110 protein-coding genes, 1 rRNA gene and 1 pseudogene (1 of these 112 only partly in view) are annotated in these 114462 nt (G+C 68.9%); 25 read left to right on the forward strand and 87 right to left on the reverse strand.

From position 1 onward, the window contains the following. Together ABD357_RS18210 and ABD357_RS18215 are read right to left on the reverse strand one after the other, a co-directional pair. Window positions 1–82, reverse strand: a 16S ribosomal RNA gene (locus tag ABD357_RS18210); the annotation flags it as partial. Window positions 83–690: 608 nt separating this feature from the next. Further along, a complete protein-coding gene (locus ABD357_RS18215; protein WP_344391334.1) occupies window positions 691–1698 on the reverse strand; it encodes a stage II sporulation protein M in 1008 nt (335 codons plus the stop codon). Window positions 1699–1815: 117 nt separating this feature from the next. Between ABD357_RS18215 and ABD357_RS18220 the strand changes: the two genes are divergently transcribed. Then, entirely contained in the window at window positions 1816–2829 is a 1014-nt protein-coding gene (locus ABD357_RS18220) for an RDD family protein (RefSeq protein WP_344391335.1), read from the forward strand. Window positions 2830–2850: 21 nt separating this feature from the next. Here the strand turns inward: ABD357_RS18220 and ABD357_RS18225 are convergent, their stop codons facing one another. The 9 genes from ABD357_RS18225 to ABD357_RS18265 all read right to left on the reverse strand — a co-directional run bounded on the left by ABD357_RS18225 (window position 2851) and on the right by ABD357_RS18265 (window position 13184). Then, window positions 2851–3465, reverse strand: coding sequence for a hypothetical protein (locus ABD357_RS18225; RefSeq protein WP_344391336.1), 615 nt, complete (start codon window positions 3463–3465; stop codon window positions 2851–2853). 96 nt (window positions 3466–3561) lie between these two features. Beyond that, window positions 3562–5019 carry an adenosylhomocysteinase gene (gene ahcY, locus ABD357_RS18230; RefSeq protein ID WP_344391337.1) on the reverse strand — a complete coding sequence of 486 codons (1458 nt, stop codon included), beginning with the start codon at window positions 5017–5019 and terminating at the stop codon, window positions 3562–3564. A gap of 464 nt (window positions 5020–5483) precedes the next feature. Further along, a complete protein-coding gene (locus ABD357_RS18235; RefSeq protein ID WP_344391338.1) occupies window positions 5484–6461 on the reverse strand; it encodes a cation diffusion facilitator family transporter in 978 nt (325 codons plus the stop codon). A 143-nt stretch (window positions 6462–6604) separates the two neighbouring features. Further along, window positions 6605–7762 (reverse strand): mannose-6-phosphate isomerase, class I, encoded by a 1158-nt coding sequence (manA, locus tag ABD357_RS18240; RefSeq protein WP_344391340.1) that lies wholly within the window; start codon window positions 7760–7762, stop codon window positions 6605–6607. 180 nt (window positions 7763–7942) lie between these two features. Continuing rightward, complete coding sequence (locus ABD357_RS18245; protein WP_344391341.1) at window positions 7943–9070, reverse strand: SIS domain-containing protein; 1128 nt, start codon at window positions 9068–9070, stop codon at window positions 7943–7945. A 39-nt stretch (window positions 9071–9109) separates the two neighbouring features. Further along, entirely contained in the window at window positions 9110–9280 is a 171-nt protein-coding gene (locus tag ABD357_RS18250) for a Trm112 family protein (RefSeq protein WP_344391342.1), read from the reverse strand. Between the two features lie 272 nt (window positions 9281–9552). After that, window positions 9553–10917, reverse strand: coding sequence for a phosphomannomutase/phosphoglucomutase (locus ABD357_RS18255; RefSeq protein WP_344391343.1), 1365 nt, complete (start codon window positions 10915–10917; stop codon window positions 9553–9555). A 103-nt stretch (window positions 10918–11020) separates the two neighbouring features. Beyond that, a complete protein-coding gene (locus tag ABD357_RS18260) occupies window positions 11021–12637 on the reverse strand; it encodes an L-lactate permease (RefSeq protein WP_344391344.1) in 1617 nt (538 codons plus the stop codon). Between the two features lie 175 nt (window positions 12638–12812). After that, window positions 12813–13184, reverse strand: a complete 372-nt coding sequence (locus tag ABD357_RS18265) for a DUF3499 domain-containing protein (RefSeq protein WP_328771132.1) — start codon at window positions 13182–13184, stop codon at window positions 12813–12815. 385 nt (window positions 13185–13569) lie between these two features. Between ABD357_RS18265 and ABD357_RS18270 the strand changes: the two genes are divergently transcribed. Further along, a complete protein-coding gene (locus ABD357_RS18270; RefSeq protein WP_344391574.1) occupies window positions 13570–14031 on the forward strand; it encodes a metallopeptidase family protein in 462 nt (153 codons plus the stop codon). Between the two features lie 47 nt (window positions 14032–14078). Here ABD357_RS18270 and ABD357_RS18275 read toward each other — a convergent pair whose 3' ends face one another. From ABD357_RS18275 to ABD357_RS18285, 3 genes are all read right to left on the reverse strand, one after another. Then, complete coding sequence (locus ABD357_RS18275; RefSeq protein WP_344391346.1) at window positions 14079–15605, reverse strand: DUF5719 family protein; 1527 nt, start codon at window positions 15603–15605, stop codon at window positions 14079–14081. Further along, the gene (locus ABD357_RS18280; RefSeq protein WP_344391348.1) at window positions 15602–19306 is read right to left on the reverse strand and encodes a glycosyltransferase; all 3705 of its coding nucleotides are present in this window, start codon (window positions 19304–19306) and stop codon (window positions 15602–15604) included. Before ABD357_RS18280 ends, ABD357_RS18275 begins: the two co-directional genes overlap by 4 nt. Before the next feature lie 171 nt (window positions 19307–19477). Further along, a complete protein-coding gene (locus ABD357_RS18285) occupies window positions 19478–19741 on the reverse strand; it encodes a WhiB family transcriptional regulator (protein WP_119102212.1) in 264 nt (87 codons plus the stop codon). Window positions 19742–20431: 690 nt separating this feature from the next. Here ABD357_RS18285 and ABD357_RS18290 point away from each other — a divergent pair. The 4 genes from ABD357_RS18290 (at window position 20432) to ABD357_RS18305 (ending at window position 24550) form a co-directional block, all read left to right on the forward strand. Beyond that, entirely contained in the window at window positions 20432–20995 is a 564-nt protein-coding gene (locus ABD357_RS18290) for a cysteine dioxygenase (RefSeq protein ID WP_344391349.1), read from the forward strand. Between the two features lie 60 nt (window positions 20996–21055). Continuing rightward, on the forward strand, window positions 21056–22015 hold the full coding sequence (gene cofD, locus ABD357_RS18295; RefSeq protein WP_344391350.1) for a 2-phospho-L-lactate transferase: 960 nt from the start codon (window positions 21056–21058) through the stop codon (window positions 22013–22015). 35 nt (window positions 22016–22050) lie between these two features. After that, window positions 22051–23403 carry a coenzyme F420-0:L-glutamate ligase gene (locus ABD357_RS18300; protein WP_344391575.1) on the forward strand — a complete coding sequence of 451 codons (1353 nt, stop codon included), beginning with the start codon at window positions 22051–22053 and terminating at the stop codon, window positions 23401–23403. 145 nt (window positions 23404–23548) lie between these two features. Next, window positions 23549–24550, forward strand: a complete 1002-nt coding sequence (locus ABD357_RS18305) for a DNA-3-methyladenine glycosylase family protein (RefSeq protein ID WP_344391351.1) — start codon at window positions 23549–23551, stop codon at window positions 24548–24550. Between the two features lie 260 nt (window positions 24551–24810). Here ABD357_RS18305 and manB read toward each other — a convergent pair whose 3' ends face one another. Together manB and ABD357_RS18315 are read right to left on the reverse strand one after the other, a co-directional pair. Next, the gene (manB, locus tag ABD357_RS18310) at window positions 24811–25893 is read right to left on the reverse strand and encodes a mannose-1-phosphate guanylyltransferase (RefSeq protein ID WP_344391353.1); all 1083 of its coding nucleotides are present in this window, start codon (window positions 25891–25893) and stop codon (window positions 24811–24813) included. A 119-nt stretch (window positions 25894–26012) separates the two neighbouring features. Then, window positions 26013–27443 (reverse strand): peptidoglycan recognition protein family protein, encoded by a 1431-nt coding sequence (locus tag ABD357_RS18315; RefSeq protein ID WP_344391354.1) that lies wholly within the window; start codon window positions 27441–27443, stop codon window positions 26013–26015. 129 nt (window positions 27444–27572) lie between these two features. On the opposite strand from ABD357_RS18315, the gene ABD357_RS18320 reads away from it, so the two are divergent. From ABD357_RS18320 to ABD357_RS18335, 4 genes are all read left to right on the forward strand, one after another. Beyond that, window positions 27573–28328, forward strand: a complete 756-nt coding sequence (locus ABD357_RS18320; protein WP_344391356.1) for a TIGR03089 family protein — start codon at window positions 27573–27575, stop codon at window positions 28326–28328. A gap of 224 nt (window positions 28329–28552) precedes the next feature. Continuing rightward, entirely contained in the window at window positions 28553–29725 is a 1173-nt protein-coding gene (locus tag ABD357_RS18325) for an LCP family protein (protein WP_425584912.1), read from the forward strand. A 244-nt stretch (window positions 29726–29969) separates the two neighbouring features. Then, window positions 29970–31718 (forward strand): LCP family protein, encoded by a 1749-nt coding sequence (locus ABD357_RS18330; RefSeq protein ID WP_344391357.1) that lies wholly within the window; start codon window positions 29970–29972, stop codon window positions 31716–31718. 77 nt (window positions 31719–31795) lie between these two features. Continuing rightward, the gene (locus ABD357_RS18335; RefSeq protein WP_344391358.1) at window positions 31796–33457 is read left to right on the forward strand and encodes an LCP family protein; all 1662 of its coding nucleotides are present in this window, start codon (window positions 31796–31798) and stop codon (window positions 33455–33457) included. A gap of 22 nt (window positions 33458–33479) precedes the next feature. Here ABD357_RS18335 and ABD357_RS18340 read toward each other — a convergent pair whose 3' ends face one another. After that, window positions 33480–34502 (reverse strand): glycosyltransferase family 2 protein, encoded by a 1023-nt coding sequence (locus ABD357_RS18340; protein WP_344391359.1) that lies wholly within the window; start codon window positions 34500–34502, stop codon window positions 33480–33482. 217 nt (window positions 34503–34719) lie between these two features. Between ABD357_RS18340 and ABD357_RS18345 the strand changes: the two genes are divergently transcribed. Together ABD357_RS18345 and ABD357_RS18350 are read left to right on the forward strand one after the other, a co-directional pair. Further along, window positions 34720–36168: an LCP family protein gene (locus ABD357_RS18345; protein ID WP_344391360.1), complete on the forward strand. Its 1449-nt coding sequence runs from the start codon at window positions 34720–34722 to the stop codon at window positions 36166–36168. A 199-nt stretch (window positions 36169–36367) separates the two neighbouring features. Then, window positions 36368–37645, forward strand: coding sequence for an LCP family protein (locus tag ABD357_RS18350; RefSeq protein ID WP_344391361.1), 1278 nt, complete (start codon window positions 36368–36370; stop codon window positions 37643–37645). 67 nt (window positions 37646–37712) lie between these two features. On the opposite strand, the gene ABD357_RS18355 is transcribed toward ABD357_RS18350, so the two are convergent. The 3 genes from ABD357_RS18355 to ABD357_RS18365 all read right to left on the reverse strand — a co-directional run bounded on the left by ABD357_RS18355 (window position 37713) and on the right by ABD357_RS18365 (window position 39029). Continuing rightward, on the reverse strand, window positions 37713–38075 hold the full coding sequence (locus ABD357_RS18355; protein ID WP_344391363.1) for a four-helix bundle copper-binding protein: 363 nt from the start codon (window positions 38073–38075) through the stop codon (window positions 37713–37715). Between the two features lie 152 nt (window positions 38076–38227). After that, window positions 38228–38644, reverse strand: a complete 417-nt coding sequence (locus ABD357_RS18360) for a VOC family protein (RefSeq protein ID WP_344391364.1) — start codon at window positions 38642–38644, stop codon at window positions 38228–38230. A gap of 10 nt (window positions 38645–38654) precedes the next feature. Then, window positions 38655–39029, reverse strand: a complete 375-nt coding sequence (locus ABD357_RS18365) for a helix-turn-helix transcriptional regulator (protein ID WP_344391577.1) — start codon at window positions 39027–39029, stop codon at window positions 38655–38657. A 164-nt stretch (window positions 39030–39193) separates the two neighbouring features. Here ABD357_RS18365 and ABD357_RS18370 point away from each other — a divergent pair, with 164 nt between their 5' ends. Both ABD357_RS18370 and ABD357_RS18375 read left to right on the forward strand, forming a co-directional pair. Beyond that, the gene (locus ABD357_RS18370) at window positions 39194–39604 is read left to right on the forward strand and encodes a VOC family protein (protein WP_344391365.1); all 411 of its coding nucleotides are present in this window, start codon (window positions 39194–39196) and stop codon (window positions 39602–39604) included. A gap of 194 nt (window positions 39605–39798) precedes the next feature. Beyond that, the gene (locus tag ABD357_RS18375; RefSeq protein ID WP_344391366.1) at window positions 39799–42189 is read left to right on the forward strand and encodes an ATP-binding cassette domain-containing protein; all 2391 of its coding nucleotides are present in this window, start codon (window positions 39799–39801) and stop codon (window positions 42187–42189) included. A 61-nt stretch (window positions 42190–42250) separates the two neighbouring features. Here the strand turns inward: ABD357_RS18375 and ABD357_RS18380 are convergent, their stop codons facing one another. Continuing rightward, a complete protein-coding gene (locus ABD357_RS18380; protein WP_344391367.1) occupies window positions 42251–43408 on the reverse strand; it encodes an acyl-CoA dehydrogenase in 1158 nt (385 codons plus the stop codon). Between the two features lie 278 nt (window positions 43409–43686). Here ABD357_RS18380 and ABD357_RS18385 point away from each other — a divergent pair, with 278 nt between their 5' ends. Continuing rightward, window positions 43687–45030 (forward strand): UDP-glucose dehydrogenase family protein, encoded by a 1344-nt coding sequence (locus tag ABD357_RS18385; RefSeq protein ID WP_344391369.1) that lies wholly within the window; start codon window positions 43687–43689, stop codon window positions 45028–45030. Between the two features lie 33 nt (window positions 45031–45063). Here the strand turns inward: ABD357_RS18385 and ABD357_RS18390 are convergent, their stop codons facing one another. The 14 genes from ABD357_RS18390 to tsaB all read right to left on the reverse strand — a co-directional run bounded on the left by ABD357_RS18390 (window position 45064) and on the right by tsaB (window position 59391). Then, window positions 45064–46395, reverse strand: coding sequence for an RNA polymerase sigma factor (locus tag ABD357_RS18390; protein WP_425584914.1), 1332 nt, complete (start codon window positions 46393–46395; stop codon window positions 45064–45066). Window positions 46396–46475: 80 nt separating this feature from the next. After that, a complete protein-coding gene (locus tag ABD357_RS18395) occupies window positions 46476–47024 on the reverse strand; it encodes a YciI family protein (RefSeq protein ID WP_344391372.1) in 549 nt (182 codons plus the stop codon). A gap of 2 nt (window positions 47025–47026) precedes the next feature. Continuing rightward, entirely contained in the window at window positions 47027–47431 is a 405-nt protein-coding gene (locus ABD357_RS18400) for a RidA family protein (RefSeq protein ID WP_344391374.1), read from the reverse strand. A 66-nt stretch (window positions 47432–47497) separates the two neighbouring features. Beyond that, a complete protein-coding gene (locus tag ABD357_RS18405) occupies window positions 47498–48571 on the reverse strand; it encodes an LCP family protein (RefSeq protein ID WP_425584915.1) in 1074 nt (357 codons plus the stop codon). 148 nt (window positions 48572–48719) lie between these two features. Next, entirely contained in the window at window positions 48720–49748 is a 1029-nt protein-coding gene (locus tag ABD357_RS18410; protein ID WP_344391376.1) for a LacI family DNA-binding transcriptional regulator, read from the reverse strand. A 230-nt stretch (window positions 49749–49978) separates the two neighbouring features. Further along, window positions 49979–52207 carry a beta-xylosidase/alpha-l-arabinosidase gene (locus tag ABD357_RS18415; RefSeq protein WP_344391377.1) on the reverse strand — a complete coding sequence of 743 codons (2229 nt, stop codon included), beginning with the start codon at window positions 52205–52207 and terminating at the stop codon, window positions 49979–49981. A 54-nt stretch (window positions 52208–52261) separates the two neighbouring features. Continuing rightward, complete coding sequence (locus ABD357_RS18420; RefSeq protein ID WP_344391581.1) at window positions 52262–53026, reverse strand: carbohydrate ABC transporter permease; 765 nt, start codon at window positions 53024–53026, stop codon at window positions 52262–52264. A 113-nt stretch (window positions 53027–53139) separates the two neighbouring features. After that, the gene (locus ABD357_RS18425; protein ID WP_344391379.1) at window positions 53140–54168 is read right to left on the reverse strand and encodes a carbohydrate ABC transporter permease; all 1029 of its coding nucleotides are present in this window, start codon (window positions 54166–54168) and stop codon (window positions 53140–53142) included. 9 nt (window positions 54169–54177) lie between these two features. Beyond that, entirely contained in the window at window positions 54178–55470 is a 1293-nt protein-coding gene (locus tag ABD357_RS18430; protein ID WP_344391582.1) for an extracellular solute-binding protein, read from the reverse strand. A 110-nt stretch (window positions 55471–55580) separates the two neighbouring features. Then, the gene (locus tag ABD357_RS18435; RefSeq protein ID WP_344391381.1) at window positions 55581–56672 is read right to left on the reverse strand and encodes a LacI family DNA-binding transcriptional regulator; all 1092 of its coding nucleotides are present in this window, start codon (window positions 56670–56672) and stop codon (window positions 55581–55583) included. A 218-nt stretch (window positions 56673–56890) separates the two neighbouring features. Further along, window positions 56891–57157: a hypothetical protein gene (locus ABD357_RS18440; protein WP_344391383.1), complete on the reverse strand. Its 267-nt coding sequence runs from the start codon at window positions 57155–57157 to the stop codon at window positions 56891–56893. Beyond that, complete coding sequence (gene tsaD, locus ABD357_RS18445; RefSeq protein WP_344391384.1) at window positions 57154–58254, reverse strand: tRNA (adenosine(37)-N6)-threonylcarbamoyltransferase complex transferase subunit TsaD; 1101 nt, start codon at window positions 58252–58254, stop codon at window positions 57154–57156. Before tsaD ends, ABD357_RS18440 begins: the two co-directional genes overlap by 4 nt. Further along, complete coding sequence (rimI, locus tag ABD357_RS18450) at window positions 58247–58720, reverse strand: ribosomal protein S18-alanine N-acetyltransferase (RefSeq protein WP_344391583.1); 474 nt, start codon at window positions 58718–58720, stop codon at window positions 58247–58249. The genes tsaD and rimI overlap by 8 nt, the downstream gene beginning before the upstream one ends. A 17-nt stretch (window positions 58721–58737) precedes the next feature. Further along, a complete protein-coding gene (tsaB, locus tag ABD357_RS18455) occupies window positions 58738–59391 on the reverse strand; it encodes a tRNA (adenosine(37)-N6)-threonylcarbamoyltransferase complex dimerization subunit type 1 TsaB (protein WP_344391385.1) in 654 nt (217 codons plus the stop codon). A 121-nt stretch (window positions 59392–59512) separates the two neighbouring features. Here tsaB and ABD357_RS18460 point away from each other — a divergent pair, with 121 nt between their 5' ends. Further along, a complete protein-coding gene (locus tag ABD357_RS18460) occupies window positions 59513–60067 on the forward strand; it encodes a hypothetical protein (protein WP_344391386.1) in 555 nt (184 codons plus the stop codon). Window positions 60068–60636: 569 nt separating this feature from the next. Here ABD357_RS18460 and tsaE read toward each other — a convergent pair. The 3 genes from tsaE to alr all read right to left on the reverse strand — a co-directional run bounded on the left by tsaE (window position 60637) and on the right by alr (window position 63712). Then, entirely contained in the window at window positions 60637–61194 is a 558-nt protein-coding gene (tsaE, locus tag ABD357_RS18465) for a tRNA (adenosine(37)-N6)-threonylcarbamoyltransferase complex ATPase subunit type 1 TsaE (protein WP_344391388.1), read from the reverse strand. An 88-nt stretch (window positions 61195–61282) separates the two neighbouring features. After that, the gene (locus tag ABD357_RS18470) at window positions 61283–62500 is read right to left on the reverse strand and encodes an alpha/beta fold hydrolase (protein WP_344391390.1); all 1218 of its coding nucleotides are present in this window, start codon (window positions 62498–62500) and stop codon (window positions 61283–61285) included. Between the two features lie 69 nt (window positions 62501–62569). Further along, window positions 62570–63712, reverse strand: a complete 1143-nt coding sequence (alr, locus tag ABD357_RS18475) for an alanine racemase (RefSeq protein WP_344391392.1) — start codon at window positions 63710–63712, stop codon at window positions 62570–62572. A 121-nt stretch (window positions 63713–63833) separates the two neighbouring features. Between alr and ABD357_RS18480 the strand changes: the two genes are divergently transcribed. Continuing rightward, window positions 63834–65285 carry an NAD(P)H-hydrate dehydratase gene (locus tag ABD357_RS18480; protein ID WP_344391393.1) on the forward strand — a complete coding sequence of 484 codons (1452 nt, stop codon included), beginning with the start codon at window positions 63834–63836 and terminating at the stop codon, window positions 65283–65285. 19 nt (window positions 65286–65304) lie between these two features. Here ABD357_RS18480 and ABD357_RS18485 read toward each other — a convergent pair whose 3' ends face one another. Both ABD357_RS18485 and ABD357_RS18490 read right to left on the reverse strand, forming a co-directional pair. After that, window positions 65305–65676 carry a holo-ACP synthase gene (locus tag ABD357_RS18485; protein WP_344391584.1) on the reverse strand — a complete coding sequence of 124 codons (372 nt, stop codon included), beginning with the start codon at window positions 65674–65676 and terminating at the stop codon, window positions 65305–65307. Window positions 65677–66135: 459 nt separating this feature from the next. Further along, the gene (locus tag ABD357_RS18490; RefSeq protein WP_344391394.1) at window positions 66136–66360 is read right to left on the reverse strand and encodes a hypothetical protein; all 225 of its coding nucleotides are present in this window, start codon (window positions 66358–66360) and stop codon (window positions 66136–66138) included. A 170-nt stretch (window positions 66361–66530) separates the two neighbouring features. Here ABD357_RS18490 and coaA point away from each other — a divergent pair, with 170 nt between their 5' ends. After that, a complete protein-coding gene (gene coaA / locus ABD357_RS18495) occupies window positions 66531–67520 on the forward strand; it encodes a type I pantothenate kinase (RefSeq protein WP_344391395.1) in 990 nt (329 codons plus the stop codon). A gap of 23 nt (window positions 67521–67543) precedes the next feature. Further along, a pseudogene (locus ABD357_RS18500) lies at window positions 67544–68088 on the forward strand (hypothetical protein). Here the strand turns inward: ABD357_RS18500 and glmM are convergent. The 3 genes from glmM to rplM form a co-directional block, all read right to left on the reverse strand. Then, window positions 68085–69446 carry a phosphoglucosamine mutase gene (glmM, locus tag ABD357_RS18505; RefSeq protein WP_344391396.1) on the reverse strand — a complete coding sequence of 454 codons (1362 nt, stop codon included), beginning with the start codon at window positions 69444–69446 and terminating at the stop codon, window positions 68085–68087. The pseudogene ABD357_RS18500 and the gene glmM sit on opposite strands and share 4 nt — an antisense overlap. A gap of 199 nt (window positions 69447–69645) precedes the next feature. After that, on the reverse strand, window positions 69646–70167 hold the full coding sequence (gene rpsI / locus ABD357_RS18510; protein ID WP_344391397.1) for a 30S ribosomal protein S9: 522 nt from the start codon (window positions 70165–70167) through the stop codon (window positions 69646–69648). 41 nt (window positions 70168–70208) lie between these two features. Next, on the reverse strand, window positions 70209–70652 hold the full coding sequence (rplM, locus tag ABD357_RS18515) for a 50S ribosomal protein L13 (protein ID WP_344391399.1): 444 nt from the start codon (window positions 70650–70652) through the stop codon (window positions 70209–70211). A 289-nt stretch (window positions 70653–70941) separates the two neighbouring features. Here rplM and ABD357_RS18520 point away from each other — a divergent pair, with 289 nt between their 5' ends. After that, on the forward strand, window positions 70942–71814 hold the full coding sequence (locus tag ABD357_RS18520; protein WP_344391400.1) for a hypothetical protein: 873 nt from the start codon (window positions 70942–70944) through the stop codon (window positions 71812–71814). 92 nt (window positions 71815–71906) lie between these two features. Here the strand turns inward: ABD357_RS18520 and ABD357_RS18525 are convergent, their stop codons facing one another. The 36 genes from ABD357_RS18525 to rpsJ form a co-directional block, all read right to left on the reverse strand. Continuing rightward, window positions 71907–72659, reverse strand: coding sequence for a polyprenol monophosphomannose synthase (locus ABD357_RS18525; protein ID WP_344391401.1), 753 nt, complete (start codon window positions 72657–72659; stop codon window positions 71907–71909). Between the two features lie 76 nt (window positions 72660–72735). After that, window positions 72736–74607: a glycosyltransferase family 39 protein gene (locus ABD357_RS18530; protein WP_344391404.1), complete on the reverse strand. Its 1872-nt coding sequence runs from the start codon at window positions 74605–74607 to the stop codon at window positions 72736–72738. Further along, on the reverse strand, window positions 74604–76700 hold the full coding sequence (locus ABD357_RS18535) for an ArnT family glycosyltransferase (RefSeq protein ID WP_344391405.1): 2097 nt from the start codon (window positions 76698–76700) through the stop codon (window positions 74604–74606). The genes ABD357_RS18530 and ABD357_RS18535 overlap by 4 nt, the downstream gene beginning before the upstream one ends. Then, on the reverse strand, window positions 76697–77746 hold the full coding sequence (locus tag ABD357_RS18540; protein ID WP_344391406.1) for a glycoside hydrolase family 26 protein: 1050 nt from the start codon (window positions 77744–77746) through the stop codon (window positions 76697–76699). The genes ABD357_RS18535 and ABD357_RS18540 overlap by 4 nt, the downstream gene beginning before the upstream one ends. Then, window positions 77743–79338, reverse strand: a complete 1596-nt coding sequence (locus ABD357_RS18545) for a glycosyltransferase family 2 protein (RefSeq protein ID WP_344391408.1) — start codon at window positions 79336–79338, stop codon at window positions 77743–77745. Before ABD357_RS18545 ends, ABD357_RS18540 begins: the two co-directional genes overlap by 4 nt. 177 nt (window positions 79339–79515) lie before the next feature. Then, window positions 79516–80376: a tRNA pseudouridine(38-40) synthase TruA gene (truA, locus tag ABD357_RS18550; protein ID WP_344391409.1), complete on the reverse strand. Its 861-nt coding sequence runs from the start codon at window positions 80374–80376 to the stop codon at window positions 79516–79518. A gap of 74 nt (window positions 80377–80450) precedes the next feature. After that, window positions 80451–81005: a 50S ribosomal protein L17 gene (gene rplQ, locus ABD357_RS18555; protein WP_344391410.1), complete on the reverse strand. Its 555-nt coding sequence runs from the start codon at window positions 81003–81005 to the stop codon at window positions 80451–80453. A 253-nt stretch (window positions 81006–81258) separates the two neighbouring features. Further along, the gene (locus ABD357_RS18560) at window positions 81259–82281 is read right to left on the reverse strand and encodes a DNA-directed RNA polymerase subunit alpha (RefSeq protein ID WP_003966937.1); all 1023 of its coding nucleotides are present in this window, start codon (window positions 82279–82281) and stop codon (window positions 81259–81261) included. Window positions 82282–82432: 151 nt separating this feature from the next. Then, window positions 82433–82837, reverse strand: coding sequence for a 30S ribosomal protein S11 (rpsK, locus tag ABD357_RS18565; RefSeq protein WP_003948617.1), 405 nt, complete (start codon window positions 82835–82837; stop codon window positions 82433–82435). A gap of 68 nt (window positions 82838–82905) precedes the next feature. Then, window positions 82906–83286: a 30S ribosomal protein S13 gene (gene rpsM / locus ABD357_RS18570; RefSeq protein WP_119102568.1), complete on the reverse strand. Its 381-nt coding sequence runs from the start codon at window positions 83284–83286 to the stop codon at window positions 82906–82908. 227 nt (window positions 83287–83513) lie between these two features. Continuing rightward, on the reverse strand, window positions 83514–83627 hold the full coding sequence (gene rpmJ, locus ABD357_RS18575) for a 50S ribosomal protein L36 (RefSeq protein WP_003998809.1): 114 nt from the start codon (window positions 83625–83627) through the stop codon (window positions 83514–83516). A 58-nt stretch (window positions 83628–83685) separates the two neighbouring features. After that, window positions 83686–83907 carry a translation initiation factor IF-1 gene (gene infA / locus ABD357_RS18580; RefSeq protein ID WP_003948620.1) on the reverse strand — a complete coding sequence of 74 codons (222 nt, stop codon included), beginning with the start codon at window positions 83905–83907 and terminating at the stop codon, window positions 83686–83688. Between the two features lie 332 nt (window positions 83908–84239). Next, on the reverse strand, window positions 84240–85076 hold the full coding sequence (gene map, locus ABD357_RS18585) for a type I methionyl aminopeptidase (RefSeq protein ID WP_344391412.1): 837 nt from the start codon (window positions 85074–85076) through the stop codon (window positions 84240–84242). 114 nt (window positions 85077–85190) lie between these two features. Beyond that, window positions 85191–85874 (reverse strand): adenylate kinase, encoded by a 684-nt coding sequence (locus ABD357_RS18590; protein WP_344391413.1) that lies wholly within the window; start codon window positions 85872–85874, stop codon window positions 85191–85193. After that, window positions 85874–87187, reverse strand: coding sequence for a preprotein translocase subunit SecY (gene secY / locus ABD357_RS18595; protein WP_344391414.1), 1314 nt, complete (start codon window positions 87185–87187; stop codon window positions 85874–85876). Before secY ends, ABD357_RS18590 begins: the two co-directional genes overlap by 1 nt. Before the next feature lie 245 nt (window positions 87188–87432). Continuing rightward, a complete protein-coding gene (gene rplO, locus ABD357_RS18600) occupies window positions 87433–87888 on the reverse strand; it encodes a 50S ribosomal protein L15 (RefSeq protein ID WP_344391416.1) in 456 nt (151 codons plus the stop codon). A gap of 2 nt (window positions 87889–87890) precedes the next feature. Then, window positions 87891–88073 (reverse strand): 50S ribosomal protein L30, encoded by a 183-nt coding sequence (gene rpmD / locus ABD357_RS18605; protein ID WP_033319647.1) that lies wholly within the window; start codon window positions 88071–88073, stop codon window positions 87891–87893. Next, window positions 88073–88681 carry a 30S ribosomal protein S5 gene (rpsE, locus tag ABD357_RS18610; RefSeq protein ID WP_005481208.1) on the reverse strand — a complete coding sequence of 203 codons (609 nt, stop codon included), beginning with the start codon at window positions 88679–88681 and terminating at the stop codon, window positions 88073–88075. The genes rpmD and rpsE overlap by 1 nt, the downstream gene beginning before the upstream one ends. Window positions 88682–88720: 39 nt before the next feature. Beyond that, on the reverse strand, window positions 88721–89104 hold the full coding sequence (gene rplR / locus ABD357_RS18615) for a 50S ribosomal protein L18 (protein WP_328771079.1): 384 nt from the start codon (window positions 89102–89104) through the stop codon (window positions 88721–88723). Window positions 89105–89107: 3 nt separating this feature from the next. After that, the gene (rplF, locus tag ABD357_RS18620; RefSeq protein WP_344391421.1) at window positions 89108–89647 is read right to left on the reverse strand and encodes a 50S ribosomal protein L6; all 540 of its coding nucleotides are present in this window, start codon (window positions 89645–89647) and stop codon (window positions 89108–89110) included. Between the two features lie 24 nt (window positions 89648–89671). After that, window positions 89672–90070: a 30S ribosomal protein S8 gene (gene rpsH / locus ABD357_RS18625; protein WP_004984520.1), complete on the reverse strand. Its 399-nt coding sequence runs from the start codon at window positions 90068–90070 to the stop codon at window positions 89672–89674. Window positions 90071–90336: 266 nt separating this feature from the next. Beyond that, window positions 90337–90522 carry a type Z 30S ribosomal protein S14 gene (locus tag ABD357_RS18630; RefSeq protein ID WP_003956452.1) on the reverse strand — a complete coding sequence of 62 codons (186 nt, stop codon included), beginning with the start codon at window positions 90520–90522 and terminating at the stop codon, window positions 90337–90339. A 5-nt stretch (window positions 90523–90527) separates the two neighbouring features. Beyond that, the gene (gene rplE, locus ABD357_RS18635; protein WP_344391424.1) at window positions 90528–91085 is read right to left on the reverse strand and encodes a 50S ribosomal protein L5; all 558 of its coding nucleotides are present in this window, start codon (window positions 91083–91085) and stop codon (window positions 90528–90530) included. Beyond that, the gene (gene rplX / locus ABD357_RS18640; protein WP_016434629.1) at window positions 91085–91408 is read right to left on the reverse strand and encodes a 50S ribosomal protein L24; all 324 of its coding nucleotides are present in this window, start codon (window positions 91406–91408) and stop codon (window positions 91085–91087) included. Before rplX ends, rplE begins: the two co-directional genes overlap by 1 nt. Window positions 91409–91410: 2 nt before the next feature. Next, on the reverse strand, window positions 91411–91779 hold the full coding sequence (gene rplN, locus ABD357_RS18645; protein ID WP_003998823.1) for a 50S ribosomal protein L14: 369 nt from the start codon (window positions 91777–91779) through the stop codon (window positions 91411–91413). Between the two features lie 353 nt (window positions 91780–92132). Beyond that, window positions 92133–92420: a 30S ribosomal protein S17 gene (gene rpsQ, locus ABD357_RS18650; RefSeq protein ID WP_344391427.1), complete on the reverse strand. Its 288-nt coding sequence runs from the start codon at window positions 92418–92420 to the stop codon at window positions 92133–92135. Then, window positions 92420–92644: a 50S ribosomal protein L29 gene (gene rpmC, locus ABD357_RS18655; RefSeq protein ID WP_003998824.1), complete on the reverse strand. Its 225-nt coding sequence runs from the start codon at window positions 92642–92644 to the stop codon at window positions 92420–92422. Before rpmC ends, rpsQ begins: the two co-directional genes overlap by 1 nt. After that, window positions 92644–93063, reverse strand: a complete 420-nt coding sequence (gene rplP / locus ABD357_RS18660) for a 50S ribosomal protein L16 (RefSeq protein ID WP_344391429.1) — start codon at window positions 93061–93063, stop codon at window positions 92644–92646. The genes rpmC and rplP overlap by 1 nt, the downstream gene beginning before the upstream one ends. A gap of 5 nt (window positions 93064–93068) precedes the next feature. Beyond that, window positions 93069–93905: a 30S ribosomal protein S3 gene (rpsC, locus tag ABD357_RS18665; protein ID WP_344391430.1), complete on the reverse strand. Its 837-nt coding sequence runs from the start codon at window positions 93903–93905 to the stop codon at window positions 93069–93071. After that, window positions 93905–94252, reverse strand: a complete 348-nt coding sequence (gene rplV / locus ABD357_RS18670) for a 50S ribosomal protein L22 (RefSeq protein ID WP_003974262.1) — start codon at window positions 94250–94252, stop codon at window positions 93905–93907. The genes rpsC and rplV overlap by 1 nt, the downstream gene beginning before the upstream one ends. Before the next feature lie 40 nt (window positions 94253–94292). Further along, entirely contained in the window at window positions 94293–94574 is a 282-nt protein-coding gene (rpsS, locus tag ABD357_RS18675) for a 30S ribosomal protein S19 (protein ID WP_007384069.1), read from the reverse strand. A 12-nt stretch (window positions 94575–94586) separates the two neighbouring features. Further along, on the reverse strand, window positions 94587–95423 hold the full coding sequence (gene rplB / locus ABD357_RS18680) for a 50S ribosomal protein L2 (RefSeq protein WP_189933359.1): 837 nt from the start codon (window positions 95421–95423) through the stop codon (window positions 94587–94589). A gap of 38 nt (window positions 95424–95461) precedes the next feature. Then, the gene (rplW, locus tag ABD357_RS18685; protein WP_344391432.1) at window positions 95462–95878 is read right to left on the reverse strand and encodes a 50S ribosomal protein L23; all 417 of its coding nucleotides are present in this window, start codon (window positions 95876–95878) and stop codon (window positions 95462–95464) included. After that, window positions 95878–96546, reverse strand: a complete 669-nt coding sequence (rplD, locus tag ABD357_RS18690) for a 50S ribosomal protein L4 (RefSeq protein WP_344391433.1) — start codon at window positions 96544–96546, stop codon at window positions 95878–95880. Before rplD ends, rplW begins: the two co-directional genes overlap by 1 nt. Before the next feature lie 8 nt (window positions 96547–96554). Continuing rightward, window positions 96555–97199 carry a 50S ribosomal protein L3 gene (gene rplC / locus ABD357_RS18695; protein WP_344391434.1) on the reverse strand — a complete coding sequence of 215 codons (645 nt, stop codon included), beginning with the start codon at window positions 97197–97199 and terminating at the stop codon, window positions 96555–96557. A gap of 17 nt (window positions 97200–97216) precedes the next feature. Continuing rightward, a complete protein-coding gene (rpsJ, locus tag ABD357_RS18700; protein WP_003948644.1) occupies window positions 97217–97525 on the reverse strand; it encodes a 30S ribosomal protein S10 in 309 nt (102 codons plus the stop codon). Between the two features lie 528 nt (window positions 97526–98053). Between rpsJ and ABD357_RS18705 the strand changes: the two genes are divergently transcribed. Both ABD357_RS18705 and ABD357_RS18710 read left to right on the forward strand, forming a co-directional pair. Next, window positions 98054–99715: an RNA ligase family protein gene (locus ABD357_RS18705; RefSeq protein WP_344391435.1), complete on the forward strand. Its 1662-nt coding sequence runs from the start codon at window positions 98054–98056 to the stop codon at window positions 99713–99715. 6 nt (window positions 99716–99721) lie between these two features. Further along, window positions 99722–102640, forward strand: a complete 2919-nt coding sequence (locus tag ABD357_RS18710; protein WP_344391436.1) for a poly(A) polymerase — start codon at window positions 99722–99724, stop codon at window positions 102638–102640. Between the two features lie 8 nt (window positions 102641–102648). Here the strand turns inward: ABD357_RS18710 and ABD357_RS18715 are convergent, their stop codons facing one another. Together ABD357_RS18715 and ABD357_RS18720 are read right to left on the reverse strand one after the other, a co-directional pair. Continuing rightward, window positions 102649–102900 (reverse strand): DUF397 domain-containing protein, encoded by a 252-nt coding sequence (locus tag ABD357_RS18715; RefSeq protein WP_344391437.1) that lies wholly within the window; start codon window positions 102898–102900, stop codon window positions 102649–102651. Next, window positions 102897–103745: a helix-turn-helix domain-containing protein gene (locus ABD357_RS18720; RefSeq protein WP_344391438.1), complete on the reverse strand. Its 849-nt coding sequence runs from the start codon at window positions 103743–103745 to the stop codon at window positions 102897–102899. The genes ABD357_RS18715 and ABD357_RS18720 overlap by 4 nt, the downstream gene beginning before the upstream one ends. Before the next feature lie 140 nt (window positions 103746–103885). Between ABD357_RS18720 and ABD357_RS18725 the strand changes: the two genes are divergently transcribed. The 3 genes from ABD357_RS18725 to ABD357_RS18735 all read left to right on the forward strand — a co-directional run bounded on the left by ABD357_RS18725 (window position 103886) and on the right by ABD357_RS18735 (window position 107408). Then, entirely contained in the window at window positions 103886–104311 is a 426-nt protein-coding gene (locus tag ABD357_RS18725) for an ATP-binding protein (RefSeq protein ID WP_344391439.1), read from the forward strand. Window positions 104312–104400: 89 nt separating this feature from the next. Beyond that, window positions 104401–105210: an NshR/TsnR family 23S rRNA methyltransferase gene (nshR, locus tag ABD357_RS18730; RefSeq protein ID WP_344391440.1), complete on the forward strand. Its 810-nt coding sequence runs from the start codon at window positions 104401–104403 to the stop codon at window positions 105208–105210. A gap of 596 nt (window positions 105211–105806) precedes the next feature. Beyond that, window positions 105807–107408, forward strand: a complete 1602-nt coding sequence (locus ABD357_RS18735) for an alanine/glycine:cation symporter family protein (RefSeq protein WP_344391441.1) — start codon at window positions 105807–105809, stop codon at window positions 107406–107408. A gap of 88 nt (window positions 107409–107496) precedes the next feature. Here ABD357_RS18735 and ABD357_RS18740 read toward each other — a convergent pair whose 3' ends face one another. The 6 genes from ABD357_RS18740 to ABD357_RS18765 all read right to left on the reverse strand — a co-directional run. After that, complete coding sequence (locus ABD357_RS18740; protein WP_344391442.1) at window positions 107497–109149, reverse strand: PucR family transcriptional regulator; 1653 nt, start codon at window positions 109147–109149, stop codon at window positions 107497–107499. 202 nt (window positions 109150–109351) lie between these two features. Continuing rightward, the gene (gene tuf / locus ABD357_RS18745; RefSeq protein WP_033319627.1) at window positions 109352–110545 is read right to left on the reverse strand and encodes an elongation factor Tu; all 1194 of its coding nucleotides are present in this window, start codon (window positions 110543–110545) and stop codon (window positions 109352–109354) included. 153 nt (window positions 110546–110698) lie between these two features. Continuing rightward, complete coding sequence (gene fusA / locus ABD357_RS18750) at window positions 110699–112825, reverse strand: elongation factor G (RefSeq protein ID WP_344391443.1); 2127 nt, start codon at window positions 112823–112825, stop codon at window positions 110699–110701. Between the two features lie 39 nt (window positions 112826–112864). Beyond that, window positions 112865–113335 (reverse strand): 30S ribosomal protein S7, encoded by a 471-nt coding sequence (rpsG, locus tag ABD357_RS18755; protein WP_009330725.1) that lies wholly within the window; start codon window positions 113333–113335, stop codon window positions 112865–112867. A 2-nt stretch (window positions 113336–113337) separates the two neighbouring features. Next, window positions 113338–113709 carry a 30S ribosomal protein S12 gene (gene rpsL, locus ABD357_RS18760; protein WP_003948652.1) on the reverse strand — a complete coding sequence of 124 codons (372 nt, stop codon included), beginning with the start codon at window positions 113707–113709 and terminating at the stop codon, window positions 113338–113340. 252 nt (window positions 113710–113961) lie between these two features. Beyond that, window positions 113962–114462, reverse strand: the 3' portion of a protein-coding gene (locus tag ABD357_RS18765; RefSeq protein WP_386340847.1) for a DUF1707 and DUF4190 domain-containing protein. It continues 45 nt past the right edge of the window; the window shows 501 of its 546 coding nt (coding positions 46–546); the start codon falls outside the window, past its right edge; its stop codon occupies window positions 113962–113964.

The raw sequence follows: 114462 nt of genomic DNA on the forward strand, positions 1-114462 counted from the left end.
CCGAAGTGGTTCATCGTTCGACTTGCATGTGTTAAGCACGCCGCCAGCGTTCGTCCTGAGCCAGGATCAAACTCTCCGTGAATGTATTCCCGGCTGCGTCTAATTAAAGACTGCGGGACGACACCACGAGAGCGGAACAGCCAGGCGGAATAAGCCCGGCCGTTCACAGCGTCCTCGCTGTGTATTCTTCAAAGGAACCTCGTTCCCGACCGAAACAGATCCGATCGGAGACGGGGTATCAACATATCTGGCGTTGATTTTTGGCACGCTGTTGAGTTCTCAAGGAACGGACGCTTCCTTTGTACTCACCCTCGCAGGCTTTCCTCCGGGCTTCCCTTCGGTTTTTCCAACCTTACCAGAACTGTTTTCCGTTTCCGTTTCCGGCTCGGAATTCGCTTCGGTGGCCAGCTGGAGGGCCTTGCCTATTCAGTAGCCTTGCGGCTCCCTTTCGGCGGGTCCGACTTTATCAGAAGTTTTCGACCGGACTTACCGGCCACTCGTTCCTGAATAATCGGGAGGGCTTCTGCGGGAGTGGATCCCGAGAAGCGGATAGATAGACGATCACTGTTGCCATCGAAGCTGTCCAGCTCCTCCGCGCAACTGTGTAAATCTACCTCCCCCCAGGTCCCGTGTCAACGGCTCCCGTGGGGCGAGGTACGAGGTTAACACCTCGGCCGGAGTGCCTGCACATCAGGCGGCGGTCGGTACGGAGGCGCTGCGCTCCGTCTCCTCGACGTCGCCCGTGGCGCCGGCTCGCGCCGCGCGACCGCCCAGAACGTAGACGTACGCAAGGAAGGCCAGTTCGGCGGCGATGCCGATGGTGATGCGGGCCCAGGTCGGGAGGCCGGACGGGGTGACGAAGCCTTCGATGGCGCCGGAGACGAAGAGGACCAGGGCGAGGCCTATCGCCATGCCCAGGGCGGCGCGGCCCTCTTCGGCGAGGGCCGCACGACGGGAGCGGGGGCCTGGGTCGATCAGGGTCCAGCCGAGACGTAGCCCCGTACCGGCGGCCACGAATACGGCGGTCAGTTCCAGGAGGCCGTGCGGCAGGACGAGGCCCAGGAAGGTGTCCAGGCGGCCCGCCGAGGACATCAGGCCGATACCCACGCCCAGGTTGAGCATGTTCTGGAAGAGGATCCAGATGACCGGCAGGCACAAGAAGGCACCCAGAACGAGGCACATGGCCGCCGCTTGGGCGTTGTTCGTCCATACCTGGGCCGCGAAGGATGCCGCGGGGTTGCTCGAGTAGTACGTCTCGTACTGGCCGCCGGGGCGGGTGAGCTCTCGTAGCTCGCTGGGGGCCGCGATCGAGGACTGGACCTCGGGGTGGGTGCCGATCCACCACCCCAGGATGGCCGCGACCGCGGTGGAGACGAGCGCTGTGGGGACCCACCAGTGGCGTGAGCGGTAGACCGCGGCGGGGAAACCGTACGCAAGGAAGTGGGTGACGTCGCGCCAGGAGGCTCGACGTGTGCCTGTTACGGCGCTACGCGCGCGTGCCACGAGTTGGCTGAGGCGGCCGGTGAGTTGGGGGTCCGGGGCGCTTGACTGGATCAGGGAGAGATGGGTCGCCGTGCGTTGGTACAGGGCGACGAGTTCGTCGGCATCCGCGCCCGTGAGGCGGCGCTGGCGGTGCAGTAGTGCGTCGAGCCGGTCCCACTCGGCGCGGTGGGCGGACACGAAGACGTCGAGGTCCATCGGGTTGGCTGCTCCTCGGCTGCTCGTCGTGTGGTCAGCTTGTCGCACTGCGGCGCGATGTGCCCTCAGCTTGGCAGACTGGCTGTTCTCAGGGCAGTTCGGGGAAGGACGGCGGGCGTGAGTGAGCTTGTGACGGGCGAGGCGGTGGCACTGGAGCTGCGCCCCGCGAAGCTGCCGAGCCGGGCGCTGGCCGTGCTGATCGACCTGGTGGCGGCGATGGCCGCGTATGTCGCTGTGACGGTGGCCCTTGTGGTCTCCACGGCCGGTCTCGACGAGGCAGCGCAGACTGCGGTGTCCATCGCCGCGTTCCTCCTTGTACTGGTGGGCGGGCCGATCGCGGTGGAGACGCTCAGTCATGGGCGTTCGCTCGGGAAGCTGGCGTGCGGGCTGCGGGTGGTGCGGGACGACGGTGGGCCGATCCGATTCCGGCATGCGCTGGTGCGTGGGGCGGTCGGTGTGGTCGAAATCCTGATGACGCTCGGGATCGTCGCGTGCATCGCGTCGCTCGTGTCGGCACGGGGGCGGCGGCTCGGTGATGTGTTCGCGGGGACCCTGGTCGTGCGGGAGCGGATTCCTGCCGGGCGTACGCCTTTCGTTCCCCCGCCGCCGCCTTGGCTGGCGGGGCGGTTTTCCGGGCTTGATCTGTCCGCGGTCCCCGATGGGCTGTGGCTTGCGGTTCGGCAGTATCTGACGCGGATGCAGCAGTTGGATCCGCAGGTCGGTGGGGCGATGGCGGAGCGGCTCGCGGCCGACGTCGCGGAGCGCACCGGGGCTCCGGCGCCGCAGGGAGTGCCACCGGCGGCGTATCTGGCGGCCGTGATGCACGAGCGGCAGGCACGGGAGGCCCGGCGGGCGTTTGGCAGCGAAGCGTCCTCCGGCGAGGGGCCCGTCGGGGGCAACGGCGGCGGGGCTGGGCCGGCCGGCCGAGCCACCACCCCCATGCCGCCCGCCGATTCTGCTTCCTACCCTGCGGTGCAGCCGCCGAACTCCGCCTATCCCCCAAGCGCGGGCCCGGCGGTTCCCCCCTCGGGCTCTGGGGCGACACCGACGGCAGAGCAGGGGGCCCCGGCCGCAGCTCCGCAGGATGCCGGGAGCGAGCGCCCCGCCACCGGGTTCGTACCGCCCGCGTGACCCTGGACGCCCTGTGAGCGGTCAGCTGAACGTCGACGGCGGGGACTCGAGATCCTCGAGTTCGACGCCGGGTGCGGAGAGCACGACGTCGCCGGAGAGGTGGACGGTGTGCTGCTCGCCCGTGTCCAGGGCTGTGACCTGGTATTCGTCCACCGTCAGGGGGTCGTTGTCAGTGGCGTGTGCTTCTCTTTTGATCAAGGCCCAGGACTGGTCGACGGTGCGCGGGGCCAGGACCGGGTCGGTGAAGGCGACGAGGCGTACGCGAGTGGCGGAGGAATCGGGGGTGAGGCGCAGCAGACGTGCGGTGGCGATGAGGAATGCGGGGGATGTGCCGGTGAAGGCGTGGGCTCGGACATTGCCTTCGGTGGCGTGAGTTCCCGTCGGGTCGGTGCGGACCCAGGTGACGCCGTCGAGGGCGGCGCCTCGGACCTGCCAACTCGCGGCGTGGAGTTCGAGACGGATGGGGCGGCCGAGGTCGTCGAGGGCGAGGTCGACGGAACCGGCGGGGTCGCCGGAGGGGGTGGTCACTTGGGAGACGTAGCGCCAGCCGGAGGGGCCGGGCGCACAGTGGAAGTTCTCTTCAGCGAGGGGGGTGTGGTCGTGCGGATCGTGGAGCGAATATCGGCCGCGGGGCATGGGTTGGGTCCTCATCGGGGACAGGCCCCCACCATGACGGCGAGGGCCTGCTGACATCCGTGAGCCGAGCGGTGGTACCGCTGCTCGGCAGGGTGCTCAGTAGCGGTAGTGGTCCGGCTTGTACGGGCCCTCGACCTCGACACCGATGTAGGAGGCCTGCTCGGGGCGGAGCGTGGTGAGCTTCACGCCGAGTGCGTCGAGGTGGAGGCGGGCGACCTTCTCGTCGAGGTGCTTGGGGAGCACGTAGACGTCGGTCGGGTACTCGGACTGCTTGGTGAACAGCTCGATCTGGGCCAGGGTCTGGTCCGCGAACGAGTTGGACATCACGAACGACGGGTGGCCGGTCGCGTTGCCCAGGTTCAGCAGGCGGCCCTCGGAGAGGACGATGATCACCTTGCCGTCGGGGAACTTCCAGGTGTGGACCTGCGGCTTGACCTCGTCCTTGACGATGCCCGGGAGCTGCGCGAGGCCGGCCATGTCGATCTCGTTGTCGAAGTGGCCGATGTTGCCGACGATCGCCTGGTGCTTCATCTTGGCCATGTCCGAGGCCATGATGATGTCCTTGTTGCCGGTCGTGGTGACGAAGATGTCGGCCTTGTCGACGACCTCGTCCAGGGTCGTGACCTGGTAACCGTCCATCGCGGCCTGGAGGGCGCAGATCGGGTCGATCTCGGTGATGATCACGCGGGCGCCCTGTCCGCGCAGGGACTCCGCGCAGCCCTTGCCCACGTCGCCGTAGCCGAAGACAACCGCGGTCTTGCCGCCGATCAGGGTGTCGGTGGCGCGGTTGATGCCGTCGATCAGGGAGTGGCGGCAGCCGTACTTGTTGTCGAACTTCGACTTGGTGACGGCGTCGTTGACGTTGATCGCCGGGAACAGGAGGGTGCCCTCACGCTGCATCTCGTACAGGCGGTGGACGCCGGTCGTGGTCTCCTCAGTGACGCCGCGGATCTCCGAGGCGAGCTGGGTCCACTTCTGCGAGCCGTTGGAGATCGTCCGGTTGAGGAGTTCCAGGATGACGCGGTGCTCGTCGTTCTCGGCGGTGTCGACGGACGGGACCTTGCCGTCCTTCTCGTACTCGACGCCCTTGTGGACGAGGAGGGTGGCGTCACCACCGTCGTCCAGGATCATGTTCGGGCCGCCGGTGGGCGTGTTCGGCCAGGTCAGAGCCTGCTCCGTGCACCACCAGTACTCCTCCAGTGTCTCGCCCTTCCAGGCGAAGACCGGGATGCCCTTGGGGTTGTCGGGCGTGCCGTTCGGGCCGACCGCGATGGCAGCGGCGGCGTGGTCCTGCGTGGAGAAGATGTTGCAGGAGGCCCAGCGGACCTCGGCGCCCAGGGCGGCCAGGGTCTCGATGAGCACGGCGGTCTGCACGGTCATGTGCAGGGAGCCGGTGATGCGGGCGCCCGCGAGGGGCTGCGCCTCGGCGTACTCATTGCGGATCGCCATCAGGCCGGGCATCTCGTGCTCGGCGAGGGTGATCTCCTTGCGGCCGAAGTCGGCCAGGGAGAGGTCGGCGACCTTGTAGTCCTGTCGGTTTTCGACAGTCGTCATGCGAGCTGCTCCTCGGATTGGGTCGAGGTGGGTACGGCTGATCTGCGCGGTGTCGAGCATACGAATGCCCGACGCCTGTGCGCAGCGCAGTCCGTCGGAGGCCCTCTCTCCCTCGGTCGGCCCGCACGGGGCCGCCCGACCGCCATCAGCAGCGACGTCTGGCTCAGTGTACGAACCTACACCGATCGGCCCAGCGGACCCCAGTCCGCCTCCGGCCAGACTGAGACACGGAGGCGGAGAACGGGGGCACGAAGGAGGTGGGTTGCAGGAGGGCTACGAGCCCAGGAACAGAGGGCAACTCACCTTCCTGCGCTCAAGGTTCGATCGGGGCCGAAAATGTCCGGCGGCGGATCGTCTGCCAGAACGCCGAAAGGCCCGCCGAACCGTTGGCGGTTCGGCGGGCCTGCGTGCGTGCGAAGCAGAGGGTGGGCTCCTCCTCGTACGGAAAACCCGTGCCGGAGAGATCAGTGCTCGGCCGGCTCGGCCGGGCCGCCCGGGGCGGCCTCGCGGTCTGAGCCCTTTGCTGCTTCGGCTTCGCTGTAGATGTCGGGCTCGAGGTAGATGACTCGGGCGATGGGGACGGCTTCGCGGATGCGGGACTCGGCGGCGTTGATGGCGGCGGCGATCTCGGTGGCCGTGTCGTCGTGCTGGACGGCGATCTTGGCGGCGATCAGAAGTTCCTCCGGGCCGAGGTGGAGCGTGCGCATGTGGATGATGCCGGTGACCGTGTCGCCGTCGACGATGGCCGCCTCGATCTTCTTGACCTCTTCCACGCCGGCGGCCTCACCGAGGAGGAGCGACTTGGTTTCGGCGGCCAGGACGAGCGCGATGAGGATGAGCAGGACGCCGATGCAGAGGGTGCCGATGCCGTCCCAGACTCCGTCGCCGGTGGCCAGCGCCAGGCTCACGCCGCCGAGTGCCAGGATCAGACCGACCAGCGCGCCCAGGTCCTCCAGGAGGACGACGGGCAGCTCGGGCGCCTTGGCGTGGCGTACGAACTCCTTCCAGGACTGCTTGCCGCGCAGGACGTTGGACTCGTTGATGGCCGTCCGGAAGGAGAAGGTCTCGGCGATGATCGCGAAGACGAGGACGCCCACCGGCCAGTACCAGTGGTCGATCTCGTGCGGGTGCTTGATCTTCTGGTAGCCCTCGTAGATCGCGAACATACCGCCGACCGAGAAGAGGACGATCGAGACGAGGAAGGCGTAGATGTAGCGCTCGCGGCCGTAGCCGAAGGGGTGTTGCGGGGTGGCCTCGCGCTGGGCCTTCTTGCCGCCGAGGAGCAGCAGTCCCTGGTTGCCGGAGTCGGCGAGTGAGTGCACGGACTCGGCGAGCATCGACGAGGAACCGCTGAAGATGAACGCCACGAACTTCGCTACCGCGATCGCGAGGTTGGCGAGCAGTGCCGCCACGATCGCTTTGGTGCCGCCTGACGCGCTCATGTGTTCCCGATGTCCCTTCGTCTGCAGTCCGGGGCATTCCGTCTGCCGACCCGGCTTTGCCCGCCCTTTGCGGTGGGCCATTGTTGCAGCCCGGTCCGACAGTGGTGCATCAGACCGTCGCCCTGGCCATCACCACGGCTGTCTCAGGCCACAACAGTGGCCCGGAAGACCGTGCCGGTGCCGGACACTCCGGCCTTTTCGCCCGCCGGTACGAACACGGACTGGCCAGGCGTGAGCGTGAGAGCGTGCTCGCCCGCCTGTACGGAGCCCGCGGTGCACAGGAGGATCTGCGGGGTGCGGAGGGTGAGTTCGTGTGCCGCGGTGCCCTGCGGTAGGACGTAGCGCGAGAGGCGGAACTCGTCGATCGGCGTCTCGTAGACCTCTTCGCCGTCGGGGGACGCCTCGGGGCGCAGTACGCCGGGATCGCTCGCCTCGAAGCGGACGATCCGCAGGAGTTCGGGGACGTCCACGTGCTTGGGGGTGAGGCCGCAGCGCAGGACGTTGTCGGAGTTGGCCATGATCTCGACGCCGAGGCCGTTCAGATACGCGTGCGGGACGCCGGCGCCGAGGAACAGGGCCTCGCCGGGCTGGAGCCGGACGTGGTTGAGCAGCATCGCGGCGATGACGCCCGGGTCGCCGGGGTAGTGGTGCGCGATTTCGGCGTACGGGGCGTGCGGGCCGCCGAGGCGTGTGCAGGCCGCGGTGGCTTCGGTGACCGTCGTGGCCATCTGCTCGGGGTCCGCGGACAGGACTGCCGTCAGCACCTCGCGCAGGGCAGCGTCCTCGGGGTGGGCGTGCAGCATGTCGACGTACGGCTTGAGGGAGTCGATCTCCAGGGCGGCGAGCAGGTCGCCGGCCTCGTCCGGAGCCCGGAATCCGCACAGGCCGTCGAACTCCGTGAGCGCGCAGATCAGTTCGGGCTTGTGGTTGGCGTCCTTGTAGTTGCGGTGCGGAGCGTCGATCGGGACGCCGCGGCGCTCCTCGCCCTCGTAACCCTCCTTGGCCTGGGCCAGGTCGGGGTGCACCTGGAGGGAGAGGGGGGCGCCGGCTGCGAGGATCTTGAGGAGGAACGGCAGGCGCGGGCCGAATTTGGCGACCGTCTCGGTACCCAGTTCGCGCTCGGGGGCCGCCTCGATGAGCTCGGTGAGGGGACCGCGGGCCGTGCGTGAGGGCGCGCCGGGGTGGGCGCCCATCCACATCTCGGCCTGCGGTTCGCCGGTCGGCTCGACACCGAGGAGCCGCGGGATGGCGGTGGTGGAGCCCCAGGCGTAGGGACGGATGGTGTTGTCGAGGCGATCCATGGGGTTCTCTCTGCGCTCTCTGTTCACGCGGTCACGTGTTCACGTATTCGCGGCGGTCGACCCGTTCACGGCAGTCACGGGCTCGGCCGGTTCGCGACTGTCACGGGCTCGGCCAGCTCACGACTGTCACGGGACTCGGCCAGTTCGCGGCAGTCACGGTGATCCGCCGCTGGGCAAGCATCAGGCCCCCGCGGTGAGCGCCAGGTAAACGGCCGCGAAATCCGTGATGGCGATCAGCTCCGCGAGGGTCTCCAGGTCGCTGCCGTCCTCCGGTTCGAGTTCGCTGATCGCGGTGTCGTGGCTGAGGGCGAGGTCTCGGGCGGCAGGAGCGGCCGTGCGGCCTCCAGCGGGGCGGTCGCGCAGCAGGACCACGCGCGCGTGGAGGGCTTGTGCCTCTTCGACGCGGTCGCGGAAGAAGTCGTCGGGGTCGGCGCCGGCTGCCAGCGCGCCCGAGAGCAGCACGCTGTGCGCGGCGAGCGCTTCGGGGAGTTCGGCGGTGAGCGCGGGGCGGCCCGCGAGTTCCGCCATCGCGGCGACGAAGCGGCGTCCCGCGGGGCCCGCGGACTGGCCCTCGGTCCAGATCACCGGGAGCGCCTCGGCGAGCTCGGCGGCGAGCGTCTTGGCGGGATTGCTGTACGTCGCGATTGCCGGACCGCAGCGTTCGGCGACGTGGTCGAGGCGGTCGGCGACCTTCTGCAGGACGTCGGGCGGGGCGGACAGCAGGCCGGTGCGGTCGAGCAGCACGAGCAGCGGGGTGAGCAGTGCCCACAGCGAACCGGGGGCCGAGGCGGCGGCCGGTGCCTGCGGCTCGTAGGGGGCGGTTGCCATCGGTACGGCAAGGCCGTGGGCGCCCGTGATCGCCTCGGTCAGCGGGGCCTGGGGCGGGCAGACCGCTACGACCGTGAGGCCGCGTCGGTAAGCCTGCTCGACGAGGATCGACAGGCCCGGTTCGCTGCCGTCGGGCGTGGCGATCAGGAGCAGGTCCACGGGGCCCGCCCAGCCGGGCAGCTCCCAGAGGAGGGCGCCCGCGGCGGGGGCCACGCCTCCGGGGGTGAGCCGGGTGACGGGGCAGGCGGCGCCGGCGAGGGAGCCGAGCAGGTCGGCGACGCCGATGGCGGCCAGGCCGGGGCCCGCGATCAGGATGGCCCTTGGGCGGCCGTCCGGCTTGAGCTCGGCGATTCCTGCCTCGGTGGCGTGCCGGACGGCGGTGCGTACGCGGGCGCCGGCTTCTGCGGCGCCGCGGAGCAGCTCGCGGCGGTCGGCGCGGGCGAGCGCCTCCTGGTCGTCGAGCAGTGATTCGTCGAGCATGTGGGGCAGCCTCCGGGCGCCGGTCACTGTCTTTGGGGTTTACGCGGGGCGGCGGGCCTCGTCGATCAGGAGGACCGGGATGCCGTCGCGGACCGGGTATGCCAGGGCGCAGTCCTGGGAGGTGCAGATCAGCTCGGTGTCCTCCTCCTTGAGGGGGGCGTGGCAGGCCGGGCAGGCGAGGATCTCCAGGAGGCCGGCTTCCAGCGGCATTTGGGGGTCCCTTCGGGGTGGAATGTGGGCGGATGGGGCCTGGTCAGAGTACCGCTGTGGGGGGCGGGGTGCTGGGGGGTGTCTCTTTCCCCAAGCCCGCCCCTTCCCGAGACTGGGGGCTCCGCCCCCAGACCCCTGTCATCGGCCTGGCGGCCTCGTCCTCAAGCTCCCCCAGCTACCGCTGGGGGTGCCCCCAGACTGAAAATCAGCCCGTCCGGCGCTTGAGGAGCTAGAGCCGGCCGAAGGCCGAGTCTCGGACCGCGGGCGCGCACTCAGCCTCTGATGATCGCCAGTGCTTCGTCCCGTACCTTCGTCATCGTTGCCTCGTCGCGGGCCTCTGTGTTCAGGCGGAGCAGGGGTTCGGTGTTGGAGGCGCGGACGTTGAACCACCAGTCGTCGGAGGAGACCGTCAGGCCGTCGAGTTCGTCGAGGGTGACGCCCTCACGCCCCTCGTACGCGGTCTTGATCGCGGCGAGGCGGGCCTTCTGGTCGTCAACCGTGGAGTTGATCTCTCCGGAGCCGGCGTAGCGGTCGTACTGGGCGACCAGGCCCGACAGCGGGCCCCCCTGGCCGCCGAGAGCCGCCAGGACGTGGAGGGCGGCGAGCATGCCCGTGTCGGCGTTCCAGAAGTCGGCGAAGTAGTAGTGCGCGGAGTGCTCGCCGCCGAAGATGGCGCCGGTTCTGGCCATCTCGGCCTTGATGAAGGAGTGGCCCACGCGCGTGCGTACCGGTGTGCCGCCGTTCTCCCGGACCACCTCCGGTACCGACCACGATGTGATCAGGTTGTGGATGACGGTGCCCTTGCCGCCGTGCTTGGCCAGCTCGCGGGAGGCGACCAGGGCGGTGATCGCGGACGGTGAGATCGGTCCGCCGTTCTCGTCGACCACGAAGCAGCGGTCGGCGTCGCCGTCGAAGGCGATGCCGAGGTCGGCGCCCTCTTCGCGTACGCGCTTCTGGAGGTCGACGATGTTCGCCGGGTCCAGCGGGTTGGCCTCGTGGTTCGGGAACGTGCCGTCCAGCTCGAAGTACATCGGAACGAGGGTGAGGGGCAGGCCGGCGAAGACCGTGGGGACCGTGTGGCCGCCCATGCCGTTGCCCGCGTCGACCACGACCTTCAGAGGGCGGAGGGAGGTCAGGTCGACGAGGGAGCGGAGGTGCGCCGCGTAGTCCTCCAACGTGTCGCGCTGCGTGATCGTTCCTGGCGTGGCCGCCGGCTCCGGGGCACTGGAGTCCGCCCAGCCCTCGACCAGTTCACGGATCTCGGCGAGGCCCGTGTCCTGGCCGACCGGGGCGGCGCCCGCCCGGCACATCTTGATGCCGTTGTACTGGGCGGGGTTGTGCGAGGCCGTGAACATCGCACCCGGCAGGTTCAGCGCCCCCGACGCGTAGTACAGCTGGTCCGTCGAGCACAGTCCGATCTCGGTCACGTCGACGCCGCGCGCCGTCGCCCCACGCGCGAAGGCCCGCGACAGGCCTGGCGACGAGGGCCGCATGTCGTGCCCGACCACGATCGCGCTCGCGCCGGTCACCTGCGCGAAGGCCGCGCCGAACAGCTCTGCCAGCGGCTCGTCCCACTGATCCGGGACCACCCCGCGTACGTCATACGCCTTCACGACCTGCGACAGATCAGCAGCCACGGCCAACCCTCCTGGATTCCTCATCGGTGCCCCAAACTACCCGCCCGGACCGACACTGGACCGGGCGGTCTCCGAGAGATCGCACCGGGACTTGCGCCAGGACTTACGGAAGCATCCACTCCAGTACGACGGAACTCTGCCCGACCACGATCAGGCACATGACCAGCAGCAGCCCGATGCTCCATGGCAGCACCTTGCGCAGCAGGTCCCCTTCGCGGCCCGCGAGGCCGACGGCCGCGCATGCGATGGTCAGGTTCTGCGGCGAGATCATCTTCCCCAGGACACCGCCCGAACTGTTGGCGGCTGCGAGGAGCTCCGGTGAGAGCCCGGACTCCCGTGCCGCGGTGACCTGCAGGGCCCCGAAGAGTGCGTTGGCTGAGGTGTCCGACCCGGAGACGGCGACACCGAACCACCCCAGAACCGGTGACAGGAAGGCGAGCCCCGCACCCGCCGCCGCCACGAAGTAGCCGATCGTGGCGGCCTGCCCCGAGAGGTTCATGACGTACGCGAGCGCCAGGACGGACGTCACGGTGAGGATCGCGAACCTCAACTCGTGGACGGTCGCCGCCCATTCCTTGACGGCCACGCGCGCGTGCACCCCGAGAACGACCGCCGTGCCCACCCCGGCGAGCAGCACGAGCGTGCCGCCGGTCGAGACGATCGGCCACGAGAAGACATTGCCGCCGACGGGCTCCCCGTCCGGGTTAGCGACGTTGAGGAAGGGCCAGTCGAAGGTGCGGGTCGCCTTCGCCAGAAAGTCCTTCAACGCGGGGATCTGGGCCACAGAGAAGATCGCGACGATCAGGACGTACGGCGCATAGGCCCGCACCACCTCGGGGCGCGGGTCCTCCTCGTCCAGGTCCTCACTGCGTACGCCGGTCAGGACAGCCACGCGTACGGGCTCGGCGGCGGGCCTGCGCGCCTGGGGCATCGCCACCAGGGCGCCCGCTCCGGCCAGGGCGGCGCCGATGTCGGCGAGTTGGGCGGAAACGTAGTTGGAGGCGGCGAACTGGGCCACGGCGAAGGCCACTCCGCACGCCATGGCGGGCACCCAGGTCTCGCGCAGTCCGCGCCGCCCGTCCACCAGACCGACGAGCACAAGCGGCACCACGAGGGCCAGCAGCGGCGTCTGGCGGCCCACCACGGAGGCCACCGAGTCCAGGGGCAGTCCGGTGACCTGGGCGAGCGTGACGACTGGCGTGCCCATCGCGCCGAAGGCGACGGGCGCGGTGTTGGCGACCAGCGCGACCACGGCCGCGCGGACGGGTTCAAAGCCGAGTGCGACCAGCATGACCGAGCAGATCGCGACGGGCGCACCGAAGCCCGCGAGGGCCTCCAGGAGTGCGCCGAAGCAGAAAGCGACGACGAGCGCCTGGATGCGCGGGTCGTCGGAGAGCCGCCCGAAGGAGCGGCGCAGGATGTCGAAGTGCCGGGTACGGACGGTCATCCGGTACACCCACAGGGCGTTGACGACGATCCACAGGATGGGGAAGAGGCCGAAGACGGCGCCCTGTGCGGCGCTGGAGACCGTCTGGCCGAGGGGCATGCCGTACGCGAAGCAGGCCACCAGGGCCGCCGCCGCGAGGCCGATGAGTCCCGCCAGGTGCGCCTTCATGCGGACGCCGCCCAGCAGGACCAGGACGAGGACGAGGGGCAGAGCCGCGACTAACGCGGACAGGCCGAGCGAGCCGGCCACGGGCTCCAGTTCCTGGACGTACACAGAACCTCCCCGGATTCCGCGATGCGGAAAGCGATTTCTCACGGGTGAGGGAATGGTCGTGTCCGCGACAAGTGCTCGTCAATGCCCGTACGGCATGCCTGTACAGGACAGCGTGAAAATGCGCACCCGCGCACCGAGTGAAGTTCCCGTCAGGGACGGGCGGTTGAAGGAGAGGTCAGGAGTCAGGCGAGCGCAGTACCCGCAGGTGGCCGCGGCGTGCGACCTCCATCGGGTCCGCACCGCGCGCTCCACCGGCCTGCGCCGCGCGCTCCTGGGGCCGGGCCGCCTCACGCACCGCGTTGGCGAGCGCCTCCAGGTCGTCGCCGCTGGGGCGGGAGGGAGCGGAGCCGTTTGCAAGCCTGACGACCTCCCAGCCGCGCGGGGCGGTGAGGCGCTCGGAGTGCTCGGCGCACAGGTCGTAGCAGTGGGGTTCGGCGTAGGTGGCGAGCGGGCCGAGGACGGCGGTCGAGTCGGCGTAGACGTACGTCAGCGTCGCGACGGCGGGGCGGCCGCAAGCGGTGCGCGAACAGCGACGTACAGGGCTCACGACGTTGGACGGTACCGCACTCTTGAGCGGGCCGCGACGGATCTTCCCCAGGTCACCCCACCGTGTCGTCCTGTGACACCGGCCACACGAAAATCCGCACGAGTCCGGCTGACCTGCGCGTACACGCCGTGCCGAAATACCGGACAGCCTGGATCCGATCACCACTTGGTGCAAATCATGTCAACTGCCGCGAGTTCGACGGTTCGTAGAGATACGGAAACGAGCCCAAGCTTGGCTGGAATGGTCATCAAGCGACATGTCCCGCGACTGCCGCGCGCGTGTGGCGGGACCTGTCCATGGAGGTCGGGCAGCCCGCCCGGAGACGGTCGGGCAGCAGCGTGGAGGCCGGGCACCCCGGCCGTACGAGGACTACGCTTCGTCAGTGATGGACAACCCCGTACCCCCCGTATCGCCCCGCGCCGCCGACCCCAGGCCCCGCCGTCGTGACCGCCACGGCCGGGGAATGCGCGGACCCGTCGCGCCGCCCCAGGTGCCGCTCGCCGCGAGCCGGGCCGAGGTGTTCGCGGATCTGGTGCAGGACTCCGTGGAGCGGCTGGAGCGGCGCTGGCCGCAGCTTGCCGACATCGACTTCGTGGTGCTGGAGGTGCCACGCCTCGAACCGAAGAGGGGCGGGGACTGGAGCGACGAGGCGGTACCCCTGGGCGGCACGATCGCGGCGCGCGACGGCCGGCCGGGACGCGTCGTCGTCTACCGCCGTCCGGTCGAGATCCGCACCAAGGGACGCGACGAGCGTGCGGCCCTGGTCCACGAGGTCGTGGTGGAGCAGGTCGCCGAGCTGCTGGGGCTGACTCCGGAGACGGTGGATCCCCGGTACGGCGAGGACTGACGTCCACAGGAGCATCGCTTCTGCGACACCTGCTGCAGCACGTACCTCTATTTCTGCAACACCGAGAGATCCTGCTCCGCGTCCGGCACCGCCACCATCCCCCGGTCGTCCGGCAGGGTCTGGACCGTGAACCTCGGTATGCCGCCCTCGGGGATCTCCAGCGTCCGCGCCGCGTAGACGGGGCCTCCGGAGACGGGCTCGACGGTCAGCGCGTACGAGCCCTTGAGGCCGCTGGGAACGGGCACCTCGATGTCCTGGGTGGTACCGCCCTTGACCTTGTACGTCTTGCTCGTGGCCGTGCCACCCTCGCTGCCGGCAGAGGCGGTGACCTTGACCTCGGCGGCCTCGTCGGGGGCGGCCACGGACAGCGTGGAGCCCTTGGAGCGGTTGTCGGCGACCGTCGCGCGTGTGCCCACCGGGCGGGTGGCCGGGATGAACGCCGTCTCCTGCTTGTCGCCCTTGCCCCGCACGACCCGAAGCCCGGCCACGACCGGCACGGCCTCCTCGGTCGGCGTCAGCACCAGGGAGCCCGCCTCGCCGCGCGTGAGGTCGCCGAGGTCCGCGGCGGCCGTCATGCCGGCCTTCACGTGCAGCGTCTCGTTACCGGCGGGCGTGATCAGCCCCGACTGCGAGGCCAGCTGCACCTTCAGGTCGGCGTCCAGGTCGCCGGGCGTGAAGGCGACCAGACGTACGGACGTGGCGTCCTTGGGGATGCCCGGCAGGACGAGGCTGCCCGCCGGGTCGGTGGAGGCTGCCAGCCAGTCGCCGCCGAGCTTGTCGTCGAGGGCCTGGGCGGCGGCGGCGACCCGGCCGCTTCGAACGGTCACGTGCGCCGTGAGGTCGCTCTGCTGCTCGTCGATCAGCGTGGACAGCAGCACCGGCTCGGTGGAGTGCGGCTGGACCTGGATGCCCTCCCCCGACGCCGACTTGAGGCGGCCGTCCTTGCCGTACAGCTCGATGTCGGCGACGGCGGCGGAGTCGTCGGGGTTGGTGAGATGCACGTAGTCGGTGCGCTCCTCGGCCGTACTGGCGCCCGCGAACCAGAACTCCGTGTCCGGAGCCGTGCAGTTGGCGCCGAGCAGGCCGCGGCCGGTGCCCGACGGGACCTCAGTGGTCTGCTGGACGGTCCAGCCGGGGGCGAAGCCGCCTTCGGCGGTGCCGATGAGCGCGGGCGCGTCGGCACCGGACACCTCTCCGGTGACCGGCTTGCCGGGCTCCTTCGGCGTCAGGACGGGCTTCTTGGCCGCCTCCTTGTCGCCGTTGCCGCTGTTGCCGCTCTCCTTGTCGCTGTTCTCGGAGCCGTTCGCCGACTCCTCGCCCGCCGGGGCTAGTTCGGCCCTGCCGTTCGTGTCGGCGCCCTCCGTGACGGGCGTGAACGACGTGTACGCGGTCTCGGCGACGTCCGAGGCGCTGGGCCCCGGGCAGAGCAGGCTGGTGCGCTCCACGGGCATCTGGGTGGCCGTCTTCGCCGCCGTGTCCGAGCCGGAGGCCTCCGGCTCGGTGAGGGAGGCGAATCCGGCGACGGCGGCGAGCGCGGCCACAGCGGCGATCAGGGACACGGTGGGGCGGTTCACTGCTGGCTCCCGTCGGGGCGCTCACGGTCGGTTCCGTGCGGCGGCTGCGGCTGCTGCTGCGCGGGGTCGTACGGCGCTTCGTATCCCTGGGCGTACGGCTGCGTCGGGTCGTAGGCCGGGGTCCCCGACCCGTACGCGTACGGGTCGTACTGGCCTGCCTGGTACGGGTCCTCCTGGTACGGCTGCTGCTCGTAGGTGCCCGCCTGGTACTGCTGAGCTCCCTGGTACTGGTCGCCGTACGTGCCGTACTCGGAGCCCGAGCCCGCGTACGCCGTCGTCTCCCACTCGCTATAGGGCTGCTGCTGCGGGACGGCGGCCGGGACCGGTGGCTCCTGCGGGGGAGGAGGCGGGGCGCCCGGCGGGAACTGGTCGTCCTGGGCTGTCTGTTCGGCCTCGGCCTGGGCACGCAGCCGACGGGCCCTGCGGCCCTCGCCGGAGACGGGCTGGGCGGGGACGACCGGCTCCTCCGGGAGGTCGTCGTCGACGTCGCGGCGCCGGCCGGGCAGGGCGAGGACCACGAGGACGACAGCGAGCGCGCCCTGGGCCCACAGCCAGCCGGTGTGGAGCGCAGGCGGCTCGAAGGTGACGTCCAGCCGGCCGTCACCGGCGGGCAGTTCGAAGCCCTGCGCCCAGCCGTCGAGCGTGGTCCTGGTGAGCGGCTTGCCGTCGAGGGTGGCGGTCCAGCCCTCGTCGGCGGTGTCGGCGAGACGCAGTACGCGTCCTGCGGTGCCCGAAGGGATCGTGGTGTGCACCTCGACCGGTCCGGCAGCGATGGGCTGCGGGTCGCCGGAGTCGGGGACGATGGCCGCGCGGGAGACCTGCCGGTCCACGCGCCACAGGGCGCTGCCGTCCTGCTGGCTCAGCCGGGTCAGTCCTGGCGTGGCATCCAGGACGCGGCTGACCTCGCGGGGCGCTCCCTGGTGCACGAGTACGTAGCGCACGGCGAATCCGCCGAGCTGGTCGGCCTGGTCGGCTCCGGAGCCGGCCACGAGGTTGGCGACGACGGAGTCGAGCTTCTTGTTCTCGCCGTCCGCGGTGGTCAGTTCGGCGTCGCCGAGCCGGGCACCGGAGCCGCGTACGAGCGTGTAGCCGACCCGGGCGGTCGAGTCGCTGTCGAGGACGAGGGTGCGGGCCTGGTCGCGGGTGCTGCTCTCCTCGGCGACGAACGCGGGCACCTGGACGGGGTCGCGCCTCTCGAGGGGCCCGTCCGCGCCGCCGATCATCCACCCGGCGGCGACGAGCAGCGGTCCCGCGGCGGCGGCGAACGCGATGAGCGCGGCGACCGGCTGACGCCAGCCGAAGCTCTGCTCGGCCACACGCGAGCGTGCCCCGTCGGCGCCGAGCGCGGCGGCGGCGAGGAGGGCGAGGCCATAGACGAGCGTGGCGGGCCCGGCCCAGGTGGAACCGTTGGACAGGACGGCGAAAACGAGCCCCAAAAGGACTGCCGCCCAGGCCGTCCAGATTCCCAACTGACGCTCTGCGCGCAGCAGGGCGGCCAGCGCGGCGCACACGATGCCGATGAGCATCAGCCCGCTGACGGTGCCGGGGCCGCCCGGGCTGCCGCCGAGCAGGTCGAGCGCGGACGCCGACCCCTCGCCGAACTCGAGGCCTGCCTCCTGGAAGAAGCCGAAGGGCAGCAGTGACAGCGACCAGGGCGCCAGGACCAGCAGCGGAGTGCCGAGCTGGGCCAGGAAACGGAGCCCGTAGGCGACGATCTCGGCCCGCCGCACGGCCAGCAGCGCGAGGCCCAGCACCAGGGCGATGGGCCACACGATCGGCGTGAAGGCGGTGGCCAGGGTCAGCAGCAGCGCGTACGCCCAGGTGGCACGCCAGCTACCGCGCGCCGTCGTCGAGGCGAGGCCGCTCGCCGCGATGCCCGCGCGCGCGATGAGGGGCAGCAGGACGGCGAGCACGGCGGTGCCGATACGGCCGCCCGCGAGCGCTCCGGTGGCGGCGGGCAGGAAGGCGTACGCGATGGATGCCCAGGCGCGCAGCAGGCGCGACTGAACCAGGGGCCGGGAGGAGAAGTACGCGGCGAAACCGGCCAGAGGCACGGAGCCGACGAGCAGGACGGTGACCGCGAGCCCGGTGGAGCCGAACAGCACACTGGCGAGCAGCGCGACGAGCGCCAGATAGGGCGGCGCGGACTGGGTGCCACCGGCGCCGACGGGATGCCAGCCGTCCAGGTAGCGCGCCCAGAGCGCGGATGCGTCGGCGGGTGCCGGCAGGAGGGCGCCGCCCGCGAGCGCACCGCCGCCGATCAGTTCCCGGCAGGCGATGAGCGAGGCGAAGAGGAGCACTACGAAGAGCACGGGCCCGGGCTTGCGGGCGACGCGCTTGAGCCGGGCGAACTGCTCGATCTCCAGGAAGTCGGCGTCATCTCCGCCGGGCCCGGACTCGACGGCGCCGCCGTGCCGGCCGGCCGCGGTCAGCTCGGGATCGGAGCTGCCCACGAGATTGCCCGCGACCTGCTCGATGGTGGCCCGCACGGTGGCACCGGGCGGCGGGAACAGCTCGCGCAGCTCTCCCTTGTCGACCTGCGGACGGCCGCGCCTGCGCCGCCCGGCGATGATCCGCTCGGGTCGCAGCAGCGTCCCCAGAAGACCTCGGATTTCGTCGACCGCCTGTCCGGGAACCTTGCCGACGAGGTACGCGACGGTGCGCAGCAGTGTGCCGAGCACGAGCCGCAGCAGGACCCAGGGCAGTACGGCGCTTCGGGAGTTGACGAGCAGCGTGTAGACGGCGCCCGCCTTGTCGACCTTGTGCGGGGAGGCGGACGTACGGCCCACACAGTCGACGGTGCGCCGCTCGCGGGAGGCCGCCTCGGCGTGGCGTACGACCGCTTCGGGGGCGACGAGGACGCGGTGCCCTGCGGCCTGGGCGCGCCAGCACAGGTCGACGTCGTCGCGCATCAGGGGCAGCCGCCGGTCGAAGCCGCCGAGTTGTTCGAAGACGTCGCGGCGGATCAGCATGCCGGCCGTGGACACGGACAGCACCGGCCGTACGTGGTCGTGCTGGCCCTGGTCCTGTTCGCGCCGGTCAAGGCCGGTCCAGCGGCGGCCGCTGTTGGCGATGGTGACGCCGACCTCGAGGAGCTGCCGGCGGTCGTACCAGCCGCGGAGCTTGGGTCCGACGATCGCGACGTCCTTGCCGAGCTCCTGCTCGTTCTCGACGACACGGAGGAGCTGGGCCAGGCTGTCGGGTTCGGGGGCGCAGTCGTCGTGCAGGAGCCACAGCCACTGGACGGGCTCGCCGTACGGCAGTTCCGGCATGTCGTACGCGTCGTCGCGCCAGGTGCGGGTCACCGGGTCCCAGCCGCTGGGTCGCTTCAGGTACGGCAGGTCGTCCGGAGTGAGCGCGCCGGCGGTGCGGGCGGCCTCGTCGACGGCCTGGCCGAAGCCGGTGCGCCGGGCGAGGTGCAGCACCCGGTCGGCGCCGAGCGCTTCGGTGACCAGCCGGGCGGAGTCGTCCGCACTGCCGGTGTCGGCAGCCACGGCGTTCTGCACCGGGCGTTCCTGACCGAGCAGCCCGGCGAGGGCGTCGGGCAGCCAGCGGCCGCCGTCGTGCGAAACCAGCACGGCGGTGACCACGTGCCGCGGGAACTCGGGCGGGCGGGCCGGGTCGAACGCCGCCGGGCGTGACGGGTCGAACGCTGCTGCGGCAGCGTCGTACTGAGCTGCCGGATGGCTGTGCGCGGACATCGAGGTACGGGCCCCGGTTCGATGGACTGCGGTGGACGCCTGTGCCCTGTGCGGGCACTGGGGTGTCTCGGACGGAGGCCCACACTAACGGCTGGACAACACCTCGGCCCGCCCCCTGTGGATAACCCACCTGCGACGGGCCGATCGGTACGAAATCTCCTGGACGAGCCCCTATACGGCGGCCTTCTTCAGGCGGCGCCGTTCACGCTCGGACAGACCGCCCCAGATGCCGAAGCGCTCGTCATTGGCGAGGGCGTACTCGAGGCACTCGGAGCGGACCTCGCAGGCGAGGCAGACCTTCTTGGCCTCCCGGGTGGAGCCGCCCTTCTCGGGGAAAAAGGACTCGGGGTCGGTCTGCGCGCAGAGCGCCCGCTCCTGCCAACCGAGCTCCTCGTCGGCCTCGTCGACCAGCAGTTCCTGAAACAGCTCGGTCATGTGCGCCCCTCGTCCGTCTCGCGTCCCCGTGATGCTGCCGTTACCGATTCCGGCTGAACGACACGAGTGAAATTACAAGTGTGCGGCTCCGGGCGAGTCAAGCCGAGATCTGCTATTGGGCCCCTTATTCACTCTGCGGAACCAAGGCTATGCGGAAAGTGTTCAAATCGGCATAAACCCTGACAGCAGGAAGAGACCCAGTCGGGACTGCCGCCCCGCACAGGACCTGTACAGGGAAGGACGCCCGGGAGTTCGATCTCGTTCCGGCCGACACACGAAGCGATCCGGATCACATTCCGATCACAGGATCGCAACGAGGTTTGCGTGCCCGGTTGTTGCGCCATGTGTCCCGGCGGGCTCCAGAACAAACCCTTCACCTTCCAGAGGAACCGGATGAGGTGAAACATCTCCTGCATACCGGACATCGAGTTGACACTGAAGGTGTGAACCGGTGTCCTTGTGGGCATGCTCGCGAACTTGGCGCTCACCTCGACCCGCACCGCCGGGTCCCTCGGTGCTGCCCATGTCCGCTGTAGCTGTTGTTGTCGCAGCTGTTGAGCCTTCCCAGCGCTCCCGCTGCCGCCAGGTCCACCCGCACCTGGCCGCTGGTCCCTTCCGCCCGTGACAAGGGCGCCTCCAGATCTCCAGCACAGGCCTTACGCCTCTTCAGCCGAGGAACCACCGCACTCCATGAACAGCGACAGCGACCTTCAGATCGCCGGCGACATCCTTGAGGTCCCGCACCTCCTCCAGGCGCCCCGCGAGCATCCGGCCACCGTGGCCGACTTCGTCGGGCTGGCCCGCTCCATCGCCGCCGACCGCTCCCAGTGGGAGCACCTCGTCCAGTACGACGCGACGTCCCGGTGGTACCACCGGCTGCGCACCGGCCCCGGTTACGAGGTATGGCTGCTCTCCTGGGTGCCCGGCCAGGGCAGCGGGCTGCACGACCACGGTCGCTCTTCCGGCGTGTTCACCGTCCTGGAGGGCGCACTGACGGAGCGCACGGAGCGCGGCACCCGCGCGTTGGAGGCCGGCGCCCAAAGGGTGTTCGCGCCGGCGTATGTCCACGAAGTGGTCAACGACTCGCTCGAGCCAGCCATAAGCCTGCACGTCTACTACCCGGGGCTGACCGAGATGCCGATGCACGCGCACGCGACCCGCTGCGCCGCGTCGCGCCCGCAGGAGCACGCGGAACGGGAGCATGCGGATCAGCGGCACGCGGATCAGGAGCAGGAGAATGTCGTCACCGCCTGAGGCGACCGGCTGACGTGACCGCCTGACGCGTTGTCGTACCCGCCTGCAAGACTGAGTCTCATGCGCATTGTGGTTCTGGCAGGCGGCATCGGCGGTGCCCGGTTTCTGCGTGGTCTGCGGCAGGCGGTGCCGGACGCGGAGGTCACCGTCATCGGGAACACCGGGGACGACATCCATCTCTTCGGGCTGAAGGTCTGCCCGGACCTCGACACGGTGATGTACACGCTCGGCGACGGCATCAACGAAGGGCAGGGCTGGGGGCGGGCCGACGAGACCTTCCACCTCAAGGAGGAACTCGCGGCGTACGGGGTGGGGCCCGAGTGGTTCGGGCTCGGTGACAGGGACTTCGCGACGCACATCGTCCGCACGCAGATGCTGAGCGCCGGATATCCGCTCAGCGCCGTGACGGAGGCGCTGTGCGACCGGTGGAAACCGGGGGTTCGGCTGATCCCCATGACCGACGACCGCGTCGAGACTCATGTGGCCGTCGAGACGGACGGCGAGCGCAAGGCCATTCACTTCCAGGAGTACTGGGTGCGGCTGCGGGCGTCCGTCGACGCGCACGCGGTGGTGCCCGTCGGCGCGGACCAGGCGAAGCCGGCGCCCGGGGTGCTCGAGGCGATCGCCTCGGCCGACGTGGTGATCTTCCCGCCGTCGAATCCCGTCGTGTCCGTGGGCACGATCCTCGCCGTGCCCGGCATCCGGGAGGCGATCGCCGAGGCCGGGGTGCCCGTGGTCGGCCTCTCCCCCATCGTCGGGGACGCGCCCGTGCGCGGCATGGCCGACAAGGTCCTCGCGGCCATCGGCGTGGAGTCCACGGCCGCCGCGGTCGCCGAGCACTACGGATCGGGGCTCCTCGACGGCTGGCTCGTCGACACGGTCGACGCCTCCGCTGTGGACCGTGTGGAGTCCGCCGGCATCCGCTGCCGTGCCGTACCCCTCCTGATGACCGACCTGGCGGCGGCGACCCGGATGGCCCGGGAGGCGCTGGCGTTGGCGGAAGAGGTGGGGGGCGCTTGAACGGCGGGCGTGCTTCGGGGCCGGATGCGCAGGAGTTGGCCGCGGCCGAGGAAGGTCCGGCGCGTGCGGTGCCCGGTTACCGGGTCTGGGCGCTTCCCGGGCTGCCCGAGATTCGTGAGGGGGACGATCTCGCCAAGCTGATCGCCGACGCCGAGCCCGGGCTGCTCGATGGTGACGTACTGCTCGTCACCTCGAAGGTCGTGTCCAAGGCCGAGGGGCGGGTCGTCGAGGCCGTCGACCGGGAAGCCGCCATCGATGCCGAGACCGTGCGGGTGGTGGCGCGGCGCGGGGCGTTGCGGATCGTCGAGAACCGGCAGGGGCTCGTGATGGCCGCGGCCGGGGTCGATGCCTCCAACACACCTGCGGGGACTGTGTTGTTGCTGCCCGAGGACCCCGATGCCTCCGCGCGGGCGATACGGGCCGGGGTGCGGGACGCGCTGGGCGTCGATGTCGGGGTGCTCGTCACCGACACGTTCGGGCGGCCGTGGCGTACCGGGCTCACCGATGTCGCCATCGGTGCCGCCGGTGTCCGGGTGCTCGACGATCTCCGGGGCGGCACCGACGCGTACGGCAATCCGCTCGGCGCCACCGTCGTCGCCACGGCCGACGAACTCGCTGCCGCGGGCGACCTGGTCAAGGGCAAGGCCGACGGGCTGCCCGTCGCCGTGGTGCGCGGGCTGCCCCACGTGGTCATCACAGACACCACAGGCATCACAGGCACCGATGAAGACGAGGGGGCGCGGGCCATGGTGCGCGGTGCGCGCGACGACATGTTCCGGCTTGGCACCTCCGAGGCCGTACGGGAGGCCGTCACCCAGCGGCGTACCGTACGGGCCTTCACCGACGAGCCCGTCGATCCGGAGGCCGTACGCCGTGCGGTGGCCGCCGCCGTGACCGCGCCGGCCCCGCATCACACGACGCCGTGGCGATTCGTCCTCCTGGAGTCGGAGGAGTCCCGTACACGGCTTCTCGACGCCATGCGGGACGCCTGGACAGCCGACCTGGAGCAGGACGGGAAGAGCGAGGAGTCCATCGCCAAGCGCGTACGGCGGGGGGATGTCCTGCGCAACGCGCCGTATCTCGTCGTGCCCTGTCTCGTCATGGACGGCTCGCACACGTATGGCGATGCGCGCCGGGACGGGGCCGAGCGCGAGATGTTCGTGGTCGCCGCGGGCGCCGCCGTGCAGAACTTCCTCGTCGCGCTGGCCGGGGAGCGGCTGGGCTCGGCGTGGGTGTCGTCGACGATGTTCTGCCGGGATGTCGTACGGGACGTTCTGGGGCTGCCGGGAGGGTGGGATCCGATGGGGGCGGTTGCCGTGGGGCATGCGGCCGAGGAGCCCAAGCCGCGAGCTGAGCGGGAGGCAGGGGCATTTATCGAAGTCCGGTGACGGCTGAAGCCTGGTGATCGGCGTCCGGCTTCCGGCGGCAATCGGCGAGAGTCGGATTGCGGCTGAGGCCTCCGGTCCGTTCCTGAGCGCCTAGTCTCTTAAGCGCCTCAGCGCCCCGCGCTCCCGAGAGCCCTAGGACCCACCCGTGGCCGGACGTTTCGATCCCCGACCCACGCGTACGACCGTACGCGGCGGGCATGTCGCCGCCGCCGGGCGCGTGCCGCGGCAGGCCGCGGCGCCCGGGCGTACGCGTAGTTGGACGCCGCCCGGGCCGCTCGATCTCGGGCTTGTGCTCGGGCCGCTGCGGCGTGGGCCTGCTGATCCGACGTTCCGGGCGATGCCGGACGGGTCCGTGTGGCGGGCCAGCCGTACGCCCTCGGGGCCCGGGACCTTGCGGGTTTCCATGCGGGGCGGGGTGGCCGTGGGCGAGGCCTGGGGGCCGGGGGCCGACTGGCTGCTGGAGCAACTTCCTCAGATGCTCGGGGAGTTGGACGATCCTGCCGCCTTCGAGCCACGGCATCGGCTGGTGGCTCTCGCGCGGCATCGGCGGCCGGGACTGCGGCTGACGCGTACCGGGCTGGTCATGGAGTCGTTGATTCCGTCGATTCTGGAGCAGAAGGTCACGACGGAGGAGGCGTATCGGGCGTGGCGGCTGCTTGTACGGAAGTACGGCGTGCCGGCGCCCGGGCCCGCGCCGGGGCGCATGTACGTCATGCCGGAGCCGCGGACCTGGGCCCTGATCCCCTCGTGGGAGTGGCATCGGGCCGGGGTCGACAACAAGCGGGCGTCGACGGTTCTGCGGGCGGTTCGGGTGGCTCGGCGGTTGGAGGAGGCGGTGGGGTTCGAGCCGGGTGCTGCGCAGGCTCGGCTTGAGTTGGTGTCCGGGATCGGGCCCTGGACCTCGGCGGAGACTGTGCAGCGGAGTCACGGTGCGGCGGATTCGGTGACCGTGGGGGATCTGCATCTGCCGGGGATCGTGGGGTATGCACTGGCGGGGGACCGGGATGCGGATGACTCCGTCATGTTGGAGTTGTTGGCGCCGTATGCGGGGCAGCGGCATCGTGCGGCTCGGCTCATTTTGTTGAGCGGCCGCACTCCGCCTCGGCGTCAGCCGCGTATGCCCCGCGGGGACATTGGGCTGCTGTGACTGTTCGGGTGCGGGTCCTGGGTGTTCTCACCACCGCCGCCCCTACCCGTCCCATCCTCTGTTCGGGGCGTTGCCCCGGGCCCCCACCATGGGCTCCGCCCCTGGACCCCGCTGGGGCTGCGTCCCCAGGCCCCCATCGGCCTAGCGGCCTCGTCCTCAAACGCCGGACGGGCTGAATTTGCCTGGGCTGGGCAGAAAAGCGCGGGTGGGTGGGGGGAACCGCCTTGACGGCCTCGTTCCTCCAGCGCCGGAGGTAGTGGTCACTGATCCGACGAGAACCGCACCGCTCCCGCCGGCAGTACCGCGTCGCACCACACCCGTACGCCCTCCCGGAGTTCGTTGTCCGGGCCCACCGTCGCGCCGTCGCCCACCACCACCCCCGTGAGGATCGAGCGCGTGCCCACCTGGGCGCGGGCGCCGATCAGGGAGTCCGTGATGATCGCTCCCGGGGCCACCACCGCGCCCGCCAGGATCGTGGAGCCCGAGATGCGGGCGCCGGAGCCGATGGTCGCGTCCTCGCCCACCACCGTGCCGGCGGTCAGTTTTGCGTCGGGGGCGACGGTGGCCGAGGGGAGGACCAGGCAGTCGCCGCAGCGGCCGGGGACTGCCGGGGAGGGGGCTCGGCCGAGGACCAGATCCGCGGAGCCTCGTACGAAGGCCTGGGGAGTGCCCAGGTCCAGCCAGTAGGTCGAGTCGACCATGCCCTGGAGGTGGGCGCCCGAGGACAGGAGGTCGGGGAACGTCTCGCGTTCCACCGAGACCGGGCGGCCGGCGGGGATCGTGTCGATGACCGAGCGGCGGAAGACGTACGCGCCGGCGTTGATCTGGTCGGTGACGATCTCCTCGGCGGTCTGGGGCTTTTCGAGGAAAGCCTGTACGCGGCCCGAGGTGTCGGTCGGGACGAGGCCGTACGCTCTGGGGTCCTCGACTCGTGTCAGGTGCAGGGAGACGTCCGCGCCCCAGGACTGGTGAGTGGCTACGAGGGCGGGTATGTCGAGGCCGGTGAGTATGTCGCCGTTGAAGATCAGGACGGGATCGTCGGGGGCGGAGTGCAGGCGGGAGGCCACGTTCCGGATGGCGCCGCCCGTGCCGAGGGGCTCGGCCTCGGTGACGTACTCGATGTGGAGTCCCAGCGACGAGCCGTCGCCGAAGTACGGCTCGAAGACCTCGGCCAGATAGGACGTGGCGAGCACGATGTGCTCGACCCCGGCCGCTCTGGCCCTCGCCAGCTGGTGCGTGAGGAACGGTACCCCGGCCGCCGGAACCATCGGCTTCGGCGTGTGCACCGTGAGCGGGCGCAGCCGTGTGCCCTTGCCGCCGACCAGGAGGATCGCTTCTGTCACCTGTCGTCTCTGCTTCCCTGTGGGGCCGGCCGAACGTCTTTCGGCCGGCCAGTGTATGCAGACCGTTCGATGGCCGTGGGGAGCCTCTTGGTTGGCCGTGGGGAGCCGCAGCCCCGACCTCACCGTCCCTGGTAACGGGCCGAAGTGGTCCTGGCCTGGTGGAGCTTGGCGTACAGCCGAGCGCCCGGGCACTCGGTGGCGAAGCCGTCCCGGTGTCCGGAGATCACGTCCAGTCGCACATTCTGGCCCTTGGGGAAGAGATTGCCACCGCCCGACTTCAGATATGTCTTGCCAGCCGGATTCGCCCCGTAGAGGCCGAGCTTCCACGCCGTGAGCTGGGCGACACCTTGCACCGCGGCACCGGGCGGGTTCGTACCGCCGAAGCTGCCGAGGACGGCGATCCCCATGCTGTTGCTGTTGAACCCGAGAGTGTGCGCGCCCTTGACCGGCTTGGTCACGCCTCCGGCCCGTCCCTCGTAGATGTTTCCGCACTTGTCGACGAGGAAGTTGTACCCGATGTCTCGCCAGCCACTGCTCTTGACGTGGTAGCGGTAGATACTGCGGATGACTGAAGCGGCTTGCGAGCAGCGGTAGTTGTTGCCCGTGGCGCTGTGGTGCACGAAGGCGGCCCGTACGGACTTGGTGTAGCTGAAGTCCCGCTCGCGCAGGCTCTCGTCCGCGCCCCAGCCACGGCGGGTGACGATGCGTGGACGCGGGCCGATGTACGGGTTCGTCGCCGCACCCTCAGCCCCCTCGATGCCACGGGTCGCGAGGAAGTCCTCCTGCGTCTGCTGCCGGGTCAGTTCCGGGATGGTGGTGGCGCCGAGCGGTGCGAGGTCGGCGTTGACGGCGGAAGCCGCGGCGGATTCGGCGGTGAGCGAGGCGGCGTTCGGGGCTGCCAGTTCGGGGCCCTGGGGCGGGGGCTCCTCGCCGGGGTCGACAAGTTCGAGGCGCAGGCCGCTGGGCAGCAGCGGCCCACCCGTGACGGCCCGTCCGTCCGCCTCGTCCAGCTTGGCCTGTACGCGCACCTCCACGCCGTCCGACTCCCCCACCCACAGCGGTGCCGTGGAGCCGCGCACCCGCCCGGAGGTGCGCTCGTCGGTGTCCGGGTCGGCCGCGTGCTCCAGGTTGTGCGTCTCGACGTCCTGCCAGGCGGACCACTTGCCGGTGTCGGCGGAGCGCGTACGGACCTGGACGAGGCCACGCAACTCCGTGTCCGGGTCGTCCCAGACGACTCCGACGAGCGAGAAGCGGGGGGCGTCGCGCCGGGGCAGCCCTTGCACGGAGGCGGCGGCACCGAGGGAGCGGTCGCTGGAGAGCGGAACGAGCGGGAGCGAACGGGTGCTGCCGGGGACGGCCGACGTTTCTGGGAGGGCCGACGCTTCGGAGCCGGTCGGTGCTTCGAGGGCCGCCGGTCTCGGGTCGGCTGCCGGTCTCTCGGCGGTCGCGGGTCTCGAGGTGTCGGCCAGAGCGTTGGAGGGGGACGTCAGGGGGAGGGCCAGGGCGGCCGCACACGTCACGGCGATCGAGGAAGCAAGGTATCCACGCATGCCCCTGATCGTGGACATAGTCATACTTATCTGTCCATCCAGGACTTGACGGGCCGTCGACCGGCACTCGTCCGAACCGGTGGCCCGGCCTCCCCCGCCCGGCCGAGGGCCCGCGTACGCTTTCCTCTCGTGACCGCAACCGACCGCACCCCTGCCGACCTGCTGCGATCCGCGCTTGCCGCGGACCCGGCACGCCCCCTGGTGACCTTCTACGACGATGCCACCGGCGAACGCGTCGAACTGTCCGTGGCCACCTTCGCCAATTGGGTGGCCAAGACCGCCAACCTCCTCCAGGACGAGCTGTCCACCGAACCCGGCGAGCGGGTCGCGCTGCTGCTGCCCGCGCACTGGCAGACGGCGGTGTGGCTGCTCGCCTGCTCCTCGGTGGGCGTGACCGCGGACGTCGGAGGCGATGCGGGGGCCGCCGACCATGTGGTCGCGGGGCCGGGCCAGTTCGAAGCGGGGCTCGCGTGCGCGGGCTCTCGGATCGCGTTGTCGCTCGCGCCGCTGGGCCGTCGCTTTCCGACTCCGCCTGCGGGGTACGCCGACTACGCCGTCGAGGTGCCGGGCCAGGGCGATCGCTTCCAGCCGTACGCTCCTGTGGATCCGGAGGCGGCGGCGGTGATCGTGGCCGGGGCGGAGTTCACGGGGGCGGAGGTTGTTGAGCGGGCTCGGGCCGATGCCACGGGGTTCGGGCTTACGGGGCCCGGGTCCCGGCTGTTGTCGGGGCTCTCGTATGACACGTGGGAGGGGCTCAGCGCCGGGCTGTACGCGCCGCTTGCCACGGGGGCCTCTGTGGTGCTGTGCCGTCACCTGGATCAGTTGGGTGAGGATGCGGTGGCCAAGCGGATCGAGAGTGAACGGGTTACTGCTACCAAGCGCTGAGCGCTCGGCTGGAGCAGGTTCGAAGCTGCGGGTCCGTTGTGGCTGGTCGCGCAGTTCCCCGCGCCCCTTGAAGGCCTGCGACTCCTGGCACCGTCGCGCAGAGAAGTACTCTCGCAATCCCCCATCCGGCCCAGCTTTCCCCCTCCCCACGCGCCCCCCGCCCCCACCCGGTCCATGGTCGTAAGAGCACGACACGCTCGTACGCCGTGAGGGGTGGAACCTACGTGAGCGGCACCCGAGGCCTGGGACCCGGTCGGGGCGCTTCGCCCACCGGGGCCGGAGGGGTGCGGCGGCGGTGGTTCAGGTACGGGGCGGTTGGGGTCGGGCTCGGGCTGCTTGCTGCGGCGGGGGGCGGGTGGGCCGTGTACGAGAAGCTGAACGGGAACATCACGGCGGACGAGGCTGCCGCGGCCGAGCTTGCCCGGTACGAGAAGGAGCGGCCGACCGCGTTGGTGAAGGATGCGCAGAACATCCTGCTGATCGGGTCCGACTCGCGCTCGGGCGAGGAGAACCGCAAGTACGGGCGGGACTTCGGCACCGAGCGCTCCGACACCGTGATCCTGCTGCATCTCGCCGCGAACCGGCGCGGTGCGACCGCCGTTTCGATACCGCGCGACCTGATGGTCGACGTGCCGGGCTGCCGGCGCCGGGACGGCGGCCGCAGCGAGCCGGTGTTCGCGACGTTCAACTACGCCTTCCAGGCCGGGGGTTCGGCCTGCACGATTCGTACGGTCGAGAAGGTGACGGACATCCGGATCGACCATCACATGGTCGTGGACTTCAACGGTTTCAAGGACATGGTCGACGCGGTCGACGGCGTCGTGGTCTGCCTCAAGGAGCCGATAGACGACCGCGCGGCGAAACTGCGGCTCCCTGAGGGCAAGGTGAAACTCAACGGCGAGCAGGCCCTCGGCTATGTACGAGCCCGCAAGAGCATCGGCGACGGCAGCGACACGGAGCGGATGGAACGCCAGCAGCGCTTCCTTGGCGCGCTCGTCAGCAAGGTGCGCAGCAATGACGTACTACTGAATCCCGTGAAGCTCTATCCGGTGCTCGACGCGGCGACCTCGTCGCTCACCACGGACCCGGCGCTGGCGAACCTGCGGGGCCTGTACGACCTGGTGCGCGGCCTGCGCAATATCCCCACCGAACGTGTGCAGTTTCTGACGGTGCCGAGGGAGTCGTACCCCTACAACCCCAATCGCGACCAATTGGTGGAAGCCGAGGCGGAGAAACTCTTCGAGCGGCTGCGCAGAGACACTCCGGTGGAGGTCTCGGACAACTCGGGCAATCAAGAAGGCAAATCGGGCAGAAAACATAATGACGGACCCTCACCCTCGACGAGCCCGGCGCCGACTTTCCCGGGGAACACGGCGGCTGAGGACCCGTGCGGTTAAGCCCCGAACGCGTCTGCGAGTAAAGGGCACACCAAGCTGGGGAACATTCGTCCAAAAATATGGGGCAGATTGACCGGTTGTAAGACGTGGAATTTGTCACCGGTGTCCCTTGACGGTGATCTGGCCGGATAGTGTGAGCGGTCCGGTGCACCCGGCCATGAGGTCATGCACCTGCTTGAACGAGACCGGGCGCTTTTTGAGGGGAGAAGGCGCCGCGTGGCCCCGACGGAGGACTGACACAACCGTGGACGCGCAAGGCCGAGGGCGGGCGGACAACATCGACCCCGCAGACCAGTGGGTACTCAATCCGAACACCGGTGACTACGAATTGCGACTGGGCGCTTCCACAGCGCAGCCGTCGGTTCCTGGCCCTCGCTCCTCAAGTACCGCGACCGCAGGTGCCGCCGCACCCCCGCGCGGCCGTACGGCGCCGGGGCGGGAGTACCGGGGATCGCCGGAGGTGGCGCCGGCACCCGACGTCGTACCCGGCCCGCGCAGGCGGCGCCCGCCACAGGGACCGCCGCCGAGCCGTCGCAAAGGCAGGCAGCAGAAGCCCAAGGGCAAGAAGATAGCGTTGTGGACCGGCGGCACCGTGGCCTTCGCGCTGGTCGCCGTCTCCACCGCGGGCTATGTCTACGTCAAGCACCTCGAGGGCAACGTCTCCACGACGGACGTCGGGAGCGCGGGCGCGGGGAACTTCAGCAAGGACAAGGCCTTCAACGTCCTGATCATCGGTACCGACAAGCGCACCGGCAAGGGCAATCAGGGGTACGGCGACACCGGCAACATCGGGCACGCCGACACCAACATCCTGCTGCACGTCTCCAAGGACCGTACGAACGCGACCGCGATGAGCATTCCGCGCGACCTGATCGTGGACATTCCGGACTGCCCCACCAAGCAGGAGGACGGCAGCACCAAGGTCGTCCGCGGCTCGCAGGGTGTCCGCTTCAACACGAGCCTCGGGCAGGGCGGACGGGACCCGGGCTGCACGATGCGTACGGTCAAGGAGGCCACCGGCATCTCGGTGGACCACTTCATGATGGCCGACTTCAACGCGGTGAAGACGCTGACGTCTGCGGTGGGCGGGGTCGAGGTCTGTCTCACCAAGCCCGTAGACGACCCGGAGTCGAAGCTCAAGCTGCCCGCGGGCACGTCGACGGTCGAGGGCGAACAGGCCCTCGCCTTCGTCCGCACCCGGAAGAGCTTCGGCAACAGCGGCGACCTCGACCGGATCAAGGTGCAGCAGCAGTTCCTGGGTTCGCTGATGCGGAAGATGTCCTCCAGCGACACTCTGACCAGCCCCACGAAGCTGGTGAAGCTGGCGGAGGCCGCCACCAAGGCGCTGACCGTCGACACCGGCATCGGCAGGGTCAGCACGCTCAAGGACGTGGCCCTGGAGCTGAAGAAGGTGCCGCCGAAGAACGTCTCCTTCGTGACGGTGCCGGTGATCGACAACCCGACCGAGCAGGTCAAGGCCACGGTCGTCATAGATGAGTCGAGGGGTCCGAAGATCTTCTCGATGATCAGGGACGATGTCTCGTTGACCGAGGTGAAGAAGAAGCAGCAGAAGGAGAAGGCCGCCGTCGCCGCCCGCCTCAAGGGGTCCAAGGCCGACCCTTCGGAGGTACGCGTACGGATCCTCAACGGCGGTGCCGCCCCTGGCTCCGCGCAGGAAACCCTCACCTACCTGCAGAACGACGAAGGCGTGCTCAAGTCGGAGAACGCGGGTAACGCCGAGACGACCCTGAAGAAGACAACCCTCGAGTACGCTCCCGACCAGGCAGACCAGGCACGCAGGCTCGCCGACATCATGGGCCTGTCCGGATCGGCCATGAAACAGGGCGAGAGCGTGACCAACTCCCAGGGCCTGCCGGCGATCACGCTGACTCTGGGAGAGGACTTCAAGGGGGCAGGGGAATCCCTCACCGCACCGTCGACGACGCCGGATGTGGAGAAGTCCACGGCGGACAAAGTCGAGTGCGCCAAGTGACCTGAACGGCCTGCCATACGTCTACCAAGGCGTATGGCAGGCCTGTTCAGTGGCGCAGGGGTGGGAGGGCAGGGGGCATGACGCAGAGTGGTGTGCGTGGAGAGCCGACGCGACCACGCGTCCGGCAGGCTCAGGACCTGGGCCGGGACGACAGTCCGCGCGAGAACACCGAGTCGGACGGCGGCGATGACGGCAGCGGTGCGGGAGGCAGACGGCGCGGCAGCAGAAGACGACCGCGGGGCAAACGCGGCATACTCCGCTGGTCCGCGATAACCCTGTCGGTACTGATACTTGGCACGGCCGGCGCCGGATACGTCTACTACTGGCATCTGAACAACAACATCGACAAGGGCGAGCGCAGCAGCGGAGACTCCGACGCCAAGAAGGCGGAGCCGAACTCGGCCGGCCAGACGCCGCTGAACATCCTGCTGATCGGTTCCGACAGCCGTAACTCGACGGAGAACCTGGAACTGGGCGGGAGCAGGAAGAGCGTGGGCAGCAAGCCGCTGGGCGACGTCCAGATGCTCATCCACCTGTCCGCGGGCCGCAAGCACGCCTCAGTGGTGAGCATTCCGCGCGACACCCGGGTCGACATCCCCGAGTGCGAGGACCCCGAGACCGGCAAGACCTACCCGGCGACCAACGACATCATCAACGCCTCGCTGGCCCGCGGCGGAGCCGGCTGCACACTGGCCACCTGGGAGAACCTCACCGGTGCCTATATCGACCACTGGATGACGATCGACTTCGCGGGCGTGGTGAAGATGGCGGACGCCATCGGCGGTGTCGAGGTCTGTGTGGAGCAGAACGTGTGGGACCGCCCGCTGCCCGGCGTTCCGGGCGGCTCCGGTCTCAAGCTGAAGAAGGGCAAGCAGAAGGTCCAGGGCAAGCAGGCGTTGCAGTGGCTGCGTACCAGGCACGCCTTCGAGAGCGACCTCGGGCGCGCCAAAGCCCAGCACATGTACATGAACTCGATGATCCGCACGCTGAAGAAGCAGAACGTCTTCACCGACACCGGCCGGCTGATGAACCTGGCCGAGGCGGCCACGGACTCCCTGAAGGTCTCCGAGGAGATCGGCTCGGTCGATGACCTGTACGGCCTCGGCATGCAGCTCAAGACGGTGCCGACCGACCGCATCACCATGACGACCATGCCGACCGTCGTGGACCCGCAGGACCGCAACCACCTGGTGCCGGACGGCGCGGACGCCGAGCAGGTGTGGAAGATGGTCCGCGACGACGTGGCCTTCGACAACAAGGGAAAGAACTCGGACGCGAAGAAGAAGCCCGCGCAGGAGCAGGCCTCCGACGACCCGGCCGCCGAGGACGGCGAGATCGGCGTCGTGGTGCAGAACGGCACACGCTCCTCCACCCTCGCCCCGGTCGGCGGGCGTGCGAACACGGTGAGTCAGGTGCTCGTGCAGAAAGGCTTCAGCAGGGCATCGGCCGACGGGACGGTGACTCTCGCCGAGGACAAGACGGTGGTCCGCTATCCGAGCGCCGAACTGGAAGGCGATGCCCAGCGCGTCGCCAAGTCGCTGGGGATTCCTCTGAGTTCGGTGAAGAGGACAACCGATGTCTCCGGTGTCACTCTCGTCGTGGGCGCCGACTGGCGCGAGGGCTCGGCCTATCCGAAGCAGTCCAAGCCCGAGGCCGGGGATGTCCCCAAGACCGCCGACGCCCTGAACGGCTCGGACAGCGACAAGTGCATGCCCGTGTACAAGCCCTACCGCTGGTAGTTCCCCGGCGTCGCCGCTGTGCTCAGCTCTCCGCGAGCACCGCGGGCCGCCGCGACGCGATGACCTTCCTGGCCAGTGAGCGTGGGCTGGTCAGGAAGCCCCAGCCCCACGACATGTGCATCGTGGCGAGGGCTACGGGAATCTGCAGGCGTGCCTTGAGCGGGAGGCCCTTGCCCGCCGGTACGGAACCGGCGGCGATGGCCGCGAGATAGCCGGCCGGGACGACGAAGCCCCAGGGGGTCAGCGCGGCGCCCGCCATGATGCCTGCCGCTATCGCGCACACCGCAACAGGCGGAGCGAGGTAGCGCAGGTTGATGGAGCCCTCGTGGTAGCGGGCGACGACGTGGCGCCAACGGCCGTAGTCCTTGTACTGCTTGGCGAGGGCGCGCACCGAAGGCCTGGGCCGGTACGAGACCTTGAGCTCCGGCGAGAACCAGATCAGGCCGCCCGCCTCCCTGATCCGGAAGTTGAGCTCCCAGTCCTGGGCGCGGATGAACTCCTCGTTGTAGCCGCCCTGTTGCTCCAGTGCCTCGCGCCGGAAGACGCCGAGGTAGACCGTTTCGGCCGGGCCCGCCTGACCACCCGTGTGGAAGGCGGCGCTGCCGACCCCGATCTTCGACGTCATGGCCGCCGCCACCGCGTGCTCCCAGTCGTTCTCGCCCTCGGCGTGCATGATGCCGCCGACGTTCTGCGCGCCGGTCTCCTCCAGCAGCCGTACGGCCGTGGCGATGTAGTTCGGCGAGAGCATGCCGTGCCCGTCGACCCGTACGACCACGGGGTGCCGGGACGCCTTGATCGCGGCGTTCAGCGCCGCCGGCGTACGGCCCGTCGGGTTCCGGACGGTGTGCACGCGGGGGTCTTCGCGTACGAGCTCGGCCGCGATCTCGTCCGTACGGTCCGTGGAGGGACCGATGGCGATCACGACCTCCATCTCGCCGTCGTACTCCTGGGCGAGGATCGCTTGGACGGCTCCGCGCAGATGCCGCTCCTCGTTGAGGACAGGCATGATCACGGATACGGCGGGGAGGCGCCCGTCGGAATTCACGTGCTGGGGTTCCCTCTCGTCTTCACGGCCGGGGGCCGGCCCGCCGCGCAGCGGCTGTCAGGCGCAGCGCCCCCGGGAATGCAGAATCAGGCCGTACGTTACCGCGAACGGGGGACACGGACGCGCGCCGCCCGGCTTGCTGCACCGGGCCGCAGATCGTATGGGCCTACGGTTCTAACGCATCCCGACCACCCGGCCGACGCGGAGGTGTTCCCCCTTGCCCACGCCGCCCCGCAGACCCGCTCGCCCGCCGCGGCAGCGCCCGTCTCGGCCGCCCGTACGGCGCAAGCGGCCACAGTGGGCCATGCGGATGGTGACATCGCTCTCCGTGGCGGTACTCGCGGCGGCCGGCATCGGGCACGCGGTGGTCACCGGCTTCGACGCCGACATCGACCGCATCGACCCTTTCAAGGACATGAAGAACCGGCCCGCACAGGGCGACGGCATGAACGTCCTGCTCGTCGGCACCGACGGCCGCGAGCGGATCAGCCGGGCGGTGCGCGCCAAGTACCATCTCGGCGGCGCGCCCTGCCACTGCGCGGACACCATGATGATCGTGCACATCTCGCAGGACCGGAAGCGGGCCAGCGTCGTCAGCCTGCCGCGCGACTCGTACGCCGAGACGCCCGCGCACACCGACCGCAACACCGGAGAACGGCACCGCCCGCACGCGCTCAAGCTCAACGCCGCGTACGCGGAGGGCGGGCCCCAACTGACCGTGCGTACCGTCGAGAACATGACCCGCGTGAAGATCGACCACTACCTGGAGGTCGACTTCACCAGCTTCATCAGGACGGTGGACGAGCTCGGCGGCGTACGGATCTGCACGGTGCGCCCGCTGAAGGACCCGTACACCCGGCTGAACCTGCCCGCCGGAACGCACGATCTGAACGGGGGTCAGGCACTCCAGTACGTACGTTCCCGGCACATCGACGGCACCGCCGACCTCAGCCGGATGCAGCGCCAGCAGCGCTTCCTGGCGGCGCTGATGGAACGGGCCACCTCGTCCGGTGTGTTGCTGAACCCGATGAAGTTCCGCGATGTGACGCAGGCCGTGCTCGGCTCGGTGCGGGCGGACAAGGGCTTCGGCCCGGACAAGCTGGTCGATCTGGGGTGGGCGATGCGGAACTTCTCGCCGTCCGCCTCGGAGTTCGCGACCGTCCCGATCGGGCAGATGGGGTTCCCCGTGAAGGGCATCGGCTCGACGCTGAAGTGGGACCCGAAGAAGTCGGAGCGGATCTTCCGTGCCCTGCGCGAGGACAGGCCCCTCGCCCCCCACCAAGCCCCCTCCAAGGCCGTACGCGTCGATGTGGCGCCGCAGCAGATCCGCGTCCAGGTCGAGAACGGCACGGCGATGTCGGGCCTGGGCCGCCGTGTCGACGATGCCCTGTCCGCGACGGGCTTCAACACGACGGGCGCCCCCAAGAACGCCCGCGACCGCTCCGTCGAGCGCACCCTCATCACGTACGACCCGGGCTGGGACCGCTCGGCCAAGTCGCTGGCGGCGGCTCTGCCGGGCAGCGAGTCGCGGGCGGTCAAGGGCCAGGGCCCGACGCTGAAGGTGATCGCGGGCTCGGACTTCAAGAGGGTGACGAAGGTACGGGCGGAGGATGCGCGGCGCGGGGAGGCCGGGGTGGTCACGGGGGACGAGGTGGCGTGTCCGTGAGGCCCCGAGCCGCTGACCGAACGGCTTGAAGCGAGTTGACCGGAATATCGCATTCCGCTCAAGGAGCCTGTTCTGTCATGGCCTTTCTCTTTATGTCAGTCTCTGTAAGGTCCCGTTTGCATCAGCTTTGCAACGGCGGTGGTGTGATTTTCCGGGGACTCTTGTAAGCCGTACGGCTGAGCACTGCACACTGGGGCGCATGAACAATTGGCCCGAGGGATGGCACGGAGACAACGGCGGCGACCGTTACGGCCGCGGCAGCGCGAGCGCCCAGCCCGAGGGCGCGCGCGTGATGCGACAGGTGGGGCGCGGCCCGGGAGTGGGCCCGTCGGCGCCGCCACGGGGCGGGGTCCCGCCGCAGCCCACCTACGACGACGGCTACGGGTACCCCGACGACAACTTCGACAACGGCTACAACACGGGCCAGGTGTACGGCTCGCCGGGCGGCGGAGGGCCCGACGGACCGGCGTCCCGCGGCCGCCGTCCACGGCCCGCGCCGAACTGGGGCCGCCGGATCAAGTGGACCGCGATAACCGTGGTCACGCTGCTGGTCGTGGTCTCCATCAGTACGTACTTCTGGGCCGACTCGAAGCTCAAGCGCGAGGTCGACCTGTCCAAGGTGATCGACCGGCCCGAGACGGGCGAGGGCACGAACTACCTGATCGTCGGCTCCGACAGCCGCGAGGGCCTGTCCGACGAGGAGAAGAAGCGGCTCCGTACGGGCTCCGCCGAGGGCAAGCGCACGGACTCGATGATGATCCTGCACGTCGGCGACAACGGGAACACGATGATCTCGCTGCCGCGCGACTCGAACGTGGAGATTCCGTCGTTCAAGGGCTCCGACTCCGGCAAGCTCTACGAGGGCACCGGCCGCCAGGTGAAGCTGAACGCGGCGTACGCGGAGGACGGGCCCGAGCTGCTCGTGCGTACCGTCGAGGCGAACACGGGCCTGCACATCGACCACTACGCGGAGATCGGCTTCGCCGGCTTCGCGAAGATCGTCGACTCCGTCGGCGGCGTGGAGATCGAGATCCCCGAGGGCGGCATGAAGGACACCAAGTCCGGCGCCGACTTCGAGGCGGGCAAGCAGACCCTCAACGGCGAGCAGGCGCTGGCCTTCGTCCGTACGCGGTACGCGCTCAAGGGCAGCGACCTGGACCGTACGAAGAACCAGCAGAAGTTCCTCTCGGCCCTCGCCAACCAGACCGCGACCCCGTCCACGATCCTCAACCCCTTCAAGCTCTACCCGACCATGGGTTCCGGCCTCGACACCCTCACCGTCGACAAGGACATGTCCCTGTGGGACCTGGCCTCCATGTTCTGGGCGATGAAGGGCATCACCGGCGGCGAGGGCAAGTCCATGAACATGCCCATCTCCGGCAACGCCTCCAACGGCAACCTCCAGTGGGACACCGCCAAGGTCAAGACGCTGGTGGAGCAGCTGAAGAACGACGAGAAGGTGACGGTTACGGAGTAAGGCAAAGCCGGCAAAGCCCGCTTCACAGGCACCTGACGGATGCCCGGGAAGCGGGCTTTTTGCGTGCTCAGGCGGTGGCGCCGGACATCGCACGGCACGTCTGCGCGCAGCGGCGACACGCCTCGGCGCAGCGCATCATCTGCGCGTCGTCGGGCATCGCCATACACGCCTCCGCGCACATCTCGCACGCCCGCGCGCACATGGCGCACATCTCGGCCGACATCGGCGACCTGCGCATCATCATGTCCGCGCACATACGGGTCATCTCGGAGCAGTCGATGAGCGCGCGCATGATCTGCATCTGGGCCTGGCCGCCCATCTGCATACAGGAGCTCATGGTCTCCTCGCACACGCTGTGGCACGACATGCACGCCTCAACGCAGTCCTGCATCTCCTTGCTCATCGGGCTCATGGTTCCGGGCTGCTGCATGGCTCCTCCTGGAAGTGGTGGGGTCCCAGTGCGGGTCCCCATGCCCTTCCGTGGTACGCCTACCGCCCACCGCGCGCCATCCGGCGGACGCCAACAATCCACCACAAAGCCCGCCAAGGCCCCTCAAGAGCACACTTCTCGCGGAGCCGAGCTCACTCCTTGCGGGGCTGGTTGAAACGCAGCATGTTGCCTGCGGGGTCGCGGAACGCGCAGTCGCGGACGCCGTAGGGCTGGTCCATCGGCTCCTGCAGCACCTCGGCGCCCGCACCGCTGATGCGCTCGAAGGCGGCGTCGACGTCGTCCGTCACGAAGATGACGCCCCGCAGCAGCCCCTTGGCCATCAGCTCCGCCAGGGCCTGTTTGTCGGCCGGTGAGGTGCTCGGGTCGGCGGCGGGCGGTTCCAGGACGATGTTCACGTCCGGCTGGGTGGGCGAGCCGACGGTCACCCAGCGCATCCCCTCGAAGCCGACGTCATTGCGTACTTCGAGGCCCAGTACGTCGCGGTAGAAGGCGATCGCCCTGTCGTGGTCGTCGACGGCGATGAAGCATGAGGAAAGTCCGATGTCCATGCCGTTCACGCTACGACCGGGCTGCGGGGCGCGCTTCTCCATTCCTGACCGGTCGTGTGTGGATCTTGGCGATGCAGGCCGGGATGGCGGCGCCGTCGTCATGGTTACGGGCCCGGTAGGCGCTCGGGCTCTCGCCGACCAGTTCGCTGAAGCGCGAGCTGAACGACCCCAGCGACGTACAGCCGACCGCGAAGCAGACCTCGGTCACCGAGAGGTCGCCGCGCCGCAGCAGCGCCTTGGCGCGCTCGATGCGGCGGGTCATCAGATAGCTGTACGGGGTCTCTCCGTAGGCGGCGCGGAAGCTGCGGGAGAAGTGGCCCGCCGACATCAGGGCGTCCCGCGCCAGCGCCGGGACGTCGAGCGGTTCGGCGTAGTCGCGGTCCATGCGGTCGCGGGCCCGCCGCAGCCGGACGAGGTCGTCGAGATCCTGCCTTTTCACCCGGCCAGTTTCCCATGGCAGGTCGAGCCGCTCAGCGAAACCGGCGACGAGACCCAACCGGTCAGGAATGGAGAAGCGCAGGCCACCAGGCCGCTCCTAGCGTGAACGGCATGGACATCACTCTTCACGCAAGCTTCCTCCCGCACACCGACCCGGACGCCTCCCTGGCCTTCTACCGCGACATCCTCGGCTTCGAGGTCCGCGCCGACGTCGGACAGGGCACGATGCGCTGGATCACGGTCGGCCCCGTCGAGCAGCCCGGCACGTCCATCGTCCTGGAGCCGCCGGCCATGGCCCCCGGCACCACGGACGACGAGCGCCGCACCATCACCGAGATGATGGCCAAGGGGACGTACGGCTTCATCACCCTGGCTACCCACGACCTCGACGGAACCTTCTCCCGGCTGAAGGATGGCGGCGCCGAGATCGTGCACGAACCGACCGAGCAGCCATGGGGCGTCCGCGACTGCGCCTTCCGCGATCCCGCGGGCAACATGGTCCGCATCAACGAGCTGAAATGAGCCGTCCGACGCTGATCCGCGACGGCCGCCGGCCGGTTTACGGCGATCCGTTGCCGTGCACCGGGCCGACGAAGTAGAACCAGACGTACTGCCAGAAAGCCGATCAGATCGAGCCGGGCGACGCCGACGGAGACCGCGCAGGCGGAGCGCCCGGCAGAAGCCCCCTCAGGGGTTCAACAGAAGACGGAGACACGATGAACAGGGCCACAAGCACGGGCACGCAGTCGCCTGCGCCGCACGTCGCCGACAGCCACGATCTGATCCGCGTGCACGGCGCCCGCGAGAACAACCTCAAGAACGTCAGCGTCGAGCTCCCCAAGCGCCGGCTGACGGTGTTCACCGGCGTCTCCGGCTCGGGCAAGAGCTCGCTGGTGTTCGCCACGATCGCCGCCGAGTCGCAGCGGATGATCAACGAGACGTACAGCGCCTTCCTCCAGGGCTTCATGCCGAACCAGTCCCGGCCCGACGTCGACGTACTCGACGGTCTCACCACCGCGATCATCGTCGACCAGGAGCGGATGGGCGCCAACTCCCGCTCCACGGTCGGCACCGCCACCGACGCCAACACGCTGCTGCGCATCCTGTTCAGCCGGCTCGGGAAGCCGCACATCGGCTCGCCCCAGGCGTTCTCCTTCAACGTCGCCTCGATCAGCGGGAAGGGCGCGGTCACGATCGAGGGCAGCAGTGGCAAGACCGTGGAGCGGCGGAGTTTCTCGATCACCGGCGGCATGTGCCCGAACTGCGACGGTACGGGCCGGGTCACCGACTTCGACCTGACCGCTATGTACGACGACAGCAAGTCGCTGAGCGAAGGCCCGTTCACCGTTCCCGGTTACAGCGCCGACGGCTGGTACGGCCGTATCTATAGCGGCTGCGGCTTCTTCGACTCGGACAAGCCGATCCGCGAGTTCACCGAGCGCGAGCTGCACGACCTGCTCTACAAGGAGCCGACCAAGATCAAGGTCGAGGGCATCAACCTGACGTACGAAGGTCTGATCCCGAAGCTGCAGAAGTCGATGCTGTCCAAGGACCGGGAGGCGATGCAGCCGCACATCCGGGCGTTCGTGGACCGGGCGGTCACCTTCACCGCCTGCCCCGAGTGCGGCGGCACACGGCTCAGCGAGGCGGCCCGGTCGTCGAAGATCAAGGGGATCAGCATCGCCGACGCCTGCGCGATGCAGATCAGCGACCTGGCCAAGTGGGTGGGCGGCCTCGACGAGCCGTCGGTGGCGCCGCTGCTCGGCACGCTGCGGCACACCCTCGACTCGTTCGTGGAGATCGGCCTCGGCTACCTCTCGCTCGACCGGCCGGCGGGCACGCTGTCGGGCGGCGAGGCACAACGTACGAAGATGATCCGCCACCTCGGCTCCTCGCTCACGGACGTCACGTACGTCTTCGACGAGCCCACCATCGGTCTGCACCCGCACGACATCCAGCGGATGAACAACCTGCTGCTGCGGCTGCGGGACAAGGGCAACACGGTGCTCGTCGTGGAGCACAAGCCGGAGACGATCGCGATCGCCGACCATGTCGTCGACCTCGGCCCCGGCGCCGGCACGGCGGGCGGCACCGTCTGCTTCGAGGGCACCGTCGAGGGGCTTCGGGGCAGCGACACCATCACCGGCCGCCATCTCGACGACCGGGCCGCCCTCAAGGAGACCGTGCGCAAGCCCACCGGCGCGCTGGAGATCCGCGGCGCGACGGCGAACAACCTGCAGAACGTCGACGTCGACATCCCGCTCGGCGTGCTGACCGTCGTGACCGGCGTCGCCGGATCCGGCAAGAGTTCGCTGGTGCACGGGTCGATCCCCACGGGCGCGGGGGTGGTGTCGATCGACCAGGGTGCGATCAAGGGCTCGCGACGCAGCAACCCGGCGACGTACACCGGACTGCTCGACCCGATCCGCAAGGCTTTCGCGAAGGCCAACGGCGTGAAGCCGGCGCTGTTCAGCTCCAACTCCGAGGGCGCGTGCCCCACTTGCAACGGCGCCGGCGTCATCTACACCGAACTGGGGGTGATGGCCACCGTCGCCACCACCTGCGAGGAGTGCGAGGGGAAGCGGTTCCAGGCCTCGGTCCTGGAGTACCGCCTCGGCGGGCGCGACATCAGCGAGGTGCTCGCGATGTCGGTGACCGAGGCCGAGGAGTTCTTCGGCACCGGCGAGGCCCGTACGCCCGCAGCGCACAAGATCCTCGACCGCCTCGCCGACGTCGGCCTCGGCTACATCACCCTCGGCCAGCCGCTCACCACCCTGTCCGGCGGCGAGCGCCAGCGCCTCAAGCTGGCCACCCACATGTCCGAGAAGGGCGGCACCTACATCCTCGACGAGCCCACCACCGGCCTCCACCTCGCCGACGTCGAGCAACTCCTCGGCCTCCTCGACCGCCTGGTCGACTCCGGCAAGTCGGTCATCGTCATCGAGCACCACCAGGCGGTCATGGCCCACGCCGACTGGATCATCGACCTGGGCCCGGGCGCCGGCCACGACGGCGGCAGGATCGTCTTCGAGGGCACTCCGGCCGACCTCGTCGCGGCGCGGTCGACGCTTACCGGGGAGCACCTGGCGGAGTATGTGGGCGGCTGAGGTGAGACCAGTGAAGGGCGTCCACTAAACGGGCGCCCTTCGAAGGTCCGCTGACCAGCCGTTACGGCAGGTTCCTCGCCATCACGATGCGCTGGACCTGGTTCGTTCCCTCGTAGATTTGTGTGATTTTTGCGTCGCGCATCATGCGCTCCACCGGGTAGTCGCGGGTGTAGCCGTACCCACCCAGCAGCTGCACCGCATCCGTCGTGACCTCCATCGCCACGTCCGACGCGAAGCACTTCGCCGCCGCGCCCTGGAAGGTCAGGTCCGCGTCACCGCGCTCCGACTTCGCCGCCGCCGCGTACGTCAGCTGACGCGCGGCTTCGATCTTCATGGCCATGTCGGCGAGCATGAACTGGATGCCCTGGAAGTCGGCGATCGCCTTGCCGAACTGCTTGCGCTCCTGGACGTAGCCCTTGGCGTAGTCCAACGCCCCCTGGGCGATGCCCAGCGCCTGGGCCGCGATCGTGATGCGGGTGTGGTCCAGGGTCTTCATCGCCGTCGCGAAGCCCGTGCCCTCCTCGCCGATCATGCGGTCGGCGGGAATGCGGACGTTGTCCAGGTACACCTCGCGCGTCGGCGATCCCTTGATGCCGAGCTTCTTCTCCGGTGCGCCGAAGGAGACCCCGGGGTCGGACTTCTCGACCACGAAGGCCGAGATGCCCTTCGAACGCTTCGTGGGGTCGGTCACCGCCATGACGGTGTAGTACTCGCTCACGCCCGCGTTCGTGATCCAGCGCTTCACGCCGTTGAGAACGTACGAGTCGCCGTCCCGCACCGCCTTCGTCTTCATGCCCGCCGCGTCCGAGCCCGCGTCCGGCTCGGAGAGGCAGTACGAGAACATCCCGTCGCCGGCGGCCAGCGGGCCCAGGTACTTCTTCTTGAGGTCCTCCGAGCCGGAAAGGATCACCGGGAGCGAGCCCAGCTTGTTCACGGCCGGTATCAGGGAGGAGGAGGCGCAGACGCGGGCCACCTCCTCGATCACGATCACCGTGGCCAGCGCGTCCGCGCCCGCGCCGCCGTAGCTCTCCGGTACGTGGACGGCGTGCAGGTCGGAGGCGACCAGGGCGTCCAGGGCCTCCTGCGGGAAGCGGGACTCCTCGTCCACCGCGGCGGCGTACGGCGCGATCTTCGCCTCCGCGAGGGCGCGGATCGTATCGCGGAGCATGTCGTGCTCCTCGGACGGGCGGTACAGGTCGAATTCAGCCGATCCGGCCAAGGTATCTCACGCTCCAACGACGCTAATTACCGTTAAGTAACTCAAATTTTAGAGCCCTGCTCACGCTAGTGATACGTGAGCTTGGCGACAGCGGGGATATCAGGAAACCGGGAACGGCAACGGAACGACAACGGGGGACGGCAACGCAGAGTTGCCCGACGAGCGGCAAGCCACCCCCGACTATGCTCAGGCAGCGCACCCGGCCCTCCCACCCGTCACCCGACCACCACCCCTCAACGACAGCGCTGATGCGCCGACACCTGCTTACTGGAGCACCCATGGCCCTGAAGATCACCGTGATCGGCACCGGCTACCTCGGCGCCACGCACGCCGCGGCCATGGCCGAACTCGGCTTCGAGGTGCTCGGCCTCGATGTCGTCCCAGAGAAGATCGAGATGCTCCAGCGAGGCGAGGTCCCGATCTACGAACCCGGCCTGGAGGAGCTGCTCCGCAAGCATGTCGCCGGGATCGAGGGGGCCAGCGGGCGGCTGCGCTTCACGATGGACTGGGCCGAGGTCGCGGAGTTCGGTGACGTCCACTTCGTCTGCGTGAACACACCGCAGAAGCATGGCGAGTACGCCTGTGACATGTCGTACGTCGACGCCGCCTTCACCTCGCTCGCCCCGCATCTGAAGGGCCCTGCCCTGGTCGTCGGCAAGTCGACCGTGCCCGTCGGCTCCGCGGACCGGCTCGCTCGTACGCTGGCCGAACTCGCGCCCGCCGGTGAGGACGCCGAACTCGCCTGGAACCCCGAGTTCCTGCGCGAGGGCTTCGCCGTCAAGGACACGCTGCACCCCGACCGGATCGTCGCCGGTGTGCGCAGCGAGCGCGCGGAGAAGCTGCTGCGCGAGGTGTACGCGACGCCGCTGGCCGAGGGCACGCCCTTCGTGGTGACGGACTTCCCGACCGCCGAGCTGGTGAAGACCTCGGCGAACTCGTTCCTCGCCACCAAGATCTCGTTCATCAACGCCATGGCCGAGGTGTGTGAGGCCTCGGACGGTGACGTCGCCAAGCTGGCGGAGGCGATCGGGTACGACGACCGGATCGGGAAGAAGTTCCTGCGCGCGGGGATCGGCTTCGGTGGCGGGTGTCTGCCGAAGGACATCCGGGCGTTCATGGCGCGGGCGGGCGAGCTGGGGGCCGATCAGGCGCTGACCTTCCTGCGCGAGATCGACTCCATCAACATGCGGCAGCGCGGGCAGATGGTGGAGCTGACGCGTCAGGCGCTGGGGGGTGGCTCGTTCCTCGGGAAGCGGGTCGCGGTGCTGGGCGCCACGTTCAAGCCGGACTCGGACGACGTACGGGATTCGCCCGCGCTGAATGTCGCGGGGCAGATCCATCTTCAGGGCGGGCAGGTCACGGTGTACGACCCGAAGGGGATGGTGAACGCGCGGCGGCTCTTTCCGACGCTTGCGTACGCCGATTCCGCCATCGAGGCCGTACGGGGCGCTGATGTCGTCCTGCATCTCACCGAGTGGAGTGAGTTCCGGGAGCTGGATCCGGCGGTGCTGGGTGAGGCCGTGTCGCGACGGCTTGTGCTGGATGGGCGCAACGCACTGGACCCGGCGGTGTGGCGGGCGGCCGGCTGGACGTACCGGGCGATGGGGCGGCCGGCGGCTTGACCGTCCCCGCACGTCCGCCTGCTGGCCGGGCGGCTATGCGTCGAGCCCTGAGCACTCCGCGGCCCGCGCCAGCAACAGCCCCCGCTCCCGCTCATTGCGCGTGAGCGACGCCGCCCGCTCGAACTCGGCCCGCGCCTCGGCCATACGCCCCACGCGGGCCAGCAGGTCGCCGCGCACGCTGGGGAGCAAGTGGTAGTCGCGCAGGGCGGGTTCGGCGGCCAGGGCGTCGACGATGGTGAGGGCCGGTTCGGGGCCCTCGGCCATGGAGACGGCGACCGCGCGGTTCAACTCGACGACGGGGGACGGGGTCCGGGCGGCGAGGAGGCCGTACAGCGTGGCGATCCGGTTCCAGTCGGTCTCCTCGTACGTGTAGGCGTGGGCGTGACACGCGGCGATGGCGGCCTGGAGGACGTACGGCCCGGGACCGCCGCCCGTGGCGACCGACTCGGCGCGGGCGAGGGCGGCGAAACCGCGGCGGATCAGCATGCGGTTCCAGCGGTACCGGCTCTGGTCCGCCAGCAGAATCGGCTCGCCGGACGGCCCGGTACGCGCGGCCGAGCGTGACGCCTGGAGTTCCAACAGCGCGGCCAAGCCGTGCACTTCGGGTTCCTTCGGCATCAACTCGGCCAGTACGCGGGCGAGTCGTAGCGCGTCCTCGCAGAGCGCCGGGCGCAGCCAGTGGTCGCCGGCGGTGGCCGCGTACCCCTCGTTGAAGATCAGGTAGATGACCTCGAGTACGGACCCGAGCCGGGCCTCGCGCTCCGGCCCGTACGGAACCTCGAAGGCGACCCCCTTCGCGGCGAGCGTCCGCTTGGCGCGGACGATGCGCTGGGCGATCGTCGCCTCCGGGGCGAGGCAGGCGCGGGCGATCTCTGCGGTGGTCAGGCCGCCGAGCAGGCGCAGAGTGAGGGCGATGCGGGCCTCGGCGGGCAGGACCGGGTGGCAGGCGGTGAAGACCAGCCGCAGCAGGTCGTCGTCGATGTCGTCGGGGTCGGACGGTTCGTCGACGTGGCCGTGCGGCGCGGATGTCTCCAGGTCGCGGCCCATCTCCGCCAGCTTGCGCGCGTACCGCTCCCGCCGCCGCACGAGATCGATCGCCCGGTGCTTGGCCGTGGCCGTGAGCCAGGCCCCGGGGTTGTCCGGCACACCGTCCCTGGGCCACTGCTCGAGCGCGGCGACCAGGGCGTCCTGCGCAAGCTCCTCGGCGATGCCGACGTCGCGCACGATGCGGGCGACACCGGCGATGATGCGGGGCGACTCGATGCGGAAGACGGTTTCGATGGTGCGCTGGGCGTCGCCTTCAGCGGCGCCGCCGAGGGCCGGGCCTGCGGGGTCTGTCGGCTGGTCTGTCGACTCTGGTCTCACGCCACACCATCAGATCACCCACGGGTCGTACGGCCAAGGCGCTCAGCCCTCGGGCAGGGCGTTCGTCAGTCGGCGAACTCTTACCTCCGCCCGCCGAAGTCCCAGTCGTGGACCTCGATATCGGCGTACCGGTCCGCAGTCAGGACGGCGCGTGCCGTGTCCGGGTCCGGGGCCCGGAGCAGTGCCGCCGTACCCAGCCAGGTGGTGTCGTCATCGGACAGCAGGGGCCCGTACGCGATCAGCTCGTCCTCGTCGGGCGGGACCGCGAGGTCGGCGGCAGGGCCCGAGCCGAGGCCGAGCACCAGGTAGTGGTTGCCGCCCGCCCGGCCGCCGGGGAAGCCCCATATCGTGCGGCCCAGCAGGTTGCGCCAACGGCGCAGCAGTACGTCCCGGTATGCGCCGGCCTGGTGGTTGGGCTCGTCGAAGGCGAACGCGCGGGCGGCCGCGGGATCCGGCAGGTCGACCATGTGCACGCTGCCGGTGGGCGTTTCGCCGTCGTCGGCGAAGGTCGGGCCGCGGGCGATCAGCTGCGTCTCGTACGCGTCCATGTAGGACCAGTGGTCTTCCAGTAGTTCATTGCGCAGCTTGAGGGAGCCGGGCCGGTCGCGGTGGTAGCAGAAGAACTCCATGTCTACGGCCGTACCGCCACCGCGTCCACCTCGAACAACATCCCTTGCAGCGCGAGGGAGGCTACCCCGCTGAGTGTCTGGGCCGGCAGTCGGTCGCCGAAGCGGGCGTGCAGCGCCTTGCCGAGGATCTTCAGCTTGTCGAGGTCGTGGTCGACGATGAAGGTGCCGAGGCGGACGACGTGTTCGTATCCGAGGCCGACGCCCTCCAGCGCTGACCCCAGCCGGTCGAGGGCGAGGTCTACCTGGGTGGCGAAGTCGCCGGGAACAGGGGCGCCATTGGCGTCGGAGGCGTACTGGCCGGCGAGGAAGACGAGTTGGCCGGGTGCCGAGACGGCGTGGCTGTAGGCGAGCGGTGTCGGGTCGTGGAGAGCGGCCGGGTTGGTGATCGTTCGCTGATCAGTCGTCATGTCTCCCAGAACGTCCCGCGCCCGCGCGCGCATTCCACGGGGAACTCCCCGCCTGTCAGAGGCCGTTCACTTCAGCGACTCCCACAGCTCCCCCGCCTCCGGCTCGTCCGCGACCACCCGGTTGCGGTCGAAGGGCGCCGGGAGTACCGGCATCGTCACCGTGGTGGTGTCCGCCGAGGAGAGGCTCTGGAGGCTGCGGCCCAGGCTCATCAGCTCGGTCAGGGAGTCGAGGCCCGTGTCCGTGGTGAGGCTGTCGGTGAGGGTGTCGGCGACGTTGTAGAGCTTGGCGGGGTTGGTGAGGAGGTCGGTGGCGGAGATCTGGTCGAGCAGGGCCTTGACCAGGGTTTGCTGCAGGCCTATGCGGCCGAGGTCGCTGCCGTCCCCTATGCCGTGGCGGGTGCGGGCGAGGGCGAGGGCCTGTTCGCCGTCGAGGTGGTGGGTGCCCGCCTCCAGTTCGAGGTGGCTGTCCTCGTCGGAGATGTCCTCGTCCGTCGTCACCGTGACGCCGTCGAGCGCGTCCACCAGGTCTGCGAAACCGGCGAAGTCGATCTCTATGTAGTGGTCCATGCGGACGTTCGTCATGGACTCCACCGTCTTGACCGCGCAGACCGGACCGCCCACGGAGTACGCGCTGTTGAACATCGCGTTGTACGCCACCGACGTCGAACCGCCCGACTCCCGCGGGCAGGCCGGGCGCGTGACGAGCGTGTCGCGCGGGATGCTCACGATCGTCGCGCCCGCACGGCCCTCGTCGATGTGGACGACCATCGCCGTGTCGGAGCGGGCGCCGTCGCCCTCGCCGCCCCCGCCGAGCGTGGCGTTGCGTTCGCCGCTGCGCGAGTCCGAGCCGAGGACCAGGATGTTCAGCGCACCGCTCGGCAGCGGGGAGGCCGAGCCGTCCGGCGTCACCATGGCGCGCGCCGGGCGGTTGTCGCCGAGCGCGCTGTTGATGTCGACGCTGTCGATGTTGCGGTTCAGGTGCCAGTACGCCCATGCCGCCCCGGCGAGCGAGAGGGTGAGCGCGCAACCGAGCGCGATGCCCGTGGCCTTGAGCAGCCGTGAGCGCCGGCCGACACGGCTGCCGACGCCGCCGCCGTAGTCGTTGTCACCGTCGGTTCCGCCTTCGCCGTCTCCGCTCACAGAGAGGAACGTAAGTCCGAATTGTTACGAGCGGAAACCCCTAACCGGTTTTACTGAGGAAACTCTCATATTTCGTTGGCTTTCTCCCGGATTTTCGAAAGTTTCGGTACGCCTCTGACATGGCCCCGACACGCCTCGCGACCGGCCGTTACGCCGTGGGAACCGCCGTACTGCTCCGCACCACCAGACTCGTCGCCAGTTCCACCCTCGTCGCCGTCGTCGGCCGCTCGACGCGCCCCAGGTCGAGGACGAGCCGGGCCGCCGCCTCGGCCATCTCCGTGAGCGGCTGGCGCACGGTGGTCAGCGGCGGGCCCACCCAGCGGGCCACCGGCAGGTCGTCGAAGCCGACGATGCTGAGGTCCTCGGGCACGCGCAGCCCCAGCTCACGGGCGGCCTCGTACAGCCCGAGTGCCTGAAGGTCGTTGCCCGCGAAGACGGCCGTCGGCCGGTCGGCCAGCTTCAGCAGTTCGAGCCCGCAGCGATAGCCGGCATCGTGGTGGAAGTCACCCGTGCGGATCAGCGAGGGGTCCACGGGCAGCCCGGCCGTTTCCAGCGCGGCCCGGTAGCCGTCGAGGCGCGCCCGGCTGCACATCATCCGTGAAGGCCCGCTGATCACCCCGATCCGCAGGTGGCCGAGGTCCACGAGATGGCGGGTGGCGGCAAGGCCGCCCTGCCAGTTGGTGGCCCCGACGGACGGCACGTCGTCGCCAGGGTCGCCGGCCGGGTCCATCACCACGAACGGGATGGAGCGGCTGGTCAGCAGCGCCCGCTGGGATTCGTCGAGCCCGCTCAGCACGAGTACGACACCGTGCGGCCGGCGGGCCGCGACCTGGTCGGCCCAGGTGCGTCCCGGGGTGAGGCGGCCCGCGCTCTCGGAGAGCACCACACTCAGTCCCTCGTCCCGCGCGACGTTCTCGACGCCCCGGATGACCTCCATCGCCCAAGCGCTCTCCAGCTCGTGAAAGACCAGGTCGATCAAGGGCGAACGGGACGCCTCGGCCCGGCGCCGCCGATAACCGTGGTGGCGCAGCAGCTCCTCGACGCGACTACGGGTCGCCGGTGCCACATCGGCACGGCCGTTGAGCACCTTCGAAACAGTCGGAGCCGAGACACCTGCCTCTCGGGCGATCTCGGCGAGCGTGGAGGACTGGGCTACGGCGGGATTCGAGCGCGTCATGGCACGCGATCGTATTCGTGTTCACTCACTCCACGAAGGCCTTTCACAGCAATAATCCGGGAACGTTCGACGCTTTCTCCGCAACATTCGGAAACCTTCGGACGAGGCGGCGGCCGAGCCCGCGACGGCCATGCCTCGTCCCCTCCTCTCTCCCGCCGGGAAGGCGCCTCCCCGGAGAACGCGGGAAGGACGAGCCGGAACAGGGAGAAACGACGCACCGCCGGGCCCTCTCACTTCACCCGTACTTCGCACCGCATCCGCCGCTCCCGGCCCACCACCCGCTCCGGCCCGGTCAGTGTGACCGGTACCGCATGCCGCACATCTCCCCCGGCGCAGGACGCGGCCAGCCGCAGCTCCAGCTCTCCGGGTTCGACGATCCGGTTGCCGTCCGGCCCGGTGTACGCGGCCAGGTCCGCCGGAAACGTGAAGTGGACCTCCGCCGACTCCCCCGCCTCCAGCGGCACGCGGGCATGGCCCACCAGGCGGGACACCGGGCGGGCCACTTTGCCGACCGGGTCGTGGAGATAGAGCTGGACGACCTCCGCGCCGGGCCGCTTCCCGGTGTTGCGCACCGTCAGGCGAAGCGTGGTCTCGCCGTCCGTCGGGAACGCGCCGGCGTCGACCGACGGTTGCTGCCAGTCGTACGTCGTGTAGGACAGCCCGTGTCCGAACGGGAACAGCGGCGTGGGGTCGAGGCTGCTGGCCCCTCCGCGTTGTCCGAGCGGCGGGGCGAGATACGTCCAGGGCTGCCCCGCGGGGTCGCGCGGCACGCTCACGGGGAGCCTCCCGGACGGGTTGACGCGCCCCGACAGTACGCCGGCCACCGCGGGCCCTCCCTCCTCGCCGGGGAAGAACGCCTGCACCACCGCGCCGCACCGGTCCGCCCAGCGTCCGAGCGCATAGGGGCGGCCCGAGAGCACGACCAGGACGACCGGCGTTCCGGATGCCAGCGCCTTGTCCAGCAACGCGCCCTGCCCCTCGGGCAGTTCGAGGTCCGCCGCATCGCAGCCCTCGCCCGACGTGCCGCGCCCGAACAGCCCCGACCGGTCGCCGACCGCGACCACGCACAGCTCGGCAGCCACCGGATCGTCCACGAACTCCACGTCCGGCAGCTCCGCGCGCAGCGCTTCGAGCAGCGTCGGCACGGCGACCCCCATCGGGACCTCGGGGTGGTCCAGGAGGACGTGGCGGGGGAACGTGTAGCAGCCGAGCATGGCCGCCGGGTCGTCGGCGAGCGGGCCGAGGACCGCGATCCGCCGTACTTCGGGGGCGAGCGGCAGCGTGCCGTCGTTGGACAGCAGGACGACCGACTCCTCCGCCAACCGCCGTGCCAGTACCCGCATGTGGGGTGGATCGAGATCGACCGGAGCGGATGGTGCCGCGGGCGGCGTCCAGTCGGGATCCAGAAGCCCCAGCTCGCACTTCTGCGTCAGAACGCGCAGCGCGGCCCGGTCCACCAGTTCCTCGTCGAGGGGCCCCGACCCCAGGCAGCGAACCGCCGGCAGTTCCACGTCCACTCCCGCCGCGAGCGCGAGCGCCGCCGCTCCCGCCGGGGAGTCCACGAGTTGGTGCGCCGTCTCCAGGAAGGACACGCCGAAGTAGTCGGAGACGACGGTTCCCGTGAACTGCCAGTTCTCCCGGAGGAGTTCGGTGAGCAGTCGGCGGTCCGCGTGCGCGGGCACCCCGTCGATGTCGTTGTACGCCGCCATCACGGACCGTGCGCCGCCGTCCCGCAGGGCCATCTCGAACGGCGGCAGGAGGACGTCCGCCAGTTCGCGCGGGCCGATCGACGCGGGCGCGTGGTTGCGGGCGCCGCGCGAGGCGGAGTACCCGGCGAAGTGCTTGAGCGTGGAGACGATGCCCGCCTCCTCAAGTCCCTGGACGTACGCGGTGCCGACGGTCGCCACGAGGTAGGGGTCCTCGCCGATCGACTCCTCCGTGCGGCCCCAGCGCGGATCCCGTACGACGTCGAGAACGGGAGCCAGCCCCTGGTGGATGCCGACCGACTTCATGGAGGCCCCGATCGCCGACGCCATCTCCTTCACCAGGGCCGGGTCGAAGCTCGCGCCCCAGGCGAGCGGCGTGGGAAAGATCGTGGCCTGCCAGGCCGCGAAGCCGGTGAGGCACTCTTCGTGCGCGAGGGCGGGCAGCCGGAAGCGGTTCGCGCCGCGGACGCGTTCCTGGAGGGAGGCCAGACGGGCGACGCCCTCGGCCGGTTCGACCGGTGACGTGCCGAAGGGGCGGGTCAGCTGGCCGAGGCCGTCGGGGAGCACCTCGGTGAGGTCCACGTCCTCGGACAGGGCGTGCTGCAGCGGCGCCATGTCCCCGCCCGGGGTCTCGTTCGAGCCGGGCCAGACGCCGTAGAGCTGCGCGATCTTCTCCTGTGGGGTCATGCGGGCGAGCAGATCGGCGGCGCGGACGCCTGCGGGCAGAGCGGGGTCCTGCCAAGGGTGGATCATGTAACTCCTCACATCCGTAAGGGGATCTAGGGGATTCGTCCGCCATGGTTCGGGTCAGCCCTTGGTCGCGCCGAGTGTGATGCCGCCGATCAGCTGGCGTTCGGCGACCGCGTAGAAGGCCAGGGCGGGTGCCATGGCGAGGACCAGGTACGCGAAGATGCGGGCCACATCGGAGGCGTACTGGCCCTGGAACTGCTGGATGCCGACCGGGATCGTCCACCAGGTGGGTTCGCTGAAGACGAGCAGCGGGAGCAGGAAGTTGTTCCAGCTCCCCACGATGGCGAGGACGGAGACCGTGCCGAGCGCCGGGCGTGCCAGCGGCAGCAGGATGCGCCAGAAGAAACCGAAGGACGAGCAGCCGTCGATCGTCGCGGCCTCCTCCAGTTCCCCGGGTATCTCCCGGAAGAAGCCGCGCAGGATGACGATCGTCATGGGCAGGCCGAAGGCCGCCTGGGGCAGGATCACGCCCCACGGGTTGTCGAGGAGCCCGAAGGAGCGCAGCAGGATGAACAACGGCAGGATCGCCACCGCGAAGGGGAACATCAGCCCCATCGTGAACAGGGTGAACAGCAACTCCCTTCCCCGGAAGGCGAACCGGGCCAGCGCGTACGCGGCGAGCGCCGCCGCCCCCACCGTCAGCAGGGCGGTGGCCAGAGCGATCAACGTGCTGCTGCCGATGGACCGCCAGAACGCGCCCGAGCCGAGCAGTGACGTGTAGTTCGAGGTCACCCACGGATCCGGAAGGCCGAAGGTGTTGCTGGAGAGCTGGCCGGTCGATTTGAAGCCGGAGACGAGGGCGTACAGGAGCGGAGTGACCATGAACACTCCGACCAGCCACAGGATCACGTACACGGGGATGGCGCGGAGCCTCCGGCGGCGTACGACGCTCTTGGGCACGTTCGTCTTCGGCGCGCTCGTCTTCGCAACCGCGCTCATCGGTTACCTCGCATGGTGGTGATGGCTCCTTCGGTGTCGCGGCGCAGCACGAAGCGCTGGTAGGCGAGGGCGAAGACGAGGCTGATCAGGAACATCGCCACGCTGATGGCGCTGGCGTAGCCCATCTGGTAGCGCTTGAAGCCGTACTGGAAGAGGCTGATGACCATGGTCTCGGAGGCGTGGTCGGGACCGCCCGCCGTGATCACCCACACCAGGTCGAAGAGCTGGATGGCGCCGATCACGGCCAGGAAGACGCTGATCCGGAGGGTCGGCGCGAGCAGCGGCAGCGTGATGTGACGGAAGCGCTGCCATGTGCTCGCCCCGTCGATGCGCGCCGCCTCGTGCAGCTCGGCCGGGATGCCCTGCAGGCCCGCCAGGTAGAGCATCATGTGGAAGCCGAAGTACTTCCACGTCATGACGAGGAACAGCGTGGGCAGCACGGTGTCCTGGCCCGCGAACCAGTCCCCGCCCAGACCGGCGAGCCCGACCGCGTCGAGGACCTTGTCCGCGAGCCCCTCGTCCGGCGCGAAGATCATGCTGAACAGCACGCCGGTGATGACCTCGGACAGGATGTACGGCGCGAAGAACAGCATCCGGTAGACGGCCCGGCCGCGCAGCTTCTGGTTGAGCAGCACGGCCATGGCGAGCGCGAACGGCAGCTGCAGGACGATGGAGAACGCGATGAGCAGGAACCCGCGCCACAGGTCGCCCAGGAAGACCGGATCGTCGAAGAGCCGGGTGTAGTTGTCGAACCCCACGCTGTCCGTGGGCGTCCCGAATCCGCCCCAGTTGAAGAAGCTGATGTAGAACGCGTAGCCCATCGGCACCAGCACGAGCAGGCCGAACAGGACGAGGGCCGGGACGGTGAAGACGAAGGCCGAGAACCAGGCGCGCAGGCGGTGCAGGGCGGACGGCCGGGTCGCCGGTACGGGTGACTCGGGCGCCGCGCCAGGGGACTTGCCGGTCCCCGGCGCGAACGCCGATGCCGATGCGGTCGAGGCCGAGGTCGAGGTCGAGTGAGTCATCGACGGCCGCTAGCCCTCGCTCTTGGCGACCTGCGTGACCGAACGCGTCACCTGCTCGGGCGACTTGGAGCCCGCGATGAGCGCGGCGACGCTGTCGTTGATCTCCTGACCGACCGCGGGGGCGTAGGCCTGGTCGAGGTAGAGCTGGAAGCCGGTGGCGTCGCCGAGCGCGTCCGAGACGGCAATGAGGTTGGGGTCCGTCAACGCACCCTGCGCGGCCTTGGACACCGGCACAAGACCGGTCTCCTTGACGAGCTTCTCCGCGAACTCCTTCTCCGCGAAGAACTTCAGGAACTCCAACGCGGCGTCCGGCGCCCCCTTGCGCACCGCGTGGCCGTTGCTCCCGCCGAACACCTCGGTGAGCGCGCCCTTGCCGCCCTCCACGGCGGGGAAGGAGAAGAAGCCGAGGTCCTTGCCGAGGCCCTTGCCCGCATCCGCCTGGACGACCGGCGCCCACTGGCCCATCAGCTCCATGGCCGCCTTGCCGTTGCCCACCGCGGCCGCCTCACCGGTGGGCGTGGAGTAGGCGGCGCCGAGGAAGCCCTTCTGGAAGGGCTTCAGGGCGACGAGTTCCTCGACGTGCGCGCCGGCCTTGACGAAGTCCTCGCCGGTGAAGTCGGCGTCGTCGGCGGCCTTCTGCATGGCCTCGAGGCCCGCGACCCGCATCGAGAGGTACGCCCAGTAGTACATGCCCGGCCACTTCTCCTTGCCGGCCAGCGCGATGGGCGTGATCCCCTCGTCCTTGAGGGCCTTGACGGCGTCGAGGTAGCCGGACCAGGTGGTGGGCGGGGTGTCGATGCCGGCCTGCTTGAAGAGCGCCTTGTTGTACCAGAAGCCGACCATGCCGACGTCGAAGGGGACGGCGTACATCTTGTCGTCCAACCGGAACGGCGCCACCGAGGCGGGCAGGAAGTCCTTCGTCCAGGAGGAGACCTTGTCCGTCAGGTCCTCGACCAGACCGGCGTCGATCTGCTGCTTGAGCACACCGCCGCCCCAGGTGTGGAAGATGTCCGGCAGCTTCCCCGAGGCGGTCTGCGCGGTCATCTTGGACTTGTACGCCTCGTTCTCCAGCGTCACGATCTTGATCTTCACGTCGGGATGCGCGGCCTCGAACTCCTTGGCCCGCTGGGCCCACAGCTTCTTCGCGGGCTGGGTGGTGGTGATGTTCCACCACTCGATCTCCGTCTTGCCGGAGCTGTTCCCGCCGTCCGAGGAACCGCACGCGCTCAGGGCGGCCGTCCCCAGGCCGGTCGCCGCGGAGGCCGCCAGGAACCCGCGGCGGGAGAGTGAGGTGTTGCCCAACGCTCGCATCGCACACCTTCCGGAAGAGAGCCCGAAAATTATCGGTCAAGTGCGCACGGAAGTTACGGGCGCGGTGGCGGGTATGTCAACGCTCCTGACAAATATCGGAGTTATTGAGACCGGGGTGGAATGGCCGGCGCCCCAGCAGGTTCGTCAGGAACAGCTCCGGCACGTCGGACATGCCGGGCCAACGGCGCCGTGCTCGCCCGTACGACGAGCTCGGTGGCGAGCTCGACCCTGGGGGAGACGGGCTCCTCGCCCGCGGCGAGCCGCAGCACCGTACGGGTCGCCAACTTGCCCATGTCCGCGAGAGGTTGGCGCACCGTGGTGAGCGGTGGCGCCGACCAGCGGACCTCCGGCAGGTCATCGAACCCCACGACGCTCAGGTCCTCCGGCACCCGGAGCCCTCGGCACCGCAACGCCTCGATCGCGCCGAGCGCCATCTGGTCGCTGGCGGCGAACAGGGCGGTGGGCGGCTCGTCCAGGTCGAGCAGGGCGTTGCAGCCGTCGAAGCCGGACGCGTGGTAGAAGTCGCCCGGCACGATCAACGCGTCGTCGACCGCAATGTCCGCGCCTTCGAGAGCCGCGCGGTAACCGTCGAGCCGGGCCCGCGAGCACAGCAACCGCTGGGGCCCGGCGATGAGGCCGATCCTGCGGTGGCCGAGGCCGAGCAGGTGTTCCGTCGCGGCCATGCCGCCCGCCCAGTTGGCCGCGCCGACGGTCGGCGCGTCCAGGGACGGCGAACCCGCCGGGTCGACGACGACGATCGGAACACCGAGCCGCCGCAGCTCCTCGTGCATACGGGGTTCGAGGACGGAGGTCACGAGGATCACCCCGTCCGAGGCGCGGGTACGCAGATTGGTCATCCACTGCCGCGCCGAGCCCGACGCGCCATGGATGGCGGACACCACCGTGCCCACACCCGAGGCGTGCGCGACCTCCTCCACCCCGCGGATGATCTCCACGGCCCAGGGGCTGTCGAGGTCGTTGAAGACCAGGTCGATGAGAACCGCCCGGCCGCCCGGCGGGGAGGACTTGCGCTGGTAGCCGTGGTGTCTGAGCAGGTCCTCGATCCGGGCCCGGGTTTCCGGCGACACGTCGGAGCGGCCGTTGACGACACGCGACACAGTGGGCACCGAGACCCCGGCCTGCCGGGCGATCTCGGTGATGGTCACCTTGCTCTTGATGTTCTCCTGGGCCACGCGCCCACCTCCGTTGCCGAAACCTTGCAGCAGTCTTCCGGAAAACCGGGGTCGGCGTGAAGGCTACAGGGGGTCCGGGTGGCCTGGGTCAGTCCGCCTGGGCGGCGGCGTGTGCGACGAAGGTGGTCCAGCCGGAGGTGGGTGAGGCCCAGCTGGGGGCAGGAGGCCACAATCGAGTCGCTGTGCCGGCGGCCGTCCCGACGGCGGTCGGACGATCATCATCCGCCCTGATCGGCGCCCACAGAATCGAACCGCCACCTGTGCACCCCCCGCGTCACCAACTCCCCGTCCGGCTCAGGCAGTTCGGGAAGGTCGGCGTCGTACGGAGCATCCCACCAGGTGATGACCAGGACGCGGTCCTGCGGTGCCCGGAAGGTCTCCCGGCGCAGGGGCCTCACGGCGAGGTCCTGCGCCCGGACCCAGGCCAGCAGCTCCTCGCCCCGGCCTGCCACCGCCCGCGCCTCCCACATCAACGCGACCGTCACGAGTACAGGTTCTCCTTGCTCACCTCATGCACGTGATCATGCGTGTGCCCAGGGACGTGCGGCTCCGTCACCGGCAGCGAGGAGTCCGCCGACAGATCCCAGTCGGAGGCGGCCCGGTTCCGCGCCACCATCTCCGCGCCGAGCGCCGCCACCATCGCCCCGTTGTCCGTGCACAACTTCGGCCGCGGCACGCGCAGTCGGAGCCCGGCGGCCTCGCAGCGCTCCTTCGCGAGGGCCCGCAGCCGCGAGTTGGCCGCGACACCTCCGCCGATCATCAGGTGCTCGACACCCTCGTCCTTGCACGCCCGCACGGCCTTACGCGTCAGCACATCCACGACCGCCTCCTGGAAGGAGGCCGCCACATCACGCACCGGAACCTCCTCCCCCGCCGCCCGCCTGGCCTCGATCCAGCGGGCGACCGCCGTCTTCAGCCCCGAGAAGGAGAAGTCGTACACCGCATCGCGCGGCCCGGTCAGCCCGCGCGGGAACGCGATCGCCTCCGGGTCGCCCTCGCGCGCGTACCGGTCGATGACCGGACCGCCCGGGAACCCCAGATCCAGCACCCGCGCGATCTTGTCGAAGGCCTCGCCCGCCGCGTCGTCGATGGTCGCACCCAGAGGCCGTACGTCGGAAGTGACATCCGAGGAGAGCAGCAGAGACGAGTGGCCGCCGGACACCAGCAACGCCATGGTCGGCTCCGGCAGCGCCCCGTGCTCCAGCTGGTCGACGCAGATGTGCGAGGCCAGGTGATTGACACCGTAGAGCGGCTTGCCCAGCGCGTATGCGTACGCCTTCGCCGCGGAAACCCCCACGAGCAGCGCGCCCGCGAGCCCCGGACCGGCCGTGACGGCGATCCCGTCCAGGTCCCGCGCGCTCACGCCCGCTTCCTTCAGCGCGCGTTCGATGGTCGGCACCATCGCCTCCAGGTGCGCGCGGGACGCGACCTCCGGGACTACACCGCCGAAGCGCGCGTGCTCGTCGACGCTCGACGCGACAGCGTCCGCGAGCAGGGTGGTGCCGCGGACGATGCCGACGCCGGTCTCGTCGCAGGAGGTCTCGATGCCGAGTACGAGAGGCTCGTCGCGTGAGTCAGCCATTGATCTCGGTTCCTTGCACTGAGGTTGAGGGATCTTGCAGGCGCATCACGAGCGCGTCGACGTTGCCCGGCTGGTAGTAGCCGCGCCTGAAGCCGATCGGCTCGAAGCCGAAGCGCTCGTACAGCTTCTGGGCGCGGATGTTGTCGATCCGGCACTCGAGCATCACCTCGGCACACTCGAAGGCGGTCGCGGCCCGCAACAGCTCGGTCAGTATCAGCGCACCGACCCCGGTACCCCACTGATCACGAGCGACGGCGATGGTCTGTACGTCACCCACGTCCGCGGAGGCGGCGAGTCCCCCGTACCCCACGATCCGCTCACCATCCACCGCCACGACATACCGCTTCGTCGCCGTCGGCCCCCGGGAATGGGCCAGCTCGGACCAGAACATGCCCCTCGACCAGGCGTCCTCCGGGAAGAGGGCCTTCTCCAGCTCAATTACGGGATCGATGTCCCACCAGCGCATCTCGCGCAGCACGGGAGTCACTTGGGGGTGACCACCTTGTAGTTCTTGGGCACCTGGGCGTCGGGGCGGCGCAGATAGAGCGGCCGGGGGGCGGGGAGTTCCTCGCCCTTCGCCAGCTTCTCGGCCGCGAGGGACGCGAGCGCCGACGCCGAGACGTTCTCGGGCTCGTACACGTCCGGGAAGGTCCCGGGGTAGAGCAGCGCGCCCGCACCGACCGAGGGCAGACCGGCGACCGCGTCGGCGATCTCGGCGGGCCGGTCCACGGCGGGCCCGCTGACGCGCGTACGGGAATCGGAGTACCGCGCCCAGTAGACCTCCTTGCGCCGCGCGTCGGTCGCCACGACGAAGGGGCCCTGTATGTCGGCCGCGTACGCGAGTCCGTCGAGCGTGCACAGTCCGTACACGGGAACGCCCAGCGCGAGCCCGAAGGTGTCGGCGGTCATCAGGCCGACCCGCAGGCCCGTGTACGGGCCGGGTCCCACGCCCGCGACGATGCCGGTGACGGCGTCGAGCCGCCGCCCGGCCTCGGTGAGCACCCGGTCGACGGCGGGCAGCAACAACTCTCCGTGCCGACGCGCGTCCACCTGACTCGACGAGGCGACGACGGACGTCCCGTCATGCAGGGCGACGGAGACGGCGGGAGTGGCGGTATCAAGAGCGAGCAAGAGCACGCGAACAGCCTACGGCGCCCGGGGCGCAGGCACCGTCGCCCAGGTCCCACGGGCCCCTCCTGCTACCGTCACCTCAACTGTCACATTGACACGTATGTCGTACGAGAGGTGGGCACCCAAGGTGGCTAGGAGCAGCTCGGGATTCGTGGCCGGGCTCACCGTGACGGCGATCGCCGCAGTCGGCTTCCTCGCCTATCAGGCGTCCGCCAACGTGCCGGACACACTGGGCGCACCGCCCCGGACCGCCTCGTCCCCCGCGGCCTCCGCCCCGTCCCCGAGCGCCGAGTCGAACGCGGCGGCGCTGCCCGCCCGGTCCGGCACCGGCCGGCGGGTCGTGTACTCGGTGCAGGCCGACCGGGTCTGGCTGGTCGCCGCGAACGACAAGGTGCGCCGCACCTTCGCGGTCACCCCCGGAACGGTCGCCCCCACGCCCGACACCTACGCCGTCACCTCTCGCTCCGGCTCCATCACCGGCTCCGACGGAGTAGCCGTCGAACACGTCGTCCGCTTCGCGAACGTGGGCGGCACGACGATCGGCTTCAGCGCGGCGGTGGACGGGTCGACCTCCGCCCCCGATCCCGGGAAGAAGCTGGGTGGGATTCGGGAGTCCCGGGCGGATGGGGACTCGATGTGGGAGTTCGCGACGGTCGGAACGAAGGTTGTCGTCGTGGACTAGCACCTCCCCTACGACGGGATGGGGGGCCTACGGGGGTGGGTTGTTGGGGTTCGTTGGGCGGCTGACCGGCCCACGTCCCCTCCCGCCGGTGGGCAAGGGACGCGCCCTTGAGGGGCGCGGGGAACTGCGCGACAAGCCACGACGGCGCCGCAGCCGCGACACGACGTGTCACCCCCACCCCCTTGCGAGGGTCTGGGGCGCAGCCCCAGTTTCGGGAAGGGGCGGGCCTGGGGAAAGAAACCCCTGCTTACGCAGCCTCGCGATGCTGCCGCCCCTGCGCCGCGGGCGCCCGCGGCGCAGGCGCCGGGTCCCGCGGCGGCGTAGAGACGACGCGGGCGGCGGCGCAAGCCGCCAGCAGCTCGCGCACCGAAACCACGCCGGCTTCCGCAGGAACTACCGCGTCACGATCCGAAGTCGACATGGCCGCCTCCTGGGGCTCCCGGAGCAGACGTGGTTAGGTAACCCTAACCAACACCGGTACCCATATGAACACGCCGAAGCCGCCCCACGCAACCTCTTGCCGACGCCATGTCGGAACGTTACGGAACCCGGCCCTCAAGGCCCCCGCCTCAAGCCGAGAGCACACTCAGATCCACGGACACCCACCGCTCCCCCACCCCGCGGAGCACCACATGCCGGACCTCGTCCGTCTCCGGGGGTCCAGGGGTCGCCACCGGGGAAGATGCGGTGCCCACCGTCCGGTGGATGAACACATGCAGCCGCTCCTCGGTCAGCTCCTCGACCTTCCCCTCGCCCCACTCCACGACGATCACCGAATCGGTCAGCGAGACATCGAGGTCGAGATCCTCCATCTCGTCCAGCCCGCCGCCCAGGCGGTAGGCGTCGACGTGGACGAGCGGTGGCCCGTCGCCGAGAGGGGGGTGCACGCGGGCGATCACGAAGGTGGGGGACGTGACCGCACCCCGTACGCCGAGCCCCTCGCCGAGCCCACGGGTCAACGTCGTCTTGCCCGCGCCGAGCTCCCCGGTGAGCATCACCAGGTCGCCGGGGCGCAGCAGCTTGGCCAGACGGCGGCCCAACTCCTGCATCTGATCGGGGGAGTTGACGGTGAGCCGGGTGGTGACGCCATCAGGCGCCGGGAGGTGCGACGTTGCGCGTTCTTCCATCATCACTCACTTGCAGTAGTACACTGATCACGTCCCGCAAGGGGTCGGTCCGGGCTGGACCGCAGCCGCAGGCTGGAAGCCGCCTCCGTCAGGAGGTGGCGGAGTCACAGCCACCCACGGTAGCGGTGGTTGGCATCGCCCCCGCGCGGGCGAGCAAATCAGCGAGGCGGTCGGTGACGACTGCCGGGTGCTCCAGCATGACAAGGTGCCCGGCATCCGGCACCAGTACCAGCTCCGCGTCCGGCAATACGTCCGCGATCGCCTCGCTGTGCTCGCTCGGCGTGACCAGGTCCTTGACACCGGACAGTACGAGGACGGGCAGCTCGGCGAAGTACGCCAGCGCCTCCGTCTTGTCGTGGTCGGTGAACGCCGGATAGAACTCGGCGACCACATCGATCGGCGTGCCCTCGATCAGCCGCTCCGCGAACCGCGCGACCGCCGGGTCGACGTCCTTGGACGCGAACGAGTACCGCTTGATGATCCCGGCGAACAGATCGGCCGTGGCCCGCCGCCCCTTCTCCACCAGCTCGGCCCGCTGCCCCAGCGCCTTCAGTACGCCGGGCAGCACACGCCGCACCGCGTTGACCCCCGCAACCGGAAGCCCGAAGTTGACCTCTCCGAGCTTCCCCGACGACGTACCGACGAGAGCGACACCGACCACCCGCTCGCGGATGAGATCGGGGTACTGGTCGGCAAGGGCCATCACCGTCATTCCGCCCATCGAGTGTCCGACGAGCACGAGCGGACCCTCCGGTGCAGCCGCGTCGATCACGGCTTTCAGATCGCGGCCGAGCTGCTCGATGTCGAGCGGCACGCCGTCCTGGACCTGTGCGACACCGCGTCCGGAGCGGCCGTGGCTGCGCTGGTCCCAGTGGACTGTGCGTACGACACCGCGCAGGGCGGCCCGCTGGAAGTGCCAGGAGTCCTGGCTGAGGCAGTAACCATGGCTGAAGACGACGGTGACGGGAGCCGGGGCCTTGCGCCCGAACAGTCTGCGGCGGCGGGGGGTGAGCGTGGCGTCCTGCTCGACGTCGTCGATCTCGTAGTAGATCTCCGTGCCGTCGTCCGCGGTCGCCGTGCCGGGCATGCCGCGCAGTGCGCCGTACGGACCTGCCGAGTCGAGGGCGAGCCGGGCCTTCTGGCGCATGCCGCGGCCGACGGTGAGCCGCTCGATCGCGACTCCGGCGGCGGCGCCTGCGGCGACGACGCCTATCGCGGTGCCGACGATGCCCGCTTTACGCCAGTTCCCGGCGCTCCCCGCGGCGGAGGCCACCGAGGCGACGGCCTCCGCCCTGCTCTCGCTCACGTACCGCTCCTCTTCGCCGGTGTGTGGTCCCGGGGCCGTCCCCGGAAAGCTGCGTACCCGTCTTGGGGGTTATTCACTATTCACGTGGACGCGCGGCACGCGGGTTCCGATCCGGGTCACGATTTCGTACGCGATCGTGCCCGCGGCCCGGGCCCAGTCCTCGGCGGTCGGCTCACCTTCATCGCCCGGCCCGAACAGCACCACGCGTTCCCCCACCATCGGCTGGTCCCCGCCGAGATCGACGGCGAACTGGTCCATCGCGACCCGCCCCGCCACCGTCCGCCACTTGCCGCCGGCCAGGACGGGCCCGGTGCCGGAGGCGTGCCGTGGGATCCCGTCCGCGTACCCCACGGGCACCAGGCCGAGGGTCGTGTCGCCCGGTGTGACGTAGTGGTGCCCGTAGCTGACGCCGTGCCCCGCCGGCACGCGCTTCACCAGTGCGAGCGAGGCCGACAGGGTCATCACCGGCCGCAGCCCCAGCTCCGCCGCGGTGCCGAGGGCGGGGCTGGGCGAGATGCCGTACGTCGCGATTCCGGTGCGTACGAGATCGAAGTGGGACTTCGGAAGCGTGAGCGTGGCGGGCGAGTTGGCGATATGCCGCACTTCTGGGCTTATGCCCTGCTTCTCCGCGTACGCCACCATCTCGCGGAAGGCGGTGAGTTGGGCCCCGATGGAGGGATGTCCCGGCTCATCGGCGCAGGCGAAATGCGACCAGAGCCCCGTGACCCGGACCAGCCCTTCGGCCTCGGCACGCAGGGCTGCCGAGACCAACTCGGGCCAGTCGCCCGGCTGGCACCCGTTACGTCCGAGTCCGGTGTCGGCCTTGAGTTGAACTCGAGCCGTACGCTCCGCGGCGCGTGCGGCCTCGACGGCTTCCCGCAAGGCCCAGAGCCCGCTGATCCCGAGGTCCACGTCGGCCGCGACGGCCTCCTGCCAAGGGCCGCCGGGCGTCCACAGCCAGCACATGATCCGCCCCTGCAGCCCCGCCTCGCGCAGAGCCAGGGCCTCCTCGGGCGTGGCCGTCCCGAGCCAGGTGGCCCCCGCTTCGAGCGCCGCCCGGGCACACGGCACCGCCCCGTGTCCGTACGCGTCGGATTTCACGACCGCCATCAGGGCGGCATCCGGTGCGTAGGCGCGCAGGGTCCCCACATTGGCCGCAAGGGCAGCCAGATCGATCTCGGCGCGGGCACGCGCGGACGCTGTCTCATTCATTGCGCCCAGTGTCTCAGAGCCCACTGACAGCCCTGCCGAGCCCGTACCTCTGTGAGCACCGGGCTCGCCCGGGGTACCGAGCCGGCGCCCGCAAGGCCGCCGCGTACGCGAGACTCGGCGTATGCGTAGTGCGTACGGAGTGGAAACGGTGCGGGCCGCCGAGCGGGAGTTGATGGCGCGGCTTCCGGACGGGGCGCTCATGCAGCGCGCGGCGGCCGGACTGGCCGCGGCCTGTGCCGAGTTGATGGGGCGGGTGTACGGCCGCCGGGTCGTCCTGCTCGTAGGAAGCGGGGACAACGGCGGAGACGCCCTGTACGCGGGAGCCCGCCTCGCCCGCCGCGGCGCGGGTGTCACGGCCGTACTGCTGTCCCCCGAGCGGACGCATCCCGGCGGGCTGGCCGCGCTGCGCCGGGCAGGCGGCAGCGCACTCCCGACCCGCCGGGAGAACGAAGACGCCGCAACCGTCGAGCGGGCGATCCGTTCCGCCGATCTCGTGGTCGACGGAATCGTCGGGATCGGCGGCAAGGGCGGACTGCGCCCCGACGCCGCCCCCCTGGCCGAGTTGGCCGAGTCCTCCCGCGCCGCCGTCGTCGCCGTGGATCTGCCGAGTGGTGTCGAGGCGGACACCGGCGAGGTACGTGGCGCGGCGATCCGAGCCGATCTGACCGTGACCTTCGGCACGCACAAGCCGGGGCTGCTGATCGATCCGGCACGGGAGCACGCCGGTTCGGTGCGGCTCGTGGACATCGGACTCTCGCTGCCCGACGAGGCCGAGGCGGAGGCCCTGCAACATGCCGATGTGGCTGCGCTGTTGCCTGTTCCGGGCGCCGAGAGCGACAAGTACCGGCGCGGTGTCGTGGGGATCGCCGCCGGGTCCTCGCGGTATCCCGGGGCGGCCGTACTCGCCGTGGCGGGCGCGCTGCGGGGAGGAGCCGGGGCCGTACGGTACGTCGGTCCCGCCGGGGACGCGGTGATCGCCCGCTTCCCCGAAACGCTCGTCTCGGACCAGGGCCCGAAGCGGGCCGGGCGGGTGCAGGCCTGGGTCGTGGGGCCGGGGGCCGGCGACGACGCGCAGAGTGTGGCGGAGGTGCTCGCCCAGGACGTACCCGTCCTCGTGGACGCTGACGGCCTCCGGCTCGCGGACCGGGATCTCGTACGGGCCCGGAAGGCGCCCACGCTGATGACGCCTCACGCCGGTGAGGCCGCCGCCTTGCTCGGTGTCTCGCGGGAGTCGGTCGAGGCGGCGCGGTTGCACTCCGTGCGGGAGCTGTCGGAGCGGTACGGGGCGACGGTGTTGCTGAAGGGCTCGACCACGCTGGTGGCTTCGCCTGGGCGTGGGCCGGTCCGGATCAACGCGACGGGAACGTCCTGGCTGGCCACGGCGGGCAGCGGGGATGTGTTGTCGGGGCTCGCCGGATCACTGCTGGCCTCAGGGCTGAGCGCTCTGGACGCCGGGAGCGTGGCGGCGTACCTCCACGGGCTTGCGGGGCGGTTCGCGGCGGACGGGGCGCCGATGGGCGCGCACGACGTGTCCGAGTCGATCCGCTCCGCGTGGCGGGACGTCATGAGCTGACGTGGTCTTGGAGGGACCTCTACCCCTCCGCGACGACCACCGCCGAAGCGACGCCCGCGTCATGGCTCAGCGACACATGCCAGGACCGGACCCCCAGCTCGGCCGCCCGCGCGGCGACCGTCCCCGTCACCCGCAGCCTCGGCTGCCCGCTGTCCTCGACGACGACCTCCGCGTCCGTCCAGTACAGCCCGCTCGGCGCCCCCAGCGCCTTGGCGAGCGCCTCCTTCGCCGCGAACCGGGCCGCGAGTGACGCGACCCCGCGCCGCTCGCCGCTGGGGAGCAGCAACTCGCTTGGAAGGAACAACCGTTGGGCCAGCGCGGGCGTCCGCTGCAGCGACGCCTCGAACCGCTCGATCTCGGCGACATCGATCCCCACCCCGATGATCACGATGCCACTCCCATGGGGCCGTAACCCACGACTGCGCACATGCGCGGCAGCTTATGCCTCCGGCGGTTGAGCGGGGGCGCCTACCGGGGTGGTGGGTTCGGTTCGTGGGCGACTGCGGGTCCGTCGTGGCTGGTCGCGCCCCGCGGCGGAGCCGCAAATGTCACAGCCCCGCGCCCCTAAAAGCAAAAGCCTGCGACTCACGGCGCCCCGAGCTAGCCCGTACCCCCGACTACCCGCAGTCTCCCACCGGTGGGAGGGGACGTGGGCCGGTGCGTCGTATGCCCGTCGCTCAGGTTCTGTCTCAGGAAACCCGCACCGTGTACCAATACCGGGCCGTATGCCCAGCCTGCGACGGGCTGACGCACCGGCCCACGGCCCCGACCCACCACGCACCTAAGGGGCGCGGGGAACTGCGCGAGCAACAACCCACCCACCCGCACCCGAAACCGTTCAAGCCAGCGCTCAGCGCCCCCGCTCGACCCGCTCAATCGCTTCCCGCACCAGCTCCAAGTACTCCACTTCCTCACACCGCGGCTTGCTGCCCATCTCGTACAGGTCGATGCAGTCGTAGAGGTACTCCCCCAGGTCCTCGTCCGGCAGATCTGCCGCCAGCTCGCTGCTCACGCTCGCCTCGAAGTCCGCGTCAGCACGCGCCGATCTCCACCGCACCGCATCACGAATACGCATGGCCACAGCCACTCCCAACCCCCAGCACCCGCCGGAAGGCGGCTCGCTCCCGGCTGCCCGGACCGTATCCCCACCGACCCCGCAGGTCCATACTTTCCCCACAACTCATCCGCAGCCAGACGTGACGGACCCCACCCGCCGCTGCGCCTCTGCTCCCGTAACAATGGACTGTGATCTCTTCGGTCTCCATGTCGCCGCGGAGCGCCCACCGGTCCAGGCCGGAGGCGACTCCCTACGTCGACCTCACCCGTGCCGAGTGGAGCGCGCTCCGCGAGAAGACGCCGCTCCCGCTGACCGCCGACGAGGTCGAGAAGCTGCGCGGTCTGGGCGATGTCATCGACCTCGACGAGGTACGCGACATCTACCTGCCGCTGTCCCGGCTGCTGAACCTTTACGTCAAGGCCACGGACGGACTGCGCGGCGCCCTGAACACGTTCCTCGGCGAGCAGGGCTCGCAGTCCGGGACGCCGTTCGTCATAGGGGTCGCCGGCTCCGTGGCGGTCGGCAAGTCGACCGTCGCCCGTCTCCTCCAGGCCCTGCTGTCCCGCTGGCCCGAGCATCCGCGCGTCGAGCTGGTCACCACGGACGGCTTTCTGCTGCCGACCAAGGAGCTCCAGGCGCGTGGCCTGATGTCGCGCAAGGGCTTCCCGGAGTCGTACGACCGACGCGCCCTGACCCGTTTCGTCGCGGACATCAAGGCCGGCAAGGACGAGGTCACCGCGCCCGTCTACTCCCACCTGATCTACGACATCGTGCCGGGTAAGCGGCTCACCGTGCGCCGCCCCGACATCCTGATCGTCGAGGGCCTGAACGTCCTGCAGCCCGCCCTGCCCGGCAAGGACGGCCGCACCCGCGTGGGCCTCGCCGACTACTTCGACTTCAGCGTGTATGTCGACGCACGGCCCGAGGACATCGAGCGCTGGTACCTGAACCGTTTCCGCAGGCTCCGCGAGACGGCCTTCCAGAACCCGTCCTCGTACTTCCGCAAGTACACCCAGGTCTCCGAGGAGGAGGCCCTCGACTACGCCCGTACGATGTGGCGGACGATCAACAAGGTCAATCTCCTGGAGAACGTGGCCCCCACGCGCGGCCGCGCCACCCTCGTCCTGCGCAAGGGCCCCGACCACAAGGTGCAGCGCCTGAGTCTGCGCAAGCTGTAGCCAGGCCCGAATACGCTGCCGGAATGCTGCATCTGCGCCTGATCACGCCGTCCGAGAGGACCGACGGCGTGGTCCGCCTGATCGAGAAGACCGTCGGCACCACGCATCTCGTCGTGATGCAGGGCGCCGCCCGCAACCCCGCCGGGGACGTCGTGATGTGCGATGTGGCGCGCGAGGCGGGCGACGAACTGCTCGGTGAGCTGCGGGCGTTGGACATCGACAAGTGCGGCTCCATCGCCATCGAGAACATCGACCTCTCGCTGTCGGAGCGCGCCGACAAGGCGCGCGACGACGCACCGGGCGAGGGCGCGGACGCGGTCCTGTGGGAGCACCTGGCGGACGCGACCCACGAGGAGTCGACGCTCTCGGTCACGTACATCGCCTTCCGGCCGCCGCCAACGCGGTGGTGGCCCTGAGCTACGGGGACACAAAACAGACGGTGGGCTCGACCGGGCAGCTCCCGCTGAACCTGCTCGGCATCATCCTCGCCGACACGCTCACACTGCTCGCCCAGAGGTTCTTCTGGGCCAAGCAGCGTGAACGCAGCGCCGAGAAAGCGCAGGCCTAGCAGGCCAGCGCCGACTTCACCACGTCGGCGAGCCGCCCCGCCACCGACCGCGCCTGGTCGAGGTCGGCGGCCTCCACCATCACCCGTACGAGCGGCTCCGTACCCGACGGACGCAGCAACACCCGTCCCGTGGAACCGAGTTCGCGCTCGGCGTCGGCGACCGCGGCCCTCAGCTCTTCGGAGGTGCTCACCCGCGACCTGTCGACGTCCGGCACATTGATCAGTACTTGCGGCAGCCGGTCCATGACGGACGCGAGGTCCTGGAGCGTACGTCCCGTCTGGGCGATCCGGGCCGCCAGCAGCAGGCCGGTCAGTGTGCCGTCGCCGGTGGTCGCGTGGTCCAGGATGATCACGTGCCCGGACTGTTCGCCGCCGAGCGCGTAGTCGTGCTGCTTCATCTCCTCCAGGACGTAGCGGTCACCAACCGCCGTCTGCACCAGCGACAGCCCCTCGCGCTCCATGGCCAGCTTGAAGCCCAGGTTGGACATGACCGTCGCGACAACGGTGTCGGAGCGCAGTGCGGAACGCTCCCGCATCGCCAGCGCGAGTACGGCCAGGATCTGGTCCCCGTCGACGTCGGCGCCCGTGTGGTCCACAGCGAGGCAGCGGTCGGCGTCGCCGTCGTGCGCGATGCCCAGGTCGGCGCCGTGCTCGACGACGGCGGCCCGCAGCAGGTCCAGGTGCGTGGAGCCGCACCCGTCGTTGATGTTCAGGCCGTCCGGCTCGGCTCCGATGGTGATGACCTCGGCACCGGCCCGGGTGAAGGCCTCGGGCGAGACCAGGGCGGCAGCGCCGTGCGCCTCGTCGAGGACGACCTTCAGACCCTCCAGGCGGTTTGGCAGTACGGCGGTCAGATGCGCCACGTACTGCTCGAAGCCCTCGTCGTACGACTTCACGCGCCCGACGCCGGCACCCGTCGGCCGGTCCCAGGGAGCGCCGGTGCGGTGCTCCTCGTACACGGCCTCGATCCGGTCCTCCAGCTGGTCGGCGAGTTTGTGGCCGCCACGCTCGAAGAACTTGATGCCGTTGTCCGGCATGGCGTTGTGGCTGGCGGAGAGCATCACGCCGAGGTCGGCGCCGAGTGCGCCGGTGAGGTACGCCACCGCCGGCGTCGGCAGCACGCCCACGCGCAGGACGTCCACGCCCGCGCTGGCGAGGCCGGCGACCACGGCGGCCTCCAGGAACTCCCCGGACGCCCGCGGGTCCCGCCCGACCACCGCCGTCGGCCGGTGGCCCTCGAAGGTGCCCGCCTCGGCCAGTACGTGCGCCGCCGCGACGGACAGGCCGAGCGCCAGCTCAGCCGTCAGGTCCGCGTTGGCAACACCGCGCACGCCGTCCGTGCCGAAGAGTCGTCCCACTGGTGTCCTCCGAACATGCTCAGAAATTGCGGCTCAAGCCGAGTGTCCAGGTAGGGCCTTGCTCACGTATATCCCCAGTTCCCAGGCTGACGGACGGTGACGTAAGGCCGTAATAAGCGCCTACTTGCCGTAAACGCCACGCCCCGGCGGCACAGGAGTGCCGCCGGGGCGATGTTGCGTGCAGAGCACGCGGTAACGACTAGCGCTTGCTGTACTGCGGGGCCTTACGGGCCTTCTTGAGACCGGCCTTCTTGCGCTCGACCGCACGGTCGTCGCGACGAAGGAACCCGGCCTTCTTCAGGGCGCCACGGTTGTTGTCCACGTCCGCCTCGTTCAGAGCGCGGGCGACGCCGAGGCGCAGCGCACCGGCCTGGCCGGAGACGCCGCCACCCGCGATGCGGGCGACCACGTCGTAGCGACCGTCGAGCTCGAGCACCTTGAAGGGCTCGTTGACTTCCTGCTGGTGCACCTTGTTGGGGAAGTAGTCCTCAAGGGTGCGACCGTTGATCTTCCACTTGCCGGTGCCCGGGACGATCCGGACGCGGGCGATGGCGTTCTTGCGGCGCCCCAGTCCGGCGGCCGGCTGCGGCTCGCCGAAGCGGGAGGCCAGGGACTCCGAGGTGTACTCGCCCTCGACGGGGACCTCGGACTCGGTGGTGTACTGCTCGATGTCTACGAGCTCAGTCTCTTCGACCGGCTGCTCGGGAGTGGTCTCGGCCACGATTCTCCTCAGATTCTCTTCAGTCTTAGGGGTGGCCGGACTTACTGCGCGACCTGGGTGATCTCGTACGGCTGCGGCTGCTGCGCGCCGTGCGGGTGCTGGTCACCCTTGTAGACCTTCAGCTTCGAGAGCATCTGACGGCCCAGCGAGTTCTTCGGGAGCATGCCCTTGACGGCCTTCTCCACAGCCTTCTCGGGGTTCTTGTCCAGCAGCTCGTCGTAACGGACGGAGCGCAGACCACCCGGGTACCCGGAGTGGCGGTAGGCCAGCTTCTGGGTCCGCTTGTTGCCGGACAGGTGGACCTTGTCCGCGTTGATGATGATGACGAAGTCACCAGCGTCGACGTGCGGAGCGTAGATCGGCTTGTGCTTGCCCCGCAGAAGGGTGGCGGCGGTGGTCGCCAGACGGCCGAGAACGACGTCCCGGGCATCGATGACATGCCACTGGCGAGTGATGTCGCCGGGCTTGGGGCTGTACGTACGCACGGTTCGTAGCCTTCGCTTCTTCAGTGAGTGGGTCCTGACAAGGCCACCACGGACGATCACGACAGCCCTGACCGCACGGCGGCGACGCAACCGCATGCAGATCGCTGGTCATCGGCCCCGGTGGACCGGTGTAAGGGCCTCTCACGTGAGAATGAGCAAGCCAATACACATAACGAAGGGCAAGAATAGCTCCGGCGGCCCACACGGGTCAAAACGCGCGAGCAGCGAGAGTTGGCGCTGTTACTGGTGTGGGACCAGTACACCCCTTGTCCCGTCTAAGATGCGCCCCATGAGCTTTGGGCAGGGGGGACCTCAGTGGGGTCCCGGGGGATCGGGTTCTCAGCCGCCGCAGTGGGGCAGCCAGACCCCCGACTGGGCGGCGCTCGCCGAGGCGTCCGAGTCGCGCAACAGGCGGCGCAGGTGGCTGATGGTCGGCGGTGGCGCGCTCGCCACCGTCGCGATAGGCGCGGCCGTCGCCGTGGCCGTGGTCTCGGCCGACGGCGACAACGGCCAGGCGGCGAACCGGCCTGCCTCCGAGCTGCCCGCCTCCTCGGACATCCCGCCGGACACCACCGGCCCCGAGCCGTCGTTCGCGGAGACCTCGGCGCCTCCCCCGCTGGACCCGAAGGACTTCATCTCCAGCAAGCAGAAGGACACGGCTCCGCTCAGCCCGGACATTCTGTTCCCCGGTTCGCGGCTGACCATGGGCGAGAGCCGCTACGAGAAGGGCAAGACCGCGTCCACGAAGGACTGCGCGTCGGCCGCCCAGGGCACGCTCGGCACGGTCCTCACGAAGAACGACTGCACGCGGCTGATGCGCGTCACGTACTCCCTGGACGGTGTGGCGGTGACCGTCGGCGTGGCCGTCTTCGACACCGAGGCCCAGGCGACGAAGGCCAAGGACGACTCCGACGACAAGAGTGTCGTCCAGTCACTGTCGGGCGACGGCGTCCCCGAGTTCTGTCGCTCGGCCGTCTGCCGCTCGACGACCAACTCGTACGGCCGCTACGCCTACTTCACGGTCGCCGGCTTCACCAACGGCAAGGACGTCACCCAGAAGGACACCAAGGTCTTCTCCACCGGCGACGACCTCGCGGAGTTCTCCTTCCGTCAGATCCGCCGCCGCGGGGAGGCCCAGGCTACGGCCGCGGCCAACGAGTAGTCAGCCGCGGGGAGTTGAGCAGGCGTCGGCCGGCAGGCGGGCAGCTGGAAGGCGGCGGCTGAGCGACCACCGCCGGCAACCAGCCCCGTTCGCTACTTGTGCTTCAACCGCAGTCGCACCGGCACCACCGCCGACTCCAGCTGCGTACGCAAGGTCATCTTCGAGACACCCTCGGTACGCTCCTCGAAGCGGATCGGGATCTCGACGGCGCTGTGACCGGCGCGTACGGCCTTGTACTTGAGCTCGACCTGGAAGCTGTAGCCCGCGCTGTCCAGGGAGTGCAGGTCCACATCCTGCAGGGTCCTGGCCGACCAGAGGTTGAAGCCGGCCGTGATGTCGCGGATCTTCGTGCCGAGCACGGTGCGCGCGTAGCGGTTCGCGAAGCGGGACAGCAGTACACGGTGTGCGCCCCAGTCCTCGTCGAGCGAGCCGCCCTCGACGTACCGGCTGCCGATGACCAGGCCGACACCGGAGGCCACGGCGGTGCCGAGCATCCGTGGGACCGCTTCCACGGGGTGGCTGCCGTCGGCGTCCATCTGCACGACGTACTCGGCGCCTTCGTCGACGGCGGCGCTCATGCCCGCCACGTACGCGCGCCCGAGGCCGTCCTTCTCGGTCCGGTGCAGCACGCTCATCCGGCGCCGCCCGTCCCAGTTGTACTTCTCCGCCAGCTCCTCGGCCATCCGTCCTGTACCATCCGGACTGGAGTCGTCCACGATCTTCAAGTGCAGCCCGTAGAGCGGCAGTTGGAGCACCGCCTCGGCCATTCTCGGCAGGTTGGCGGCTTCGTTGTACGTAGGCATCACCACGGTGACCGCCACGTCCGCCCCCACGTCGTACACCATTTCCCTTTTCCCTCCCCATGTCCCTTGCAGGGACCCCCACGGGCGCGGGCCTTCCCGGCGCCCGTACCAAACCAGCTCAGGTGTGCACCTTGCGCTTGCCGGCGTCGTCCTTTTCATCGGACGAGTCGTCGGTCGCCGCGCGTGTCCTTTCGAGGAGCACGAGCTGGAGACTGTCCAGCTTCCGCGTCTTCACGGTGCGGAAGCTCTTCTGGATCGCGGTCGCCGTCTGCTTCGGCATGCCGCTGAACGGATTCCCGTCGAGCGTCGTCGCGACGAGCCACAGGCGGTCGGCCTTCGCCAGGCACTGCGCGGGCTTGGGGCACTCGGCGGCGCCGAACGAGCCCAGCTCCTGCGGAGTGCGGTACATCAGCCAGTCCTTCGGGCGGCCGGCATTGTCGCGCAACTCGTAGTCCATGGCCCGGCGTTCGGCCATCACACCGCTGAAGACGATGCCGTCGCCCTTCTTCTGCCCGTCCTCGATGATCCGGGCGGCGCCGCGGAAGTCCGGCTCGCCCAGCGCGTTCACGCGGGTCTCACGGATGCCCGGCTGCGCCTGGAAGGCGAGCCCGGCGACCGCCGCCGCAGCGAGCACCCAGCCGAAGCCGCGCCGCACCGCCGCCCCGGAACCGGCCTTCGCCCCGGCGACCGGACCGGCGAGCCGGCACACGGCCACGGCCGCGAGCAGCACCCACGCGGGCGCCGTGAACAGCAGATAGCGCGGCAGAAAGAGATGGAGCTGCGCGGCTGTGACGTACGTGGCCAGCGGCGGCAGCACGATCCAGACGGCCAGCGCGAGAGCCCGCTTGCCCGCGAAGAGCAGTCCGAGCGTGCCGAGCGCCATCACCGGCACGGCCACCGCCCAGGATCCGAAGAGGTTCTTCGGGAACTCGATCAGGTCTCTGAGCACCGGGTTGTTCCAGGCGATCTGCCCGCTCTGCCCCGATCCCGAGACGGCCATGGGGATGACGAAACACAGACCCAGGGTGCAGGCGGCGGCATAGGCCCAGCCAACGATCTTGTCACCCTCGCGCCGCGCGATCAGGATCATCACCAGATGCGCGCCGAGCACCGCCATCGAAGCCAGATGGCTCCAGCCGATCAGCGGCACCGACAGCGTGTAGGCGACCCACACCTTGAACGACGGCTTGTCCAGCGCCCGAGCGAGCAGCCACGTCGAGAGCAGCACGGCCGCCACCGCGAAGGCGTACGGCCGGATCTCCTGCCCGTACCGCGTCGTCGCGGGGACGACGGCGAAGGCCAGCCCTGCGAGCAGCCCCGCCTGCGTGGTGAACAGCCGCCGCCCGAGCAGGGCGAGCAGACCGGCCGAGGCCGCCATGGCCACCGCCCCGGGGATCCGCATCGCCGTCGGTGAGTCGCCGGCGACGGCGATCCAGGCGTGCATGAGCACGTAGTACGGCGTGAACACCACGTCGATGGAACGGATCAGCATGCTCAGGTCGTGGAACGACAGCGTCGCCGCCCACCAGGTGGCGTGCTCGTCCCGCCACAGCTGCCGCTCGCCGATCCCGCGCCAGATCATGGCGAAGGCGAGCGCCGTGGGCACCAGGAAGGTCAGCACACCGGCGAGCCGCCCGCCTTCCGGCTCGTCGGGCTCCTCGTCGGCGGCCTCGGGCTCCTCCGCCTTGGACTCCTGCTCGGGTCGGCGGGGCCGGGCCGGGGGCGGCACGACCGGAGAGGGCTCGGGGGTGTAAGTGTCCTGGCCGGGCTGGGCGTACGAGCCGGGATCCGCGTACGTACCAGGGCCGGCGTATGTGCCAGAGTCGGCGTACCCACCGGGCTGGGCGTAGGCGCCCTGACCGGCATACGTCCCCTGAGCCGCGTAGTAGCCGCCCTGACCCGCGTAGTAACCGCCCTGACCCGCGTAAGGATCATGGCCGGAAGCATCGGGATGTCCGCCGCCGTACGGAGTGGAGGCATTGACAGTCATCGCTTCACCCAAATCCGGTAGGCGTGCTCACCGCTGCTAGTGGTGAAGGGGAAGACGGCGGCCAGCCGGTAGTGGGAGTTGCCCTTCAGCCCCTCCTTGACCGCCTTGTACGTGTCGGGACTCACCCCGCCGTGCATCACGATCGCTTCGAAGTGCCCCTCACGGACTGCCTGCCGGAATGCTTCGGGGCCGGAGTACTGCTTCTTGTCCTTCTTGCCGCGGTAGTCCATGAAGTAGGAGTTCTGCCACTGCCGCCAGTCCGTCTTGTCCCGCAGGTAGTAGCCCGGGACCTCCTGCTCCTCGGCCAGGTACTCACCCTTCTTGTCGACCACCTTGCGCATGTACGCGATCATCTCCGTGGAGTCCGGGAAGCTGTACGCCCGCTGCGCCTGGACCATGCCGAACACCAGCACAAGGACGTACAGCAGGATCCCGAGCTGCGGATGCCGGAAGTGCGGGCCGACCAGGCGGGCCATGCCGAGTCCTGCCATCGGCGCCGCGAAGAGCAGGCCGAAGCCGACGTGCTTGTAGAGCGAGATCTCGGTCTGGAGGTGGATCTGGTACGCGGGGGCGAGCAGCGCGGTGCCGGTCAGCAGCAGGCCGAGCAAGGCGCGCCGCCAGCGGCCCGGGGTGGCGGCGCCGATCCATGGCATCTCGCCCATGCGGCCGCGGATCACGTACGCGATCGAGCCGCCCAGCGCGGCCAGGAAGACAAGACCTCCCCACTCCGCGCTGTGCTGGAGCATCGTCGCCGCGGTGTCCTGGCCTTTCGCGCGGTCGGTGGTGGTGGAGCTGATGCCGCCCAGCGGTCCGGAGAAGTAGTAGCCGACACCGAGGAGGGCGACGACACCCGTGCCCAGCACCACTCCCCGGCCCAGCGCTCGGATGCCGCGGTGCCGGTGCGCGGTGATCACGGCGAGGAGGACGAGGGTCGGCAGATAGAGCCCGGAGGCGTACTTCACCCCGAAGGCGAGCGCAGCCGGCGGTGCCGCGAGCAGCACCGCGAAGGCGCTCATCCGGTCGGTTCGCACCACCGCCCAGGCCGAGAGCGCGAGCAGGAAGACCGCGGCGGCGTCGTACGTGGCGAAGTTGCCGAGCACGCTCGTCGACTGGATCACCGAGAACAGCGCGGCGGCACCGAGCGCCGCACGGAGGTTGAACAGCCGCCGGGTGAGCGAGTAGAGCAGCCCCGTGGACCCCAGCATGAACAGCAGGCTCACCAGCCGTACGCCGGTCAGCCCGAACCGGCTGTCCACGATCGCCGCGAGCACCGGGTACAGCTTGGGATGCCCGGAGAAGTAGGCCGCGAAGTCGACCGGCAGTTTTGTGCCGTGCAGCAGGTTGGCCAGCTCATAGTGGCCGGACGCGACGTACAGCGCCTCGTCCTGGAAGGCCGTCCCCTTGAGGCGCAGGGACAGCCCCGCCTGCACGAGCAGGATGAACAGCAGCACCCCACGCCCCAGCAGCTTGCTGCGCCGGGTGTCCACCGACCACGAGGACTCGGGCACAGCCGGCAGCGTGTACCCCGGCTTCTCCGGCTGCGCCTGCGCCTCGGGCTCCGGCTCGACCGCGGTGTAGCGCGCGTACGGGTCGAAGGGCGCGTAGATCTGGAACGTCACCTGGTCCAGGTATTCGGACGTCCGCCCGTTGAACCGCCAGGTACCGGTCTCGGTCAGCTGCCGCCCGCCCGCGGCGTCCTCGTCGTACATGGGATAGGTCGGGTACACGGGAGGCGGAGCGCTCTGCACGTACTGCCGCAGGCTCTCGTTCGCGACCTGCCGCTGCTGCGCCTGCGGGTAAGACTGCTGGTTCCCTTGCCCGTACGGCTGCTGGTTCCCTTGCCCGTACGGCTGCTGCCCGGCCTGCGCGTACGGCTGCTGGTTCCCCTGCCCGTAAGGCTGCTGATTGCCCTGATAGGGCTGCTGACCCCCCTGGTCGTACGGCTGCTGCTGGTTCCCGTGCCCGTACGAGGACTGCTGCTGCCCCTGCCCGTAGCCCTGTTGATTCCCCTGCTCGTACGCGTACGGGCGCTCGTACTCCCCGCCGCGCAGCTCCGAGTCCTCCGCCCAGGTGGGCGTGCGTCGGTCCGTCATGGCTTGGTCACATCGAATCCGAAGCTCTGGCTCTGGGCCTGCTCCCGGAAGGTCTTCTGGGACAGCGGACCGCTGTTGATGCGCCAGTCGGTCTCCTTGTCGAAGTTGAACCAGACGAACCCGATGACGTCCTCGCGCTTCGCCGTCCCCTGGAAGAGGTCCTTGATGTCGGCCGGCTTGCGCTCACCCGCCTGCGCGGCGGTCTCCGCAATGATGAACGGTTTCTTCGTGAAGGTACGTATCTGGGTCATCGTCGGCCCGTAGAGCGACTGGTACGTCGAGGGGCCGGTGGCCGCGTAATAGCCGACCACACCGACCCAGTCGACGTACTCGTCGCCCGGCCAGTACGGCTCGAGCTTCACCTTCGGCATCGGATGCGTGACGTTCGGGCTCCACACCCAGATGACCTGCGTCGCGCCCTCGTCCGCGAAGATGTCGTGGATGTGCTTGTACGCGGCGGTGAACTGCGCGGCCGTGGCCTTCTTGGTGCCCCACGGGTACCAGAAGCCGTTCATCTCGTGCGCCCAGCTGATCGCCACGGGCAGGTTCAGCTCCTTGACGGAGCGCGCGTACTCGCGGATGTACTCGTCTTCCTTGCCGCCGGCGATGTCCTTCAGGCTCGTCTCGAAGGGCTCCCAGGCGATGAAGGACACCGCGCCGTAGTCCCAGGAGTTCTGCACCAGACGCGTCTCGTACTGGTCGCCCCAGGCCGAGTAGAACTCGATGAGGTTGGGCTTCTTGCCCGCCTTCTCGGCGAAGTCCTTGACGGCGGTCATCTTGGCGGGGGCACCGTCGGCGGCAAGCCCCAGGTAGTCCTTGTCCGGCTTCAGCAGCGGCCGGACGTCGTACGGCGGCTCCGGCTTCGCGGACTCGCTCTCCTCGGCGGAGGGATCGGCGTCCGGCTGCTCGCCCTGGCTGCGCTCGTACTGGTCGCGGCCCTCCTCGGAGAAGGTGCTGCATCCGGCGAGCAGCGCACCGGCCAGCAGTGCGGCGGCGAGCGCCCGCACGGGCCGGAGTGCGTGGACGGAGCGTACGGAGAAAGTCATGCGGTCGCTTCCTGCGCCTCCTGGCCACGGGGCTGTACGAGGACGCGACCGACGACCATCGCGTAGAACAGCCCGGCCGACAGCATCAGCGCGAAGTCCGGCGGATAGAGGGTGAGCATGCGCCAGGCGGCGACGACGATCCAGACCAGGGCGGTGCCGCCGGTCCAGAAGATCATGCAGTTCCAGTAGCGGCGCATGCCGTTCTTCTTGGCGCCGTCCGAACCCGTGGGCTTCCAGCCCATCGGACGGCCGCGCAGCACGTCCCAGATCGCGAAGACATGCGACCACCCGTACATGATCCGGACGGACCAGGCCTCGAGCCGGTACGGCGCCCGGTGCCACAGCGGCAGCACCAGCGTCACGTACGCGACACTCGGCAGCACCCACAGCGCGGCCTCGGCCCGCAGCAGATCGGGGCGCAGGATCATCAGCGCGAGCGGGATGACGGGCGCGATGAACGTGGCGAGCGCGGTCTGCAGGTAGTAGAGGAAGCCCGAGACGTAGCACAGCCGCGTCTGGAACTTCAGGTCCATCTCCCAGAACCGCTTGCTGGTCAGCAGCTCCAGCGAGCCCATGCACCAGCGATACTGCTGGTTGTGGAAGGCACCGGCCGTGTCGGGGCACACCCCCGCGGACAGGGCGACCGGCACGTAGCGCAGCTTCCAGCCGAGGGCCCGCAGGTCGAAGCCGGTGTACATGTCCTCGGAGTGCTCGATCAGCGTGATGCCGCCGATCTGCGCCAGGGCCTCACGCCGGTAGATCGCGCAGGAGCCCACGCAGATGGACCCGTCCTTGTCCTCCCGGGAGGTCTGCACGGAGCGGTAGAACTGCTCCTGCACCGCGCCGGCCCCGCGCTCGATCCAGTTCTGCCGGTCGACGATGCGAAAGAACTGCGGCGACTGCACGATGCCGATCTTCGGGTCGTCGTCCATGTACGGCAGCAGCTCGTCGAGCAGATCGGCGCGCGGCGCGAAGTCGGCGTCCAGGATGAGTATGTGGTCGCCGTCGGTCTTCTCGAAGGCGTGGTTGAGGTTGCCGGCCTTCTTGAACCAGCCCCGGTTGGGCCGCACCACGTAGTGGAAGCCGAAGTCGTGCGCCATGGCCCCGACCTCGTCCTCGGCGGCGTCGTCGAGGACGTACGTCTTCACCTCGCCCTGGTAGCTGGCCGCGAGCCGGTTCACATGGACCCAGGTGTTGTGCAGCACCTCGATCGGCTCACCGCACACCGGCAGGAAGATGTCCACGCTCGGGTACACGGCGGGCTGCCACCGGCGGACGAGCCGCTTGTGCCCCTTGATGTCGAAGTCCTTGCTGAGCCCGTCGAGATACAGCGAGATCAGATAGTCCGCGATGATGAACGCCAGCAGCGGCAGCGTCAGCCAGAACCACGGGCTCGACGCCGTGAACAGAAACTGGCTCATCGCCAGGCACGCGAAGCTGATCAGCGAGCCGATCGTCAGCACCCACAGGTACCGGCGCGCGTACGAGTACTTCTCCGCGTCGTCCGGCGGCTGCGGCAGCAGCCCATGACTCTGCGGCGCCCGCCTGCGACGTCCGTTCTGCGGAACAGGAGCAGTCCCCACTGCACTCATGCACAAACCCCCCGGGCCGGTCGAGCCCGTTACCCCCACCCAAGCCCGGCCACTACCTGATCGAACCCAAGGCCGAGCAGCGGCATCGTAACCGAGTTTCAGTAGTTACGCCCGAACATACGTGTTACGCAGGGGTTTCCGTGCCCGCAACAGCGGGCATAAGACACGCCTTCTCACTCAGCAGCACCCCATCGCCCCGGGCAACGACCGCCGGTTCCGCGCCTCCTTGTTCCGCGCCGCCAGGAGGTCGTCCGCCGGGTACCCGACCTCTTCCAGCGTCAGCCCGTGCGGCCGTACGACATGCACCGCCGAGTCCCGGACCCCGGCGGCGAGCACCTTCCCCGGCCAGTCGGCAGCGCGGTGCCCGTCGCCTACGAACAGCAGCGCCCCGATCAACGACCGCACCATGTTGTGGCAGAAGGCATCGGCCCGCACTGTGGCGGTAATCACCCCGTCCGCCCCCCGCGCAAGGCTCAGCTCCTGGAGCGTACGAATGGTGGTCGCCCCGTCCCGCTTCTTGCAGTACGCCGCGAAGTCGTGCTCTCCGAGCAGGGACCGCGCCGCCTCGTTCATGGCGCCGACGTCGAGCGGCCAGTCGTGCCAGAGGATGTGGCTGCGCAGCAGAGGATCGACGCCACCCGGGTTGTCGGTGACGCGATAGGCGTACCGCCGCCAGATCGCCGAGAAACGGGCGTTGAAGCCGCTCGGCGCCTCCCTCACGGACCAAACCCGCACATCCTTCGGCAACCGCCCGGCCAGCCGCTTGAGCAGCTTCTCCCGATGCTCGGCCCACAGCCCCTCGGGCAGATCGACGTGCGCCACCTGACCCCGGGCATGCACCCCGGCATCGGTCCGCCCCGCCACGGTCAGCTCGTACGTCGTCTCCCGCGACCGAGTCACCGTACGCAGCGCATCCTCGACCTCCCCCTGCACGGTCCGCCGCCCTCCGGCCTGCTTGGCCCAACCGGAAAACGCGCTCCCGTCATACGAAAGATCAAGCCGCACCCGTACGAACCCGGGCTCTACCTCGTCACTCACACCTGGATCCTTTCAGGGACACGAAAACGGGCCCGCCCCCTCAGGGGCGGACCCGCACGACGCGAGGTGAAACCTCAGGCGTCCTTGGACTCGTCGCCCTCGGCAGCAGCCGGCTTCGCGTCCTCGACGACCTCTTCGGCCTCGGCCTCAGCGGCCTCGTCCTTCTTGAGAACGTCTTCCTTCTGGAGGGTGTCCTCCTTCTTGAAGGCGTCCTCCTTGACGGCACGCTTGGTCGCCGCCTCCGCCTCACCGGTGGCCTCCTGGGCCACGGTCAAGGCCTCCACCAGCTCGATGACAGCCATGGGCGCGTTGTCGCCCCGACGGTTACCGATCTTGGTGATGCGGGTGTAGCCACCCGGACGGTTCTCGTACCGCGGGCCGATCTCGGTGAAGAGCGTGTGCACGATGCTCTTGTCCGTGATGACCTGGAGCACCTGGCGGCGGTTGTGAAGGTCGCCCTTCTTCGCCTTGGTGACCAGACGCTCGGCGTACGGCCGCAGACGGCGGGCCTTCGCCTCGGTGGTGGTGATCCGGCCGTGCTCGAAAAGCGCCTTCGCAAGGTTCGCAAGAAGCAGCTTCTCGTGCGCGGCACTGCCGCCCAGACGGGCACCCTTGGTGGGCTTCGGCATTTGTGTTTCTCCTAGGTGTCTGCCCCGGCCGTATGAGGTACCGGGGTCAGTATCCGAGCAGGCGGCCGCCTGTCGGAGATCCGGGCGCCTTTTTCAAGGCGCCCGGAGGGTCCGCGCCCCAAAGGGGCGCGGGGCTGTATCAATTTGCGGCTCCGCCGCGATGGGGGTCCCCCCGCTCGAGCGAAGCCGAGAGTGGGGGAGCGACCACCCACAGCGGACCCGCAGCCAAAAATCCGGCCTACTCGCGGAGCGACTAGTACTGCTCGGTCTCCACGAAACCGGCGTCCGCGTCGTCGTCGGCGCCAAAGGCGTCGGCGGCAGCGGTCGGGTCGAATCCGGGCGGGCTGTCCTTGAGCGCCAGGCCCATACCGGCCAGCTTCGCCTTGACCTCGTCGATCGACTTCGCACCGAAGTTACGAATGTCGAGCAGGTCGGCCTCGGAACGAGCCACGAGCTCACCCACGCTGTGGATGCCCTCACGCTTGAGGCAGTTGTACGACCGAACGGTGAGCTCAAGCTCCTCGATCGGCAGCGCCAGATCGGCGGCGAGGGCGGCGTCCGTGGGGGACGGACCCATGTCGATGCCCTCGGCGTCGATGTTGAGCTCACGGGCAAGCCCGAACAGCTCGACCAGCGTCTTACCGGCGGACGCCATGGCGTCACGCGGCCGCATCGCCTGCTTGGTCTCGACGTCGACGATCAGCTTGTCGAAGTCGGTGCGCTGCTCGACACGCGTGGCCTCGACCTTGTACGTGACCTTCAGAACCGGCGAGTAGATGGAGTCGACCGGGATACGGCCGATCTCCTGGCCCACCTGCTTGTTCTGCACGGCGGAGACGTAACCACGGCCACGCTCGACCGTGAGCTCCATCTCCAGCTTGCCCTTGCCGTTGAGCGTGGCAAGAACCAGATCCGGGTTGTGCACCTCGACACCGGCCGGCGGCGCGATGTCGGCGGCGGTCACCAGACCCGGCCCCTGCTTGCGCAGGTACATCACCACGGGCTCGTCGTGCTCACTGCTCACGACCAGCTGCTTGATGTTGAGGATCAGGTCGGTGACGTCCTCCTTGACGCCCGGCACGGTGGTGAACTCGTGCAGGACACCGTCGATGCGGATGCTGGTGACAGCAGCTCCGGGGATCGACGACAGGAGAGTACGACGCAGGGAGTTGCCGAGGGTGTAACCGAAGCCCGGCTCCAGCGGCTCGATCACGAACCGGGAGCGGAATTCGTCGACGACCTCTTCGGTCAACGAGGGACGCTGAGCGATCAGCATGTTGCGTTCCTTCTGTCAGGGGCGCCCGCTATTTGACGCCCTGCCACCGGGCGGTAGCCCGATATGGAAACTGTGTTACAAGGGTACGGGCGATACGACTCCGAAGAGCCATACCGCCCGAAATCCTCAAACCAAGCAGCCGTACGTCAGGTCAGACGCGACGGCGCTTGGGCGGACGGCAGCCGTTGTGCGGGGTGGGCGTGACGTCCTGGATGGAGCCGACCTCGAGCCCGGTCGCCTGCAGCGAACGGATGGCGGTCTCACGACCCGAACCCGGGCCCTTGACGAACACATCCACCTTGCGCATGCCGTGCTCCTGCGCGCGGCGGGCGGCCGACTCGGCGGCCATCTGCGCGGCGAAGGGGGTCGACTTGCGCGAGCCCTTGAAGCCGACGTGGCCGGCGGAGGCCCAGGAGATCACGTTGCCGGTCGGGTCGGTGATCGAAACGATGGTGTTGTTGAACGTGCTCTTGATGTGCGCGTGGCCGTGAGCGACGTTCTTCTTTTCCTTGCGGCGCACCTTCTTGGCAGCGCCCTGACGTCCCTTGGGGGGCATCTATAACTCCTACGGGGAGGTGGTCGGTCCTACAGCGAAGACCGCTGGACGGCGAAGTCCGCTGCGGACTACTTCTTGCCCGGCTTCTTCTTACCGGCGATGGCGCGACGCGGACCCTTGCGGGTACGGGCGTTGGTGCTGGTGCGCTGACCGTGGACGGGCAGGCCACGACGGTGACGCAGACCCTGGTAGCAGCCGATCTCCACCTTGCGGCGGATGTCGGCCTGAACCTCACGACGGAGGTCACCCTCGGTCTTGATGTTGTTGTCCACGTACTCGCGGATCTTGACCAGCTCCTCCTCGGAGAGGTCGCGAACGCGGGTGTTCGGGTTGACGCCGGTCTCGGCCAGCGTCTTCTGCGAGAGGGTCCGGCCGATGCCGAACACGTAGGTGAGGGCAACCTCCACGCGCTTTTCGCGCGGGATGTCAACACCGGAAACGCGTGCCATTCAATGGCTCCAGTTGTCGTTCGGAGGTCTTCCGCAGAACCGCCTCCCGCCCGCCGTCCTCTCGGACTCCAAAGACTCTTGGACTCCAGGATTCGGTACGAACCGGGTCCCCGGCCTCCGACCGGGGGTATCGGATCCTTGCTGAACACGGGATCCGGGCCCTGCGTATGAACATGTACTGCTTGCGTCGCGCGAAGAATCTGCGGATGCAGAAGGTTGGTCGTGCGTCAGCCCTGGCGCTGCTTGTGGCGCGGGTTTTCGCAGATGACCATGACCCGACCGTGACGGCGGATCACCCTGCACTTGTCGCAGATCTTCTTGACGCTCGGCTTGACCTTCATTGGGTGAGGTTCTCCGGGTCAGTGCCACCACCCCGCGGGAGCGGGGCACAGGCAAGATCTACTTGTACCGGTAGACGATCCGGCCACGCGTCAGGTCGTACGGAGACAGCTCCACCACGACCCGGTCGTCAGGGAGGATGCGGATGTAGTGCATGCGCATCTTGCCGCTGATGTGTGCCAGGACCTGGTGGCCGTTCTGGAGCTCGACCTTGAACATGGCGTTCGGAAGAGACTCGACGACAGTGCCCTCGATCTCGATGGCACCTTGCTTCTTGGCCACGCTTCGCCCTTCGAATCGACTACCTTGATCGGCTCCAACAACCGCATGCAGACATGCGGGTACACAAGAGCCGACGAGTCAGTCTACGTCAGGGCCATCAGAAACACGAATTGAGAGCCTGCCCACCCAGGAAGATCCTTAAGCGGACGGACGGCGTGCGCCCCGTTTACAGCTCGGCGGGGGCGCCCCTTAGGGGCGCGGGGAACTGCGCGCCCAGCCACAACGAACCCGCACCCGAGACACGACCGACCCACCCACCCCCTTGTGGGGGCCTGGGGGCGCCGCCCACAGTTACGGGAAGGGGCGGGTCTGGGGAAAGAAAACCTCCCCCGTCACCCCAGCGGATCAGGCGCAGCCACGACCCCGTACTCGGCGAGCTTCGCCTTGCCCCCGTCCGGAGCCGTCAGCACGAGCGGCCCCGCCTCCGTCAAGGCAACCGAGTGCTCCCAGTGAGACGACCACGTCCCATCAGTGGTGATGACCGTCCAGTCATCCGAGAGAACCTCGGTCTTGGCCGTCCCCAAAGACACCATCGGCTCAATGGCGAGACAGAACCCGGGCACCAACTTCGGCCCCCGCCCCCGCCGCCGCTCGACATAGTTCAACAGATGCGGATCCATGTGCATCTCCGTACCGATGCCATGCCCGCCGTAGTCCTCGATGATCCCGTACCGCCCACCACCGGGCTTGGGCTGCCGCCGGATATACGTCTCAATGGCACGGGAGACATCGACAAGCCGATGCCCCACCTTCATCGCAGCGATCCCCGCCCACATCGACTCCTCGGTCACCCGAGAGAGCTCAACGAACTCGGGCGCATGCCCGCCCCCCACAAACGCGGTGTACGCCGCATCCCCGTGCCACCCGTCCACAATCGCGCCCGCGTCGATGGAGATGATGTCGCCGTCCTTGAGAACGACGTCGTCACTGGGGATGCCATGGACGACGACCTCGTTCGCGGAGGTGCAGATCGTCGCGGGAAACCCTCCGTACCCCAGGAAGTTCGACTTCGCCCCGTGCTCATCCAGCACCTTGCGGGCAACCTCGTCGAGATCCTTGGTCGTGGCCCCGGGCACCGCCGCTTCACGCGTCGCCTTGTGGATGGCGGCGACAACAAGCCCCGCCTCGCGCATCTTGGCGATCTGCTCGGGCGTCTTGATCTGCACCATGGGGCCTGCGCTCTCCGTCTTCTGTGCCACAAACTCGGCGACGTCACAAAGTTCCGTACACAACAGTACGGCCGCAGTGCCCCGAGGGGCACCGCGGCCGAATCAGCGGGACGACTACGCGCTCGCGTCGCCCTCAGAGCCCTCGTCGTCCTCACGCTTGAGCGCGTCCATCGCCCGCCGCGTGACCTCGTCCACCTTGCCGAGCGCCGAGATCGTCACCACCAGGCCCTGGGCCCGGTAGTAGTCGATGATCGGCTCGGTCTGCGTGTGGTAGACCTCGAGCCGGCGGCGGACGGTCTCCTCGGAGTCGTCGTCGCGCTGGTACAGCTCACCGCCGCAGACGTCGCAGACGCCTTCCTTCTTCGCCGGGCTGTACGCCACGTGGAAGACATGGCTCGAGTCCCTGCGGCAGATGCGGCGGCCGGCGATGCGCTTGACCACCTCGTCCTCGGGGACCTCCAGGTCCAGCACCGCGTCCAGCTCCACCTCGTCGGCCTTCAGCGCCTGGTCCAGCGCCTCGGCCTGCGAGACGTTGCGCGGAAAGCCGTCCAGCAGGAAGCCGTTCTCGGCGTCGGGCTGCTCCATGCGGTCCCGCGCCATCCCGATGGTGACCTCGTCCGGTACCAGGTTCCCCGCGTCCATGTAGGACTTGGCGAGTTTGCCGAGTTCCGTCTGCTGGTTGATGTTGGAGCGGAAGAGATCGCCCGTTGAGATGTGCGGGATCGATAGGTTCTTGGCGAGAAACGCGGCCTGCGTTCCCTTGCCTGCACCAGGCGGCCCAACGAGGACGATTCGCATCAGCGGAGGAACCCTTCGTAATTGCGCTGCTGGAGCTGGCTCTCAATCTGCTTCACCGTCTCCAGACCCACACCCACGATGATCAGGATGCTGGTGCCGCCGAACGGGAAGTTCTGGTTGGCGCCGAAGCCCGCCAACGCCACTGTCGGCACAAGAGCGATCAGACCCAGGTACAGCGAACCCGGCCAGGTGATCCGGTTGAGTACGTATCCCAGGTACTCAGCGGTCGGTCGGCCAGCCCGGATTCCCGGGATGAAGCCACCATACTTCTTCATGTTGTCCGCGACTTCCTCGGGGTTGAACGAGATCGCCACGTAGAAGAACGCGAAGAAAATGATCAGGAAGAAGTAGAGGATGATGTGCGGCGTCGCGGCCGTATCCGCGAGATTCTTCTCGATCCAGGTCTTCCAGCCGGAGTTTCCACCGGCAAATTGCGCGATCAGCGCCGGGATGTAGAGCAGCGACGAGGCAAAGATCACAGGGATGATGCCCGCCTGGTTGACCTTCAGCGGGATGTACGTCGACGTGCCGCCGTAGGAGCGGCGGCCGATCATCCGCTTCGCGTACTGGACAGGGATACGGCGCTGGGCCTGCTCGACGAAGACCACCAGGCCGACCATGAACAGGCCGACCGCGATCACGGTGCCGAACTCGATCCAGCCGCCCGCGAGGTTGCCCTGCTGCTTGATGGCCCACAGCGCCGACGGGAAGGTCGCGGCGATCGAGATGAACATCAGGATCGACATGCCGTTGCCGATGCCGCGGTCGGTGATGAGCTCACCGAGCCACATGACGGTGGCCGTACCGGCGGTCATGGTGATGACCATCGTGATCGTCACGAAGACCGACTGGTCGGGCACGATCTGGGTGGCGACGGGGCAGCCCTGGAACAGCGCACCCGTACGGGCGGTGGCCACCAGGCCGGTGCCTTGGAGGATGGCCAGTGCCACCGTGAGATAACGGGTGTACTGCGTGATCTTCGCCGTGCCGGCCTGGCCCTCCTTCTTGAGGGCTTCCAGACGCGGGATCACCACGGTCAGCAGCTGCAGAATGATGCTCGCCGTGATGTACGGCATGATGCCGAGCGCGAAGACCGTGATCTGCAGCAGAGCGCCACCGCTGAACATGTTGACCAGGCCGAACAGGCCCTGGTTCGCGTTGGCATTGTCGATACAGGTCTGGACGTTCCTGTAGTCCACGCCCGGGATCGGGATGTGTGTACCGATCCGGTAGATCACGATGATGCCGAGCGTGAAGAGCAGCTTCTTGCGCAGGTCGGGCGTCTTGAACGCCCGGGCGAACGCGGTGAGCACGGTGCCTCCTGCGACCCCCGCGCAACTGCGTCAGAGGTGACGGTCTTGAGGTTCGACGAGTAAACGGACAGCTAACTAACAGTCAGAAGCCGCCTGAAGTTCCCAGTGGGCACACCAGGCGAAAATGAGCAGTGCTGGCCACCATACCCGCGGCACAGCTTTCCTTGGAACGACCGACCGGGGATGCCCCATTTGTGGGGCATCCCCGGTCGGGTGCGCTCAAGTCATCGAGGCGTCCGTGGAGTTCAGACGAGCTCGGTGACGGTGCCGCCGGCGGCGGTGATCTTCTCCTTGGCGGAGGTGGAGGCCGCGTCGACCTTCACCTCGAGTGCCACGGAGATCTCGCCCTGGCCGAGGACCTTGACAAGGCTGTTCTTGCGAACGGCGCCCTTGGCGACCAGATCGGCCACCGTGACCTCGCCGCCCTCGGGGTAGAGCGCGGCCAGCTTGTCCAGGTTCACGACCTGGTACTCGGTCTTGAACGGGTTCTTGAAGCCCTTCAGCTTCGGGAGCCGCATGTGGAGGGGCATCTGGCCACCCTCGAAGCGCTCCGGAACCTGGTAGCGGGCCTTCGTGCCCTTGGTACCACGACCGGCCGTCTTACCCTTCGAGGCCTCACCACGACCGACACGGGTCTTGGCGGTCTTGGCGCCCGGGGCGGGACGGAGGTTGTGGATCTTGAGCGGGTTCTGCTCCGCCATGATCAGTCGACCTCCTCGACCGTCACGAGGTGGCGGACGGTGTGCACCATGCCGCGGAACTCGGGGCGGTCCTCCTTGACGACCACGTCGTTGATCCTCTTCAGACCAAGCGAACGCAGCGTGTCACGGTGGTTCTGCTTGCTGCCGATGTACGACTTCGTCTGCGTGATCTTGAGCTGAGCCATTACGCAGCACCAGCCCCGGCACGCGCACGCAGCAGAGCCGCGGGAGCAACGTCCTCGAGGGGCAGGCCGCGGCGGGCCGCGATCTCCTCGGGACGCTGCAGACCCTTCAGGGCCGCCACGGTCGCGTGCACGATGTTGATCGCGTTGGACGAGCCGAGCGACTTCGACAGGATGTCGTGAACGCCGGCGCACTCGAGCACGGCACGCACCGGGCCACCGGCGATAACGCCGGTACCGGGGGAAGCAGGCTTGAGCAGGACGACGCCCGCGGCCTTCTCGCCCGTGATCGGGTGCGGGATGGTGCCCTGGATACGGGGGACCTTGAAGAAGTGCTTCTTGGCCTCCTCGACACCCTTGGCGATGGCGGCCGGCACCTCCTTGGCCTTGCCGTAACCGACACCCACGGTGCCGTCACCGTCGCCCACCACGACCAGCGCGGTGAAGCTGAAGCGACGACCACCCTTCACAACCTTGGCGACGCGGTTGATCGCGACGACGCGCTCAACGTACGCGGTCTTCTCGGCGGCAGCTGCGCCGCCGTCACGGCCCTTCCGGTCCCGCCGCTCGCCGCCACCGGCACCGCTTCCGCGGCGCTGGGGTCCAGCCATTGGATTTACCTCTCTCTGTTTCCGCTAGCTACGGCAGGCTCAGAACTTGAGCCCGGCTTCGCGGGCGGCGTCCGCCAGGGCGGCGATGCGCCCCGCGTACTGGTTGCCACCACGGTCGAACACGACGGCCTCGACACCCGCGGCCTTCGCACGCTCGGCGACCAGGGCGCCGACCTGCTTGGCCTGCGCGGACTTGTCGCCCTCGGCACCGCGGATCGAGGTGTCCAGGGTGGACGCCGACGCAAGGGTGTGCCCCTTGAGGTCGTCGATCACCTGGGCCACGATGTGGCGGTTCGAGCGCGTCACGACCAGGCGGGGACGCTCAGCCGTACCCGAGACCTTCTTACGGATCCGGATGTGACGCCGCTTGATGGCAGCACGCTTGTAGGCGTCGCCCTTGGCGATCTTCTGCCCGTATGCCATGGCTTACTTACCCGCCTTTCCGACCTTGCGGCGGATGACTTCGCCCTCGTACTTGACGCCCTTGGCCTTGTACGGGTCGGGCTTGCGCAGCTTGCGGATGTTGGCCGCAACCTCGCCGACCTTCTGCTTGTCGATGCCCTCGACCGAGAACCGCGTCGGGTTCTCGACCTTGAAGGTGATGCCCTCGGGGGCCTCGACCAGGATCGGGTGGCTGTAGCCGAGCGAGAACTCCAGGTTGGAACCCTTGGCCAGGACTCGGTAACCGACACCGCTGATCTCGAGCTTCTTCACGTAACCCGCGGTCACGCCGGTGATCATGTTCGCCACCAGCGTGCGGGACAGGCCGTGCAGGGCCTTGTTCTGACGCTCGTCGTTCGGGCGGGTGACATTGAGAATGCCGTCCTCGCCCTTAGCGATCTCGATCGGCGCCGCGACGGTGTGGGAGAGGGTGCCCTTGGGGCCCTTCACCTGGACCGTACGGCCATCGATGGTGACGTCCACGCCGGCGGGAACCGTGATGGGGAGCTTGCCAATGCGCGACATAGCTGTTTCCTCCGTTCCCTTCCGCTACCAGACGTAGGCGAGGACTTCTCCGCCTACGCCCTTCTTGCCGGCCTGCTTGTCGGTGAGGAGCCCGTGAGACGTGGAGATGATCGCCACGCCCAGGCCGCCGAGCACCTTCGGCAGGTTGGTGGACTTCGCGTACACCCGGAGACCGGGCTTGGAGATCCGCTTGATGCCCGCGATGGAGCGCTCACGGTTCGGGCCGAACTTCAGCTCGAGAACGAGGTTCTTGCCGACCTCGGCGTCCTCGACCTTCCAGCCCGTGATGAAGCCCTCCTGCTGGAGGATCTCCGCGATGTGCGACTTGATCTTGCTGTGCGGCATAGCCACGGAGTCGTGGTACGCCGAGTTCGCGTTACGCAGACGCGTCAGCATGTCTGCGATCGGATCAGTCATGGTCATGAATTGGCCTTCGGCCTCTCTCGCCGGGGTTTCCTGGTGCGCCATCCCTCTCCCCGATCCGAGACGGGACGGGTGCGGCGCGGTGGACCTACGGCGTAGTAAGTCGTACGGGCGTCCAGGCGCCCAACCCTCCAAGCCTAAGCCATGGAAGGGTGGGCACCTGACCGAGCCCTTTACTTACCGAGAGCCCTGACAATCCCAATCCAGCCTGTCGGCCCGAAGGGCCGCCCTTGAGGGGCGGTGGTCGGGCGACGGGTGGGCGGGAATTACCAGGAGCTCTTGGTCACGCCCGGCAGCTCGCCACGGTGAGCCATCTCACGAAGGCACACGCGGCAGAGGCCGAACTTGCGGTACACGGAATGCGGACGACCGCAGCGCTGGCAGCGGGTGTACGCACGTACACCGAACTTGGGCTTGCGGGCAGCCTTAGCGATCAGAGCCTTCTTCGCCATCTCGCTCACGCCTCCTTGAAGGGGAAGCCGAGGTGACGAAGGAGCGCGCGGCCCTCAGCGTCGTTGGTCGCCGTGGTGACCACGGTGATGTCCATACCCCGGACGCGGTCGATCTTGTCCTGGTCGATCTCGTGGAACATGACCTGCTCCGTGAGACCGAAGGTGTAGTTGCCACGGCCGTCGAACTGCTTGGGGGACAGACCGCGGAAGTCGCGGATGCGCGGCAGCGCGAGCGACAGGGTGCGGTCCAGGAACTCCCACATGCGGTCGCCACGAAGCGTGACGTGGGCACCGATCGGCTGGCCCTCACGCAGCTTGAACTGCGCGATGGACTTACGGGCCTTGGTGACGGCCGGCTTCTGACCGGTGATCGTGGTGAGGTCGCGGATGGCGCCCTCGATCAGCTTGGAGTCGCGGGCGGCGTCGCCCACACCCATGTTGACCACGATCTTGACGAGGCCGGGGATCTGCATGACGTTCTCGTACTTGAACTCGTCACGCAGCTTGCCCGCGATCTCCTCGCGGTACTTCGTCTTCAGACGCGGAGTGGTGGTGGTCGTCATCAGATGTCCTCACCCGTCCGCTTGGCAACGCGGATCTTGTTGCCTTCGTCGTCGAAGCGGTAGCCGACACGCGTGACGACCTTCTTGCCGTCCTTCTCAACGACCAGCTGGACGTTGGAGACGTGGATCGGCGCCTCGGTCGTGACGATGCCGCCGGCCTGCGAACCGCGAGCCGTCGGACCGGCCTTGGTGTGCTTCTTGACCCGGTTGACACCCTCGACCAGGACACGCTCGTCGCGCGGGTAAGCGGCAATGACCTTGCCCTGCTTGCCCTTGTCCTTGCCGGTGATGACCTGGACCAGGTCGCCCTTCTTGATCTTCATGCTTACAGCACCTCCGGCGCGAGCGAGATGATCTTCATGAACTTCTTCTCGCGCAGCTCACGGCCAACGGGGCCGAAGATACGGGTGCCGCGAGGGTCGCCGTCGTTCTTGAGAATGACAGCGGCGTTCTCGTCGAAGCGGATGTACGAGCCGTCCGGACGGCGGCGCTCCTTGACGGTGCGAACGATGACCGCCTTGACGACGTCACCCTTCTTCACGTTGCCACCGGGGATCGCGTCCTTGACGGTGGCGACGATGACGTCACCGATGCCCGCGTAGCGGCGACCGGAGCCACCGAGCACACGGATGCAAAGGATTTCCTTCGCCCCCGTGTTGTCGGCGACGCGCAGTCGCGACTCCTGCTGGATCACGTCTATCTCCTGTTTGTCTGCCGGTTCCCGCAGGGACCTTGTCGGGCCGAACCTGCGAGCCTGGCGGAACCGTCCTGCGAGTTGCTCCCGCAGGAATTACTTGTGCCTCTGGAGGCGAAAACCCTCGCTGAGGGCTCAGCACCACCGGCGCTGAGGCCGGAGGCGGCGCGCCGCCCCTGGCCGGTAGCCTCGTGGGCCCGGCCGCAGGCCTCCCGGCGGACTCCGCGAGTCGCCTCGCGAGCCCGCCGTCGGGCCTGACGCCGGATCCCTTGCCGGGGGCCTTCGCCCACCCGGCCCGGGGGCCTGGGGCGGAGCCCCCAGCGGGGGTCAGCGGGGGCGGAACCCCCGCTTGATTACTTCGCCTTCTCGAGGATCTCTACGACGCGCCAGCGCTTCGTCGCCGAGAGCGGGCGGGTCTCCATAAGAAGGACCCGGTCACCGATACCGGCGGCGTTCTGCTCGTCGTGCGCCTTGAGCTTGTTCGTACGGCGGATGACCTTGCCGTACAGCGCGTGCTTGACGCGGTCCTCGACGGCGACGACGACGGTCTTGTCCATCTTGTCGCTGACGACCAGACCCTCACGGGTCTTGCGGAAGCCGCGCGCGGCCTTCGTCTCTTCAGTCACGTTGTTCTCGCTCATCAGGCGCTCTCCACCGTCTCGATGCCCAGCTCGCGCTCACGCATCAGGGTGTAGATCCGCGCGATGTCCTTACGGACCGCCTTCAGACGGCCGTGGTTCTCGAGCTGGCCGGTCGCCGCCTGGAAGCGGAGGTTGAACAGCTCTTCCTTGGCCTCGCGAAGCTTCGCAAGAAGCTCCTCGTCGCCCAGTTCGCGCAGCTCGGACGCCTTGGTACCGGCCGACATCACGCTTCACCTGCCTCGCGCCGCACGATGCGGCACTTCATCGGAAGCTTGTGAGCAGCGCGGGTAAGCGCCTCACGCGCAGTCTTCTCGTTCGGGTAGGACAGCTCGAACATCACCCGACCGGGCTTGACGTTCGCGACCCACCACTCCGGGGAACCCTTACCGGAACCCATGCGGGTCTCGGCGGGCTTCTTCGTGAGGGGACGGTCCGGGTAGATGTTGATCCAGACCTTGCCGCCACGCTTGATGTGACGGGTCATCGCGATACGAGCGGCCTCGATCTGGCGGTTCGTCACGTACGCCGGGGTCAGCGCCTGGATGCCGTACTCGCCGAACGCGACCTCAGTACCACCCTTGGCCATACCACTGCGCTTGGGGTGGTGCTGCTTACGGTGCTTGACCCTACGGGGGATCAGCATGTCGGTCAGCTCTCCTTTCCGGCAGCGCTGGGCTCGGCAGCCGCCGCCGCGGGAGCCTCGGCCTTGGGGGCCTCGGCCGCCGGAGCGGACTGCTGCGGCTTGCGACCGCGACCGCCGCGCTCGCCACCGCGGCCACCACGGGCCGGGCGGTCGGCGCCACCGCGGGCCGGGCGGTTGCCGGCGCGGGCGGCGGCGTTCTCGGCACGGACCTCGGCGATGTTCTTGACGTCGCCCTTGTAGATCCAGACCTTCACACCGATGCGGCCGAAGGTCGTCTTGGCCTCGAAGAAGCCGTAGTCGACGTTCGCGCGGAGCGTGTGCAGGGGCACGCGGCCCTCGCGGTAGAACTCCGAGCGGGACATCTCGGCGCCGCCGAGACGGCCACCACACTGGATCTTGATGCCCTTGGCGCCGGCCTTCATCGTGCCCTGCATGCTCTTACGCATGGCGCGACGGAAGGAGACGCGGGAGGACAGCTGCTCGGCAACGGCCTGAGCAACCAGCTGAGCGTCGGTCTCGGGGCTCTTGACCTCGAGGATGTTCAGCTGGACCTGCTTGCCCGTGAGCTTCTCGAGGTCCCCGCGGATGCGGTCGGCCTCGGCGCCACGGCGGCCGATGACGATGCCCGGACGAGCGGTGTGGATGTCCACCCGCACACGGTCACGGGTGCGCTCGATCTCCACCTTCGAGATACCGGCGCGCTCCATGCCGGACGTCATCATCCGACGGATGGCGACGTCTTCCTTGACGTAGTCCTTGTACAGCTTGTCGGCGTACCAACGCGACTTGAAGTCGGTCGTGACACCGAGCCGGAACCCATGCGGGTTTACCTTCTGGCCCATTACCGGGTTCCTTCCTTGCTGCTGACGACCACGGTGATGTGGCTGGTCCGCTTGCGGATCCGGTAGGCACGGCCCTGGGCGCGCGGACGGAACCGCTTCAGGGTCGGGCCCTCGTCGACGTACGCCTCGGAGATGAAAAGGCTGTCGGCGTCGGTGTGGTCGTAGTTGTGCGCGGCGTTGGCGATGGCGCTGTCCAGCACCTTGCCGACCGGCACGCTCGCGGCCTGCGGGGCGAAACGCAGGACCGCCTGAGCCTCCGTGGCGTCCATGCCACGGATGAGGTCCACCACGCGGCGGGCCTTCATGGGCGTGACGCGGATGTACCGCGCCTGGGCCCTGGCTTCCATGGTTGTCCCTTCAGTGTCTGTCATGGTCATTCACCCCGCCTTAGCGGCGCTTCGACTTCCGGTCGTCCTTGACGTGACCCCGGAAGGTGCGCGTCGGCGAGAACTCGCCGAGCTTGTGGCCGACCATGGACTCGGTGACAAACACCGGGATGTGGGTCTTGCCGTTGTGCACCGCGATCGTGTGGCCCAGCATGGCCGGGACGATCATCGAGCGACGGGACCAGGTCTTGATGACGTTCTTGGAACCGGCTTCGTTCTGGGCGTCCACCTTCTTGATCAGGTGGTCGTCGACGAAGGGCCCCTTCTTGAGACTGCGCGGCATCTAAACCCGCTCCTAGCGCTTCTTGTTCGTCTTGCGGCGGCGGACGATGTACTTGTTCGAGGCCTTCTTGGGCGAACGAGTACGTCCTTCCTTCTGGCCCCAGGGGCTGACCGGGTGGCGACCACCGGAGGTCTTGCCCTCACCACCACCGTGGGGGTGGTCAACCGGGTTCATCGCCACACCGCGAACGGTCGGGCGGACGCCCAGCCAGCGCTTGCGGCCGGCCTTGCCCCAGTTGATGTTGCTCTGCTCGGCGTTGCCGACCTCGCCGACGGTGGCGCGGCAGCGCACGTCGACCAGGCGGATCTCACCGGACGGCATGCGGAGGTGGGCCATCGAGCCCTCCTTCGCGAGCAGCTGCACGGAGGCACCGGCGGAGCGGGCGAACTTGGCGCCGCCACCCGGACGGAGCTCGATCGCGTGGATCGTCGTACCGACCGGGATGTTGCGGAGCGCCAGGTTGTTGCCCGGCTTGATGTCGGCCCCGGGACCGTTCTCCACACGGTCGCCCTGCTGCAGGTTGCGCGGGGCGAGGATGTAGCGCTTCTCGCCGTCCGCGTAGTGCAGCAGCGCGATGCGCGCGGTGCGGTTGGGGTCGTACTCGATGTGCGCGACCTTCGCCGGCACGCCGTCCTTGTCATGGCGACGGAAGTCGATGACGCGGTAGGCGCGCTTGTGGCCACCACCCTGGTGGCGCACGGTCACACGACCGGAATTGTTACGGCCGCCCTTGCTGTGCAGCGGGCGGACCAGCGACTTCTCCGGCGTGGACCGCGTGACCTCGACGAAGTCGGCGACGCTGGAGCCACGGCGGCCCGGCGTAGTCGGCTTGTACTTGCGGATTCCCATTTCTCAGTCCTCGTCCGATATCGGACCAGGGCACTCCGTTAGGAGGCCTGGCCGAAGATGTCGATACGGTCGCCCTCTGCAAGGGTCACGATCGCGCGCTTGGTGTCGGCACGCTTGCCGAAACCAGTGCGGGTCCGCTTGCGCTTGCCCTGGCGGTTGATCGTGTTGACCCCGGTGACCTTGACCGAGAAGACCGCCTGGACGGCCTCCTTGATCTGGGTCTTGTTGGCGCGCGGGTCGACGACGAACGTGTACTTGTTCTCGTCGAGGAGCGCGTAGCTCTTCTCGGAGACGACCGGCTTGATCAGTACGTCACGGGGGTCCGTGTACGACTTGCTCAGCGGCGTCTCGACGGTGTTCTTGCCCTCGGTGGCGTGGCGACGCGCCTTCTTGACGCGCGCCTCCTTGGCCTTCTTCGCGGCCTTCGAGGCGATGGAGGGGTGACGGATAGCCATCAGACCTCGCTCCCTTCAGTGTCGGTGTTCCGCTCGGCACTGGGCGTGCCGGACACGAAGGACTCGAAGGCGGCCTGAGTGAAGACCACGTCGTCCGAGACGAGAACGTCGTACGTGTTCAGCTGGCCCGGCTCCAGGATGTGCACCTGGGGCAGGTTGCGGGCGGAGAGCAGCGAGGCCTCGTCCGCACGGTCGATCACCAGGAGCAGGTTCTTGCGCTCCGAGATCTTGCCGAGCAGGCTCTTGGCAGCCTTCGTGGACGGCGCCTCGCCCTCGACCACGCCGGTGACGACGTGGATGCGGTTGTTGCGGGCCCGGTCGGTGAGGGCGTGGCGCAGGGCCGCGGCCTTCATCTTCTTCGGGGTCCGCTGCGAGTAGTCACGCGGCACGGGACCGTGCACGACGCCACCACCGGCGAACTGCGGAGCGCGGGTCGAGCCCTGGCGCGCACGGCCGGTGCCCTTCTGACGGTAAGGCTTCTTACCGCCACCACGAACCTCGCCGCGGGTCTTGGTCTTGTGTGTGCCCTGACGGGCAGCGGCCAGCTGGGCGACGACGACCTGGTGGATCAGCGGGATGCTGACCTTCTCAACGTCGAAAATCTCCGCGGGGAGCTCGACGGTGCCGGCCTTGTCGCCTGCCGGCGAAAGGATCTCAACAGTGCTCATCGGTTACCTCAGGCCCCCTTGGCCGCGGTGCGGACCAGGACGAGGCCGCCGTTCGGACCGGGAACCGCGCCCTTGATGAGCAGCAGACCCTTCTCCGCGTCAACGGCGTGGACGGTCAGGTTCTGGGTGGTGACCCGCTCGTTGCCCATACGACCCGCCATGCGGAGGCCCTTGAACACACGGCCCGGGGTGGCGCAGCCACCGATGGAGCCGGGAGAGCGGTGCTTGCGCTGGGTACCGTGACCGGCACCGAGGCCACCGAAGTTGTGGCGCTTCATGACACCGGCGAAGCCCTTGCCCTTGCTCTTGCCGGTGACGTCGACCTTCACGCCGGCCTCGAAGGTGTCGGCGGTGATCTCCTGCCCGAGCGTGTACTCGCTGGCGTCCGCGGTGCGGAGCTCCACGAGGTGGCGGCGGGGGGTCACGTCGGCCTTGGCGAAGTGGCCCTTGAGGGGCTTGTTCACCTTGCGCGGGTCGATCTCGCCGAAGGCGATCTGCACGGACTCGTAGCCGTCGGTGTCGTTCGTACGGACCTGGGTGACGACATTGGGCCCGGCCTTGACGACGGTGACGGGAACAACACGGTTGTTCTCGTCCCACACCTGCGTCATGCCGAGCTTCTCGCCCAGGATGCCCTTGATCTGCTTAGCCATTCTCAGATCACCGGCCCCTAGAGCTTGATCTCGATGTCGACGCCGGCCGGGAGGTCGAGTCGCATCAGAGAGTCAACGGTCTTGGGCGTCGGGTCGAGGATGTCGATCAGGCGCTTGTGCGTGCGCATCTCGAAGTGCTCGCGCGAGTCCTTGTACTTGTGCGGCGACTTGATGACGCAGTACACGTTCTTCTCAGTGGGCAGCGGCACCGGGCCCGCGACCGACGCACCAGTACGCGTCACCGTCTCGACGATCTTCTTCGCCGAGGAGTCGATGACCTCGTGGTCGTAGGCCTTGAGCCGGATGCGGATCTTCTGTCCCGCCATGGCTACTCCGTAGTCCTGTCTCTCGTTGAACGCTCTGGCGACCCCGGGGGTACGCGTCTTTCCTCCGACCCACGCGGTCGGGCGTGTCGCTCCCCCGCTGACACAGATATCCACAAGGGATTCCCTGCTAGGGGGTGCGATCACCGACCGCGGAACCGAGGGTGAGACACCCACCGGGCGCCTGGCCGGTACCCCGCTGACACTTCCCGGAAGATTCCCGTACGTCCGCCTCAGCGCTGCCCTGAGAGGCAGTTGAAGCGACGAGTACTGTGGGACTCGCTTCCAGTCCTCCCGGCGGGAGGCGCGCAGCATCGGCACTCAACCGAGCAACCCGGTTAGTCTGCCATACGGGGCGTGGGGCTGGCCAATCGAGCGGTAGAGGGTACCCCCGGGGTGACGTGCGTCAAACCTGGGACCGCGAGCCCGACTCGCTCGGGCCCCTGAACCGCCGCTAATCCGCTCGCCTGCCGCTCCCCCGCGCTCCTACGCTGATCAAGTACGGCGGTTGCCACGGGGGGAGCGTTCACCATGCGTACGCACTACCCACGGACCCGGCATCTGCCCTGGTCGCCCGGCGCGACCGCGGACGATCTCCGGGTCACGGATCTGTCGGGTCTGCGGGGCCGCGAGGTCGTCGTCACCGAGAAGCTCGACGGCGAGAACACCACGCTGTACGCCGACGGCCTGCACGCCCGCTCGCTCGACTCGGCCCACCACCCCTCCCGAACCTGGGTCAAGGCGCTCCAGGGGCGCATCGGTCATGCCATCCCCGAGGGCTGGCGCGTGTCCGGGGAGAACATGTACGCCCGGCATTCGATCGCGTACGAGGACCTGGAGAGCTGGTTCTACGGCTTCTCGGTGTGGGACGCGGACGGCCGCTGCCTGGACTGGGACCGGACTGTCGCGTATTTGCGCGGACTCGGCATCCCCGTGCCGCGCGTGCTGTGGCGGGGCGTGTTCGACGAGCGTGTGCTGCGGGCGCTGCGGCTGGATCCCGTACGGCAGGAGGGATACGTCGTCCGGGCCGTCGCCGCCTTCGGCGCGGAGGAGTTCGGGCAGCGGGTCGCCAAGTGGGTGCGGGCCGGCCATGTGCGGACGGACACGCACTGGATGCACGCGGCCGTCGTGGAGAACGGGCTCGGGGCGGGGGCCGCTCTGTGGGCGGTGCGTTCGGGAGCGGCGGTCGACGTGGAGGCCCTGATGCGTGCAGTGGGGATGGCCGGAGAGGGGGATCCGGGGGCAGTCGCCCGACTCGATCTGGCGGGGCGTTCCGGGGACGACCGGCTCGTCGGCGTACTCGCCGCGCTGCTGCACGGAGGCCGGCGGGCACGGATGGCGGCCAAGATCGCCGCGGCGGCGGGCATGCCGCTCGCGCGCCGGGTCGCGGACCTCGTCGGACTGCACCCTGCACTGCACCGGCCGTATCCGGACGAGGACCGGCGGGCCGGCCTGGTGCGGCTGTCGTACGCCGCCGATCTCGGTCTGCTGCACGCGGTCGCCCGGGCCACGGCGGACACGGACGAGGCACGCGAGCAGGCGGAGTGGTCGGCACTGCACGCCGAGGACATCGACGGCCTGGACGAAGGCGGGCTGCGGGAGACCTTCGCCGGCCTGCCGGGCGACGCGGCCGTCCGGTGCCGGGCCGAGGCGCGCGAGGCGTACGCGCAGGGGCGGATCCGCGGCCTCGACGAGGCCGTCGCCGCCACGTGGCGCTGGCGCTCCGGCGCCTTCCCGAAGCTGATCCAGACGGTCGGCCCCGCGGGCGGCGGCAAGAGCACCTTCGCCCGGGGGCTTCCAGGCGTGGACGCGTACATCTCCCTCGACGACCTGCGCGAGGCCCGCGGTTCACGGGCCGACCAGCGGGCGAACGCGGACGTCCTGCGCGAGGGGCTCGACCGCCTGGACACCGCCCTGGCCGCCGGAGGGACCGTGGTGTGGGACGCCACGTCCCTCAACAAGCAGCAGCGCTCGCTCGTCCACGCGATCGCCCACCGCCGCGACGCCCTGCTCACCCACGCCGTGGTCCTGGTCGACGAGGACGAGCTGATCCGGCGCAACGCCCGCCGTGAGCACCCGGTACCGCCCGAGGTGCTCACCGCCCAGCTGCGCCGCTTCGGCCCGCCGTACGCGGGCGACGCGCACCGCACCTGGTACATCGGAGCGAGCGGGACCGTCGAGGAAGAGGTCTGAGGAACGGTGCGTACGAGCGAGGAGATCTACCACCGGGTGCGCTGGGACGCGCGCTTCGACCCGGCCCGCTTCGTGCTGGGAGTCATGCAGCGCGGCGCCGATCCCAAGCGCGTTCCGCTGCCCACCTTCGTACCGGGCGGCGAGATCCCGTGGCACCGGGTGCTGTTCTTCGAGGCCGACGGCGAGGTGGTGTGGGACCGGAGCACGGGCGTGGACCGGATCGATGCGACGGAGGCCGGGCGGGTGCGGGAGGCACGACGGCTTCGGGCGCCGTTCTTCACGGCCCGTACGCCGTACGCCTGGGACGGCGACGACTGGCGGCCCGCGCGTCCGCCCCACGGGACCGCACCCGCCCCCGGCGCTGTGCGGGTCCTGACCTGGAACACCCTCTGGGACCGGTACGACGCCGACCGCATCGACAGCGCCCGCCGCAGACCGCTGCTCCTGCGGGCCCTGCGGGACGCCGACGTGGACGTGATCGCGCTGCAGGAGGTCGAGGCGGAACTGCTGGGCATGCTGCTGCGGGAGCCATGGGTCCGGGCGGACTGGACGCTGGCCATGGACCCTCGGGCGCGGGACGTGGACGAGTACGGTCTGCTGCTGCTGAGCCGGCTGCCGGTCCGCGAGGCCGCGTTCCACGAGCTGGGGCCGCACAAGGCGGTGACCGCGGTGGTCGTGGAGACGGGGGTACGGCCCCTCGTCGTCGCCGCGACCCACCTCAGCAGCGACCACTCCGAGAACGGTGCCGGCCGACGCGAAGCCGAACTCGCCCGTATCGCCGAGGGGTTGGCGGCCCTGGGTGACGACCTTGTCCTGATGGGCGACTTCAACGACGGCGGGGACACACCGCAGGTGACCCTCGGCATGCGGGACGCGTGGAGCGAGGCGCACGGCGCCGCCGACCGGACGCCGACGTTCGACCCGAGCGCCAACCCGTTGGCCGCGGTCTCCTCCCTGACCGGCCGGGTCTCCCGACTGGACCGGGTGCTGCTGCGCGCGGCTGGCCTGCGGGTACGGACTGCCGAGCTGTACGGCGACACTCCCACGGCCGACGGCCTCCACATCTCCGATCACTACGGGGTACGCGTCGAGTTGGCGGCGCACTCGGCGGACTCGGCCGAGACAGGGGGGTACGACGTCCTCGACGCGCGGCCGACTCCCCGTACGGCCCTGGCGTGGCTCCCGCCCCAGGAGCTGTGGCCGCCCCTCCAGGACATCCGCCGGAACCACGATCCGCAGATCCACCGCTGGCCCCCGCACGTGAACGTCCTCTTCGGCTTCGTACCGGAGCACGCCTTCGAGCAGGCGGCATCCGTGCTCGCGGCGGCCAGGACGGCTCCCTTCGACGCCCGGCTGGAGGGCGTGAACTGGTTCGGCCACCGGGACTACGCGACGGTGTGGCTGGACCCGGCGGCGGCCGACGAGGAGCCATGGGCCGAGCTGCACCGCACCCTCGTACGCCACTTCCCCCACTGCCGAGGCCGCCACGCGGGCTTCACCCCGCACCTGAGCCTGGGCCGCACCACCGACCCGAACAGCCTGGCCGCCGCCTGCGAGGCCCGGCTCACCCCCATGCCGGTCCGGATCGGCGAGCTGGCGCTGCTGTCGCGGCGCGGGGACGAGCCGATGCGGTTGCGGGGGACGGTGACGTTGGGCACGGGAGAGGTGCGGTGGACGGAGGAGGCCCCGCACCACGGGTACGAGGCTGCCGAGCACTACGGGTACGACGCCGGCGATACGGGCGTGGGCTACAGGTTCGGGGACGGGTACGACGCCGCCGACATGGACGTGCCAGGCACGGCTGCGGCAGACACGGCTGTGGCCGACACCGCTGTGGCCGACCGCATCACCCATCGCATCGCGCAGGCCCTCCCCTGCGGCGTCGTACACGTCGTCGGCTCCCGGCGCATGGGCTGCGCACTGCCGGGTGCGGACCTGGACCTGGTGGCGGCGCTCCCCGGCACGGTCGAACTCGCCGCCGTACAGGCGGAGTTGACCAACGCCCTGCCCGAGGCAAGTGACGTACGAGAGGTGGTCGGGGCGCGCGTACCCGGCCTGCGGTTGTGGCTGGACGGGCTGGACGTGGACGTGGTCGTCGTGGCCACCGGATCGATGGACCCCACCGAGGCGGTGCACCGCCGGGCCGAACTGGGCGAGGCGGCGGCGATCGCGCTCAGCGCGGTGAGTGACGCCGACGCGGTACTCGCTTCCGTCGGCACCCACGGACCGGCTTTCGCCCGGCTGGCCACGCAGGTCAAGGCCTGGGCGAAGGCACGCGGCCTGGATTCGGCACCGTTCGGCGGGCTACCGGGCCTGGCCTGGTCCGTCCTGGCGGCCCGTACGGTGCGGGAGGCCGGCGACCTGCCCCCGGCCGATCTCCTACGGCACTTCTTCGCGACGTGGGCGGCCTGGGACTGGCGAGTCCCGGTGGGCGAACCAGGCGAACGGGGCGAACCGTCTCGCCAGTCCCTCCCCCTCACGATCACGACGCCGTCCGATCCGGTCCGCCCCTGCACGGACCAGGTCACGGCGGGCATGCGAGACCTCATCACCCAAGAACTGTTCCGCGCCTGGGAGTTGCTGGACTCGACCCCAGACCCGATCCCGTGGCCCGAGCTGCTGTCCCCTCCCCCACTGCATCGCCGCCACGCGGCCTGGGCGATCGTGACGGCCGGCCCCGGCGCTGACGCGGGCCGGGTACGGGGCAGGATGCGAGCCCTGCTGACCGACCTGTCGGACGGGGCCCCGGCCACCCATGCCTGGCCCCGCCCGTTCACCACGGACCCGCTCCGCTACGCCATCGGCCTGGGCCTCAAGCCACCGGGGTCGGATCGTCTCGCTGCTGTCGCGGAGCGTCGGCTGCGCGGCCTGCCAGGGGTGACGCTGAGCAGAGTTGAAGGCGGTGAGATCCCGACCTTGTATTGATCAGGGCGTCAGCTCTCGGAGGTGTACGAGACGAAGTCGGCCCAGGCCGCGGGAGAGAACGCGAGGCAGGGGCCGGTGGCGTTCTTGGAGTCGCGGACGTGGATCGTGGTGGGGGTGGGGGCTATCTCGACGCAGTCGCCAGCTTCGCTGCTGCTGCTGTAGCTGCTCTTGCGCCAGTCCAGGGCTACCTCGACGCAGTCGCCGGGCTCACTGCTGCTGCTGTAGCTGCTCTTGAACCAGTGGAGTTCCGGGGCGCTCATAGTTCTCCCAGCATGCGCTCGATGAAGGCCAGCGACTCCCTCGGAGTGAGAGCCTGCGCGCGGATCATGCCATACCGCAATTCCAGGATACGAAGATCCCTGAGGTTGGAGACCGGGCGCCCGTTGAAGGCGCCTTCGGAACGTCCGACGCCTGTACCGTCCGCGAACTTCAGCACCTCGATCAGGCCCTGCATCCCAGCATGATCCTCTCGGTCGGTCGGCATGACCTGGAGCGTGACGTTCCGAAACTCCGCGATCTCCAGCATGTGTTCGAGCTGCCGACGCAACACCATCCTGCCCCCGATGGGGCGTTCCAGCGTCACCTGTTCCTGGACGAACCCAAGCATTGGGGCGGGGTCCCGGTGGTAGATCGTCTTACGGGCCATGCGCCCGGCGGTCTCCCGCTCCACCACGTCCGTCGAAGACGGGGGCTGCCGCGTCTCGAACAGAGCCTTCGCGTACTCCGGCGTCTGCAACAGCCTATGGATGTTGTGGTTGCTGTAGAGGAGGAGCTCGACCGCCCGATCCTCCAAAGCCTTCAACTCCCGTACTTTCTTGGGATATCGAGCCCTACGCATGTCCTCCATGAACCACTTGAGGCGCCCACCCGCGTTGAGGAGTTCGTCCGCCTGCTCCAGGAACTCCGGGCGCGGAATCCGAGCCCCACGCTCAATCTTGCGGATCATGTCCTCGCCGTACCCCATGGCATCGGCGAGGTCGGCCACCCGCATCCCCGTCGCCTCCCGGCAGAACTTCACCAGTCGCCCAACGGCCTCCACCAACGGCGCACTCTCATCCCCCGGTTCGAGGTCCCAGCCCGCCTCGTCCACACCCTCGCTACTCATGCCCACCCACCTCCAACGCCCACCCGTACCCGTACGACACCCAAGACAGCCGAGACAGAACGAGACAACGGAGGGACAGTCCCGGTACGCACAGGCGTCATCGCAGCTCAGCGTAGGCAACCTCCGGCACGCTGAGTCACATGAACGCCGAAACCGCTCAAGCCGCTCAAGTCCCCGCCACCGCACGCCGGTTCACCGTGCAGCTCTCCTCAACTCGGCGCGGCGCCCGCCTGGCCCGACTGCTCGCGACCGAGCAACTCCGCTCTTGGGGGCTCCCGTTGGAGGCGGCCGGCCACATCGTGGCCGAACTGGCGGCCAACGCCGCGACGCACGGCCGCATCCCCGGCCGCGACTTCCGGCTCGCGCTCTACGTGACCGGCGGCATCCTCCGTATCGAAGTGACCGACACCCGCGGAGACCGGCCGCTGCCCGACCCTCAACAGCCCAAACCGGAGGCCGAGTCCGGCCGCGGGCTCCTCCTCGTCGAGGCCCTGGCGGACCGCTGGGGCGTCACGCAGGACCTGCCCCCGCGCAAGACGGTCTGGGCCGAGTGCTCCTTGAAGTAACGCCGCGCGGCGTGAACAGCGCACGAGGTGAACGGAGCAGGCACTTTTCGTCGATATTCACCGTTACACGGCGCTGTTAGGATCGGCACATGAACGAGCTGGCCACCATCACTTCCCTTTCCGATCCCGCGATGCAGCGAATTCTCGACGTCACCAAGCCGTCGAGAACCAGCATCAAGACGGTATTGATCGAGGACACCGAACCCCTTATGCAATGCCTGGCAGCGGGGGTGGAATTCATCGAGGTGTACAGCAGCGACGGAATTCCGTTCCCTACCGAACTACTCGACCTCTGCCAGCAGCGAAATGTGCCGGTCCGCCTCGTTGAATCGTCGGTCGTCAATCAGCTGTTCAAAGGGGAGCGAAAGGCCAAGACGTTCGGCATCGCACGCGTCCCCCGGCCGGCTCGGTTCCAGGACATCGCGGAGCGCGGCGGGGACGTCGTCGTTCTCGACGGCGTGAAGATCGTCGGGAACATCGGCGCGATCGTCCGGACCTCCCTCGCGATGGGGGCCTCGGGAATCGTCCTCGTCGACAGCGATCTCACCAGCATCGCCGACCGGCGTCTGCTGAGGGCCAGCCGGGGCTATGTCTTCTCCCTTCCCGTCGTTCTCGCCAGTCGCGAGGAGGCGGCCGCCTTCGTCCACGACAGCGGAATGCCGTTGATGGCGTTCGAAGCGGGCGGTGAACTCACCGTCAAGGACCTCGGCGGCAACCAGGACCGGCTGGCCCTGTTGTTCGGCAGCGAGAAGGGCGGCCCTTCCGAACTGTTCAAGAAGACGTCCGCCACAACGGTTTCCATCCCGATGATCAATTCCACCGAGTCCCTCAATGTCTCGGTCTCGGTCGGTATCGCGCTGCACGAGCGCTTCCAAAGGAACATCGCCGTCAGCCGCTGAGCCACCGCTGAGCCGGGCGCCGGCCTCAGGTGCCGCGCCGGCGAGGAGCCGGTCGAAGACCCGGGCGACATGCTGGACGTCGATGTCCACCTTGCCGCAGGCCCTCTCCCCAGTCCTGCCATGTCGCCCAGGTCAGCTGTCCGGCGTCGAGGGCCTCGCCGACGACGGCCTCGCCGGAGCCCCGGTCCACGAACCTTTGTCGACCCGTCGGCCCACCAGGCGGCCCTCGTCGGTCGTTCCGCGGCGCCGGACGGCTCGGCGGATGTACCGGCAGACGCGCACGCAGTCGTCGTCGCCGAGTTCGCCGAGGTCGCCGCCCCCGAATCCGTCGGACGCGGAACACCACCCCGGTGTCGCTCTCACCGGACGTGAGAGGCACGGCCGCCGTCGCCCGCCGTCGACTCCCGCCACGGTGACCGTAGGTCGGGCAGACGTCAGATTGACGGCGTACTGGCTGGTTCTTTGTCCTCTTGTACCAGAACCACGCCGACCGGCTCCCCCTACCGTATGCCGAAACCCAACGGGTTTGACGGACGGATCTCCCGTTCGGGACCTGCCGGCACCGCTACGTCGACGGGCCGGCGGAAAGGATCACCATGGCTCCAGTTCAAGCACTTCAGGCTGCCCACGAAACCGTCCTCTTCCAGGCACAGGCAGCTGACGACGGCGTCCTCGGCCAGATCGAAGACAAGATCAACTCACTTTTCGACCCGCTCGCCACGGGCCTCGGTGACTTCGTCTTCGCGGAGGTCACGGTCTTCGGCACCAGCTTTCCATGGATCGTCGCCTGGCTGGTACTCGCCGGTGCGATCTTCACCGCCTATTTCGGCTTCATTCAGGTGCGGGGCGTCAAGCTGGCCCTGCAACTGCTGCGCGGCCGGTACAGCAAGGACGACGACCCGGGTGAGATCACCCATTTCCAGGCGCTGTCCTCGGCCGTGTCAGGGACCGTCGGCCTCGGCAACATCGCGGGCGTGGGCGTGGCGATCACCATCGGTGGAGCCGGTGCCACGTTCTGGATGATTCTGTGCGGCCTGCTCGGCATGGCCTCCAAGTTCGTCGAGTGCACGCTCGGCGTCCGCTACCGCGACCAGCACGCCGACGGGTCCGTCTCCGGTGGGCCGATGAAGTATCTGAGCAAGGGGCTCGCGGAACGGCTGCCCGGCTCGACCGGCAGGATCACCGGCAAGGTGTTCGCCGCCCTCGCGGCCGTCATGATCCTGTTCTTCGGCATCGGTGGCGGCAACATGTTCCAGGCCAACCAGACCGTCATCCAGATCCGCAACGTAACTGGTGGCGACGACGGTCCGTTCGGCGGCAAGGGCTCGGCCCTGATAATGGGAATCGTGCTGGCCGTCATCGTCGGAGCCGTGATCATCGGCGGCATCAAGGCGATCGGTAAGGTGACCAGCCGCTTGGTGCCGAGCATGGCGATCATCTACGTCAGTGCGTGCCTGATCGTCATCCTGTTCAACGTCACCGCCGTTCCGTCGGCCGTGGGCTCGATCTTCGAGGGGGCCTTCACCGGCGAAGGCGTGGTGGGCGGCGTGGTCGGCGCGCTGATCGTCGGCTTCACCCGTGCCGCGTTCTCCAACGAGGCCGGGCTGGGCTCCGCCCCGATCGCCCACTCCGCCGTGAAGACCAGGTACCCGGCCACCGAGGGCCTGGTGGCGCTGCTGGAGCCGTTCATCGACACGGTCGTCATCTGCACCATGACCGCGCTGACGATCGTCATCGCCGACAGCCAGGTCTGGAACGAGGCGAAGGCGCAGTACGCGGCGGACGGTACTGCCGCGGACGGTGTCACCGTCACCTCCTCGGCCTTCGAGACCGTGCTCCCGTGGTTCCCGAACATCCTCACCGTGGCCGTCGTGCTCTTCGCCATCTCGACCATGATCACCTGGTCCTACTACGGCCAGAAGGCGTGGACTCATCTGTTCGGCGAGTCGAAGACCAGCGAGCGCATCTACCAGACGATTTTCTGCCTGTTCATCGTGGTCGGCTCGGTGCTGACCTTCGGCAGCGTGCTCGCCTTCACCGACGCGGTGCTGTTCCTGCTGGCGCTGGTCAACATCGTGGGCCTCTACCTGCTCGCCCCCTACGTCAAGCGGGAACTGGCGTCGTTCCGGCAGGCGCTGCGCTCCGGCGATGTGAAGGACGAACGCGAGCCTGTGGCGGTCGCCGAGAAAGTCAGCTGACGCCTGACAGTGCCCTGCTGACGAAGCCGGCGTGCCCGTCGCACCGACGGGCACGCCGGCCCGTCGCCGACCCGGCAGGCAGACCGGCTCAATGCCCGTGCGACACGGGTATCGAGCCGGTCTGCAGCAGCAGTTGCAGGTGGGAGAACAGGCACTGGTGCGGATCGGAGAGATCGATCCCGCTGATCGCCTCAGCCCTCTTCAACCGGTAGCGCAGGGTGTTCGTGTGCAGATGCAGCAGCCGGGCCGCCGCCCTCATGTTGCACTGCGTGCCGAAATACGCGAGCACGGACGCCACGAGTCCCGAGTCGTGCTCTCTGTCGTAGCTCAGGAGAGCGGTGATCCGCGGATCCCGCAGGCGCGGGTTCTTCTCGAGCAGCGCGAGCGTGTCGCTGAGGAGGACCTCCGACCGCACGTCGGCGATGGTGGCGACGCGCCGTTCGCCCCGCCGCGTGATGATGTCGAGCACCCGGTCCGCCGCGGCCTTCGACTCGGCGATCGCGTCCAGGCTGCCGACCACCGAACCGACGGCCGCACAGACGTCGATCTGCAGGCGCTGACCGGCCACCCGTACGATCTCGGTCGCCAGAGCGGCGACCATGCCCTCGCCGGACTGCTCCGGCAGCCCGGGCAGCAGCACGTACACGCGCTCGCCGTCGCTGGTCACCAGGGACCGGCGCCGGAACGCGGCGGCGTGAACGGAGATCAGGCTCGTCATCGCCGCCCTGCGCAGCTCGAAGACCGGACGGCCGGCGTCGACGTCGGACGCGCTGCCCTTCAGGGCGAAAGCCGTGACCGCCGCCGGTTTCGCCAGGTCGGCACCGATATGGGTGGCGAACGTCCGTGGATCGATGTGCCCCTCGAGCATCCAGCTGAGCAGCGCGTCCTCTCCTTGCAGGTTCACGGGTGCCCCGGTCCTGCGCCGCACGAGCTGCAGGGCTGCCGTCCGTGCGGCGCCGATCAGCGCATTCTCCGCATGGTCGGACAGCCTGTCCTTGCCCTCCTGGACCCAGATGGAGCCCAGCAACTGCTCGTCGACGCGGATCCCGATCGCAAGTCGCCGCCTGATCCCCCGCTCCGGATGTTCCTCGACGTGCACCACGTCGTCCCCGGTGCGCAGTCGCTCGTACACACCCCACTGCCGCAGCAGCTCCAGATAGTGGGCAGGGCCCTGCCAGCCCAGGATCGAACGCCGACGCAGCTCGTCCACCTCGTCGTCCGAGCGGGAGTAGGCCAGCACGCGATTGGCGCTGTCCTCGATACTGACGATGCCACCAGTGAGGGCGGCGACCGTCTCGGCCAGGGCGAAAAGGTCAGCGGGTTCGCCGGCCTCCGGGGACCGGGCCACGCGCGCGTCGGCAATCACACCTCTGGCCAGGGAGTCGATCTGCGCCCAGCGTGCCTCCGGGCGTACGCCGAGAATGACGGCACCCGTGTCGGCGGCGGCCTGTTTCAGGGCCTCACGATCGCCGTCCTGGTCCAGCTTGACGGCCACGGCCGCGGCGCCCTGCCGGGCTGCCGCACGTGCCAGGTGGAGCGCCCTGTGGCCCCGCGCACCGATCACCAGGACGAGGTCCTCTCGGTACGTATCCGAGTCGTCGTCCGCATCCAGGATGACCACTTCGTTGATCTCGACGTCGAGACCTGCGGGCGCCGCGACCAGGTCGACCACCGGCTCGCCGAGCGCAAGCAGTAGCTGTCGTATGCCCGCACCGGCGGGTCTGCCCGTCTCCTCCACCATGAGCACCCGTTCTGCTCGCGAAGCGGATTCACCGGGGATGTCCGAGCGAAGCCTGGAGCGATGGTCGATTTCGATCAATGACAGTACAAACATACAAACCGGGCGCGACTGCGGGAAGGGCACGAAGAGGGCCCGTACGACCGAAGTCGTACGGGCCCCTTCAAGGAGCTCGCGAGGAGCTACCAGGTCAAGCGATCAGCAATTACTTGTTGATCTTGGTGACCTGGCCGGCGCCCACGGTCCGGCCACCCTCACGGATGGCGAACTTCAGGCCCTCCTCCATGGCGACGGGCTGGATGAGCTCGACCTTCATCTCAGTGTTGTCGCCCGGCATGACCATCTCCGTGCCCTCGGGGAGGGTCACAACACCGGTCACGTCAGTCGTACGGAAGTAGAACTGCGGACGGTAGTTGTTGAAGAACGGCGTGTGGCGGCCACCCTCGTCCTTGGACAGGATGTACGCCTGCGCCTCGAACTCGGTGTGCGGGGTGACAGAGCCCGGCTTGATGATGACCTGGCCGCGCTCGACGTCCTCGCGCTTGATGCCACGAAGCAGCAGACCGACGTTCTCACCGGCCTGACCCTCGTCGAGCAGCTTGCGGAACATCTCGATGCCGGTGACCGTGGTGGTGGTCTTCTCCTGCTTGATGCCCACGATGTCAACGGTCTCGTTGACCTTGAGGACACCGCGCTCGATGCGACCGGTGACGACGGTGCCACGACCGGTGATCGTGAAGACGTCCTCGATCGGCATCAGGAACGGCTTGTCGACGTCACGCTCGGGCTGCGGGATCGCCTCGTCGACGGCCTTCATCAGCTCGAGGACGGAGTTGCCCCACTCCTTGTCGCCCTCGAGGGCCTTGAGCGCCGAGACCTTGACGACCGGCAGGTCGTCGCCCGGGAACTCGTACTCGGAGAGCAGCTCACGGACCTCGAGCTCGACGAGCTCCAGGATCTCCTCGTCGTCCACCATGTCGGCCTTGTTCAGGGCGACGACGATGTAGGGGACGCCGACCTGGCGGGCCAGGAGCACGTGCTCCTTGGTCTGCGGCATCGGGCCGTCGGTGGCGGCGACCACGAGGATGGCGCCGTCCATCTGCGCCGCACCCGTGATCATGTTCTTGATGTAGTCCGCGTGACCGGGGCAGTCGACGTGCGCGTAGTGACGCGTCTCCGTCTGGTACTCGACGTGCGCGATGGAGATGGTGATACCGCGCTGGCGCTCCTCAGGAGCCTTGTCGATCTGGTCGAAGGCCGAGGCCTCGTTCAGGTCCGGGTACGCGTCGTGCAGCACCTTGGTAATGGCGGCCGTGAGGGTCGTCTTACCGTGGTCGATGTGACCGATGGTGCCGATGTTGACGTGCGGCTTAGTCCGCTCGAACTTCGCCTTCGCCACTGGGGTCCTCCTGTGGAGTGGTTCTGTACGCCTTACTCATCGGCGCCAGGTGATCTTTGCTGGAAAGCCGGGGCCCGGGGCACTCCAGCCACGATGGTGACGGAATGCCCCAGCAAGCTCCGGAGTCAAGCCTAAAGCGTGAACTCGGGTGAGTTACTCGCCCTTGGCCTTCGCGATGATCTCCTCGGCGACGTTCCGGGGAACCTCGGCGTAGGAGTCGAACTGCATCGAGTAGCTCGCGCGACCCGATGTCTTGCTGCGGAGGTCGCCGACGTAGCCGAACATCTCCGACAGCGGAACCAGGCCCTTCACGACGCGGGCACCGGCACGCTCCTCCATGGCCTCGATCTGACCACGTCGGGAGTTGATGTCACCGATGACCTCGCCCATGTAGTCCTCGGGCGTGGTGACCTCTACGGCCATCATCGGCTCGAGCAGCACGGGGCTGGCCTTGCGCGCGGCCTCCTTGAAGGCCTGCGAACCGGCGATCTTGAACGCGAGCTCGGAGGAGTCGACCTCGTGGTAGGCGCCGTCGATGAGCGTGACGCGAACGCCCGTCATCTCGTAGCCGGCGAGGATGCCGAACTGCATGGCCTCCTGGCAGCCGGCGTCGACCGAAGGGATGTACTCCTTCGGGATGCGACCACCGGTCACCTTGTTCACGAACTCGTAGCTGGCGTCGCCGCCCTCGATCGGCTCGATCGCGATCTGCACCTTGGCGAACTGGCCGGTACCGCCAGTCTGCTTCTTGTGCGTGTAGTCGACACGCTCGACGGCCTTGCGGATCGTCTCGCGGTAGGCCACCTGCGGCTTGCCGACGTTGGCCTCGACCTTGAACTCGCGCTTCATGCGGTCGACCAGCACCTCGAGGTGCAGCTCGCCCATGCCGCCGATGATGGTCTGGCCGGTCTCCTCGTCCGAGTGGACCTGGAAGGAGGGGTCCTCCTCCGCGAGACGCTGGATGGCGACACCCAGCTTCTCCTGGTCACCCTTGGACTTGGGCTCGATGGCGACCTGGATGACCGGCGCCGGGAAGTCCATGGACTCCAGGATCACCGGCTGCTTGTCGTCGCACAGCGTCTCACCGGTCGTGGTCTGCTTCAGGCCCATCACAGCGACGATGTCGCCGGCGCCCACCGCCGCGATCTCCTCACGCTTGTTCGCGTGCATACGGTAGATCTTGCCGATGCGCTCCTTCTTGCCCTTGACCGGGTTCAGCACCGCGGTGCCGGTCTCCAGGCGGCCCGAGTAAACCCGGACGAAGGTGAGCTTGCCGAGGTGCGGGTCGCTCATGATCTTGAACGCAAGGGCGGACAGCGGCTCGTCCTCGGACGGCTTGCGCTTGACGACCAGCTCCGGGTCCTTGACGTCGTGGCCCTCGATGGCCTCGACGTCGAGCGGAGTCGGGAGGTAGCGCACGACCGCGTCGAGCAGGGGCTGGACGCCCTTGTTCTTGAACGCGGTGCCGCAGAACACCGGGGTGACCGTGGTGTCGTTGGACTTGCCGGACGCGATGGTGATGCGACGGATCGCGGCGTACAGCTGCTCCTCGGTGGGCTCCTCGCCCTCCAGGTACAGCTCCATGATCTCTTCGTCGTTCTCCGCGACGGCCTCGAGCAGCTTGCCGCGCCACTCCTCGGCGGCCTCGGCGTGCGTGGCCGGGATGTCGACGGTGTCGTACATCTCGCCCTTCGCCGCCTCGGCGGACCACACGAGCGCCTTCATGCGGACCAGGTCCACTACGCCCTTGAAGTCGGCCTCGGCACCGATCGGCAGCTGCATGACGAGCGGCTGGGCACCCAGACGGTCCGAGATCATGTCCACACAGCGGTGGAACTCGGCGCCGGTACGGTCCAGCTTGTTGACGAAGCAGATGCGCGGCACGCCGTAACGGTCGGCCTGACGCCACACCGTCTCGGACTGCGGCTCGACACCGGCGACACCGTCGAACACCGTCACGGCACCGTCGAGCACGCGCAGCGAGCGCTCCACCTCGACGGTGAAGTCGACGTGACCCGGGGTGTCGATGATGTTGATGGTGTAGTCGTCGTTGTCCAGCGGCCAGTGACAGGTGGTAGCAGCGGAGGTGATCGTGATGCCACGCTCCTGCTCCTGCTCCATCCAGTCCATGGTGGCAGCGCCGTCGTGGACCTCACCGATCTTGTAGGAGACGCCGGTGTAGAACAGGATCCGCTCGGTGGTGGTCGTCTTGCCCGCGTCGATGTGGGCCATGATCCCGATGTTCCGGACCCTGGCCAGGTCAAGTGAAGTGGTAGCCATAAGGCTTCAGTCTTCTCTCGGTCTCGATGTGGGTAGCGACTACCAGCGGTAGTGCGCGAAGGCCTTGTTGGACTCGGCCATCTTGTGGGTGTCCTCGCGCTTCTTCACGGCCGCGCCGAGGCCGTTCGAAGCGTCGAGAAGCTCGTTGAGCAGACGCTCGGTCATGGTCTTCTCGCGACGGGCGCGGGAGTAACCGACCAGCCAGCGCAGCGCCAGGGTGTTGGCGCGGCCGGGCTTGACCTCGACCGGCACCTGGTACGTGGCGCCACCGACACGGCGGGACTTGACCTCGAGGGTCGGCTTGATGTTCTCGAGAGCGCGCTTCAGCGTGATGACCGGGTCGTTGCCGGTCTTGTCGCGCAGGCCCTCCATGGCGCCGTAGACGATGCGCTCGGCGGTGGAGCGCTTGCCGTTCAGCAGCACCTTGTTGATGAGCGACGTGACCAGAGGAGAACCGTAGACCGGGTCGATGATGACCGGGCGCTTCGGGGCGGGGCCCTTACGAGGCATTCTTACTTCTCCTTCTTGGCGCCGTAGCGAGAGCGGGCCTGCTTGCGGTTCTTGACACCCTGGGTGTCGAGGGAGCCACGGATGATCTTGTAACGAACACCCGGCAGGTCCTTCACACGGCCGCCGCGCACGAGCACGATGGAGTGCTCCTGCAGGTTGTGTCCCTCACCCGGAATGTAAGCGGTGACTTCGATCCCGCTGGTCAGACGCACACGCGCGACCTTACGCAGGGCCGAGTTCGGCTTCTTCGGGGTGGTCGTGAACACACGCGTGCAGACGCCGCGACGCTGAGGGGAACCCTCGAGTGCGGGCGTCTTGTTCTTCTCGACCTTGTCCTGCCGGCCCTTGCGGACCAGCTGCTGGATCGTAGGCACTACTTCTCCGGTTTCTGTGTGCCGATGGTGAAGCTAACCTGGAACGTTGCCGACCCACGCGGTCGGGTGTGTCGAATGCTGCAGACTCCCACCGGAAGGCAGAAAGGGCGCAGATTACGGTGGCCGGTGAAGGATCCCGTTGCGGTCTGAAGGCACGCACGGGAGCCAGGGCACACCCCAGGCACAAGGTCTGAGCGTACCTACCTCATACGCTGCGGTCAAAACAAATGGGCGCCGCCCAGAACCTGGTCGTCAGGCGCCCGAGGCAGAGGCCACGAGCAGGAGCATCAGGAACAGGGCCCAGCCCGCGACGGACAGCCAGCCGAGGATCAGTCCGGCCATCGCGAAGCCCTCGCCGCCCTCGCCGGTGCGGCGTATCTCGGTGCGTGCCGTATGCCCCAGGATCACGGCGGGCAGGCCGGTGATACCGAAGGTCATCGTGGTGAGCACGCCACAGACCATGGAGCCGACCGCCTTGCCGTTGGTGGGCGGCGGCGGTGCGGGCAGGAACGTCCTCGGCACCGGCGCCGAGGCAGCCATGGGCACCGGCATGGGGCCCTGCGGCAGGTCGGCGACGAGCAGGGCCAGCTCGCCGACTGTACGGGCCTCGTAGGCCCTCGCGATCCGCTTCTCGAGCTCCGCCTGCTGCAGGCGTCCCTCACCGAAGCCGGCTCTGAGCACGTCGACGGCGCGCTCCCGGTCTGCGTGGGAGGCGAGCATCGACGAACTGCTCTGACCCTGCCACGGCTGCGG

Source organism: Streptomyces vastus (assembly GCF_039532825.1).
GTDB lineage: Bacteria > Actinomycetota > Actinomycetes > Streptomycetales > Streptomycetaceae > Streptomyces > Streptomyces vastus.

Coding starts and splice junctions, on each gene's coding strand:
- ABD357_RS18215 (WP_344391334.1), bottom strand. CDS start 1,698: ATGGACCTCGACGTCTTCGTGTCCGCCCACCGCGCCGAGTGGGACCGG.
- ABD357_RS18225 (WP_344391336.1), bottom strand. CDS start 3,465: ATGCCCCGCGGCCGATATTCGCTCCACGATCCGCACGACCACACCCCC.
- ahcY (WP_344391337.1), bottom strand. CDS start 5,019: ATGACGACTGTCGAAAACCGACAGGACTACAAGGTCGCCGACCTCTCC.
- ABD357_RS18235 (WP_344391338.1), bottom strand. CDS start 6,461: ATGAGCGCGTCAGGCGGCACCAAAGCGATCGTGGCGGCACTGCTCGCC.
- manA (WP_344391340.1), bottom strand. CDS start 7,762: ATGGATCGCCTCGACAACACCATCCGTCCCTACGCCTGGGGCTCCACC.
- ABD357_RS18245 (WP_344391341.1), bottom strand. CDS start 9,070: ATGCTCGACGAATCACTGCTCGACGACCAGGAGGCGCTCGCCCGCGCC.
- ABD357_RS18250 (WP_344391342.1), bottom strand. CDS start 9,280: ATGCCGCTGGAAGCCGGCCTCCTGGAGATCCTCGCCTGCCCGGCCTGC.
- ABD357_RS18270 (WP_344391574.1), top strand. CDS start 13,570: ATGGACAACCCCGTACCCCCCGTATCGCCCCGCGCCGCCGACCCCAGG.
- ABD357_RS18280 (WP_344391348.1), bottom strand. CDS start 19,306: ATGTCCGCGCACAGCCATCCGGCAGCTCAGTACGACGCTGCCGCAGCA.
- ABD357_RS18285 (WP_119102212.1), bottom strand. CDS start 19,741: ATGACCGAGCTGTTTCAGGAACTGCTGGTCGACGAGGCCGACGAGGAG.
- ABD357_RS18290 (WP_344391349.1), top strand. CDS start 20,432: ATGAACAGCGACAGCGACCTTCAGATCGCCGGCGACATCCTTGAGGTC.
- cofD (WP_344391350.1), top strand. CDS start 21,056: ATGCGCATTGTGGTTCTGGCAGGCGGCATCGGCGGTGCCCGGTTTCTG.
- ABD357_RS18315 (WP_344391354.1), bottom strand. CDS start 27,443: ATGCGTGGATACCTTGCTTCCTCGATCGCCGTGACGTGTGCGGCCGCC.
- ABD357_RS18335 (WP_344391358.1), top strand. CDS start 31,796: ATGACGCAGAGTGGTGTGCGTGGAGAGCCGACGCGACCACGCGTCCGG.
- ABD357_RS18350 (WP_344391361.1), top strand. CDS start 36,368: ATGAACAATTGGCCCGAGGGATGGCACGGAGACAACGGCGGCGACCGT.
- ABD357_RS18355 (WP_344391363.1), bottom strand. CDS start 38,075: ATGCAGCAGCCCGGAACCATGAGCCCGATGAGCAAGGAGATGCAGGAC.
- ABD357_RS18360 (WP_344391364.1), bottom strand. CDS start 38,644: ATGGACATCGGACTTTCCTCATGCTTCATCGCCGTCGACGACCACGAC.
- ABD357_RS18365 (WP_344391577.1), bottom strand. CDS start 39,029: ATGGACCGCGACTACGCCGAACCGCTCGACGTCCCGGCGCTGGCGCGG.
- ABD357_RS18370 (WP_344391365.1), top strand. CDS start 39,194: ATGGACATCACTCTTCACGCAAGCTTCCTCCCGCACACCGACCCGGAC.
- ABD357_RS18375 (WP_344391366.1), top strand. CDS start 39,799: ATGAACAGGGCCACAAGCACGGGCACGCAGTCGCCTGCGCCGCACGTC.
- ABD357_RS18385 (WP_344391369.1), top strand. CDS start 43,687: ATGGCCCTGAAGATCACCGTGATCGGCACCGGCTACCTCGGCGCCACG.
- ABD357_RS18395 (WP_344391372.1), bottom strand. CDS start 47,024: ATGGAGTTCTTCTGCTACCACCGCGACCGGCCCGGCTCCCTCAAGCTG.
- ABD357_RS18400 (WP_344391374.1), bottom strand. CDS start 47,431: ATGACGACTGATCAGCGAACGATCACCAACCCGGCCGCTCTCCACGAC.
- ABD357_RS18410 (WP_344391376.1), bottom strand. CDS start 49,748: ATGACGCGCTCGAATCCCGCCGTAGCCCAGTCCTCCACGCTCGCCGAG.
- ABD357_RS18415 (WP_344391377.1), bottom strand. CDS start 52,207: ATGATCCACCCTTGGCAGGACCCCGCTCTGCCCGCAGGCGTCCGCGCC.
- ABD357_RS18420 (WP_344391581.1), bottom strand. CDS start 53,026: ATGGTCACTCCGCTCCTGTACGCCCTCGTCTCCGGCTTCAAATCGACC.
- ABD357_RS18425 (WP_344391379.1), bottom strand. CDS start 54,168: ATGACTCACTCGACCTCGACCTCGGCCTCGACCGCATCGGCATCGGCG.
- tsaD (WP_344391384.1), bottom strand. CDS start 58,254: ATGGCTGACTCACGCGACGAGCCTCTCGTACTCGGCATCGAGACCTCC.
- rimI (WP_344391583.1), bottom strand. CDS start 58,720: ATGCGCTGGTGGGACATCGATCCCGTAATTGAGCTGGAGAAGGCCCTC.
- tsaE (WP_344391388.1), bottom strand. CDS start 61,194: ATGGAAGAACGCGCAACGTCGCACCTCCCGGCGCCTGATGGCGTCACC.
- alr (WP_344391392.1), bottom strand. CDS start 63,712: ATGAATGAGACAGCGTCCGCGCGTGCCCGCGCCGAGATCGATCTGGCT.
- ABD357_RS18480 (WP_344391393.1), top strand. CDS start 63,834: ATGCGTAGTGCGTACGGAGTGGAAACGGTGCGGGCCGCCGAGCGGGAG.
- ABD357_RS18490 (WP_344391394.1), bottom strand. CDS start 66,360: ATGCGTATTCGTGATGCGGTGCGGTGGAGATCGGCGCGTGCTGACGCG.
- ABD357_RS18520 (WP_344391400.1), top strand. CDS start 70,942: ATGAGCTTTGGGCAGGGGGGACCTCAGTGGGGTCCCGGGGGATCGGGT.
- ABD357_RS18525 (WP_344391401.1), bottom strand. CDS start 72,659: ATGGTGTACGACGTGGGGGCGGACGTGGCGGTCACCGTGGTGATGCCT.
- ABD357_RS18530 (WP_344391404.1), bottom strand. CDS start 74,607: ATGACTGTCAATGCCTCCACTCCGTACGGCGGCGGACATCCCGATGCT.
- ABD357_RS18535 (WP_344391405.1), bottom strand. CDS start 76,700: ATGACGGACCGACGCACGCCCACCTGGGCGGAGGACTCGGAGCTGCGC.
- ABD357_RS18540 (WP_344391406.1), bottom strand. CDS start 77,746: ATGACTTTCTCCGTACGCTCCGTCCACGCACTCCGGCCCGTGCGGGCG.
- ABD357_RS18545 (WP_344391408.1), bottom strand. CDS start 79,338: ATGAGTGCAGTGGGGACTGCTCCTGTTCCGCAGAACGGACGTCGCAGG.
- rplQ (WP_344391410.1), bottom strand. CDS start 81,005: ATGCCGAAGCCCACCAAGGGTGCCCGTCTGGGCGGCAGTGCCGCGCAC.
- ABD357_RS18560 (WP_003966937.1), bottom strand. CDS start 82,281: ATGCTGATCGCTCAGCGTCCCTCGTTGACCGAAGAGGTCGTCGACGAA.
- rpsK (WP_003948617.1), bottom strand. CDS start 82,837: ATGCCCCCCAAGGGACGTCAGGGCGCTGCCAAGAAGGTGCGCCGCAAG.
- rpsM (WP_119102568.1), bottom strand. CDS start 83,286: ATGGCACGCGTTTCCGGTGTTGACATCCCGCGCGAAAAGCGCGTGGAG.
- rpmJ (WP_003998809.1), bottom strand. CDS start 83,627: ATGAAGGTCAAGCCGAGCGTCAAGAAGATCTGCGACAAGTGCAGGGTG.
- map (WP_344391412.1), bottom strand. CDS start 85,076: ATGGTGCAGATCAAGACGCCCGAGCAGATCGCCAAGATGCGCGAGGCG.
- ABD357_RS18590 (WP_344391413.1), bottom strand. CDS start 85,874: ATGCGAATCGTCCTCGTTGGGCCGCCTGGTGCAGGCAAGGGAACGCAG.
- rplO (WP_344391416.1), bottom strand. CDS start 87,888: ATGGCGGAGCAGAACCCGCTCAAGATCCACAACCTCCGTCCCGCCCCG.
- rpmD (WP_033319647.1), bottom strand. CDS start 88,073: ATGGCTCAGCTCAAGATCACGCAGACGAAGTCGTACATCGGCAGCAAG.
- rpsE (WP_005481208.1), bottom strand. CDS start 88,681: ATGGCTGGACCCCAGCGCCGCGGAAGCGGTGCCGGTGGCGGCGAGCGG.
- rplR (WP_328771079.1), bottom strand. CDS start 89,104: ATGGCATACGGGCAGAAGATCGCCAAGGGCGACGCCTACAAGCGTGCT.
- rplF (WP_344391421.1), bottom strand. CDS start 89,647: ATGTCGCGCATTGGCAAGCTCCCCATCACGGTTCCCGCCGGCGTGGAC.
- rpsH (WP_004984520.1), bottom strand. CDS start 90,070: ATGACCATGACTGATCCGATCGCAGACATGCTGACGCGTCTGCGTAAC.
- ABD357_RS18630 (WP_003956452.1), bottom strand. CDS start 90,522: ATGGCGAAGAAGGCTCTGATCGCTAAGGCTGCCCGCAAGCCCAAGTTC.
- rplE (WP_344391424.1), bottom strand. CDS start 91,085: ATGACGACCACCACCACTCCGCGTCTGAAGACGAAGTACCGCGAGGAG.
- rplX (WP_016434629.1), bottom strand. CDS start 91,408: ATGAAGATCAAGAAGGGCGACCTGGTCCAGGTCATCACCGGCAAGGAC.
- rpsQ (WP_344391427.1), bottom strand. CDS start 92,420: ATGAGCGAGAACAACGTGACTGAAGAGACGAAGGCCGCGCGCGGCTTC.
- rpmC (WP_003998824.1), bottom strand. CDS start 92,644: ATGTCGGCCGGTACCAAGGCGTCCGAGCTGCGCGAACTGGGCGACGAG.
- rplP (WP_344391429.1), bottom strand. CDS start 93,063: ATGCTGATCCCCCGTAGGGTCAAGCACCGTAAGCAGCACCACCCCAAG.
- rpsC (WP_344391430.1), bottom strand. CDS start 93,905: ATGGGCCAGAAGGTAAACCCGCATGGGTTCCGGCTCGGTGTCACGACC.
- rplV (WP_003974262.1), bottom strand. CDS start 94,252: ATGGAAGCCAGGGCCCAGGCGCGGTACATCCGCGTCACGCCCATGAAG.
- rpsS (WP_007384069.1), bottom strand. CDS start 94,574: ATGCCGCGCAGTCTCAAGAAGGGGCCCTTCGTCGACGACCACCTGATC.
- rplB (WP_189933359.1), bottom strand. CDS start 95,423: ATGGGAATCCGCAAGTACAAGCCGACTACGCCGGGCCGCCGTGGCTCC.
- rplW (WP_344391432.1), bottom strand. CDS start 95,878: ATGGCTATCCGTCACCCCTCCATCGCCTCGAAGGCCGCGAAGAAGGCC.
- rplD (WP_344391433.1), bottom strand. CDS start 96,546: ATGAGCACTGTTGAGATCCTTTCGCCGGCAGGCGACAAGGCCGGCACC.
- rplC (WP_344391434.1), bottom strand. CDS start 97,199: ATGGCTAAGCAGATCAAGGGCATCCTGGGCGAGAAGCTCGGCATGACG.
- rpsJ (WP_003948644.1), bottom strand. CDS start 97,525: ATGGCGGGACAGAAGATCCGCATCCGGCTCAAGGCCTACGACCACGAG.
- ABD357_RS18705 (WP_344391435.1), top strand. CDS start 98,054: ATGCGTACGCACTACCCACGGACCCGGCATCTGCCCTGGTCGCCCGGC.
- ABD357_RS18715 (WP_344391437.1), bottom strand. CDS start 102,900: ATGAGCGCCCCGGAACTCCACTGGTTCAAGAGCAGCTACAGCAGCAGC.
- ABD357_RS18720 (WP_344391438.1), bottom strand. CDS start 103,745: ATGAGTAGCGAGGGTGTGGACGAGGCGGGCTGGGACCTCGAACCGGGG.
- ABD357_RS18725 (WP_344391439.1), top strand. CDS start 103,886: ATGAACGCCGAAACCGCTCAAGCCGCTCAAGTCCCCGCCACCGCACGC.
- nshR (WP_344391440.1), top strand. CDS start 104,401: ATGAACGAGCTGGCCACCATCACTTCCCTTTCCGATCCCGCGATGCAG.
- ABD357_RS18735 (WP_344391441.1), top strand. CDS start 105,807: ATGGCTCCAGTTCAAGCACTTCAGGCTGCCCACGAAACCGTCCTCTTC.
- ABD357_RS18740 (WP_344391442.1), bottom strand. CDS start 109,149: ATGGTGGAGGAGACGGGCAGACCCGCCGGTGCGGGCATACGACAGCTA.
- fusA (WP_344391443.1), bottom strand. CDS start 112,825: ATGGCTACCACTTCACTTGACCTGGCCAGGGTCCGGAACATCGGGATC.
- rpsG (WP_009330725.1), bottom strand. CDS start 113,335: ATGCCTCGTAAGGGCCCCGCCCCGAAGCGCCCGGTCATCATCGACCCG.